Origin of the sequence: Rhizobium sp. SJZ105, assembly GCF_007828365.1 — a bacterium.
GTDB lineage: Bacteria > Pseudomonadota > Alphaproteobacteria > Rhizobiales > Rhizobiaceae > Agrobacterium > Agrobacterium tumefaciens.
Genome location: NZ_VIUP01000006.1, coordinates 115344 through 230686 on the forward strand (window position 1 = coordinate 115344; position 115343 = coordinate 230686).

Genomic DNA, 115343 nt, shown 5'->3' on the forward strand with positions numbered 1-115343 from the left:
TTGTCCTGGCCTGGCAATGTCGGCCCGTCCGGCGATTCCGTCCCACTGCGGCTTGCCGGTGCCCTGCATGCGCTTGTCATCGAGGACAAGATCGCTCCTCTTGTCGATATAGCACCCGAAGACGAGAATGCGCTCTGGCAGGCTTGCGCAAGTGCCTTGCGCTTCCATTCGGGCTTCATCCTCGAAAGACTGAAATCGCCGCCGCAGACCAACGAAGTCCGCCGTTCCGCTGTGCTGCTGCCGGGTTTTCTTTCCATTGCGGAGCTTTTCGGCAAGCCGCTGGTCCTTTCAGAGGTCGGCGCCAGCGCCGGTCTGAACCTGCAATTTGACCGCTACCAGTATCGTCTTGGCGATCTTGCCTGGGGCAGGCAATCCGAAGTGTCCATGTCGCCGGAATGGCGCGGAGACACCCCGCCCGACAAGCGGATAGAGGTCATCGAGCGCGCCGGCTGCGATCTTAACCCACTCGATCCGTCGTCTGCCGAGGACCGGTTGCGGCTGATGTCATATGTCTGGGCCGATCAGACCGACAGGCTGGAGCGCACGGCGGCCGCCCTGCGTATTGCGGTGGAGAACGGCTTGCAAGTTGAAAAGGCTGACGCAATTGACTGGCTGCAACGCCGCCTTGCCGCGCAACATTCGGGCGCTGCCCATGTGGTCTACCATTCTGTCGCCTGGCAATATCTGCCCGATGCGCTGAAAGAGGCCGGCGAAACGCTGATCGCCGAGGCTGGAAGCCGTGCCACCCCTGAGGCTCCGCTTGCCCGCCTGCAGATGGAGGCAGATACGACGCCGGGAAGCGCCGCAATCACCCTGCAAATCTGGCCGACCGGTAAGAAACAGGAAATCGGCCGCGCCGATTTCCATGGGCGATGGGTGGAATGGCAGGGGTGGAAAAGCTAGACCGCCACGTCCTGCGCCGCTTCCTGCAACAGGCCGCCGACATATTCGGCGAAGGAGCGCCAGCACTCGACCCGGAACGTATCGTCAGCCACGCGCAGCAGCACCACTTCCGCCTTGCCGAAAACCGTTCGCGAGCAGGCGCCGATCGGGAACTGTGCGATAGACAGATCCTGCGGGCAACCGGCGTTCAGAGCTGCCTCCGCGCCGGGGCCGGAAACGATGACAGCCGTGTTGCGGTGGGAAACGTCGGTCGCCGAAAACATGCCGGGAACGGTGGCGAGCGCCGCCATAAGGTCGCTTTCGCCCTGATCGATCACCAGCCATTCGTCCGGACCAAGCCAGAGAGCGGAGCGCAAACCCGATGTGACAGAGCTTTTCGGGCTGTTGGGCAATAACAGGCCGAGTGCATCCGAGAGGGCCGGCAGTGCGCTTTCCCTTGCGCGCAGCGACAGCCGCGACGCCGAGGCGGCGGGCTTCAGCGAGACGAAGGGCGAACCACCGTGGAAATCCTCGAGTACGGATTTGCGTTTTGCGTGAAGTGTGTCAGCCATTGAGACGGGCTCCTTCCTTGTCGAGGAAGACCATATCGGTCACTTCGACGGCAATTGTTTTATCGGCAAGCGGGATGTAGAGCGTTTCGCCCATGCGCGCCCTGCCATCCGCCACCAGCGCAAAGGCGATGGAGTGGCCGAGATTTTCCGACCAGTAGGCGGAAGTGACATGGCCGAGCATGGTCATGGGTTTCGGCTGGTTTGGATCAGCAACGATCTGGCCACCCTCTTCGGGAACAGTCAGCCGGTCCTTCGTCTTGAGGCCCACAAGCTGCTTTCGACCAGAGCGCATGAGATCCGGGCGTTTCAGACCGCGAATACCGACGAAATCCGTCTTCTTCTTGGAAACGGCCCAGGCAAGCCCGGCATCGTCAGGCGTCACGGTGCCGTCGGTATCCTGTCCGACGATGATGTAACCCTTTTCGGCGCGCAGGATGTGCATGGTCTCGGTGCCATAAAGGCATCCGCCCACCGCTTCGGCCCGTTCACGGATCGCGGTCCAGACGGCAGCGCCGTAATCGGCCGGAACGTTGATTTCGAAACCAAGCTCACCCGTGAATGATACACGGAAGAGACGCGTCGGCACGCCGCAGAAGGTGCCTTCCGCGACCGCCATATGCGGGAAGGCTTCGGGCGAAATATCGATACCCTCGACGAAAGGCGCGATCACCTCGCGCGCTTTCGGTCCCTGCACCGCAATCACCGCCCATTGTTCGGTCGCCGATGTCAGCCAGACATTCAGCTCGGGGAATTCGGTCTGGAGATAATCCTCCATGTGCTGGAGAACGCGCGGTGCGCCGCCCGTCGTCGTCGTCACGTGGAAACGGTCCTCGGAAAGACGACCGACAACACCGTCATCGTAAACGAAACCGTCCTCGCGCGTCATGATGCCATAGCGGCAACGGCCGGGTTTCAGTGTGTCCCAGGCATTTGTGTAGATGAGGTTCAGGAACTTAGCCGCATCGGGGCCGACCACCTCGATCTTGCCGAGCGTGGAGGCATCGAACACGCCGACGCTTGTCCGCACCGTCTTGCATTCGCGGTTGAGCGCCTCGTGCATATCCTCGCCGCCGCGCGGGAAGAACCATGCGCGCTTCCAGTTGCCGACATCCTCGAAAAGGGCGCCTGCCGCAGCCTCTTCGTCATGCATCGGCGTCTTGCGGGTCGGGTCGAACAGCGCACCGCGCGAATGGTTGATGAGCGTGCCGAAGGTGACCGGCGTATAGGGTTGGCGGAAAGTGGTGAGACCGACCTTCGGCAGATCCCGCCCAAGCGCTTCCGAGGCAATGGCAAGGCCATGCATGTTGGACATCTTGCCCTGATCGGACGCCATGCCATTGGTGGTGAAGCGCTTGATGTGCTCGACCGAATGCATGCCTTCACGCACGGCAAGGCGAATGTCCTTGGCGCAGACATCGTGCTGGAAATCGATGAAGGCCTTGACGCCGGTGCCTTCGCCTGCCCCTTCCGCAGCGCCGATCATGCCGCCGGTCCAGGCGCGCGCATTCTCGCCGGAGAATTCCGCTGCACCGCCACCTGCGGCAGCAGCCTCGGCGATCAATGCGGCGAGATCGTCCGTGCCGTTGCAGGCGCCGACTGACACACAATTCTGCACATGGATGTCAGGCAGGAACCGCTGGTTTGCCGCGTCAAACTTCAGCTTGCCGCGCGATTGCGAGAAGAGATGCACCGAAGGCGTCCAGCCCGCCGAAACGACGAGCGCGTCGATGGCAATCTTGCGCTTGTTAGAGCCGCCATTGCGGCCAACGCTCATGGAAGAAACGCGCAGCCGCCCTGACGTATCGTAAACACTGTGACCCGCCAGTACCTCGATGCCCAGCGCCCGCGCCTCGTCCAGCAGCCGCCGATCGGGGTTCTCGCGGCAATCCACGATAGCGGCGATCTTCACACCCGCTTTCTTGAGATCGAATGCCGTCTCATAGGCAGAATCATGGGCTGTGTAGACACCGACATTATTGCCGACGGTCACGCCGTAATGGTTGAGATAGATGCGCGCAGCAGAAGCCAGCATGATGCCGGGACGATCATTATTGGCAAAGACCATGTGCCGCTCGATCGCGCCTGCCGCCAGAACGACTTTCTTGGCGCGGACCTGCCACAGTCTTTCACGTGGCTGGTGTTTGGCCGGCGTGGCGAGGTGATCGGTCACACGCTCGGCCAGCGCCACGAAATTGTGGTTGTAATAACCGAACGCTGTCGTGCGGGTCAGAACACGCACATTGGGCAGCGATTTCAGTTCAGTGAAAACTTTTTGCGCCCAGTCATATCCGGACAGGCCGTCGATGACCGCACCGGTATCAAAACGCAGCGCGCCGCCAACTTCGGCATTCTCATCAACCAGAATGACGCTGGCGCCAGTTTTTGCAGCGGCGAGCGCCGCTGTCAGCCCGGCCACACCGCCACCGGCCACCAGCACGTCGCAATGGGCATAACGGCCGGAATAATGATCCGCATCCGGCTCGGTCGGCGCCTTGCCGAGACCGGCTGCGCGACGGATGATCGGTTCATAAATCTTGTGCCACGCGGCCTTCGGCCACATGAAGGTCTTATAGTAGAAACCAGCCGCAAACATCGGCGACAGGAAATCGTTGATCGCACTGATATCGAAGGACAGCGACGGAAAGCGGTTCTGCGAGGCGATGATGGCGCCGTCGAATACATCCTGCACCGTGGCGCGCACATTCGGCTGTTTGCGCAGGCTGTCACGCGATACGTCGATCAGCGCATTCGGCTCCTCCGGGCCGGCGGAAAGGAAACCACGCGGGCGGTGATATTTGAACGAACGGCCAATCAGATGCACGCCATTCGCCAGAAGTGCGGATGCAACGGTGTCGCCTTCCAGCGCCTGATAGATCTTGCCGTCGAAGGTGAAGCGTGCCGTTCTGGCAGGTGTCAGGCGACCGGCGCCCTTGATACGATAATCGCCGCTCATTGCGCAGCTCCCTTTTGGGCGGAAAGAACCGCGTCGGCATCCGGTTTCGGCTCGCCTGCCTTGTAGGTCATCAGGAATTTGTCGCTGACGGAATCGCGGGCGGCGTTGAAAAAGCGGCCGCAACCGTGAATGTGGCGCCAGCGCTCGAAAACGAGACCTTTGTCATTGTCGCGAATGAAGAAATATTCGGCAAAGGCCTCGTCCGAAATATCGGCAATGTTTTCCGGCCGGGCGATATGGGCTTCGCCCGCCCAGCGAAATTCGAGTTCGGAACGGTCTTCCCGGCAATAAGGGCAATGGATCAGAAGCATCGTGGCTCCACCTTCAAAGAGAACTTTCCGGAAGCATGCTTCCGGCGGGTTGGTCACACAGCCGCTTTCCCATCGCAACGAAGGGGGAAAGCCGCTTCAAGAGCTGCTCGAAATTATCGAATGGTTTCAGCGCCGAGGCCCGACCCATATTGATGATGGCAACCGCCATCATGTCGGTGTCGATCGCGAAGGGCTCGTCCTGCGCACCATTTTCCTTCTCGCCGACGAAATAGACCAGCTTGTCCGCGAGACTCGGCGCGCAGAGCAAAAGGCCTTTTTCCGCCACGAAAGGCCAGTCGCGTTCACCCTGCATTCTCTGGATTTTCTGGCTACGAAAATCCCCCATCTCGGGGATGAGATTGCCCGCCGGCACGACCGCCGCCGCAACACCCATGTTTGCCGAAAGCATAACCGCCGCCAGCATCAGTGCGCCACGGCGGCGGCAGCGGCCTCGTCGATGAGGCGTCCGGTGCGGAAACGATCGAGCGTCAGCCCCGCCGCCAGACGGTGCGGTTCGCCGCGCGCGATGAGATGCGCAAACAGATTGGCCGAGCCCGGTGTCGCCTTGAAACCACCCGTGCCCCAACCGCAATTGACAAAGAGATTTGGCACCGGCGTCACACTCTGAATGGCGGAGCGATCGGGTGTGTTGTCGGTAATGCCGCCCCATTGGCGCATCATCTTGACGCGGCGGAAAATCGGGAACAGCTCGCAGATGGCGTCAAGCGTATGCGTGATGATCTGCAGGCCGCCAGTCTGGGAGTAGGAATTATACTGGTCGGTGCCAGCACCGATGACCAGCTCGCCCTTGTCCGACTGGGAGATATAGGCATGCACCGTATTGGACATGACGACACAGGGGAAGATCGGCTTCAGCGGCTCTGATACCAGCGCCTGCAACGGGTTGGAATGCAGAGGCACACGCACATCCGCCATTTTCATCAGAACGGAGGAGTGACCGGCGGCGGAAACGCCGATTTTCTTTGCGCCAATGAAACCGCGATTGGTCTCGACGCCCGTGACCGCGCCATCAGGTCCGCGCCTGATGGCCGTGACTTCGCAATTCTGGATAATGTGCACGCCGCGATCGGAAGCCGCACGCGCATAGCCCCAGGCCACCGCATCGTGACGCGCCGTGCCGCCGCGCCGCTGGAGGGCAGCACCGTTGATCGGATAACGCGCATTGCCGGAAATCTCGAGTGGCGGGCAATAGGCCTTGGCCTGTTCCGGCGTCAGCCATTCATTGTCGATGCCATAGAGACGGTTGGCATTGATATGGCGCTTGAAGGACTGCTGGTCGTGAATGTTGTGCGACAGCATCATAACGCCGCGCGCCGAATACATGACGTTGTAATTGAGATCCTGGCTCAACCCTTCCCATAATTTCAGGGAATGCTCGTAGATATCCATGCTCTCTTCATAGAGATAATTGGAGCGGATGATGGTGGTGTTGCGGCCGGTATTGCCACCGCCTAGCCAGCCCTTTTCCAGCACCGCTATATTGGTAATGCCGTGTTCCTTGGCAAGATAATAGGCGGCCCCAAGACCGTGGCCGCCGCCACCGATGATGATGACGTCATATTCCTTGCGCGGCTCGGGCGACGCCCATTGCGCATCCCACCCCTTATGACCCCGCAACGCCTCGCGCGCCACGGCAAAAACGGAATATTTGCGCATTCGCAGTCTGCTCCTCAAGAACCGGCCAGAAGCCGAAAGCATAGCTCCGGCACATATTATACACATGGCAAATCGGCATCGGAGGCAATATCCATTTTGCGACGCCGCAATGCTTTTGTTTCGACATTGCAGGCAGAATGCCGGGGTAGCTGGATTTTGGCTGTTGAATATGCGGTACCGTATGGACTTGCTGCAAATGTTCTGATATTGCACGTCACCAATCGCTAGGCTCGACGGCCGAACGAACGATTTTATTTGCGTGCGAATGCCTTTATTCTCACAGCAAGACAACCAAACAAAAGGAACGGGTTTCACGTGCAGGTACTAGTCCGCGACAATAACGTTGATCAGGCGCTTCGCGCTCTCAAGAAAAAGATGCAGCGCGAAGGCATTTTCCGTGAAATGAAAATGCGCGATTATTACGAAAAGCCTTCCCAGAAGCGCGCCCGCGAAAAGGCTGAAGCTGTTCGTCGCGTTCGCAAGCTGGCACGCAAGCGCGCACAGCGCGAAGGTCTGGTTGCAGCTCCGCGCGCAGGCCGTTAATAGGCCGTCTTTTGGACGTTTTTGAATGCTTGTTGGGCGGGGGCGATCAATTCGCCGCCGCTCTTTGTGTTTGTGGCCGGAGAATTATCTTGAGACCGGCCTGCGAGGGAACCCCCACCGAATGACCGCTGTTGATGCCTGTGTTGTGAAAAACTCCGATGCCTCCACGCGCCGGGTGCTCCTGAAAAACAACAAGAGATTCCGTGTTTCCCTTGTCGTCTGTACCGTCCTTGCCGGTCTTTCCGGCTGCGCTACGTCCAACCAGACTGACGATGTCTTCAGGATCGACCGTGCCCAGGGCTCGCAGGAAAACATTGCCTCGCTCACCTCGGTCATCAACGCCAATCCGCAGGATCCGGAAGGCTATAACGTTCGTGGCTCCGCTTACGGCCGCGCCGGCGATTCGCGCCGCGCCATCGAGGATTTCAACAAGGCGCTGCAACTGAACCCGCGCTTTTATCAGGCCTATGCCAACCGCGCGCTCGTGTATCGCAATTCCGGCCAGCAGCAGCAGGCCTTGCAGGATTACAACGCCGCTTTGCAGATCAATGCGAGCTATGACGTAGCCCTGATCGGCCGTGGCAATCTTTACCGCCAGTCCGGCCGCGTCAACGAAGCTTTCAACGACTTCTCCCGCGCCATCGAACTCGAAACCACCGATGGCCGCGCGTGGCACAATCGTGGCCTGATCTACCAGCTGCGCAACCAGCATGCCCAAGCGATCGAGGACTTCTCCAAGGCCATCTCGCTGTCCTCAACCTCGCCGGAACCCTATAACGGCCGTGGCCTTTCCTATGTCGCGCTGAACGACGACGAAAACGCTTTCGCCGATTTCAACCACGCCATTTCGCTTGATGGCAACGTCGCAGAATCATGGGCCAACCAGGCACTGGTCTATGAGCGCCGCGGCGAGATGGCGAAAGCCGCAAAGTCCTATTCGCATGCGGCACGGCTTGATCCGAAATATAAGCCCGCGCTCGACGGCATTGCCCGCACGCGCGGTGCCGGCGCATCCTGATCAAAAACAGATATGAACAGAAAAGCCGGCGGTGCGACACCTGCCGGCTTTTTTTTGGGAAACGCTTAAAGCCTCAATGGCTGTCGCGGCGCGCCTCGGGCGTGGCATCCCCCGCCCACAACTCCGCCTGCACCGCATTTTGAAACTCCATGACCTCGCGCCGCATGGCGGCGTCCTCATAGCCGAGGCCCGTCAGATAGGCGGCCAGTTCACGGCACTCCCTGCGCCAGAAATCATTCGCCTCCACACCATGCAGCCGGTCGAGCATGGTTGCGCACCGTTTTACGTTGGCAATACGGTTCTTTGCCGGAAAGGCGATTACTTCCGAATTCGTCGTCACGCGGGCACCTTGCTCTTCGAGGAATCAATACCGACTTTTTAAAGGCTGGATGGTTAACGAAGTCTGCTACGCAGGAGAGAAGGCCGCTAACGCCTTGCAGGGACGGGTTCTGCAGCCTGTCAGACGAAAGAATCTGCGCTGCCGGAGGACACCGATTCGGGCAAATCGCCGATTACCAAGGAATTTACCAATCAAGATTACCGAAATTTCATGCCGTGGGAGATAGAAGAAGTATATGTGTGTTGAAACAACACCGGTCTCATCGTATATTCTTGCAAAGAAAAAAAATGCCGCAGCGCAGCCAAAAACGGAGAAATCGTTCTCGGGAGGAGAGCACCATGTATGCACCTCGTGTATTTTTCAGCATGATTGGTGCATTGCTTGCCTTTGCGGTCGCTACATATTTCATCCACGGGTCGTTCTATACGGCATTCATCCAGACCCTCATCTGCGCCGTCATTCTGCAAACCGGTTATTTTATTGCACTCCTGGTTCTGGTCGCCCGGGAGAAACGGCGGATGCGCGAAACCTTCGCGCTTGATCGCAGCGCCGAGATCATGACGCCGGACACGGTAAGCAGCGCCCCGCCACATGGCGCGAAACTGACCGATATGTGACCTCTCACGCACATTCTTTTATTGCGCCGCAAAAAAATCACTTGCATCCACACCCCTGACACTTTCTGCTGACCAAATCCTGACGGTTCGTCACAGCAGAAGGACAACACATGGTGAGCGGTTCACAGCCCATTTGCGTCATCATCGCTGCGAAAAATGCATCCGATACGATAGATATCGCCATCCGCTCCGCCCTTGTGGAGCCGGAGGTCGCCGAAGTCATGGTGATCGACGATGGCTCCACCGATACGACCAGCGATGTCGCACATGCGGCGGATGACGGTACCGGCCGTTTGCGGGTCGTGCGATTCGACGTCAATCGTGGCCCTTCGGCCGCCCGCAACCATGCGATCTCGATTTCATCCGCACCGCTCATCAGCATTCTCGACGCGGACGACTTTTTTTTCAAAGGCCGTTTTGCCGCCATGCTGGAAAATGACGACTGGGATCTGGTGGCCGACAATATCGCCTTCATCCAGCAATCGGTTCCGGGCGCGTCGTCCATGCAGCCGGCCCGCTTCGAACCACAGGCCCGGTTTCTGTCGCTGACGGAGTTCGTGGAAGGCAATATTTCCAGACCCGGCGTGGAACGCGGGGAAACCGGCTTTCTGAAACCGGTGATCCGCCGCGCCTTTCTGGACAAACATGCGTTGCGGTACGACGAGCGTCTGCGTCTCGGCGAAGACTACGAACTTTATACCCGCGCGCTTGCCGCCGGTGCCCGTTACAAGGTCATCCGTCATTGCGGTTATGGGGCGATTGTCCGCGGCAATTCGTTGAGCGGCCGTCACAGCACGGAAGATCTTCGCCGTCTATACGAAGCGGACAAGGATATTCTCACCAGCTGCAAGCTGTCGGCCAGCGAGACGGCGATCCTGCTCGAGCACGAAAAACACATCCGCGCGAAATTCGAGCTTCGCCATTTTCTCGATGCGAAAAAGCAGAAAGGGATGGGCGGCGCTTTGAGCCACGCTCTTGCGCGTCTGCCTGCCCTGCCGGCCATCACGCGCGGCATCTGGACCGACAAGACCGCCCGTTTTCGCAAACCGGCGCCGGTTCGGGATATTCGTTATCTGCTGGACGGCACGCCGGTTTCCTGAGGGAAAACCTCCAGCCGCGAGGATGATGGCAAGTTCGATATTCTCTCATTCTTCGTGCCGGACTAGATCCGGCATCCAGTCATGGCGCGTCTGCGCCATGAAGAGAGTCTTTTGCGATCAAGGACTTGAGCGCGCTGGACCCCGGACCCAGGCCGGGGTGACTGTGTCCGAAATTGCTGAGGCAACCCGCCTTCAGAGATAATCACGTTTGACCGTTTCCAGAACAGCGGAAAAACGCTCCTTGCGTTCCTCCAGCCTGCCATCCGGGCTGAGACGCGGTTCGGCACGGCTTGCCTGCCACAGCGCCAGCGTGGAAGGTGCTGCCAGCACCTGCTTGGCCAGTTTGCGCAGCGACAGGGATTGGCTTGCCTGCGGCCGCACCAGCACATCGCCCTCAAGCGCCGGACCGGATCCCGCCTCGGCAATGACGGGGGCTGGCGGCGGCGGGAAGCTCATACCCCAGAAACGCGACCCCTTTTTCGCCGCCTCGGCGCGGGTGGAGACTGGCACGTAACGCGGCTGATACTCCACACCGACCGTGCCTGCCCAATCGCTCCACTTGAAACTGTTGATCGAGGGAGATGTGCTCACCGCCACCCATGGCACGCGGAACGCATCGGCAAGAATGGCGCCATGCATGGATTCGGCCACGATAAATTCAGATTGGGCGATGGCGCGGATGACCGACATCGCCTCGCCGCGCGGATCGAGATAGGTCAGTCCCGCCGGTTCGCAAACCGTTTCCCACATGCCGAATTCCGCCGATTCCCAATGGGGAACGAAGGTTTTCTTGTAGAGTTTCGGCAGGCCTTTGAACTCTGGCATCTCGGTCACCATCACGGCGGGATCGACAATGCCCTTTTCGGGAGAAAGTCCCAATTTGGCTGCGGTTTTTTCGCCGCGCACGCAGCGAATGTCCCAAAATCCGGTGCTTGTATCCGGCACCGCGCCGTAGCCATAACCGCTGCCGATCACAAGCTTGCGCTGCTTTGCGGGCAACAATGTATCATTGAGAACCGTGCCGACACCGACGAGCATCACATCGTCATGCACGTCCCGCAGCCCGGGCAGCAGAAAGTCCCACAGCCACAGATTGAGATCGTCGCCAAAATTTCCGTGATGCGATTCCCAGTGGTAAGGTTTCATGAAGTCACTCCTGGGTGAAAAACATATAAATTCTTGCAGGCAAGAATTCGATCATCTTGTCCGCACTATTTTGCCTGCGCCGAGCTCAAAAGCCGCTCGCAGGAGTGCCGGATCGCGCATCGCCCACTTCAGCAGCAGTCCGAATTCGGGCACCTTGCGCCGTTTCAGATTGCCGGCCTGGCTCCAGAGCGCCTGTTTGCGCGCCGTATTTTTATAGGAAGCGATCGAGGCCACATCGTCCGGCCGCCGCGAAAATCGCCCCTCCAGCGTATCGAGCGCAACCCAGGTATTGAACTGCTGGCGCAGGAATTCCGGCGAGGTATTGTCGATGCTGTGGAAGATATTGACGCCCATTCCGCGCATGGCACCGGCATCGTCACACAGAAGCGTGCGCTTGGATGCGAGGATGGAATCGCAGAAAAACAGCACATCTTCCGCCGCAAGCCGGAGCGCCGGATCGAAGCGTATCTTTTCAAAAAGCGGGCGGCCGATCACCATGCAGGAGAGATGCAAGAAGCTCCAGTTGCGCAGCATCACGCTCGCCAGATCCGGCAGCTCGATCACCAGAGGCCGCTCGGAAAGCCTTGCGGCGCCCTCGTTCTTCTCCAGCTCGGAAATGGCGAAATGATAATAAAATTCGTCACTTGCCTGCATGGATGCCCAATAGCACTCACCGCCAAATGTCTTCAGCGCGAAGGCCGCATTCTGGAGATGATCGGGCGTCCAGATGTCGTCCGAGTCAAGAAATGCGACGTAATCGCTGCCAGCAGGAACGTGGTCGAGACCGGTATTGCGCGCACCACCCGGCCCGCCATTGGCCTGCTTAATGACGAGAATCCGCTCTTTCTGCGCTTGCGAAAGTTCTGCAAGCTCATTGTCTATCGGATATGGCGATTCGTCATCGACGATGACAAGATCGAAATCCTGGTAAGTCTGCGCAAAAACCGATGCGAGCGCACGTCCAAGAATTCCGTGCTGCTTTTGGTAATAGGGAATGACGACAGTAAATCTTGCCATTGTTTCGCCCCTTGCGTTGATCAAGAAGTGTCGGGCCCGATCCTAAAAGCGGCCCCGATGGTATCGGCAACTCCCCACCGGCGTTCCTCCCCGCCGGCCTCCAGAAACAGGATGCTTGTATGCCCCCAGCTCCAAATGTAAAGACCATCACCACGAATGTCGGCTGGAGCGTCTTGTCTAAGACAGGGACATTCGGGCTTAAATTTGTCACCGTTCCCATTCTTGCACGACTGCTGACACCGGAAGAATTTGGTGTGGTTGCAGTCGGCTTAACGGTTGTACAATTCCTGACCATGATTGCCGGAGCGGGGCTCACCTCGGCGCTGATCGTCGAGAAAGAAGAGGATATGGATACAATCCATACCGTTTTCTGGGCAAATCTGGCAATTTCCTGCACCATGGCCGCCGCGCTCTACATTTTCGCGGAGTTCTTCGGTGGGCTTCTGGGTGCGGTGGAAAGTGCCTATCTGCTGCGTATCATGGCCTTTCTCATTCCGTTGCAACTTGCGGGTGATGTCGCCTATTCACTGCTAGCCCGGCGCATGAACTTCAGTCAGGACGCGCTGTGGAGCATGGCGTCTGAAAGCATCGCGGCGGTTGTCGCCGTGGCTATGGCGCTTCTCGGCTTCGGCGTCTGGGCGCTCATCATCCAGCTTTTCGCCGCCGCACTCATCAGGCTTGTCGGGCTATATGCCGTTTCCCGCTATTGCCCGCGTTTCGTCATGAAACCGCACCGTCTGGTGCCGCTTCTCGGTTTCAGCTCCGGCCTGATGGGATCGGAAATCGCCAATTTCGTCACCTTCCAGTCGCCGATGGTGGTGATCGCCCGGCATCTCGGCCTTGCCGATGCGGGCGCCTATTCCGCCTCCAACCGTTTTGCCAGCATTCCCAATCAGGTCGTCCTGTCGGCCGTCATGGGCGTGCTGTTTCCCGCCTTCAGCCGTATGATGGACGATCCGCAGCGCCGGCGTGATGCCTTGATGTTCAGCACGCAGGTTCTGACCGTGCTGCTTGCGCCGATGATGTTCGGCCTCTGGGCGGTGGCCGAACCGGCCATGCTGGTAATTTTCGGGCAGAACTGGGCTTATGCTTGGCCGGTTCTCGGTCTCCTTGCCCTCTCGAAAGCCATTTTGACCCCATGCAGCACCTTTATCCCCTATCTCAAGGGTGCCGGCTATGGGCGTGTGCTGTTCTGGTCGGCCACGATCCGCGCCATCGTCACCACGGTTGCCGTCTGGGCTGCAGCCGTCTACGGCAGCCTGATCGACGCGATGATTTGGCTCTGCATCGTCAATGCGGTGACGCTGGTTGCCTACTCATGGGCCGTGTTCAAGGCAAGCGATACACCCTTTTTCAGCGGCCTCTATGTCAGCAGCAGACCGATGATTGCAGCGCTGGTCATGGCCGTTTCGGTGCGTTACCTGCTTCACGTCCTTGCCGAACGCATCCCCAACGCAACGCTTCAGGTCCTCGTTGGCGCCGCAGTCGGCGGTATCATCTATGCGGTGCTGATTTTGCTGACGGAACGCGCCCTGCTTGGAAAAATCCTCGGGATGGTCAAATCGCGGCGAATGCGTGAAAACGCAACCCAAGGTTAGCGGCTCGTCACTGAAAGCGCCTCATTTCGGCCGTTAACAGGTCTCACCCGTCACGGATATGTGTTCCGTGACGGCATGGCAAAACCATTTTTTTGCGATGCAATATCGCGTACGATGATAATAACGCTTCCTCTGGCGATTTTTAGCGACGACTTAAATCTAGGAAAAATTAAATATTTTCAGTTGCTTAATTTTTTTAAGTCGCACGGAATGCCGGAACGCCAGACAATCACCCGCAATATCTAAGCTTGTGTTTTTCCCGCGTCGCCACATTTTACCCTAAAGTCGAAACCAGACTTACGAGTGCGGGCTTAAGTTCGCTCTGGTTGCAACGCGGCGTGGGTGGACGCCGCCCAATAGGGGTGACTGATGTGACTGTCGATCAGAACCTATCCTCCCGTATCAATTTGATGCGTATATTGCTGATCTCTGGAATCGTGTTCGTCCATGTGCCGCACGATGCCGAAACCAGCCCTTTTCTTGGCCTTTACGGCTTCTTCGACTGGCTGCGTGTTTTTCTGGGCGACGCCCTGTTTCGCATCGGTGTGCCCTGTCTCAGCGCGATATCCGGCTATCTGCTGTTTCGTCGCGGCATGAGCGGGTTCGATTATCCGGCGACGATCCGTTCGAAGTCGAAAACGGTGCTGCTGCCCTTCCTGCTGTGGAATGGCGCGTTGTTTGCCGCAATTTTGCTTATCCAGCTGTTTGACGTTGGTGTGGGTTATTTCCCGGACCTCTGGAACGCCAGCCCGCGTGAAATCATCAGCCATGGAACGGCGCTCGAAGAACTGCCGGTAAACGTGCCGCTTTATTTCCTGCGCGACCTGTTCGTCTGCATCCTGCTGTCGCCGGTGCTTGCATTTCTCATGCGCCGCTTTGCGCTGCCAACGCTCGCTATCCTGCTCTTCATAACCGCCATGCCTGATCTGACGATCTTCATCGTCCAGAAGAAATCGATCCTGTTCAGCTTCTCACTGGGCATCGCACTTGCGCTGCACCGCGTCGATGTCAAGGCACTCGATCCCTACGCCTTCCCGATCATGGCGCTGACCTTTGTCGCTGCGGCCATGCTGGCAACAGGCCTTTATTTCACCGGCCCGGAGTTCACATTCTGGCTGAACATGTCTCGCAACTTGCTCGCTGTTTTCGGCGCGCTCGGTTTCTGGGCGTCGTCGGCGCTTTTGATCCGCAGCAGGCTCGGCAAGCGGCTTTCCGAAACCGGAAGCCTCAGCTTCTGGATATTCTGCGCTCACTATCCGTTGCTCGTCATCATGTGGATGGTCTGGAACAAGGGCGGACCCGATTTCTACCCCGCCTTCTATGTCATCGCCACACTGTCCGCCTTTGTCATTCTGGTGGTGAGCAATGCACAAACCCGCAAATACCTGCCGGCCGTCTATGCCGTGCTGACCGGAAGCCGGAACGGCAAACGCAAGACAACGTCCGAATTCGCTGCAAAACGGGCCTCCATGATCGGCCCGCCCACATCCGAAACACTTTATTCGCAACGACAGAGGTGAACCAATGACAACATTTGTCACCCGCGTTCAGACACGCATTCTTCTCGCCGCCGCCCTGCTGGCTACACCCTTCACGACACCGAGCCAGGCACAAGAAGGCAACGGCGCATCGTTCATCGAGAATTTCGATCAGATGGACCGGTCGTTCTGGTACGTCTCCGACGGCTGGAACAATGGTGCGCATCAGAACTGCACCTGGTCGAAGAAATTGGCCACGGTGGAAAACGGCCAGCTGACGCTTGGTTTTGAGGAAGCAAAGTCCGGCGACCGCAACTTCGCGTGCGGTGAAATCCAGACCAAGGGGCGTTATCGCTACGGCACCTATGAAGCACGGATGAAAGCCGCTACCGGCTCCGGGCTGAACTCCGCCTTCTTCACCTATATCGGCCCGACCGACAAAAAGCCCCATGATGAAATCGATTTCGAGGTTTTGGGCAAGAATACGGGCAAGGTACAGCTGAACCAGTATATTTCCGCCAAGGGCGGCAATGAGAAACTGGTGCCGGTAGAAGGCGGAGCAGATGCTGGCTTCAACGATTACGCCTTCGTGTGGGAGCCTCAGCGCCTGCGTTACTACGTCAACGGCAAGCTCGTTCACGAAGTCACGGATGAGACCAAGATTCCGCAGAACGCCCAGAAGATTTTCTTCAGCCTATGGGGAACCGACACGTTGAAGGACTGGATGGGTGCCTTTTCCTATTCCGGCGCAACACAGATGATTGTTGACCGCTTCGCCTTCACGGCCCTCGGCGACAAATGCCAGTTTCCCGAATCCATCGCCTGCGCCCTTAACTGATTGACTTTTTAAACCTGAGCCTCGGCGTCCTTGACGCATGAAACCAACCGGAACCCATGCATGATCCATGTTCTTTATCTCGCGCATGATCTGTCGGACCCCGCCATTCGCCGGCGGGTGTTGACCTTGCTTGCGGGCGGCGCGCGGGTCACGCTGGCGGGCTTCCGGCGCGGACAGAACCGGCTTGCAGAGATCGAGGGCGTGGTGCCGGTCATTCTCGGAGAAACCGCCGATGGGCAGTTTCTTCAGCGCATGGCAGCCGTCGCCAAGGCCAGCCTCTCGCTCGGCAAAACATTACGCGGCACCCCCACGCCCGACGTCATTCTTGCCAGAAACCTGGAAATGCTGGCTCTCGCAAAACGGGCCATGTCGCTTTACGACCGCCAGCCGGCACTGGTTTACGAATGTCTCGACATTCACCGCCTGCTTCTCAATGAGGGCAAGCCGGGGCAGCTTCTCAATGCGGCCCAGCGCTATTTCGCCCGGGATGCCAAGCTGCTGGTGACGAGTTCTCCGGCTTTCGTCGAGCATTATTTCAAACCCGTTTCCGGCCTGAACCTTCCCGTGCTGTTGCAGGAAAACAGGGTGCTGGCGCTTGATGCCGCTGTAGCAGCCAACCCACAACCGCGCCCACCTGCCCCCGGCGAGCCCTGGAAAATCGGCTGGTTCGGCGCGCTTCGCTGCCGCAAATCGCTCGAAATCCTCGCCGATTTTGCAAAGCGCATGGATGGCAAGGTCGAAATCGTCCTGCGCGGCCGGCCGGCCTATTCGGAATTTGCGGATTTCGATGGTTTCGTGGCTGCCGCGCCGCATGTCCATTTCCACGGGGCCTACAAAAACCCTGAAGATCTGGCCACCATCTATAATGAAGTGCAGTTCACCTGGGCGATCGACTTCTTCGAGGAAGGCCAGAATTCAAGCTGGCTGCTGCCCAATCGGCTCTATGAGGGATGCCTTTACGGCACCCTGCCGATTGCACTTGCAGGCACGGAAACGGCTCGTTTCATCGAAAAGCGCAATATCGGTTTTGTTCTGCAAAATGCCGGTGCAGATGATCTGGCCGCTCTTTTCAACACTATGACTCCACAAACGTATACGGACGCCTTCGACGCCCTCTCGGCACTCGACAAGAAACAATGGCTGACCGACCGCGACGATTGCCGTCAGCTGGTCCAGCAATTGTCCTCTCTTACAAAATCCGCTTCCGGCCATGCCCGTGAAGCTGCGTTTTCACCCGTGTAGTGCGTAGGGGGCAAATCATGGAAGGTCTTGGTCATTCCGGCATCAAAACTCTGATCGTCATTCCCTGCCTCAACGAGGCAAAGACGATCGAGGCGTTGCTGCGAAAATTCACCGGCGCGATGGATGGACGTATTTTCCGCATCGTTGTTGCCGATGGCGGCAGTACGGACGGCACGCGCGACATCGTTTCCGCCTTCGCCGTAACGAATGACCGCGTTACGCTCCTTCCCAATCCCAAGCGCATCCAGAGCGCCGGCATAAACCTGGCCGTATCCACTTTCGGCGAGGATTTCGACTACCTCATCCGCATCGACGCCCATGGCGATTATCCGGATGATTATTGCCAGCGGCTGATTGAGGACGCGGATCGCACCGGCGCGGATTCCGTCGTGGTCGCCATGGATACGGTCGGGCACGGCCTGTTCCAGAAGGCGACGGCGATTGCGCAAAATTCCAAACTCGGCAATGGCGGCTCCAAGCACCGCGAAGGCGCCAAGGGACACTGGATCGACCATGGCCACCACGCGCTGATGCGGATCGCCGCCTTCGACGCGGTCGGTGGTTACGATGAAAGCTTCAGCCACAACGAGGATGCCGAACTGGATTTCCGGCTGCGCAAATCCGGTTTCCGTATCTGGATGACCGACAAGACCCGCATGACCTATTATCCGCGCGCCAGCGTCATGCCGCTGTTCAGGCAATATCTCGCCTATGGCCGTGGCCGGGCAAAGAACCTGCTGAAACATCGCTCGATCCCGAAGATCCGCCAGATGATTCCGCTGGCTGTCCTGCCGGTCTTCGTGCTTGCCCTGCTGTCGCTTGTGCATTGGGCAGCACTTATTCCGCTCGGCCTCTGGATCGCCGCATGTGTGGGTTATGGCTTGTGGATGGCAATAGGTCAGAAAAACCCATACGGCCCGCTCGCCGCCTTTTCCGCAATGGTGATGCATCTGGCGTGGTCCACCGGCTTCTGGCTGGAACTCCTGAAATTCCGGGGAAAAAAGGCTGTCTCATGACCGACCTCATCGTCACCGAACCACACAATTCAAAGACCGTCGATATCGGCATCTGTACCTACAGACGTCCGGCGCTGGTCGCCACACTTCTGTCACTCTTCGAACTGGAAGTGCCCGAAGGCGTGACAGTTCGCCTGATCGTTGCCGACAATGATGAGGAACCGAGTGCCAAGGCAAGTGTGGATCGGCTGCGTGAAACTTCGCCTTTCGAGATCGCCTATGTCCATTGCCCGAAATCGAATATCTCGATTGCCCGCAACGCCTGCCTCTCTGAATGCCGGGCGGACTATCTGGCCTTTATCGACGATGATGAGACCGCCCCGCCGCACTGGCTTGCCGCACTTCTGGAGAAGGCAGGCGAAACCGGTGCGGATGTCGTTCTTGGCCCAGTGACGGCGGTTTACCGTGAAAATGCGCCGGGCTGGATGAAACGTGGCGATTTTCACTCGACCGTGCCAGTCTGGGTGAATGGCGAGATCATCACCGGCTACACCTGCAACACGCTTCTCAAGATGGAAGCCCCATCGGTGAAGGACCGGCGTTTTGCGCTGGCGCTCGGCCAGAGCGGCGGTGAGGACACGCATTTCTTCTCGCATCTCCATTCTTCGGGCGGTCGCATCGTCTTTGCGCAAAAGGCCGTGCTCTCCGAGCCGGTGCCGGAAAACCGCGCCCGTTTCATGTGGCTTGCCAAACGTCGCTTCCGCTCCGGCCAGACCCATGGCCGTGTGCTTGCCGAAAAGAAACCCGGCGCAAGACGCGTGATGCAGGTGCTGAAGGCAGGATCGAAAGTTCTCTATTGCGCCGTCTTTGCCGCGCTGAACGGTTTCAACGCCGTGCGCCGCAACCGCTATGCCCTGCGCGGCGCCTTGCATCTCGGCTCGGTAAGCGGCGCCTTCGGAGTGCGCGAAATCCGCCAATACGGCGCGGTGGAGGCAACCTGATGGAGAACCTTAACCCTCAGCCCGATATCAGCTTCGTCATTGCCGCCTATAATGCCGCAGAGACGATCGAAGCCGCCATTCAAAGTGCGCTTGACCAGCAGGGCGTGACGCTGGAGGTGATCGTCGTGGACGACCGCTCCGCCGACGAGACGATCTCGCTCGTCGAGGCCATTGCGGCCAACGATCCGCGTGTCCGGCTGCTTGCCCTTGAACAGAACCTCGGACCGGGAGGCGCGCGCAATGCCGGTATCGACGCAGCAACCGGACGCTTTATCGCCGTTCTCGATTCGGACGACGTCATCCGCCCTGACCGTTCCGCCTGCATGATGTGCCGGGCAGATGCGGCGAATGCGGTGATCGCTGTCGACAATCTCGACGTCGCCTATACGGACGGCAGGCCGATGGAAACGATGTTCGCAGACGAGTTTCTGGAGGAAAGACCCGTCCTTACCCTTGAGGACTTCATTTCCTCCAACATCCTTTTCCGCTCCACCTTCAACTTTGGCTACATGAAGCCGATGTTCCGGCGCGATTTCCTAAATAGTGAAGGATTGCGTTTTCGCGAGGACATCCGCATCGGCGAGGATTACATCCTGCTTGCCTCGGCGCTTGCCGCCGGCGGCCTTTGCGTCATCGAGCCGAAACCGGGCTACATCTATAATATTCGCGAGGGTTCGATCTCGCGCGTCCTTGAAATCCACCACGTCGAAGGAATTATGCGGGCGGACCAGGAGTTTCTGAGCCACTACGCGCTGTTGCCCGCCGCCATGGATGCGCAGCAGGCCAGAAGCCGTAGCCTGCAACTGGCCCGTAACTTCCTGACATTGGTGGAAGACATCAAGCGGCGCTCGATTATCGGCGCGCTGAAGACAACGATCAGAGATCCCGCCGTGCTGGGGCATTTGAGAATGCCCATTGCCGTGCGGCTGAAGAGGTTGCGGAACGCGATGTTTGCGCCCGCGGCAAATACTGGGGTGAAAAGGCAGATTTCGTAAAATTTGTGAACGGACAAATCTGTGCGCGAAAAATCTGCAAGCGGACTGGGGACAGATCAAACGTTGATGAAGGAGAACGCGATGGACCTGAACAAAACTGTCAGAAAAGCCGTCATTCCCGTAGCCGGCAACGGCACGCGGTTTTTGCCCGCCACCAAGGCGATGCCGAAGGAAATGCTCACGATCGTCGACCGGCCGGTCGTGCAATATGCCGTTGATGAGGCCATGCAGGCCGGCATCGAGCACATTATTTTCGTAACCAGCCGTAACAAGACCGCCATCGAAGACTATTTCGACAGCGCGCCCGAGCTTATCAACACGCTCACCCGCTCCGGCAAGACGGTGCAGGTGCTGCAGCTTGAAAAGATGCTGCCAGTCGCGGGCACAGTCAGCTACACCCGCCAGCAGGTGCCGCTCGGCCTCGGCCACGCGGTTTGGTGCGCGCGCGAACTGGTGGGCAAGGAGCCTTTTGCGCTGCTTTTGCCTGATATGGTTTCCTATGGCGCACGCGGCTGCATTGCCGGGTTGATGGAACTCTACGACGAAGTCGGCGGCAATATCCTCGGTGTTGAGGAATGCCTGCCGGAAGAAGTGTCATCCTACGGCGTCGTTGGTGTCGGCCAGAAGGTCAATCACGGCTTTGCGGTGACCGAAATGGTCGAGAAGCCGGAACCATCCAGGGCGCCTTCGAATTATTACCTGAACGGCCGTTATATTCTGCAGCCGGAAATCTTCGACATTCTCGCCAAACAGGAGCGTGGCGCGGGCAACGAAATCCAGTTGACTGACGGCATGAAGCGGCTCGCTGAAAAGCAGGCCTTCCATGCGCAGAAGTACAGCGGTCGCACATTCGACTGCGGCAGCAAGCAGGGCTTCATCGCCGCCAATGTCGCTTTCTCGCTGATGCGTGCCGACATGGAGGCGCAGGTTCTCGCTTCCGTCAAGGAACTCGTTGCAAACCATGAAAGCCGCGTTCAGGCGGCCTGACTTTAATCGTGCTGCCGGGGAGGCGGTCGGCACATCAATAACGGGGGGCGGGAAGCCGAGCGTTGCTCGGCTTCCCGCGTACCATTTTTAATTCACAAGGTAGGTCCATGCACCACAAGACCTTTAAATCCAGCATCGGTTTTCCGGATCCCGGCAAGGATGCCGACACATTTATTGACCTCGATCGCCTCTGGGCAGCCGTGGTGCGCCGCGCCAATGTCATTGCCGCCTCGGTCATCGCCGCTGTGGTTCTGGCCGGCCTTTATCTGGTGCTTGCAACCCCCGTTTACACCGCGATGACTCAGGTGCTTCTGGATGAAAGCCTTTCCCGTTACGCGGAAGAGGAATCGCCGGTACCTGCCGCCCAGATCGTCGACAACCGTATCGCCAGTGCCGTGGAAATTCTGAAATCCAAGGAAATGGCGCTGACCGTGGTCGACAAGGCCAAGCTCGACGAGAACGACACCATCGTCAATCCGTCGCTGTCGCCGGTCGATCTCGTGAAATCCTCCGTGCGCGGTATCGTCGATCTCATCCTGCCCGGAGATCCGCCGGCCTCCGAAGCGGCAATCCGCGCCGGACGCCGCGAAAAGGCAGCCGCCGTGCTGCAACAATCGCTGATCGTAGAGCGTGTCGGCCGCAGTTCGGTCATCGCCATTTCCACCCGTTCGACAGATCGGCAGCTTGCCGCGCTCATCGCCAAGACCTATGCGCAGGCCTATCTGACCGAACAGCTGAACGCCAATTTCGACGCCAGCGAGCGCGCTTCCGTGTGGCTTCAGGAGCGCATGAGCGACCTGAACCAGCGTGCGCAGGCCGCCCAGCTTGCCGTCGAAAAATTCAAGACGGACAATAATATCGTTTCTTCGCGTGGCGAGCTGATGTCGGAAGGCCAGTTGGCCGATCTCAACGGCCAGCTGATTGCCGCGCAGGCGGATGTCGCGACGGCTGCTGCACGTTATGGCCAATACAAATCCATCATCGACCGGGGACCGGATGCAGCCGTTGACAATGCAGTCGTTTCCGCACGGGATGCCGACAACTCGGTCATTCAGGACCTTCGCAAACGCTACATCACGATCTCTGACCGATTGCAGGGCGTCGTCCAGCAATTCGGCGCCGACCACCCTCAGGCGGTAGCGCTGGAGAGTGAGAAGAAAGAGATTGCAAGGCAGATCTTCCAGGAACTGCAGCAGGTTACGGGCAGCCTGAAGAACGAATACGACGTCTCCAACTCCCGTGTGCAATCGCTTCGCGACAATATCGACCGCGTGGCGGGCCGCAATTCGCAGGCCAATATCACCATGGTGCAATTGCGTGAGCTGGAGCAGCGGGCAACCGCTCTGCGCACACTCTACCAGTCCTACCTCGGCCGCTTCGAAGAAGCATCCCAGAAGCAGTCGCTGCCGATCGCCAAGGCCCGCATCATCTCCGAAGCGGGTCTGCCGACAGCTCCGTCCAGCCCGAAAAAGACCATGACCATGGCGCTTTCCGTCATTCTCGGCCTTATGCTGGGCGGCGGCATTGCAGCGCTTCTTGAGTTCCGGGATCGCTTTTTCCACACCGGCAACGATGTGCGCGACAATCTGCGCATGCGTTTTCTGGGCTACCTGCCCTTTATCGGGGAACGGGGTGCAGAAACCGCAAAGTCGGGTACCCCTGCCGCCACCCCCGGCAGCGAGAGCACGACCATCGACGAAAACGGTCAGGTCTCGTTCCAGAAAATGCTACGCCTTGCCGTCGACAGCCCGCGCTCAAGCTTTGCCGAGACGCTGCGCAACGTGAAGCTGACGGCTGATGTCGTTATCCAGGAACGCCAGTGCCGGGTAATCGGCGTCATCTCGTGCCTGCCGAACGAGGGTAAATCGGTCGTGGCGCTCAATCTCGCCGGTCTGATTGCCTCCACCGGCAAGCGCACGCTTGTAGTGGATGCCGACATCCGCAACCCCGGCCTCAGCCGCATGCTGACAACGCGGCAATCCGCCGGTCTGGTGGAGGTCGTGCTTGACGAGATACCGTGGACGCAGGCAGTGAAGGTCGATACCCGCACGAAAATGGGCATCCTGCCGGTTTCCACCAGCAACCAGTTTGCCCATTCAAGCGAGCTTCTTGCCTCCTCCGGCATGCGCAAATTCATCGAATCGGCGCGTGAGGCCTGCGACTACATCATTGTCGACCTTGCACCCGTCGTTCCCGTCATCGACGCAAAAGCCTTCGCACCGCAGGTCGATGGTTTCGTCTTCGTGACGGAATGGGGCAAGACGCCGATCCAGATGGTGCAGAACCTGATGGCCAACGAACCGCAGATTGCCAACAAGACGTTGGGTATCGTGCTCAACAAGACCGATATGACGGAATTGCAGCGTTATGCAGGCCCCGGTGGCTCTGAGCACTATCACGAGACATTCGCGGCCTATTACGGCGACGCCAAACCGCCGGTGAAGGAAAACGCCTGAATGGTGTAGCGGCCCGGTGCAAACCGGGCCGCTGTTTTTCGCAACTCAAATTTTGCCATCCAGCCTATGGCGTTGCCCGCAAAATTACGCATTGATGGCGACCAACCAATCGCCAGCAAGCAGGACCAGTTTCATGCCATCACCCATCGCCCTTGTTTCGCGGATGAATGCGCAAGCGGAGGCCATCTGGAAGCAAGCGCTTCGCGACGCCATGCCGGAAGAGGAAATCCTCTCCTTTTCCGAATTGAGCGGGGAGCAGAAACGCGCGGTGGACTTCGCCATCGTCGCCAATCCCGATCCAGCCGATATTGCAGCCTTGCCGGGTCTTTCGTGGATTCACAGCCTGTGGGCAGGTGTCGAACGGCTCGTTCTGGAACTGGGAGACAAGGCGCCGCCGATCGTCAGGCTGAAAGACCCGGAGCTTTCACGCGTGATGGCGGAAGCCGTGCTGGCATGGACCTATTACCTGCAACGCGACATGCCGGCCTATCGCGAAAACCAGCAAAAAGCCCTCTGGCAGGAACTCGATTATCGGCATCCGGGCGAGATGACCATCGGCCTCCTCGGCCTCGGCGCGCTCGGAACGGCTGCGGCGCAACGCCTGCTTCATGCAGGCTTCAACGTTTCCGGCTGGAGCCGCTCGGCCAAGGCAATCGAGGGAGTGGCAACGCTGACGGGCGATGACGGGCTGGAGGACTTGCTGGAAAAAAGCGACATTCTCGTCTGTCTGGTGCCGCTGACCGATGCGACGCGCGGCCTTCTGAATGCCGACCGTCTCGGCGCCATGAAAAAGGGAGCCGCACTCATCAATTTCGCCCGCGGAGCCGTCGTCGTCGCCGATGACCTGATCGCGGCGCTTGATTCCGGCCAGCTTTCGCATGCGGTTCTCGATGTCTTCGAACAGGAGCCGCTACCTCCCGCCTCCGCATTCTGGCAGCACCCGAAAGTGACCGTCCTGCCACATATTTCCGCGCCGACAAGCCGTGAAAGTTCAGCGAAAATAGTGGCAGGCAATGTCAAGACATGGCGTGAAACAGGTACGCTGCCGGAAACGGTCGATATGACGCGCGGTTATTGAGACACGATGGCGGGCGGTTTATTCGCCCGCTATCCTGTTTGCCGTATGGGCCAGTTCGACAGCTGAGACGATCTGCTGTTCGTCATAGGGCTTGGTCAAAAGCACTGCCGTTTCCGGCGCCCCGTTCGGCAGTTGGTTGTCTCCCGTGGCAAACACGATGGCTAGTCCCGGTTTCCGGCGCAATGCCTCAACCGCCAGCTCGCCGCCCTTCATGTCCGGCAGGCCTATGTCGGTAACGAGAACATCGATCTCTTCCGTCTCGATCGCCTTTAGCGCCTGCACAGCATTTCCGGCCTCGACGACGGCAAAGCCGTTATCGGCCAGCATCTCGGTCGAATTCATCCGGATCAACTCGTCATCCTCAACCAGAAGCACGCAAACCGATCTGGTCTCGTCTCCGACGACCTGCGCGGGTTCGGGGGTTTTGGAATGACGCGGTGATGATACCGGCCTCGTCTTGGCGAGAGAAACCTGCTTGCGATTGGCGATGACATGGCGGATGCGCCGCGCCAGCGCTTCGCGCGTGTAAGGCTTGGAGAGCAGTTCCACCCCGGAATCCAGCTTGCCGCCATGCACGATGGAGTTTTCCGTATAACCGGATGTGAAGAGAACGGCGAGATTAGGCAACCTTTCCTGCGCACGGCGCGCCATTTCCCGGCTTTTCAAAGGTCCCGGCATCACCACATCGGTGAAGATGACGTCAATCGGAATACCGCTCTCGACCACCGTCAAACCAGCCTGCGCATCGCGGGCAGTGAGCACGCGGTAACCGAGATCGCTCAGTGTCTCGACGACGGTGCTGCGCACCTCCTCGTCATCCTCCACCACAAGGATCGTTTCCGTGCCACCCTCGACGGGGCCGGTCGGTATCACCACTTCCCTGTCCTCGTCGGCGGCGGATCGCGGTAGATACATCTTCACCGTCGTGCCCTGCCCCACCTCGCTATAGATGTTGACATGGCCACTGGACTGTTTTGCAAAACCGTAAACCATCGAAAGGCCGAGACCGGTGCCCTTGCCTTCCGGTTTCGTCGAAAAGAACGGCTCGAACACCTTTTCCAGAATGTCCGGCGACATGCCCGATCCGGTATCGGTAACAGCCAGCATGACATATTGCCCCGGCGAAACTTCCGAATGCTTGCGCGCGTAATCGCGATCGAGAACCGCATTGCCGACCTCGATTGTCAGCTTGCCGTGCCCTTCCATGGCATCACGCGCATTGATCGCCAGATTAAGGAGAGCGTTTTCCACCTGGTTTGGGTCGGCATAGGTATTCCACAGGCCGCCGGAGGTGATGACCTCAACCTCGATCGCCTCACCAAGCGAACGGCGCAGGAGATCGTCCATGCCGGTAACGAACCGGGAGATGTTGATAACGCGCGGTTCCAGCGCCTGACGGCGGCCAAAGGCCAGAAGCTGGCTTGCAAGCTTGGCACCGCGATGAACGCCGGCCAGCGCATTTTCCAGCCGCCGTTCGGCACGCTCGTTGCCAATCACGTCCTTTGACAGCAATTGCAGATTGCCCGCGATTACCTGAAGAAGATTGTTGAAATCATGCGCGACGCCACCGGTCAACTGGCCGATGGATTCCATTTTCTGCGCCTGCTGCAACGCTCTTTCGGTCTGGCGGCGCTCGGCGATTTCCGTCTCGACCCGCGCTTCCAGCCCTTCATTCAATTGGCGAAGCTGCTCTTCCGCTCTTATGCGGTGGCGAATCTCGCGTTCCAGATTGCTGGCATGTTCTTTAAGCGTGTTCTCGGCCAGCCGCTGTTCGGTGATATCCGTGTGGACACCCACCCATTCCGCAATATCACCGGAATTGTCGAAAATCGGAACGCCACGGATCGCAAATGTGCGGTAGACGCCGTCATGGCGGCGAACGCGATGCTCCCAAATATAGGTCGCCCGCGCGGAAACGGCTTTTGTCCAGCTTTCCAGCGAATGGTCCCTGTCTTCGGGATGAACCGCTTCGACCCAGCCGAACCCCTGATACTCGTCGAAGCTCTGCCCGGTAAGTGCACCCCACGCAGGCTGCTCACCCAGCATCATGCCGTCGGCGGTATTGGTCCAAAGCACGCCGTGGACCGCATCAACAGCGGCGCGGAAACGGTTATTGCTAAGCACGATTTCGTGCTCGGAACGTTTCCGGTCCTCGATATCGATGATCAGCACATAAATGCCGTCAACCGAGCCATCGGCGATATAGCGGGGAACATAACGGATTTCGGCGGCTCGCTTGCTGCCATCCGGTCTGCTGATCACCGTATCCGAAACGATCTTTTCGCCGCCGAGCGCACGATCGAGATAGGCCCTGCGCGAACTGAAGAACGCGTCTCCAACAATTTCCGGAACGCTGCGGCCGATCACCTCCTCGGCGCTGCGGCCGAACCACTCCAGATAACCGTCATTGGCGAATTTATAGACATAGTCGCGATCGACATATCCCACCAGGATCGGCAGGGCATTGGTAAGCCGGCTCAGCTCCTTGCGGCTCTGCTCCAGCGCCTCCACGGCCTTCACCTTTTCGGTGTTTTCAAGCACCGTGCACAGGACGCCGTCCACCGCGCCGCCATCATTGTAGATCGGCGTATAGAACAGATCGAAGATCACCTCTTCCGGCTGACCGTGCCGCATCAGCGTCATCGGCTGGTCGCGATAAGCCATGACCTCGCCACGAAAGCCAGCCTCCAGAATGCGGCTGTTCCAGTCCCAGATCTCGGGCCAGATACCTGGCACCGTTCCGCCCAGCGCCCGCGGGTGATAATTGCCGGCAATTTCCGCATAGCCGTCATTGTAGATCATCACATGATCCGCACCCCACATCAGCACCTGCGGAATGGGAGAGTTGACGACGGAATTGGCCTTCTGCCTCAAATTCTGCGGCCAGTCGCTAATCGGACCGAGCGATGTCTTCGACCAGTCGAAGCCACGCACAAGCTCACCCGTTTCACCGCCGCCGATCGGCCATACCGGGGCAGCACGAAGATTGGTCATTCAATATCACCACAAAAAAGAGACGAAATTTTCCGTAGTACAGAACGGAATAAATGTCCAAGAAAACAGAAACTTCTGCTTGTTGTTCACGGCTTTTCAGAAGCGCGACCGGCAAGACTGGGGAATTCGCACGCCGCAAATTTCGCAGAAGCACCCCACAAGCGTGATGATTGATTGACGATTGCCATCCTCAATACGCCAAAAACTGCCGCAAACGGAACGGCAACAAAGTAATTATTAACGCTCAATGCGGGTGCTGGCGGTCGCGGTGCCGTCAGCGCCCGGGTCTTCGCACACCGCGACCAGAGGGAACAAAAATGAAAATACTTTTGGGTGCCACAATTCTTTCCGCCGGCTTCGCCCTTACAGGCGGTGCAGCCTTTGCTGCGGACTGTGGAAACGTCACGATCGCCAGCATGAACTGGCAATCCGCTGAAGTCGCCGCCAATCTCGACAAGATCATTCTGGAAAAGGGTTACGGTTGCAGCGCTGAAATCGTCACAGGCGACACCGTACCGACATTGACCTCCATGGCCGAAAAGGGCCAGCCTGATATCGCGCCGGAGGCCTGGGTCAGCCTGCAGCCGGAAATCGTCAAACAGGGACTTGAGGGCGGCAAGGTCGTGGCGGCCGCCAAGATCCTGTCGGACGGCGCTGTGCAGGGATGGTGGATCCCGAAATATGTCGCCGATGCAAACCCCGATCTCAAGACCATTCCTGATCTCTTCAAGCATCCCGAGCTCTTCCCCTCGCCTGAAGACAAGGCAAAGGGCGCCGTCTTCAACGGCCCGCAGGGCTGGGGCGGCACCGTCGTCACCGCCCAGCTTTTCAAGGCTTTTGGTGGTGAAAAGGCCGGCTTCACCCTGGTGGACACCGGTTCCGCCGCAGGTCTCGACGGCTCGGTCGCCAAGGCTTACGAAGCGAAACAGCCGTGGGTAGGCTATTACTGGGCTCCGACCTCGCTGCTCGGCAAATATGAGATGGTGAAGCTCGGCTTCGGCACGGAATATGACTCTGCCGAATGGAAGCGCTGCACCTCGGTTGCCGATTGCGCGGACCCGAAGCCCAATGCATGGCAGGTTGACGACGTGCAGACGCTGGTCAGCAAGACCTTTGCCGACCGCGCCGGCCCGGCCATGGACTATCTGAACAAACGCGCCTGGACCAACGACACCGTCAACAAGCTGATCGCCTGGATGACCGACAATCAGGCAACCGGCGAAGATGGCGCGAAACACTTCCTGAAGGAAAACGAGGCTCTGTGGACGGGCTGGGTTTCCCCCGACGTCGCGCAAAAGGTCAAGGCTGCCCTCTAAAAGGGTGGCACGACATATGTGGTCGACAGCTTGGCCCGCCAATGGCGGCGCCCGGCCGTTTTTAAGTTCCGGAGCGCGGCGGATATTGCCCGCCGGCCCCGGTTCGTCGTGGAGAACAGGATATGGATTGGCTTTTCAAATTTCCGACCATGAATGACGATGCCCTGCGTGCGCTGAAGAAAGTGATCGACGAGGGGTTTCGGGGTTTCACCAGAGCCTATGGCGGCACGATAGAGGGGCTGTTCACACCGCTCCAAAGCTTCCTCATCTGGGCGGAAAGGCTTTTGATCGGCACCCCCTGGCCGGTCGTTATTCTTATTGTCGGCGTACTCGCCTGGTTTGCCAGCCGCAGCGCCACCATTGTTGGACTATGTTGCGGTATTCTCTTTGCCATCGGCTGGTTCGGCATGTGGGAAGACACGATGAAGACGATCTCGATGATCTTCGTCTGCGCCGTGCTCTCGATCGTGATCGGTTTGCCGATTGGCATCGCCATGGCGCGGTCCAACCGCCTGCAGAGTATCGTGAACCCCGTTCTCGACGTCATGCAGACGATGCCGAGTTTCGTCTATCTCATTCCCGTCGTCATGCTGCTCGGCATCGGCCGTGTCCCGGGCGTCATCGCCGTGGTGATCTACGCCATTCCGCCGATGATCCGGCTTACCAATCTCGGCATCCGCATGGTTGACCGGGACGTGCTGGAAGCGGCAGACGCTTACGGTTCCTCGAAGCGCCAGAAGCTTTTCAAGGTGCAGCTGCCGCTTGCACTCCCCACCATCATGGCGGGCATCAACCAGACAATCATGATGGCGCTCGCCATGGTCGTCATCGCCTCCATGATAGGTGTTCAGGGCCTTGGCCAGCCAGTTCTGAAGGCCATCGCCAACCAGTATTTCACGCTCGGTGTGTTCAACGGCCTGGCAATCGTCGGCATCGCCATCATCTTCGACCGCATCAGCCAGGCCTACGGCCTTCGCCTGCAAAAACACCGGGAAGTGGCGCATGGCTAGTCAATCGATCGAAATCCGCAGCCTTTACAAGATTTTCGGCTCCAAGGCGGAGAACTACATCGACGCCGTGAAGGGCGGCATGTCCAAGGCGGAACTGAACGCCAAGCACGGCCATGTGCTCGGCCTCAGCGACATCAACATCACCATGCCGGGCGGGCAGATCACCGTGATCATGGGCCTTTCCGGCTCGGGAAAATCGACGCTGATCCGCCACGTCAACCGCCTGATCGACCCCACAGCGGGAGAAATCCTTTATGGCGGAACGGATGTCTGTCGCCTCAACGAAGCGGAACTTCTGGAATTCCGCCGCCACAAGACGGCGATGGTATTCCAGAAATTCGGCCTGCTGCCGCACCGCAACGTGCTGCAAAACGTCGTCTATGGCCTTGAGGTGCAGGGCGTCGACAAGGGCGAGCGGGAAGAAAAAGCCGACGTCTGGATCAAGCGGGTGGGGCTGGAAGGCTTTTCGAGCCATTATCCGAACCAGCTTTCAGGCGGCATGCAGCAGCGCGTGGGTCTCGCCCGCGCGCTGACCAACAACGCCGAAATCCTGCTGATGGACGAGGCCTATTCGGCACTTGATCCACTCATCCGCGTCGACATGCAGACAGTCCTGCTGGAATTGCAGAAAGAGCTGAAGAAGACCGTCGTCTTCATCACCCACGATCTGGATGAGGCCCTTCGGCTGGGAGACAAGATCGCCATTCTGCGCGACGGCGAGATCATCCAGCAGGGTACGGCCGCCGAAATTGTCATGAGTCCGGCAGACAGCTATATCGAAGCCTTCGTGGAAGAGGTCAATCGTGGCCGGGTCATTCGTCTCGGCGCCATCGTCCAGCCGGAGTTTACCGGCCAGTCGCGTCTTCAGCTCGATGCGGACATGACCGTCGAGGAAGGCTTGCGCGCGCTCGTCAGGGAGGATGTCGGCAGTGCCGTCATCATCGGCGAAAACGGCAAGTCACTCGGCTCCGTCACCACGGATGCCATCATGCGCTGCCTCGTCAGGACCACGCCAAGCGCGGAAAAAAAACTGGCCGAGGCCGGTTAGGCCAAGCCGTCGAGCCATTTGGTCATGCCCTTGGCGGCGGCCTTGCCAGTGGCAAAACAGGCGGTCAGCAGATAACCGCCGGTCGGCGCCTCCCAGTCCAGCATTTCCCCGGCAGCAAAAATGCCGGGGAGTTTTTTCAGCATGTAGTTCTCATCGATACCTTGCCAGTCAACGCCCCCAGCCGATGAAATCGCCTCGGCAATCGGTCTCGTCCGTGCAAGCGGTATCTCCGCATGTTTGATTCTTGCGGCGACCAGATCATCCGGCATCGCCGAGATATCGTGAAAGATTTCCCGCAGAAGTCCGACCTTGACGGCGGAGAGGCCCACGGCCTTCCGCAACCGGTTTGCAAAACTCTCCTTGCGGCCAAGCTTTGCCAGATCCCGGCCAAGGCGCTCCACGGTACGTCCCGGCGCCAGATCGACAGCGAGTGTCGCCTTTCCCGTGTGTTCCAGCTGGTCGCGAAGTGCGGCGGAATGGGCATAGATGACGCTGCCCTCAATGCCGTGCTGCGTCACCACGAACTCGCCCTGAAACGCCCCGGCCGGGGAAATGGTGGTGACGGATTTCAACGCCTCACCGGCAAAACGCTGCCGGAAGACATCGCTCCAATCGACATCAAAGCCACAATTGGCGGGGCGGAAAGGATTAAGCTCCACGCCTTCAGCCGCGAGTGCAGGCACCCATGCCGCATCCGAACCCAGACGCGGCCAGCTTGCGCCGCCGAGCGCCAGAAGAACGGCGTCGGCCTTCATGAAGACATCGCCCTCCGGTGTCGCGAAAACCAGCCCGTCTGCGGAAAAACCCATCCAGCGATGCCGCGTCTTGATGATCACGCCGTGCGCCTCCAGCCGGGCAAGCCATGCCCGCAACAGCGGCGAGGCCTTCATGGCGGTCGGAAACACCCGGCCCGACGTGCCGACGAAGGTCTCCTGCCCCAGACCTTGCGCCCAGTGACGCAGCGCGCCGGGCGTGAAATCATCGAGGGCGGCGCGCAGCTTTTGCTCCGCGTCGCCAAAACGGTGGAGGAAAATGTCGTAGTCTTCGGCATGGGTGATGTTGAGACCGGATTTTCCGGCCATCAGCAATTTGCGCGCGACGGTCGGCATGGCCTCGAACACCGTTACGGCATGGCCAGCCGCAGACAGCACTTCGGCCGCCATCAGGCCCGCTGGCCCGCCGCCGACAATCGCGACCTGCCTTGCCTTCTTCAAAACCCGCTCCATCGCATCTTCGCCATTGTGGCCTTATACCGATTTCCGCGCGCGAATATATGCGATATTGAAACGCGCATGTTCACGCTCGACCGACCCGTCACCTTTTCGCAGGATATCAAGAAAAGCCGCTTCATTGCCTTTGCAGCACCTGTCACTGGCGAGGAGGATGCGAAAAGCTTCCTTGCGGCGCATTCTGACTTCGACGCAAACCACAATTGCTGGGCATGGCGAACCGGCCAGACCTATCGTTTCAGTGACGACGGCGAGCCCTCCGGCACGGCGGGAAAGCCAATCCTTCAGGCTATCGACGGTCAGGCGCTGGACAATGTCGCGGTCCTCGTCATCCGCTGGTTCGGCGGCATTCTGCTCGGCAGCGGCGGCCTCATGCGCGCCTATGGCGGCACGGCGGCGGCCTGCCTTCGGCTTGGCGAGACGTCACCGGTCATCGCCTATGTCAGCGCGACCTTGAGCTGCCCCTTCTCCGATCTGGCCCTGGTAAAATCGCGCCTCGCCGCCACGCAAAACCTGCGAGTGGAAAAGGAGGACTTCACCGGCACCGGCGCGGATATGCAGCTTTCGGTTCCCGTAGAGGAAGCCGAGCGTCTGACACGGCTCATCAGCGATCTGACCAGTGGTCGCGTCAATCTTCATATTCCGGACTAATCATATTGCGGGGCAGGCATCTGGCCCCATTCCCGATTTGTGCTAAGGAAGCGCAATGTCACTTGTGCTGTCCAACCCCGTCTATAATCCGCCGCTCGAACCGTGGCTCACCATCGTGCACCGGGATGACGATCTACTGGTGCTGGACAAGCCGAGCGGACTTCTTTCGGTGCCGGGACGCGATCCCGCGCTCTCCGACAGTCTTTTGACGCGCGTGCAGAAACAGTTTCCAAAAGCACTGATGATCAACCGGCTGGACAAGGATACATCAGGCATCGTGTTGATGTCCCTGAACCGCAAGGCGCACGCGGCCGTCGCCGCCCAGTTCGAGAACCGCCAGACCCGCAAATCCTATGTCGCCGTCGTCTGGGGTGAAGTCGAGGGTGAAGAGGGCAAGGTGGACCTGCCACTCGCGATCGACCCCGAAAACAAGCCCCGCCACCGGGTGGACCACGACCATGGCAAGCCGGCGCAAAGCCTTTGGCGCGTGCTGGAAAGATTGCCGCTTCCCGCTACGAGGCTCGCACTTGCCCCTCTCACCGGCCGCACCCATCAATTGCGGGTGCATATGAAGGCTCTCGGCCACCCTATCCTTGGCGATGAATTTTATGCAGAAGGTGAAGCGCTCGCCGCCGCGCCGCGTCTTATGCTGCATGCCGAGGCGGTGGGCTTTCGTCACCCGGATGGCCGCGACGTCACCTATACCGTGCCCTGCCCCTTCTGAGGCCTGCGATGAAAGAACAAGACGAAAGCTTCGTGGTGGATTTTGTTGGCGGTGCGGTCGGTCACCGTTTCCGCTCCGGCGAGGGGCGCGGACAGGCTCTGCCGAAGGCCGCGGGCTTCACCAAAGGCCGCACGCCAAAAATCGTCGATGCCACGGCAGGGCTCGGGCGCGACGCCTTTCTGTTGGCGTCACTCGGAGCCGAAGTTACGCTGATAGAGCGTTCACCCGGTATGCACGCCCACCTTGCTGACGGCATTCGCCGCGCATTGGAGGCGGGTGGAGCCTATGCCGAGGCTGCCTCCCGCATGACGCTGCTGCAGGGCGATTCCCGGCTTCTGCTGAAAGAACTTTCACCGGAGGTGGTGATCGTCGATCCCATGCATCCGCCGCGCCACAACTCGGCGCTGGTGAAAAAGGAAATGCGGGTGCTGCGGGAACTGGTGGGATCCGATCCCGATCAGGTAGAGCTGATGGAGGCTGCGCTTGAACATGCGACAAAGCGGGTGGTTCTAAAATGGCCTCTGCGCGCCGAACCTATGCCCGGCATTCGCAAGCCTTCGCACCAGATAGTGGGAAAGAACACCCGATATGATGTCTTCATGATTTTCGGAAAATCTCTAGATCCGGAGGAATGATCAGCGGAAGTTCGGCTTGCGCTGAGCGTTCATCAAAAGCTCGTGCCGGGATGCGAATTCTCCGAACAGCCTTCTCAACCGTGTCTCCTCGGCCTTGTCCAGCCGGTAACGGCGGCAAAACTCCGCAACATTGAGAATTGGCTTGGCTCTGTTCCCGTCTATGTTCTTATTGTCGATGATCTGCATGGCGGCGCCCTCCGTGTAACCAGGGTGAAAACGTAGGCGCGGGTTTGCGGTTCCCTGTAAGTTTACATGGATGAAAAAAGAGGATGCCGCCCGTACACGGCCTCATCAAGTTTTCTTGAAACTATCGCAAGAAACGAATTCCTCCCCAAATGGTTCTCTGCCTGATGCAGACAAAGGAAGGGAGACCCATGTTCCGCAACAACCGATTTCTGAGTTCGACGATGCTATTCGCGCTGCTGGCCGTACCACTTGCCAGCGCCGCCCACGCACAGACCGCCCCGGCAGTCGAGACGAAACGGCCCAATGCGCCGGATCAGAAACCGGCTTTCGAGGGTCAGACCCGTGCGCCGCAAGCCGCCACTCAGCCGGATGTCGAAAAAACCGTCATTGCCGAGGACCTACCGCATATCTGGTCGATGGAATTCCTGCCCGATGGCCGCATGATCGTGGCGGCCAAGGAAGGCGCAATGCACATCGTCGCAGACGGCAAAGCTGGCCCAGCGATCGAAGGCGTGCCGGAGGTGGCGTCCGACGGACAGGGCGGTCTGCTCGACATCGCGCTGGCTCCCGATTTCGAAACCTCCCGTAAAATCTTCTTCTCTTTTTCCGAGCCCCGGGATGGCGGCAACGGCACCTCCGTCGCATCGGCCAAGTTGACCGAAGAGGGTGGAGCAGCAAAACTGGAAGATGTCTCGGTGATCTTCCGCCAGATGCCGACCTATGATGGCGATAAGCATTTCGGCTCCCGCCTCGTCTTCGGCCAGAACAACGAGCTCTACGTCACCGTCGGTGAACGTTCAGACGCAACGCCGCGTGTGCAGGCGCAGGACCTGTCGAGCGGGCTTGGCAAGGTCTTCCGCATTGATGCCGAAGGCAAGGCCTTCGAGGGCAACCCCTTCGCCGGCCAGCAGAACGCCCTCCCCGAGATATGGAGCTATGGCCACCGTAACCTCCAGTCGGCAGCACTGGATGGACAGGGCAGGCTCTGGACAGTGGAACATGGCCCGAAAGGCGGCGATGAGATGAACCTGCCGAAGGCGGGCCTCAATTATGGCTGGCCGGTCATCACCTACGGTGTCGAATATAGCGGTCGGTCCGTTGGCGAAGGTGCCACCGCCAAGGAAGGCATGGAACAGCCGGTTTATTATTGGGACCCCGTCATCGGCCCGTCCGGCATGGCCTTTTACGACGCCGACCAGATTTCCGAGTGGAAGGGAGCCTTCATCGTAGGCGGTCTGGTGAGCCAGGGCCTCGTCATCCTGCACATTGACGGAGACAAGGTTGCGACGGAAAGCCGATTGCCGCTGGAAGCGCGCATTCGTGATGTGAAAGTGGGTCCGGATGGCGCCGTCTATGCCGTGACCGAAGAGCGCGGCGGCGGCAACTCGCAAATTTTGCGGATCGCCAAGGCCGGCTGAGAAAGTCATGACCGGAACAGCAGGCCGCCGGAACGAAGGCGGCCTGTTTCTCGTTTCCTGCAACCTTAAACCTGCCGGAAAAAACGATGCCACAACCGCCCACCCGCCTTCTTGCCAAAATCGGACTTGCCTATGTCAACGATCAGGAGCCGGGCATAGCCCGAGAAAGGCGCGGGCGCGGTTTTTGTTACCGGTTGCCGGGCGGCGAACTTCTGTCCGATAACGTGGAGTTGAAGCGCATCAAATCGCTCGGTGTCCCGCCTGCCTACAAAGATGTCTGGATATGCATCGACCCATCCGGGCATTTGCAGGCAACGGGCTTTGATGCGCGCGGGCGAAAGCAATATCGTTACCATCCCGACTGGCACGCATTGCGCGGTGAGACGAAGTTCTTTCAGCTGAAAAGCTTCGGCAAGGCGCTGCCTGCCATCCGGCGACGCGCCATGGCTGACATTGCAAAACAGGATCACGGTCAGGACATGACACTGGCGGCCCTGACGCTGCTTCTCGATGCCGCCTATCTACGCGTCGGCAACCGTTCTTATCTCGAAACCAACGGTACCTATGGCGCAACCACATTGCTCAAGCGCCACGTGTCCTTCGGCGAGACAATCGAACTGCGCTTTGCAGCCAAGGGCGGGCAGAAGGTGAAGCGGCAATTGCGCCACCCGCGCCTTCAAAAAATCCTCGAGGAAATCGCCGATCTGCCCGGCAAGGAGCTGTTTGTCTGGCAGGACAGTGAAAACCGGGTTCACTCCGTCGATTCAAGCGATCTCAACGCCTATCTTTCCCGCGTCGGCGGACAAGGCATTTCCGCCAAGACTTTCCGTACCTGGGGCGGAACGCTTGCGGCCTTCTGTCATGCGATGGAACATGTGGCTGCGGGTGAAAAACCCAGCATCAAGGGTATGTGTCAGGCAGCGGCGACGGAACTGTCCAACACACCCGCCATTTGCCGCAAGAGCTACGTACATCCCGCCGTTCTCGATATAGCAACGGAGGAGAAGGCGCAGAAGAAGCTTGGCCGTATTCTGAAGGTTGGCGCAAAGCCGGTCTCGGGCCTCAGGGCCGATGAAAGACGTCTGCTTGCCTTCCTGCCGTGATAATCAGCGGCCAGTCGCCCATTCGCCCAATTCCCGCTCGGCCCTTTCGAGCGCGCTGTAATTCAACAGCTTGCGCAGGAAAGCGACGGTGACGGCGCGGGTTCGAAGATTATAACGGCCTTCCGCCTCGTCATCACCGGCCGCCTGATGGACGTTCAGCTTTTCGTAGAGGCTTTGAAGCCGGTTCTGCACGCTGCGCAACGAAAGGTTACGGCGGCGAGCAATCGCCTTGTCCGTCAGGCCCAGCGCAACATCAACAAGGATTTCATATTCGGAATCGGTGAAGCCATGCGCCTTGCCAAGGCTTTTTTCCTGTAGGCCGCGCACTTCCCGATCGATCACGCATTGCGCCTCGATGAAGATGCTGCGCAACGCCAGCCTCAACCGGTCGTCAGATGCTGATTTCAGCACGTAGCCATAGGCAGCACCTTCGGGCACGATGCGGGAAACGCCGCGCACATAGGCCTCGTCGGAATAGTTGGACCAGAACAGGATGCGGGTGTCCGGCCGCTCCTTCCAGATGGTGCGCGCCGCCTCTATGCCGTTGCGCTCGTTCATCTGCAAATCCATGACGATATGGGCGGCGCGGTTTTCCCGCGCCAGCTTTTCGCCGGTTCTGCCGTTTGCCGCCTCCAGCACCTTGTCACATTCCGGCAGGGCGGCTCTCACCGCCTCGTTCAGATAGGCGCGGTGTAGCGCATCGTCCTCAACGATCAGCACATCCATGTCATATTTCCTCCCGCCGGTCGAAAGCGCCTTCCGGCAACGTCACGGTAATGCGGGTTCCAGCGTCTTTGCCATTGCCACCAATATCGAATCTGGCTGAAATCAGCCGTGCCCGCGTTTTCATGTTGCCGATGCCTAGTCCACCAGAGACAGCCCCCTCGCCACGGCCGCTACCGTCATCGCTCACGGTCACCCGCAACCCGCCATCCGTTAACGACAGTGTCACCGCAATCGTTTCCGGCTGCGCGTGACGGATGGCGTTGTTGACCGCCTCCTGCACGATGCGGAACAGCGAAATGGCAACGGTCTTATCGAGTGTCTCAACAAGCCCGTCCGTCTCGTCCGTAACCGACCAGTCGATAGAAGAGCCGCTGTCGCGCACGGAGCGATCCACATAGGTCTCGATGGCCTGCACGACGCCGAACAATTGCAGGATGGAGGGTTTCGCCTCCTCAATGATCTCGCGCAGATCCTGCATGCAGTGCTGCAGGCTGCGCACCACCGGTTCCAGCATCTCGCCCGACACGTCCGGTGCGTGGCTCATCCGCTCGATGCGCCGTGCAAGCCGCGTCAGGTCCGCCAGCGTCTGGTCGTGCAAATCCATGCCGATCCGCTGTCGCTCGGCCTCCAGCGCTTCGGTCAATTGCAGGGCACCCAGCCGCAACCCCTCCTCGCGGGCATTGGCGCGCGCCTCCTCGATCGCAGACCGTTTGGCCTGTTCGGCGGCGCGGATGGCGTAAAAATAGGGCGCCAGCAAATCCGCAACCGCGCGGGCATTGGCGACATCCTCCATCGTATAGGCATCCGACTGGTGCGAGGAGCAACTGAGCGCGCCGATAATGTCGCCATGCACCTTCATCGGCACGTGCAGGCGGCTATGCAGATCAAGCTCGATGATCGGGCTGGAAAATGCGCCTTCGAAATGGAAGCGCGGATCGACGCAGGCATCGCCGCTCAAAAGATATTCCACCTCGCCCGAGAGCACGGAACGGATGGGACTGCCGGACAGAAGGGCGGGCGGCTGGCGGCTCCAGGCGCTTGCCAGACCGCTTTCATAGGCGATGTGAAATTTGTCATCCAGCTGCTTGATGCAGACATCCATGTGGACGTGAGGAATGATATGGGTGATTTCGGTGGCGACCGCCTGAATGATGGCGTTGAATTCGAGCTGCCCGGCGAGCAGCCGCGAAATGCCCATGTAGTGATGGAAAAGAGCGCTTTTCGGCGTATCCAGCATGTGCGGACACCCTCCCAAGCGCCTGCCTTGTCAACTTGTGGCGGCGCGACCTGCCCCGTATCGGCTATTCTGCGCCCGGCGGTGGCGTTTCGTCCTGCGGGTTCCCGCATCGTTTCTGCGGAAACCCGCAGGAAGATTGCCGTTATCCGCCTGTACAAGCCAAACCTTCTTGGTCATTCTCGCTTTTACTGGGGAAAGGAGCTCCAGTGCAAAGGAATTCCGCCTGCCGCCTAGGAGATTTGCGGGAAAGCGGGTTCCGAGCTCAAAAAGGGCAAGCCACCAGGGAGGAAAATCAATGGCTTTCAGAAAGATGCTTCTGGCATCGGCCGCTGTCGCATGCGCAGCTTTGCCGATCACCGCTCACGCCGATACCTCGGCTAAAAAAATCGCGCTTTCGAACAATTACGCGGGCAATTCCTGGCGTCAGGCAATGCTGACGAGCTGGGACAAAATCACCAAGCAGGCAGTTGCAGACAAGCAGGTCGCTGCCGCTGACGCCTTCACGACAGCCGAAAATCAGGCGACCGAACAGGCGGCGCAGATCCAGAACCTCATTCTTCAGGGTTACGACGCCATCGTCATCAACGCCGCCTCGCCCACCGCTCTTAACGGTGCTGTCAAGGAAGCCTGTGACGCCGGCATTACCGTCGTCTCGTTCGATGGCATCGTCACCGAGCCTTGCGCCTGGCGTATCGCCGTGGATTTCAAGGCGATGGGCGCAAGCCAGATCGACTATCTCGCCAAGGCGATGCCGAAGGGTGGCAACCTGCTCGAAATCCGCGGCCTCGCGGGCGTTTCGGTGGACGATGAAATCCATGCCGGCATCGTCGACGCCGTCGCCAAGAACCCGCAGTTCAAGATTGTCGGTTCGGTCAATGGCGACTGGGCGCAGGACGTCGCACAGCGCGCTGTCGCCGGCATTCTGCCGAGCCTTCCCGAAGTTGCGGCAGTCGTGACGCAGGGCGGTGACGGTTACGGTGCAGCACAGGCTTTTGCCGCCGCCAAGCGCCCGACACCCACCATCGTCATGGGCAACCGCGAAGACGAGTTGCAATGGTGGAAGCAGCAGAAGGATGCCAGCGGCTACGAGACCATGTCGGTCTCCATCGCCCCCGGCGTTTCCACGCTCGCTTTCTGGGTGGCGCAGCAAATCCTCGACGGCAAGGATGTCAAAAAGGATTTGACCGTACCTTTCCTGCGCATCGATCAGGGCAATCTTGAGGAAAACCTCAAGAACACCCAGAAGGGCGGCGTCGCGAATGTGGAATATTCACAGGAAGACGCCCAGAAGGCCATCGCCTCCGCCAAATAGGCCGGATGATTTCCGGACACAAGCGATTGCGGCGCTCCCTGAACGGGCGCCGCAACTGCCACCTATATTATCCAAGTTTCAGATCACTGGCGTGAATGCTCATGAATGACATCATCGAGGCGGAAGAAGTCGTTGCCGCGCGCGGCGTGAAGGTCGTGTTCGGCGCGGTAAGGGCGCTTGATGGGGCCGATCTCGTCATCCGTTCGGGCGAATGCCTGGGGCTCGTCGGCCATAACGGTGCGGGAAAATCCACCATCGTCAACGTCATCAATGGCGGGCTGACGCCGCATGAGGGGTCCATTTCCTATCGCGGCGAACAAGGCCGTCAAGGCATCGCGGCAGCACGCGCCAGCGGCGTTCGCTGCGTGTTTCAGGAATTGTCGCTCTGCCCGAACCTGACGATCAGCGAAAACGTCCGCATCATGCATGCCGCGATGAACGGGCGGAACTGGCGCGGACGTGCCCTCACCATGATCCGGCATACGCTGGACGAGATTTTTCCCGGCCACGGTATCGATTGCGAGTTGACGATCGCGGAACTCTCCATCGCCGAGCGGCAGATGGTAGAAATCGCCATCAATTTCTGTCGAACCCCGGATGCGCCGAGACTGGTGATCCTCGATGAACCGACTTCCTCGCTCGATGCCGGTCTTGCGGAACAATTGATGGATTATGTTCGCAGTTTCGTGCGCACCGGCGGCTCCGTGCTGCTGATCTCGCATATTCTCGGCGAGATTCTGTCGACGGCAACCCGCATCGTGGTGATGAAGGACGGCCAAGTGGTCGCTGATCGGGCAGCGGGCGAGTTCACGACGCGCACGCTGGTGGAAGCCATGGGCAGCGTCGTCAAGGAACAGGACAGGCAAAAGGGCGAAAACCGCAAGGCGGGAGAGAAGGTGCTTTCGATGCCGGCGCGCCGGGGCGAAGGCCTCGCCTTCGAGGCTTTCCGCGGTGAAATCATCGGCCTTGCCGGTCTCGGCGGCCACGGCCAGACCGAAGCGCTACTCGATCTCTACCTTGCCCGCAACAGCAGCTGGCTGCCCGCGCGCAAGACCGACATCGCCTTCGTGGCGGGTGATCGCAGTCTGAACGGCACCTTCCCGCTGTGGAGCATCCTCAAAAACCTTTCCATCGCCTCGCTGCGGGATATTTCATCCGCCGGCATGGTGGACAGGGGCAAGGAAACCGAGCTTGGCGCGCAGTGGAAAAAGCGCATCGAAATCCGCACGCCCGACATGGGCAACAAAATCCTTTCGCTCTCCGGCGGCAACCAGCAGAAGGTGCTTTTCGCCCGCGCGCTCGCCACCACGGCCAGCACCGTGCTGATGGACGACCCGATGCGTGGCGTCGATATCGGCACCAAACAGGAGGTCTACGATATCTTGAGAACCGAAGCCTCCCACGGCCGCACCTTCATCTGGTACTCCACCGAGATGGATGAAATCCGCCTTTGCGACCGGGTCTATGTTTTCCGCGACGGCGCCATTCAGGCGGAACTGGTGGGAGAGGACATCACCGAACAGAATGTGCTGGCCGCTTCCTTTTCCGGAGAGGACCACGCATGAAACTCTCCGCCAGTGCCCTTCGTCTCATCATTCCCGCCGCCTCGCTCGCCTTCCTGCTCGCCGCCGTCTTTTACATGCAGCCGCGCGCCATGAGCTATAACGGACTCAACTTGCTGTTCAATCTGGCGGTGCCGATTGCACTTGCCACCATTGCGCAGATGCTGATCATGTCCGTCAACGATCTCGATCTGTCGATGGGTACCTTCGTCAGTTTCTGCGCCTGCGTCACCGCCACCTTCCTGCAAACGACGCCACTGCTCGGTATCGCGATCTTCGCCGGTGCGATTGCGGTTTATGCGATGCTGGGCGCCATCATCCACATCCGCGCCCTGCCCTCAATCGTCGTCACGCTTGGCATGAGCTTTGTCTGGGGCGGCCTTGCCGTCCTCATCCTCCCCTCACCCGGCGGCCAGGCGCCAGCCTTCATCCGGGCGCTGATGACGGCAAAACCGCCGCTCGTGCCAATTGCCATCGTTGCCAGCATCGTGATTGCGGTCGTTGCCCACTACATCGTCATGCGCTCCTCCTTCGGCGTGCTGATGCGCGGCGTCGGCGGTAACTTCCGCTCCGTCGAGCGCTCCGGCTGGTCGGTCATCGGCATACGTGCTGCCACCTTCGCGCTGGCCGGTTTCTTCGCGGTGTTGTCGGGCATAGCGCTCGTCGGGCTGACGACATCGGCAGATGCCAATATCGCGCTTCGCTACACGCTGTTGTCGATTGCCGGCGTTATTCTGGGCGGCGGCGAATTCGTCGGCGGTCGGGTCTCGCCCATCGGTGCTGTCATCGGCGCGCTGACGCTCACCCTCGCCGGCTCGTTCCTGTCCTTCATGCGCATTTCGCCGGACTGGCAGATCGGCGCGCAAGGGGCGATCCTCATCATCGTGCTGGCGCTCCGTATCCTGCTCAACCGTCTCGAAAAGCGGGAGAAAAACCAATGAACGGGCTTTCGTCTCTCTCGAAAAAACCATGGATATGGTCGTTCGCCGCAACGGCTGCGGTCTGGATCGTTACCGTCATGTTCACCGGCGGCGCCAGCTCCTTCGGCCTGTCGCACGCAGCGCTGACCTTCGCAGCCTTTTCCGTGATCGTCGGCATCGGCCAGATGTTCGTCATCACGCTCGGGCCTGGTAATATCGACCTCTGCGTTCCCGCCACGATGACGCTATCAGGCACACTGGCGCTCAAATTCATGGATGTGTCCGATGGTCTCATCCTGCCGGGATTGCTGATCGCCATCCTGATCGGCATCGCCATCGGCATCGGCAACTATACGTTGATCAAGCTTCTGCGCATCCCACCGATCATCGCGACGCTTTCGATGAGCTTCATCGTGCAGTCCATCGCCATCTGGTCCAACCGCGGCCTGCGGATCAAGCCGCCGGAAACACTGGCCACCTTTGCCACGTCGAGCTCTCTCGGCATTCCGAATGTTGCCCTCGTCGCCCTTGTCCTCTCGGTCATCGCCTGGCTGCTGCTCGACCGCACCTTTTACGGACGCTGGATTTCCGCCATCGGCCAGAGCACTTTCGCCGCCCGCATGACCGGCATTCCAGTGGATGGAGCACGCTTCGTCACCTATGTGCTCTGCGCGGTACTGGCGGCGATCGCGGGTTATCTGCTCGCCAGCTTCTCCGGCGGCGCAGCACTCAACATGGGATCGGAATATCTGCTGATGTCCATCGCGGTGGTGGTGATCGGCGGCACGGCGGTTGCGGGCGGCGATTCCAACGTACCCGGTATCTGGGGCGCTTCGCTGTTCATGTTCCTGGTGGTCTCGATGCTGAACACCTATGGTTTCGGCGCGGGCATCCGCCTCATCCTCACCGGCCTCATCATCATTTCCGTGATTCTTCTGGCAAGCGGCCCCAAGGCCACACGCTGAACCCCGAACGAAAAGCCCTCAAGCGGACCACGCTCATGACCACAGACAATGCCTCCCCTTACGAAATTCACGATGAACGCTTCCGCCTTCTGATTGTCGGCAATGCGGAACTGGAAGAGCTTTATTCCGGCTGCCGCTGGGCGGAAGGCCCGGTGTGGTTTTCCGATTTGAACTGCCTGCTGTTCAGCGACATTCCCAATGAGCGCATGCTGCGCTGGGTGCCGGATGGCGGGATTTCGGTATTCCGCCAACCCTCCAACTTCACCAATGGCAATACGCGCGACCGGCAGGGACGGCTGGTTTCCTGCGAACATGGCGGCCGTCGCGTCACCCGCACCGAAGTCGACGGCTCGATCACCGTTCTTGCCGACAGCTACGGCGGCAAGCGGCTGAACTCACCTAATGACGTGGTGGTGAAATCCGATGGCAGCGTCTGGTTCACCGACCCCACTTACGGCATTCTTTCCGATTATGAGGGCTACAAGGCGGAACCCGAACAGAAGACGCGCAATGTTTACCGGCTCGATCCCGCAACCGGTGAAATCAAGATCGCCATCGATGACTTCGTGCAGCCAAACGGTCTGGCTTTCTCGCCTGATGAAACCAAGCTCTATGTCGCAGACAGTTCCTACAGCCATGATGTATCCCGCCCACGCCATATCCGCGTTTTCGATGTCGTGGACGGCGTGAAGCTCACAAACGGCCGGGAATTCTGCAATCTCGACAATGGCTTGCCTGATGGATTCCGTCTGGATACAGCGGGCAATCTCTGGACCAGTGCCGGCGATGGCGTGCACTGCTTTTCGCCTGACGGTACGCTGCTTGGCAAGATCAAGGTGCCGCAGACGGTCGCAAACCTCACCTTCGGCGGCCCGAAGAAAAACCGCCTGTTCATCACCGCAACGAAATCGCTCTATTCAGTCTACGTCGCCGCAACCGGCGCGCAGACGCCCTGATACGCTGGAAAAACCGGAGGGCATGTAGCAGACGGGAACTGGCAAGACGGCTTCGCTGCGCTATAAAAGCGGGATGAACGATGATTCCAGCCCCTTCCTGACCGACGACATGGCACTGGATGGCGAAACGCAGGCCATCGAACCCACCAGCCGCATGCTGTCATGGGCGCGCAATTCCGCTCTCTACCGGCTGGAACAGCGGATGATGACGGAAAAGCAGCTGCGCGATGCGATCACCCGCAAGGCGCGGGAAAAATTCGAGGATATCAGCCCCGCTCAGATAAAGGCGCTTGGCGAATTCGCCGTGACCTTCGCCTATGGCATCAAGGCGCTCGACGATACGGCTTATGCAGAAATTGCCGTGCGAAGTGGCCAGCGCAGCGGCAAGTCGAAGCGCGGGCTTGCGCAAAAACTTCAGATCAAGGGCATTGATCGGGAAACGGCCGCAGTCGCGCTGCAGGAAACCAACGATCTGGTGGCGGCCGTCATCTTTGCGCGCAAGCGCGCCTTCGGCCCCTTTCGCCGTGTCGAGCTTGATGAAAAACGCAAGTCGAAGGAATTTTCCGCATTCGCCCGCAACGGCTTCGGCTTCGAAATCGGCGCGAAGGTGATGGCGATGACGGTGGAAGAGGCAGAAGAGATCGTTTCGGAAGCACCGCTTTAAGGGTTATTGCGGCATCGGATGCGTTTTCAGATAGGCGATCAGATCGGCAATATCCGTTTCGCTCCACAGCCCGAAAAAGCGCATCGAGGTTCCAGGGATCGCCTTTTTTGGGCTCGAGATAAAACTTTGCAGCTCCTCCTCCGTCCACACCCGACCCGCGGCACCGGCATCCTTCAGCGCCTGCGAATAATGGCCGTAACCAGCTACGGAGGCTATCGGCCTGCCCACCACGCCCATCAGATGCGGTCCCATGCGGGTGCGCGGCGCATCGATGCTGTGGCAGGTGGAACAGCGGCTGAAAACTTTTTCCCCGTGCACCGCATCGCCTTCGGCCAATGCCGGCGCAGCAATACAGAGGAAAAAAGCCATTGAAGCCGGAAGCGTTCTGAATGCCGAGATCATCATGCCCCGCATAATACAACGCCCTCTCCGTCTGACAACGAAGAGGGCGTTTTTTTGACATGCGACAGAATGCCCGGCGTTATAAGCCGGGCAGTACGTCGATGATCAGTTCATCGCCGTGAGCGTCACAGACGTACCGGTTGCGGCGAGGTTGAGGCCGACCTGGCCCGTTACGCTGACCGTCTGAAGCTGGATGGAGCCCGAGGTGCCGCCGACGAGGATGTTGGTGCCAACGCCGAGACCAACGGTCACTTCAGCCGTGGCGCCCTGATAAAGGCCGCCGAGCGAACCACGGTGGTAACCCGCTGTCGGGGCGAAAACGGCCCAGACCAGACGGCCCTGCGTGGTGAAGCCAAGGTCAACGCCCATCTTGCGGATGGCGCCGGTGTAATGATCGGTGCGACGCGCGCCCATGGTGGACTGGAAGGTGCAATCCAGTTCCTTGGCCGAGCCGATTACGTAACCGACGCCACCGCCGATATCGCAGGTGAGGTAACCGATCTTGACGCCATTGCGTTCGTCCTGCTCCTGCGGAGCCGGCTCATATCTTGCAAGGTCGGCAGCGAGTGCGGACACGGTTCCACCGAGACCCATCGTCAATGCGGCAAAAGTTACGGCAACAGCCTTTTTCATCTGATTTTCTCCTGTTTTATTCCTACCCGCAGCAGCCCTTATTGCCCTCTCCGGATATTGAATTCCGCACTGTTAACGTTTGTTCCCCGAAATCGATCCAAAACAACTGAATTGGGTGCAAGGAAAGCAAAACGGTTAACAATGTCTACTGGCGGTAGGATGCCATTAAGACATTGTTAGGGCGGGAAACGCCTGTCGAATTCCTGTTAAACGCGAGTACTTCAGGGCGTTGTTTTGCTGCAACGATGTCAAAGCGGCAGAGCGACGGGAAAGCCGGTGGCGGCATGGGTCATGACATCCATGCGAACGCCATAGATGCGCTGCAACGTCTCCGGCGTCATGATCTCCTGCGGCGTTCCCCGTGCGATAAGCTGGCCGGAATGAAGCGCAACGATCTCATCGCAGAAGCGTGCTGCCATGTTGACGTCATGCAGCACCACGATGACGCCAAGACCCTTTTCGCGCGACAGTCTCTGAACCAGCGAAAGCACTTCGATCTGGTGCGCCATGTCGAGTGCGGAGATAGGCTCGTCTAGAAGCAGGCTTTCGGCGTTCTGGGCCACCAGCATGGCAAGCCACACGCGCTGGCGCTCGCCGCCGGAAAGCGTATCCACCAGCCGGTCGCGGAAAGCGACGGTATCGGTAAGCTCGATCGCCTCTTCCACCTTCTCCTGATCCGCCTTGCTAAATTGCCCGAGCGCCCCGTGCCAGGGATAACGGCCGAGCGCCACCAGCTCCTTGGCCAGCATGCCGGAAGCAGCCGGCGTATATTGCGGCAGATAGGCGAGCTTTCGCGCAAATTCGCGATTGCCCCAGGCGCCGAGTGATTTTCCCTCGAACGAGACCTTGCCCGCCGTCGGTTCCTGAATACGTGCGAGAATCTTGAGCAGCGTCGATTTTCCCGAACCGTTATGACCGATCAGACCGATGGTCTTGCCAGTCGCAAAACTTACCGTCAGCGGGTGCAGCAATGTCCTGCCCGGCACTTCCATCATGACGCCATCAAGAGAAAAAAGCGGGATATCGTCGTAATCGACGGCAAGTGCTGCCTCACCCATGGTTCTCATCTCCGTAAATGTTCAAATAAATCATTGGCGCCTGCCTGAAAGCCAGATCAGATAGGGCGCGCCGGCCAGAGCCGCAAAAAGCCCGAGCGGCAGTTCATAGGGAAAGGTCACCGTTCGCGCCCCGAGATCGGAAAGCGCCATCAGCACCGCGCCGAACAGGAAAGAAGCTAACAGATGATCGCGCGGCGTGGTGAAGCCGGCGCGAAGCGCAATATGCGGCGCCATCAGCCCGACGAAGCTCAAGGGACCGACGAGCAGCGAGGCGGCCCCCGTGGCGATGCCGGCCACCGCGATGACGGCGATACGCGCCAGGCCGAGCGGCAGCCCGAGCGAGAGCGGCACATCCCGGCCAAGCGGCAGGATCGTCAACCAGCGCGTCACCGACAGGGCAGCCGCCAGAAGCACGATGGAAAGAATGGCGAGAAAGATTGCCGAAGCCGGTGTCGCGGTCGAACCAGAGCCGCTGAGCCAGGCGAGAATCTGCCATGCCCGCTGGTCACCAATCGCAAGCAGCGCCGAAAGCACCGCCGAGCAGAGCGAACTAATAGCAATGCCGGCGAGCAGGATTTTTTCTGGCGCCAGATGCCGGCGCACGGAAAAGAACAGGACGAGGATCATGACGCCCGCCGAGCCGATGCCGGCGCCGCAAAACAGCTCGAACAGACCGGCCGCCGGAAAAATCGTGATGGCGGCGGCAAAACCGAGGCCTGCGCCGCCGCTGACGCCGATGACCTCCGGGCTTGCCATCGGATTGCCGGTGAGCCGCTGCAAAAGAGCACCCGCCATGGCGAGAAGACCGCCAGCGGCGATGGCCGCCATCAGCCGGGGCCAGCGGAAGGGCAGAAGGCTTTGCAGGTCACCCGCCCCCAGCATCGTCCAGCCCTGAGGCCCCCTGCCGATGGCGAGTGCTGCAAAGATCAGCGCGGCCATGACGATGAGCATCGGCAGCAGGGCCGTAAACCCGCGTCTTGTCGCGAGATCGACGCCTTCGCCGCGATGCACGTCGGTCGGCCGGATTTTCGGCAGCAGCCAGAGAAGCAGCGGGCCGCCGATCAGGGCCGTCACCGCGCCGGTCGGGAAAACTTCCGCCGTCTTGTTTGCCAGAAGTTGCACGATACCGTCGCAGAACCAGAGCAGCAGGCCGCCCAGAAGCGGGGAAACGAAGAGCACCGAAGAGGAGCGCCGCACGCCAAGCGCCCGGGTGAGCGCAGGGGCGGCAAGGCCGATGAAGCTGACGAGGCCAACCGCCGAAGCGACGAAGGCGGCCAGCATGACGGCGACGGCGGCGACGGCGAGCCTGATCGAAAACAGCGATACGCCGAGCGATCGCGCGCCGGAATCACCGAGACCGAGAACCGTCAGCGGCCTAACCAGCAGGCCCGTCAGGACAAGCCCCACGAGAAGCTGAAAGGTGAGAGACAGGGCGTTCGACCAATCCTGCTGGCTGAGCGAGCCGCCATTCCAGACCACGAGCGACATCAGATATTCGCCCTGCGCGAGCGTCAGCGCCGCGGAAACGGATGCGGCGGTGATGCCGACCAGGAGCCCTGCCACCACCATGGTTACCGGTTCGAAGGAGCGTCGCCAGCCAAGCAGGAAGACAATACCGGCGGCAGCGGCAGCGCCGGCAAGCGCCACCAGTGCGCGGTTGCCATCCAGCACCGAGGGAAAGAACAGCGTGGCGATGACGATGGCCAGTTGCGCGCCAGCCGAGATGCCGAGCGTCGAGGGATCAGCGATCGGGTTGCGCAGCAATTGCTGAAAAAGCGCGCCCGAGAGACCCAGCATCGCGCCCGCCAGAATGGCGACCGCCACACGCGGCATCAGGCTGAAAGCGAGGATGACCTGATCCATCGACATAGCGGCGGCATCAAAAGGCAGGCCGGGCCACGCACCGAAAGGCAGCCGCAGCAACCCGGCATGCAGGGAAAGACCGCAGGCCAGAATGAACAAAAGCCCGAAGAAAAGCGGGAGAGGCCGCGCCGTCACAAGGCTTCTCCCCGTGCCAAGAGCGCTTCGGTCAGAAGCCTCGCGAAACGCATGCCGGCGGTGATGCCGCCATAGGGGCCGACATTGGCAAGCGTCACCACCCGATTTTCCCGAACGGCAGGCAGCGCGCGCCAGATGGCGCTGTTGCGCAGAGTTTCCCGCGCCTCCACCGGAATATCGGAGACGATGACGATGCGCGCATCGGATGAGGCGGCGAGGTTTTCAAGCGGCACCGGGGCCGCGAAGGTGAATTGCGACCGATCCACCCAGGCATTGGTCAGCCCCAGACGGCCAAGAACATCCCCGAACATGCTATCCGCACCAAAGGCACGAAAATGCCGGGCGTCGCCTATGTTGATGACATAGGTCGGCCGTGCGGAAAACCCGGCAAGACGGGCCCGCATGGCGTGCAGTGCCGCTTCCGTTTCACCCAGAACCTTGCGCGCCTCTTCGGCCCGCCCGAGCTTTTCACCAAGCGCGGTGACCGCCGCCAGCGCCTTTTCGAAAGGCGGCTCACCCTTCACGTAAAAGGGCAGTGAAAAGACGGGGGCGATCGCTTCCAGCCTGCCGGTATAACGTGTGTAGAAAGGCGAAATCAGAATGAGCTCCGACCGGGTGAGCTGCAGAAGCTCGAAATTCGGAGCGCCGCGCAGGCCGAGATCGGCGACGGTTTCAGGGATATCAGGCTCGACCGCGCCGGACCGGAACTGGATGAGTTCGGTCGCCGCCACCGGCATGACGCCGAGCGCCACAGATGTTTCCAGCATGGCCCAGTCGATGGCGGCGATGCGCGGCGTCACTGCTGCCCGCGCCTTGCCCGCAAGAGCCGAGGCGGCGAGCAGGCTTAAAAATTCCCGCCGCCCCCAGAGGGGGGAAATCCATCGATCCTTACGCGTCATGCCCCTGCTGCTTCACTTTAATATGGCGTTACCAACGGTAGGTCAGCTTGCCCATAACGGTTCTGCCGTCACCGTAATAGCATCCGAAAGTGGAGCAACTAGAAATATATTCTTTATCAGTCAAGTTTTGCACCAGAAGCGAGGCGCGGTAGCCGTTCTTCTCGTAATGCACGCCGAGATCGAGCAGGGCGAGGCCCTTCATTTCGAAGGCATTGGCCGCATCGCCATAACGTTTTCCGACATAACGGACACCGCCGCCGATGCCGAAACCTTCAAGCGCCGTATCTTCCGGGAAGGTGTAGTCGAGCCAGAGGCTGGCGGCGTGCCGGGGCGTACTATCCAGCTCCTTGCCGTTGTTCACACGGCCGGAGACCTCGCTGTCCATGTAGGTATAGGCCGCCCGCAGGTCGAGCCCGTCTGCAAGGCTTGCGACGCCTTCCAGTTCGAGGCCTCTCACCTGCGCCTCGTCCATCTGCTGCGTCACCCCGCCCACCGTCGTCGTGACGTTCTTCTGTTTCAGATCGTAGATCGCCGCGGAAAAGAAACCGTCAAAGCCCTCGGGCTGATATTTGATGCCCGCTTCCCATTGTTCGCCCGTGGTCGGTTTCGGCGCATCACCGACAGCCGGCTGCGGCACGGGCTCGAAGGAGGTCGCGTAGCTGACATACGGCGCGATGCCGCCATCGAAGAGATAGCTGACCCCGACACGGCCCGTCAGCTTATGGTCGTCCTTGTCGAGAGTGCGGTAGGTCGTTCCGTTGAACGTCGTGCCGCCGGTGCTTGCCCAATCCTGCCGCAGACCGGCGGTGACCCGCCAGTTCTCAAAGGCCATCTCGTCCTGCGCATAAAGACCGATCTGGGAAATATCCGTCTTCACATCGGCATAAAGCGTGCGCGAGGTGAGACTAATTGGCCCGCCATAAACAGGATTGACGGGATTGAGCGGCGTTGCGGCCCAGAATTCGGTTTTGACGTTATTGTCGAAATAGCGGTAATCCAGCCCGACAAGCAGGGTGTGGTCGACTGGTCCCGTGGAGAACTCCGCCTGCAGGCTGTTGTCGATGTTGAAGGTGTTCAGCAATTCATCCTGGAACGTCGCATTGCGGCGGATGAGATTGCCGATCATGCCGCCGCTGGTCGAAGACATGCCGAGCGCGCGGTAGGACCAGTCGAAATTGGAATAACGCGCATTCTGCCGGAAGGTGAAGGTCTCGTCGAAACGGTGCTCGAACTCATAGCCGATATTAGTGAACTTGCGGCTTGAGGTATCGAAAGAGGGATCGCCGACATAAAAGCTGCGGTCCAGCATATTGCCTGGTCTCAGATAGGTCAGCGCCGGCGGCAGGCCAGACGGCGAACTCGGATTGTCGTGCTGATAGGAGGCGAGAACCGTCAGTTTCGTATCCTCGTCGGGCTGCCATGTCAGCGCCGGGGCGATGAAATAACGATCGTTCTGCAGATTGTCCGTCTGAAGATGGGCGTTGCGGGCAAGGCCGGTCAGGCGATAGGCAAAACTGTCGCTATCCGCGACCGGCCCACCAATATCGAACATCGATTGGTAATAATCGAAGCTGCCGATCTGCGCTCCGACTTCGCCGAAACGCTCGAAAGTCGGCCGCTTGCTGATGAGATTGATGAGGCCACCGGGATTACCCTGACCGTAAAGCACCGAGGCCGGCCCGCGAATGACTTCCACCCGCTCCAGACCGTAGACCTCATAAGACGGCGCACCGGCCGTGCGCATCAGCCGCAGACTGTTGAGGAACTGCAGCTGGTTACCCTGAAAGCCGCGAATGCGCGGCGCATCGAAACGTGGATCCGCCCCAAACGGCTGCGCGACGACGCCAGGCACATAATTCAGCACCTCGCTGAGATTACGGACATTCTGCGCATCCATTTGATCCCTGGTGATGACGGAAACCGATTGCGGCGTCTCGATCAGGGATCGCCCCGTCTTGGTGGCGCTGGCGCTGGTTTTTGCCACATAGCCCTTCACCGGCGCCTTGGAGTCCTGATTTTTCGCGCCGTCCACGGTGATGGTCTGCAGCACCGTCGTTCCGGCTTCCTGCGCAAGGGCAACGCCGGAGGTCACGAACGCCACATAGGCGATGGCAGCGCAACCGCCCGCCAGAATGGAAATGTGTTTAGATTTTCCCTGCACGCCAAGACCCTTCATCAACCGCGCCGCCATGAGACGGTTATTTTTCTGGAGAATTTAAGTCATCTTATTACGCAAGGAGCGGATTGTGATCCAATAAGTGAAACTGGATTTTTTCAGAACTACTGATTATGAAAATTCTTACGGATAATAGCTTGGAATTATTCAAATCCGTCAGGAAAGGCAGTGATGATGGGCAGGAAACCGGCAAACCGGGCGGACGCGTTCGAGCTGCGGCACCTGCGCTATTTCACCACGCTGGTGGATGAGCGCAATTTCGAGCGCGCCGCCGCCCGCCTCGGCATTGCCCAGCCGGGTTTGAGCCAGCAGATCATGGCGCTCGAGCAGATCGTCGGCATGCCGTTGCTTGACCGGACACGGCGATCGGTGAAGCTCACCACGCCTGGCCAGCTTCTTTATGAGGATGCCCGCAAAATTCTCGCCAATGCCGAGGCGACACTTGCGGCGCTTAAACGCGTCGATCGCGGCGAGACGGGCCGCATCTCCATCGGTTATGTCGCTTCGGCCGCCTATTCCGGCCTGATGATCCAGTCCATCGCCAGTTTCCGCGCCTCTCATCCCGATGTGGAACTGCAACTGATCGAGATGGAGATGCGGCTGCAACTCGCCAAGATCGCCGACGGAAATCTGGATTTTGCCTTCATCCGCCCGCCTGCGCCCGTTCCGGAAGGTGTCACAACCCATGTGGTTCTGCGCGAACCGCTGGTGGCCGCACTTCCTGAAAACCATCCCCTGGCCTTTGCGCTGCAGGTCGACCTCAAGAACCTTGCCGACGAGACCTTCATCACACCGCGGCAGCCGCCGGATGTCGGCTTTCATTACAATACGATAGAAGCCTGCAACGAGGCCGGGTTCCAGCCAACGATAAGCCCGGAAGGCCGGGATTACACCACCATTACCAGCATGGTGGCGATCGGCCTCGGTGGGGCGCTGGTGCCGCGCTCGCTCGATTGTCTGCGGTTGCCCGGCGTGCGCTACGTGCCGCTTGCAGCAAGCGCCACGACTTCCGACCTCGCCATCGCCCACCGGAAAACGGAAGCCTCTCCCGCCGTCAGGGCCTTCATTCTCCATACCCGCAATTGACGCGACCGCACCCGCCCATGCGCTGAATATCCACGACCCGGCTGCCGATCCCGTGGACGAAAAACCCGTCATCGTCCGTTTCCGCGGCATCGGTGGCAACAGGCCAAGCGACGCAACCACATGAGATTACGGAAAGAATGGCGCTCTTTTCGGCAAACCGGAAGCAAGGCCTAAATCCCGTCCGGATATTTTCTGTTCCCGCTTTTCCCCGCAGCCGCGGCGCACCGTATAATCGCGGCAGATTTCGATTTACGGGAGACAGCAATGGCTGAGACTTACGAACACCACGCCGCAGGCCTCGAATCCCCGGCATCCCATGCTTTCGAGGTTGTTCCTGATGATACGAACCCGCTTCCTTCCCCCACGCGCGCCATCTATGTGGGCAATGGTGGTCATCTCTGCCTGACCCTGCTTTCCGGCGCGACGGTGACCTTCCAGAACCTGCCCGCAGGCAGCCTGCTGCCGGTCAGGGCCACCCGCATATTTGCAACCCGCACCACCGCCACAGGCATTCTGGGGCTCAATTGAGCGCTCCATCGCCGGCTGATCTCCTCGATCTGAAACGCAGCCCTCGCCAGAAGCCCACCAAGGAGTGTGACACTTTCATGACAAGCTTTCAGGTTGATGTCAGCAAAATGAAGCATCCGCCATTGATCGGCCCATGCGGCAGCTTGGACAGCGGCGTTCCCGCCCCTTTTTCGTTGCCGCCGGCCTATCGGAAATCTGGTGGATCTGGCAGTGGCTCTTTTTACCGCGAAAGCGACGGGAACAATAACGTATCGTCCGGAGATCGGCAGCGTGCCGCTCAGCCTGCTGACGGCGGCCTATCTGCTGTTTTTCACGAACCGGACATTCTGGTCGAAGGTTCACACCTATCTTTCCGCCTATCCGGTTGCCATCGTCGCGCTTTATGTCGCCATAGCGGCGCTTTTCGGTGCGCTCATCACCATTTTTTCCGCCAAATATCTCATCAAGCCGTTTCTTATCTTGCTGATATTCGCGGCCGCGGCGGCTTCATGGTTCATGGACCGCTACGGCATCATCATCGACAGCGACATGATCCGCAACGCCGTGGAGACCACGCGCGCGGAAGCGGGCAATCTGATGACACCTGGCCTTTTCTGGCATCTGACGATCTATGGGTTGGTGCCGTCGCTCGTCATCGCCGCCGTCCGGGTTCGGCATCGGCCGATCATCGACAAGTTGCTGTGGAACACCGTCAGCATCCTGATCTGCCTCACCGTTGCCGGCATCATCAGCTTTGCGAATTCCAAAACATTCACCACCGCCGTGCGCCAGCACAAGGATATCGTCAAAAGCGTCAATCCCTTGTCGCCGATCATATCCACCATTCACTATCTGACGCAGGCGGAAAAGGAAGCTGACATACAGGTGAGCCCGATCGGCAAGGATGCGAAAATCCTGCCGGCGCTGGGTGGCATCCACAAGCCACGCATCACCGTCATCGTGGCTGGTGAGACCGCGCGCGCTGCGAACTTTTCCCTGAACGGCTATGGGCGCGACACCAACCCGGAACTGGCAAAGCGCGACGTGATCTATTTCCCTAATACAACCAGCTGCGGCACTGCGACGGCGATTTCCATTCCCTGCATGTTCTCGAAATTCCCGCGTTCTGAGTATAGCCACAACAAGGCGCTCGCCAACGAGAACGTCATGGATGTTCTTGTCCATGCCGGTGTCGGTGCAACCTGGCTGGACAACAACACCGGCAGCAAGAACGTGGCCGACCGCATTCCCTTTTTCGACCTGCCTTCCACCAACGACACCCGCTTCTGCACTGGCGGAGAATGCCGCGACGATATCTTCTTCGACAAGCTCGACGCATGGCTCGATAACGTCAAGAAGGACAGTGTCATCGTGTTGCACCAGATGGGCAGCCATGGGCCGACCTACTATCTGCGTTACACAGACGAATTCCGGAAGTTCACCCCGGACTGTCGAACCGCTGAGCTTGGCAATTGCACGGACGCGCAAATCGTGAATTCCTATGACAACACGCTTCTCTACACCGATCATTTCCTGTCGACCGTGATCGACAAGCTGAAGGCACGCTCCAACACGCTGGCGACGGGGATGATCTACGCCTCGGACCATGGTGAATCGCTTGGCGAAAACGGCGTCTATCTGCACGGCGCACCCTATCTGCTGGCACCCGACCAGCAGACCCATGTGCCGTTTCTCGTCTGGTTCGATGATGATTTCGCCAAATCAATGGGGCTGGATCGCGCATGCCTTGCAAAAGGCGCAGCAAAGGGCGGGCGCTCGCACGACAATTATTTCCACAGTATCCTTGGAATGATGAACGTCTCCACCTCCGTCTACGATTCCGCGCAGGACGTGTTCGGCGGCTGCACCCAGCGCCAGAATAGCTGAACATACAGTGCTTGACGCTTATCCCGTGAAAGCGATACGCAAGACGACGCGATAAAGGAGCTGTCTTGCGGGTTCTGCTTGTTGAAGACGATCATGTGCTGGGAGAGGCGCTGCGAGACCATGTCGCCGCGGCAGGCCACGCCGTCGACTGGTTTAAGTTGCTCGACGACGCCACGGCGGCGACGCTGACCATGGCCTACGGGCTCATCCTGCTCGACATGCGGCTGCCGGATGGCGATGGCATCACCCTTTTGCAATCACTGCGCAACCGCGATGACTCGACGCCGGTGATCATTCTGACGGCGCACGACCAGGTGTCCGACCGGATTGCCGGACTGAATGCCGGTGCGGACGACTATCTGGTCAAGCCCTTCGATCTCAACGAGCTTTCGGCACGCATGCTGGCGGTCTCGCGGCGTTACGAGGGGCGCTCCGCCCCCGTCATTCGCCTGCCCGGCATCGAAATCAACCAGGTGGCGCGCAATATCGTCGTTGACGGAACAGCGCAAACGCTCAGCGCCAGAGAATGGGCCGTGCTGGAAAAGCTGGTCGAGCATCCCGGTGCGGTCGTCTCTAAATCTCAACTGCACGACACGCTCTATGAATTCGGCGCGGAAATAGAAAGCAATACGGTCGAGGTTTATATCAGCCGGCTGCGCAAGAAGATCGGCCATGACCGCGTCGAGACCGTGCGCGGCGTCGGCTACACCATCAGGTAGACAGAAATGGCCAGACCAACCAGCATGACCCGCAAGCTCGTCACGGCGCTGACGAGCGTTGTCGCCATATCCTGGTTTATCGCCTGCGGGTTAGGCGTCATGGTGATGCAGGACGAGTTCGCTGAAATTTTCGACGCTGGCGTTGAGGAAACAGCCGAAAGACTGCTGCCACTGCTGGTGGACGATCTCAGGGAAAACAACACGGGCCCCGCCTCGCAAAAACTCAACCAGTCTGCACATGCGGCGGAATATCTGACCTATCAGGTTCGCGACCGGGAAGGACAGGTCGTCCTTCATTCACATGACAGTTCGACCGAACCTTTCGAGGTCTCTCTCGACCCCGGTTTTTCTGAAACGGCGACCCAGCGCATCTACACGGTGGCGACACCGGACGGGAATTACTTCCTTCAGGTCGCAGATGCCTTCGCCAACCGGCGTGAGGCAATCGAGGAAGCCGGCACTGCAATTTTGCTGCCCGTTCTCATTCTTATCCCCGCCAGCATCTTTGCCGTTATCTTCGTGGTGCGCAAAACCCTGCAACCGATACAGACCTTGCGCGACGAGATCGGGAAAAAAGACGGCGGCAATCTCGCGCCACTGGAAACCCTGCCGTTTCCGGCTGAACTTCACCCGATTGCCCGCTCGGTTAATCTGCTGCTGAGGCGGCTGCGATCGACAATCGAAGCGGAAAGGGAGTTCACCGCCAACAGCGCCCATGAATTGCGCACGCCGATTGCCGGCGCGCTGGCGCAGGCGCAGCGGCTGCACGCCGATATTCCGCCTGAACTTGCACCGCGCGTGGAAAATATCGAGAAAGCCCTGATGCATCTCGGCCATCTCGCCGAAAAACTGCTGCAGATGTCGCGCGCGGAAGCAAGGATCGGGGTAACAGACACGGCGACCGACCTCATCCCCATTCTCGAGCTCATCATCGACGATATGAGCAGAACGGCGATCGGCACGTCCCGCATCCGCTTCACGAATCGCTGCGAAGGCGGCCTGAACTGCAAGCTGGGCACGGATGCCTTCGGCATCATCATCCGCAACCTACTCGAAAACGCCCTGATCCACAGTCCGGCGGAAAGCCCGGTGCACATACTGGCCGAAGAGGACGGTACGATCCTTATCGTCAATTCCGGCGCGGCGATCGACAAGGCGCTTCTTCCCAAACTGACGACGCGCTTTGTCCGAGGCCCGTCCAAGGCTGATGGCACCGGGCTTGGCCTCGCTATCGTCAGAAGCCTGATGGAACAGATTGGCGGCGAACTCGTGCTATCCTCCCCCGCACCCGGCAGACAGGACGGTTTTGAGGCCCGCATCGTGCTTCCGGTCGAAGACGCCGGAATGCGCTGAAAACAAAAAGCCCCGCCAGGGGGCGGGGCTTTCGCTGGTATTATTGTGGCCGCTCAATCCTCGTGAATATGGCTATGGTCGCGCGTATCGCGCATCTTCACATAAACCACCAGCGACAGCGCAATCATGATCGTAACGTACCAGAAGAACCAGTTTTCGTGGCCGATCTGCTTGAACTTCAAGGCTACGAATTCTGCCGTTCCACCGAAAATCGTGTTCGCCAGCGCGTAGGGCAGAGCCACACCAAGCGCCCGGATGTGGGCGGGGAACATTTCCGCCTTCACCACCGCATTGATGGAAGTGTAGCCGGTGACGATCAACAGGCCGACCAGAACGAGAGCGAAAGCCATGATCGGGTCGGTTGTCGTCGCCAGCGTCGTGAAGATGAGATAGGTGAACAGCGTTCCAAGAATGCCGAAGCCGACCATCAGCGGCTTGCGACCCACCTTGTCCGACAGCGCACCGGCAATCGGCTGGCACAGCATGAAGACAAAGAGGGCTGCCGTGGTGATTTCGGTCGCGCTTTCCTTGCTGAAGCCGGAGGTATTGACGAGGAATTTCTGCAGATAGGTCGTGTAGGCGTAAAAGGCGAGCGTGCCGCCTGATGTCAGCGCCATGACCATCATCGCTTCCCGCGGATAATGCTTGAACAGCGCCCATCCGCTCGATTTCGGCTTGTCCGCGTTGCCCGCCTTGGCATTTTCAAAGGACTGCGTCTCGGCAAGGCCGCGACGGATGTAAAACACCGCAATTGCAAGAACGCCACCGATGAAGAAGGGAATGCGCCAGCCCCAGGCGCCGAGCTGCTCGGGTGTCAGAACCCGCTGCAGAACCAGCAACACCGCCAGCGCCAGAAGCTGGCCGGAAATCAGCGTCACGTACTGGAAACTGGAGAAAAAGCCGCGACGGTTCTTGCCGGCCATTTCGCTGAGATAGGTCGCGCTGGCGCCATATTCACCGCCGACGCTGATGCCCTGCAGCAGGCGGGCAAACACCAGAATGGCAGGCGCTGCAATGCCGATCGTCTCGTGGCCGGGTGTAATTGCGATCAACAGCGAGCCGAGGCACATCAAGGTAACGGACAAGGTCAGGCCGGCCTTGCGGCCCTTGCGGTCGGCATAGGTTCCCATGAACCACGCACCGATGGGCCGCATCAGAAATCCGACGGCAAAAACGGCGGCCGCGCTCAGCAATTCGGCTGTCTGGTTTCCGGAAGGGAAAAACACCGGCGCGAAATAAAGGGTGAAGGCCGAATAAACGTACCAGTCGTACCATTCGACGAGGTTGCCCGCCGATCCGCCGATAATGGATTTCAAACGGGTTTTCTGATCCGGTGCCGTAGCGGGACCATTTGCCATAATATTCACGGTAAACTCCAATTCATCTCGCCTGGAGGTGGAAGGGCGAACGGAAGGTGTGATAATTTGTCGCTCTCGGAGGGGGTATATACCCGCCATATTGCAATGCGCAAGTTTACGCCGCATCGCAGCATGGCAATGGCAGCGTCTACTCGCCATCTTCCGCGCCGGACCATTCTAATACGCCTTGTCACCCGGCCGTGCTCAAACTAAAAAATATCAATGATTTACGATACATCGGACATCCATATCGAAAAGCTTCTCATCCCCGCCGCGCGCGCGGGTGAAGCGCTGGCACGACTGGATGAGAGGATAAGCCGGTCGCCGATGAAACACGGCTTCATCGAAAGGCAGGACTTTACCGACGCGATTTCCTCCATGTGGGTTGATGGCGAACTTGTCCATATGGAAGATCTGGTCCTGCATGACGCCCATATGGATGTGCGGGCGCCAACCCATGAAATGACGGCGGCGCACCGGATCGTCCGCTCAAGGCGGCTGATTTTTTCAAACGCGCCAGGCTGGGCCTTCACTGCACCAGGCCTTTCCCGTCTGCGCGGAAGAATGGGAATTGCCGCCGACGCGACGGCATTTGCCCCGGAAACGGTGGATCATTCCGGCAACGAAGAGGCTGATGCAGAAGGCGAGACACCGCTGGACGGGGCCTTTTCCGAGCTGGACGCACTTCTGGCGCGAAGCGCCGCGACTTTGGACGCGATCACCGCCGGCACCACCCTTGCGCCGGTGACACATCGGGAAGAGGCCCATCCGATGATCAACGATCCCGACTGGGACGAGGAGGAAAGGCTGAAGGAATGGCGGCAGGTCCTTGGCCAGACGGAGGAGTTGCCCCCGATCCTGCGCACCGCAATCCTGCTGGATGCCTGGAATATGATCGAGGTTCTGCAACGCAGCCCCTGGCTCGGCAGGCTCATGGCCGCCGCTTTTCTGCGCGACGGGGCTGTCTCTCCCGACCACCTGCCGGCGCTCAGCGCTGGTCTTCGTGCCGTCCCGCGCGAGCGCCGGCACGCCAGAAACCAGACGCAACGCCTAGTCGCCCTTCTCGACAGCTTTTACGAGGCGGCGCTGGCCAGCATGAAGGAACATGACAGGCTGACCCACGCCAGAGAACGCATGATGCGCAAGCTGGCCGGCCGACGCTCGTCTTCGCGTCTTCCAGAGCTGGTGGAGCTTGTCGTCTCCCGGCCGGTGGTTTCGGCGGCCATGATCGTCAGGGAACTCGGCACCACGCCGCAGGGCGCGATAGGGCTCGCCAATCAACTGGAGTTGAGGGAGGTTACGGGCCGCGGCCGCTTCCGTGCCTGGGGCATGCTGTAGCACAAGCCGCTAGTCTTCATCCGCCTAAACCCCGGAAAAATAGTATTTTTCTCAACCCCTTGTTCCTGCGATGAATCCCGCAGGAATCCTGCGATCACGAATCTTAACAAAATTTAACTATTGCGTAGGTGGATGAAGCGGCTATGTTCTCGCTGCGTTGCAACACGATTTTTCTCCGGTAACGCGGTCGCATTCGGCTCCGGCAACCTTTCTTTGCCATCCGCATTAAAGTGTCCACCATGAGGGAGATGCAAAAAATGACAATTTCAGTCTCACAACTCGATTCCGATCAGGAAACAGATGCTCCTTTCGCCCGAAAAGTCCTGATGGCGCGCAATCTCGCCGGATATACGGTCGATCAGCTTGCCATCACCTGCGGCCTGACAGCCAATGAAATCCGCGCCTTGGAAGACGGCTCAGACAGCGATCCTCTGCGCATCAGGCGCGTTGCCGCCGCCCTGCATATTCCAGTCGAAACCGTTATCTGATCGTTCACAACGATCCGAACCAAATCTCAGCGCCGCCGGGGACGATGTTCACGCAACATCCGGGCGGCGCGCGTAGCGGTTTGAACGCTACAAGTCTCTCCGGAACATTTTCCGCTCCGCTCTCTTAACATTTCCGTTATCCGGCACCACATGATGTCCGCACGGGACATGTTCGCCATGTGGCCCGCCTGCGCGAGAGCACCAATAATTTCCGGAATCCTGCCATGACACTCAGCCTTAACACCGAAGAACGGGTTTCTTCAGCATTGGATGAATTGTGGCCAACGGAGAAAACGGAAATTCTCGACTGGCTCGTCACCGGCACAAAGGACGAGCGCTTTATCGATGAGATATTCTTCGAGCTGTGTAGCAGGTTGCGCGAAAGTGGAATTTCCATAGCGCGGGGCGCACTTGCCTTCCGCATTCGTCACCCGCAATGGCTTGGCGCGCGCATCCTGTGGAAGGCCGGCATATCGTCGGCCGAGATCACCACCTATGGCTATGGGGCGGAGAGCTCGCCCGAATATCTGAACAGCCCCATCAACGACATCCATCAGGGCGCAACCGAAATCCGCCACCGGCTGACCGGCGACGAAATCGAGCCATCCGCTTATCCGATCTATGAGGAATTGCGCGCCGACGGGCTGACGGATTATTTCGCCTGGCCGATCGAACATACGTTCGGCAAGCGCCATGTCGCCACTTTTTCCAGCGATCGGCCCGGTGGCTTTTTGGAAGCGGAAGTCCTTGCGTTGAAAAACCTGCTACCGGCGCTCGCACTGGTCAGCGAAATTCGCCTGAAAAACCGCATGACGCGCACCCTGCTGGAGACCTATGTCGGGCCGCATGCGGGCGAAAAAATCCTCAATGGCGCAACGACGCGCGGCAGCGGCATAACGGTCGGCGCGGCGATCCTGATCTGCGACCTGCGCAACTTCACCCATATTTCCGACCTCTGGCCGCGCGATGATGTGATCGAATTGCTGAACGGTTATTTCGACGCGATGTGCGATCCGATCGAGGAATTCGGTGGTGAAATCCTGAAATTCATGGGCGATGGGCTGCTGGCGATTTTCCCGCTCAGCGATCCACAGGCTTGTGAAAACCTGCTGAAAGCCATTGCCAGCGCACAGAAAAGTCTCGTTGCCCTCAACGACATCAATTGCCAGAAAGGCCATGACCCTCTGGGTTACGGCATCGGCGTCCATGTTGGCGATGTCATGTATGGCAATATCGGCTCGAAAACCCGCCTCGATTTTACCGTCATCGGTCCGGCCGTGAACATCGCATCACGGCTTGAAACCCTGACCAAGGAAACCGGCCGCAACGTCCTGTTTTCCGAAGAATTTGTCCGTATGGCCGGACACGAGGACAAGCTGGACAATCTCGGCCCATGGCTTCTGCGCGGCCTTGAAACCCCGGTCGAGGTTTATGCGCTTCCCCAACAGGAGGTCCTCGCACCCTCTGTCGACTGACTGCCGGTCAGGACTTTATTCCCGTTTCAACGCTTTCTCAACGCAGCGCTCACCCGTGCTGCGCAACCTCCCGAAGAGATGATTTCCGCTGCCCTGCCCGTCGTCAAAACGCTTGACACGCCTCCGATGTCGATCTAGCAAAATAGAACATATATTCCATATCGAAACATTGTTTGCGTTCATATTCTGTCTTTCCGGGAGTGGAAGACGGGTGTGAGGAACCGGAGGAAAGATGGTTACGAAATTGGCACTGCTCGGCGCTGGACGGATCGGCAAGGTCCACGCCAAGGCGATCACCACCGACAGCCGTGCGAAGCTGGTGGCCGTTGTGGACGCCGTTGCCGGTGCTGCGGAAGCAATCGCCCGCGAAGCGCAGTGCAAGGTCAGCACAATCGACGAGGTTCTGGCTGACAAGACGATCGACGCCGTCATCATCTGCACGCCGACCAACACCCATGCCGATCTGATTGAGCGTTTCGCCCGTGCCGGCAAGGCCATCTTCTGCGAAAAACCCGTCGATCTGGATGTGGCCCGTGCGGAAGCCTGCGCCAAGGTGGTTGAGGAAACCGGTGCAAAGGTGATGCTCGGTTTCAACCGGCGTTTCGATCCGCATTTTCAGGCCGTGCACAAGGCAATCGAGGATGGCCGCATCGGCAAGGTCGAAATGGTGACCATCACCAGCCGCGATCCCGGCCCGCCGCCAGCCGAATACATCAAGGTTTCCGGCGGCATTTTCCGTGACATGACTATTCATGATTTCGACATGGCGCGGTTCCTGCTCGGCGAGGAAGTGGAAAGCGTATTCGCCACCGGTTCCGTTCTCGTCAATCCGGAGATCGGTGCACTCGGCGATTTCGATAGCGCCAGCATCATTCTGACGACGAAAAGCGGCAGGCAAGCCAGCATTTCGAATTCGCGACGCGCGACCTATGGGTATGACCAGCGTATCGAAGTGCATGGTTCGCTCGGTTCGGCTGCGGCCGAGAACCAGCGGCCGGTCTCCATCGAGATCGCCAATGCTGAGGGCTACACCCGCCCGCCGCTGCATGATTTCTTCATGACGCGTTATACGGCGGCCTACGCGGCGGAAATTACCGCTTTCATCGATTGCATCGAAAACAATGTAGCTCCGTCACCCTCCATCAAGGATGGGCTGATCGCATTGAAACTGGCCGACGCTGCGCTGAAATCCGTCACCTCGAAGGCGGCCGTGACGATCGGCTGATCGACGCGGAAATCACTCCGTAACCGACATCCTGTCCGCGGTGCGTTAACGCATGGCGGACAGGAAAACAGCTATTCGCAAAGCTTTCGCCAGCATCGGCGCCACCCGTGAACTTGACCGGGCAGAGGCAGTCTTCGGACTTGCATGGCAGCTATTCGGAAAATAAGGTTGTCTGACAAGATACGGCCAGACCATATGGCTGCTATTCACCTTATTCACGCCGAATCCTCTTTTTGCCGGCAACAGCCGGACAGTGGTTTATTTATGCCATCACCCAAGACCGGTTATCTTTATGCGCTCATAGCATTCACGATCTTTGCAGCGCAGGATGGCATATCCAAACATCTTGGCAGTTCTTATCCGCCCGTCTTCGTCGCCATGCTTCGATACTGGGCCTTCGCCGTCTTCGTTTTGTTGATGGCTGCAAGGTCCTCTGGCGGCATTCGGGGCGCTGTCATGGCAAACCGTCCGTGGCTGCAGATCAGCCGCGGCGTCCTTCTTGCCGTGCAGATTGTTTTTTCCATTTTCTCCTTCGCCGTTGTCGGGCTGGCGCACAGCCACTCCATCCTCGCTTCGGCGCCGCTGATCGTCGCCGCACTGTCCGTGCCGTTGCTTGGCGAACATGTGGGCTGGCGGCGCTGGTGCGCCATTTTTGTCGGCTTCGTCGGCGTTCTCGTCATTCTGAAACCTGATGGCGAAGGGTTCGACAACCGCCTGCTGATCACTTTCATCGCCGCCTTCATGCTTGCGCTCTACAGCGTCCTGACCCGCCTTGGCAGCAAGAGCGATTCAGCGATGACGAGCTTCTTTTATACCGGCGTGGCCGGTGCGGCAGCACTGACGCTGGTGGGTCCGTTTTATTGGGTTAGCCTTGCACCCCAGGATTGGGGCTGGATGCTGGCGCTGTGCATTACCGGCATGAGCGGCCATTATTGCCTGATCAAGGCATTCGAGCTGGCGGATGCGGCCTCGGTGCAGCCGTTTTCCTATTACCAGCTCGTGCTCGTCTCCATCATCGGCGTCACCATCTATGGCGAGGTCGTGACATCCAACATGGTTCTGGGTGCTGCAATCGTGATCGCCGCCGGTCTCTTCACCATCTGGCGGGAACATGCCGTTGCCCGCAGGGAACGCAGGCGGGCTGGCTGACGTCATTCCGGTTGAACGTCCTCTCAGGCGAGAGCCGCCTCGCAGCGCAACAGCATTCCAAACAGGTCGCGCGGCTCATCCGGATCGGCCAGCAGATCCAGCTCCGTGTAAAGCCCGGTGGCGGCCAGTTTCGAGCGCACATAACGCAGCGCCGAAAAATCCTCGGTCGCGAAACCGACGCTGTCGAACAGCGTGATCTGCCTGTCGTTTACCCGCCCGTGCTTTTCACCCGATATGACCTGCCATAGTTCTGTGACAGGGTAGTCCGCTGGCAATTGCTGGATTTCACCTTCGATGCGCGTCTGCGGTGGGTATTCGACAAAAATGTCCGACCGCAGCAGAATGTCCCGGTGCAGTTCCGTCTTGCCGGGACAATCGCCGCCGACGGCATTGATGTGAATGCCGGGGCCAACCATGTTGTCGGTCAGGATTGTCGCATATTGCTTGTCAGCCGTGACGGTGGTGATGATATCTGCACCTTCCACTGCGCCCTGCGCACTATCGCAAATTTCGATGGTAAAGCCCTGCCCGACAAGATTGCGGGCGCATTTTTCGCTGGCGGTCCGGTCGATATCGAAAAGCCGCACCGTGTCGATGCCAAGAATAGCCTTGAAGGCCCGCGCCTGGAACTCGCTCTGCGCGCCATTACCGATGATGGCCATCGAGCGGGCATTTTTGCGGGCTAGGTGTTTTGCAGCGACAGCCGAAGTAGCAGCGGTGCGCAGCGCCGTCAGAATGGTCATTTCGGTCAGGAGCAGTGGATAGCCGTTGCCGACATCGGAAAGCACCCCAAAAGCAGTCACCGTCTGGCGGCCCTCCTTCATGTTTTTCGGATGGCCGTTCACATATTTGAAGCCATACAGCGTTCCATCACTGGTTGGCATCAGCTCGATGACGCCCTCTTGGGAATGCGATGCGATGCGCGGCGTCTTGTCGAAACTTTCCCAGCGGCGGAAATCCTCTTCCACGACGTCGGCAAGTTCGCGCAGAAACGTATCGATCCCCACGCGCAGCACGAGTTTCATCATATGATCGACGCTGACGAAAGGTACGATATTAAGGTTCGGTATAATCGTCATTGCATCATCCCCCTTAGCCGGCCCGCGTCGGGCGGTCCATAACCCGCTTGCCCATCAGGCTGGCAGCCAGGTCGACCATCAGCGTCGCCGTCCTGCCGCGCTCATCGAGAAACGGGTTAAGCTCCACGAGATCGAGACTGCACACAAGCCCGCTATCATGCAGCATCTCCATCACCAGATGCGCCTCACGGAACGTCGCCCCACCCGGAACCGTGGTGCCGACCGCAGGCGCGATCGACGGTTCGAGGAAATCGACATCGAGACTGACATGCAACAGGCCGTTTGCCGCCTGCACCCGCGCAAGGAACGCGCGCAGCAGAACCGCGACACCATGCTCGTCTATCGAGCGCATGTCGTGAACGGTGATGCCGCTGTCTTCCAGTGCGGCTCTCTCGGCTGGATCGACGCTGCGGATGCCGATCATGCCGATATTTTCCTCAGGAACTGCATGGGAGAGCGGCGGAAAGTAACCCGAAAATCCGTCGCGACCACTGAAATAGGCGACCGGCGTGCCATGCAGGTTACCGCTGCGCGTCGTTTCAAGCGTGTGGTAATCAGTATGGGCATCGAGCCAGAGCACGAAAAACGGCCGGCCACTCTCCGCCACCCGCCGCGCCATGCCGGCGACGGTTCCCGCGGAAATTGCGTGGTCGCCGCCAAGAAAGATCGGCACGGCGGCAGCACTTTCTCGATAGGCGGCCTCCGTCAGCGCCTCGGTCCAGGCCACCGTCTCAGCGAGATGATGCACCGCCGGATTGGGGTGGCTAAACTCCCTCAGCGGCGCCGGCGTCACATTGCCGGTATCCACCACCCGATGGCCCAGATCTTCGAGCGCCCGCGTGAGACCGGCGATGCGATACGCACTCGGCCCCATCTCACACCCCAATTGCCCGGCTCCGATTTGCAACGGCGCACCGATCAGCCTGATATCCATTTGAGCCCTCGCTTTCATCAACCGATAACCTCACTAAACCACACAGACATGGCGGAATGAACATCAAATATTGGCAATATTATCGAAATAGGCTATCGATTTGGTCAAATCTATTTATCAGAATGGCTACCAATGGATGATCTCGACGAACGGCTCGTGACCCTTTTGAGGCATAACGGCAGACGCAGCATTTCCGATCTGGCGATCGAGACGGAAACCTCGCGCGCAACGGTACGCTCACGCATCGAAAAAATGGAAAATGACGGCACTATCATCGGTTACACCGTCATCCTGCGTGCCGATGCGGTGGAGGCGGCGATCCGCGGCATCATGATGATCGAGATTGAAGGCCATGTGACGGACCGCGTCATCCGCACGCTCGGCGGTTTCCCGGAAATATCCGAAATTCACAGCACGAACGGTCGCTGGGACCTGATCGTAGAACTTAACGCCGCCACTCTCAGCGATTTCGACGCGGTGCTCCGCCGTATCCGCCTTGTCCCTGGCATTACCGGCAGCGAGACCAGCCTTCTGCTCTCCACCCCACGCTCCACCCGTGCGCGGCTCTGACGCAGGAGACAGACGCAAAAGAGCGACGAAAACGCATTTTTCGATTTTTTCGACTTGCGCCTCGCAAGAAATCATCTATATGACGACCCACCAAAGCGAACGCGGTAACCCGCTTCGGGCTTTTGGGGAATAGTTCAATGGTAGAACGACGGACTCTGACTCCGTTAATCTTGGTTCGAGTCCAGGTTCCCCAGCCAAATTTCTCCAAACAAAATCAAACTGTTTCGAGCACTTGAGCTGCATCACCGCGCTCTGCCTATATCTGCCAACGTTGTACGCGCGGCTCGATCCGAATCAGACATTTCCGTATCCAGCTGGCCTAGCCTCGATACACCACCGCCCCCCCAGTCATCCCCGCCCCTGCCGCCGTCAATAACAGCGTTTCACCCTCCGTGATGGGCCGCTCAGCATTGGAAACGGAAAGCGAAAGCGGAATAGTGGCGGCAGAAGAGTTGCCGAAGGTTTCGACTGTACGTACCGTCTTTTGCCGGTCGATGCCGATATTGCCGCAGACGGCATCGAACATGCGGGCATTGGCCTGATGCGGCACGAACCGCTGGATATCGGTGGCCGTCATTTCTGCGCGTTGCAGAGCGCGCTGTGAGGTCTGCGTCATTGTTGCGACGGCACGGGAAAAGACTTCGCGGCCGTCCCGCATCGTCATCAGGGTATCTTCAGCCTCTGTATCATTGGAAAAAGGCTGGCTGCTGCCGCCCGCCGCGATCTGGATCAGGTCGTAACCGCTCCCATCCGAAACGAGATCGGCAGACAAAAGGCCGCGCTGCGCATCCCGGCAGGGGACAAGCACGACGGCGCCGGCAGCATCGGCGAACAGAACTGCAGTTGCCCTTTCCGCCGGATTGATACGACGGCTCAAGATATTGGCGGCAACAACCAGCACCGCGCGGCCGTGGGTGCGGACAAAACCATCCGCAAGAGTGAGCGCATAAAGAAAACCGGAACAGGCCCCGGCAAGATCGATCGCCCCGGATTGTGTGAGGCCCAACCGGTGCGCAAGCAGCGGGGCCGAAGGCGGCAAAAGATGGTCTGGCGTGGACGTCGCAAGCAATGTCAGTGCGATATCCTCGGCGCCAATTCTCGCGTTTTCCAGTGCCATGCGGCCGGCTTTTTCGGCAAGGCCGCTCAGCGTCTCGCCCTCTTGCGCCCAATAACGTGTGCGGATCCCCGTCCGACGCTCTATCCAGCCAGCCTCCAGCCCAAGACGCGTCTCAATCTCGGCGTTGCGGACACATCGCGCTGGCACGGCATGCCCGAAGCCAGCCATGCGGGAAGAACGGGTCTGCATTGTCAGGCCTTTCGGAGACGGTTTTTGATCGCGGCCGCGCCGGGTTCTCCCGGAGCGGCTTCAGTCACGATCGAGGCCACTTCGTCCATGGCGTCAAAGGCGCGGGTGAGGTCTTGCGCCGTCGAACAATAGGGCGGCATCAGATAGAGCACATTGCCGAGCGGGCGGATGATGAGCCCGCGCTCGCGGAACAATTGCCGCATGCGTGGCCCCGCCTCCGCGAGATAACCGCCAGAGGGCACGACGAGGTCAAGCGCTGCGATGGTTCCAATCTGGCGCATGTTCGTGAAGCGCCTGTCATCCGCAAATCGCCCGAGATTGTCGCGCAGCACTTCTTGCAGTTGACCGATGCGCTGTACCACTGGCTCATCGCGCCAAACCTGCAGATTGGCGACAGCGGCAGCGCAGGCAATCGGATTGGCGGTGTAGGAACTCGAATGGAAAAAGGTCTTGCGGCGATCGGTCGAGAAGTGCGCGTCGAAGATTTCGCCACTGCACAAGGTCGCTGCCAACGGCAGGGAGCCACCGGTCAGCCCCTTGGAGGTGCACAGAATATCCGGTGAAACTCCCGCCTGCTCGCAGGCGAACATGGTTCCTGTCCGGCCCCAGCCCGTCATCACCTCGTCGGCGATGACAAGGCAACCGTAGCGTTCGGCAATTTGTTTCAGTCCGGCGAGAACTTCCGCGCGGTAAATCTTCATGCCACCGGCACCGAGAATAAGCGGCTCGATCAGCAAGGCGGCGACTCGGCCCGAACGACAAAAGCTTTCGAACATGTCGAGCGTCTCCTGCTCACAATCCGCTTCCGGAAAAGCAAGCCGGTCGACGCCGAATAGCAGTGGTTCATACGCAGCATTGAACACGCCGCGTTCGCCCGTCGACATGGCGCCGATCGTATCACCGTGGTAGCCGTGCTCCATGACCACGATGCGATCTCGCTTTTCACCGCAATTGTGAAAATAACCGAGCGCCATTTTCAGCGCCACTTCCACCGAGGTCGAACCGCTATCGGAATAAAACACATGTTCCAAGCCGGCAGGCGCGAGTTCGATCAGCCCTTTGGCCAGCGTTTCGGCCGGCTCGTGCGAAAACTCGGCGAAAATGATCTGGTCGAAGGTCTCGGTCGCTGCGCGGATGGCGGACATGATTGCCGGGTGCCGGTGGCCGTGAGTGATGACCCACCAGGATGAAATTGCATCGAACAACCGCTGGCCATCTTCATCTACCAAATAGGCGCCCTCCGCCGAGACGATGCGTTTCATCGGCGGTTCCAGCCCGTGCTGGGTAAAAGGATGCCAGACGCGGGAACGACTCATGCCGGCACCTCCAGGAAATCAGCGAGATCGAATTGTTGAGCGAATACATGGTGCAGCGTCTCGGCAGTCATCTCCGGTATGCGAGGCAAGCGGCCAAGCGAGCGAACTCGGCCGATATCGGCGATAATGCGCTGATTTTCCCGGTTCTCATCACCGATGAAGACCACGCCGTGCACCGGAATGGCTCTCAGCCGCAGCGCCTCGAGCGACAGCAGCGTGTGGTTGATGGTGCCGAGTGAGGTTCTGGCGCACAGGATCAGCGGAATTCGCCAGCGGGCGAAAATATCGACAAACAGCAATGTGTCGGTCAGCGGCACCAGCAGACCGCCCGCCCCTTCGATCACCAGCGGCCCATCCGTTTCCGGCGGCAGCAAAAGCTCGGGCTCGATCGTGACATTGTCGAAGCGGGCCGAAAGATGCGGTGAGGCCGGCATTTTCAGGCGATAGGCCTCCGGCAGGATGCGCGCGCGCGGCACGCCACCCATCCGCTCCACCACCTCGCTGTCGGTCTCTTCCTCGAGCCCGGATTGCACCGGCTTCCAGTAATGGGCTTGCAATGCGTGAGTAAGCGCCGCAGAAAAAACCGTCTTACCGATACCCGTATCGGTGCCCGAGACGATGAAACGGAGGCTCATCGTTCCTCCTCCATGGCGAAGGCGAGCAGCCCGACCATATCGGCGATCTGGCTTTCCTCGACATTGAGCGTAATGGATATGCGCAGGCGTGCCGTGCCTTCCGGCACCGTTGGCGGGCGGATAGCGCGCACGTCGAAGCCGCCGTCTCGCATACGCGTGGCGATCTTCAGTGCACGCGCATTGTCACCAATCATCACCGGCAATATCTGCGAGCCGCCGGGCGTCACGCCCAGCCCGGATCGTAATTGTTCGCTGGCCAAATTTATCAGTTCTTCCAGACGGATGCGCCGCCAGGGCTCGTCGGCGACGATCCGCAAGGCCTCCCGCACAGCCGCCGCCATCAGCGGTGACGGCGCGGTCGAATAGATGAAACCGCGGGCGCGGTTGGTGAGGTAATCGGCAAGAACCGCAGGCAGACTGATAAGCGCGCCGGAAAGACCAAGCGCCTTGCCGCAGGTGTGCAGCGCCACGACATTACCGCGACCTTCCAGTTCAGCGGCCAGGCCGCGCCCGCCCGGCCCGAACACGCCGGTGGCATGCGCCTCATCGACGACGAGAAAGCCGCCATGTCGCCCGGCGAGGTCGGCAAGGGCCGCAACCGGCGCCCGGTCACCATCCATGGAATAGAGGCTCTCCACCGCGATCCACGGGCGACCTTTGCCGCCCGCCTGCCGCCATCGGTTTATTTCCCGTTCGAATGCCTCAACCTGATTATGCGGCACAGCGACCGCCTTCGCCTTGCCGGCGGCAATGCCGTCATGCACGCTGGCATGGATCAGCGCATCGTAGAGAACGAGGTCGTCCCGCAGCGGCAGTGCGGAAAAAAGTGCGACATTGGCGGCAAATCCGCTACCGAAATAGATCGCCCTCTCAGCGCCGAAAAATACCGCCGCCTCCGTTTCAAGCGCCTCATGTTCGGGATGGTTGCCGCGAAGCAGCCGCGAACCACCGGCACCCACAGGCACGCCGCTCTCGATTGCGTCAGTGATCGCCGCCTTCAGCCGGGGTGCATCGGCAAGCCCGAGATAGTCGTTGGAGGTGAAGTCGATACCCTGCCGGGGCGCTAGCGCCCGCAGGCGCGACTTGCGGTGCAGACCGGCAAGCTTCAGCTCATAGGCGGAGAGCGCCGACGAATTCACCGGGTCTCTCCCGCTTCCGCCGTTTGCAACGCCATCGGCTTCAGGCCCAGCCGCCGGAACAGCGCCGTATCGTGATCTTCCCCCGGATTATCCGCCGTCAGCAGCGTCTCGCCGACGAAGATGGAATTCGCCCCGGCCAGAAAACAGAGCGCCTGCGTCTCATCACTCATTTCGGTACGTCCGGCGGAAAGCCTCACATGCGAACGGGGCATGAGGATGCGCGCAAGCGCAATGGTGCGTACGAAGTCGATCGGATCAACCGGAGCGGCCTTGGCAAGCTTCGAGCCGGGGATCGGGATCAGCATGTTGATCGGCACGCTTTCCGGCGGAACCGGCAGATTAGCAAGGGTTACCAGCATGGAAATACGGTCCTCGACCGTTTCTCCCATGCCGAGAATGCCGCCGGCGCAGACCTTCATGCCGGCATCACGAACATTGGCGAGCGTTTCCAGCCGATCCTCGAAGGTGCGGGTTGTGATGATCTCCGAATAGAACCGCTCCGACGTATCGACATTGTGATTGTAGTAATCTAGCCCGGCGTGAGCGAGACGTTCGGATTGTTCCGGCGTCAGCATGCCGAGCGTCATGCAGGTTTCCATGCCGAGCGCCTTGACGCCTTCGACCATGGCCACCACCGCCTCCATGTCGCGCTCCTTAGGGTTGCGCCACGCCGCCCCCATGCAATAGCGCGTCGCCCCGCCCTCTTTCGCCTTGCGCGCCTCTGCCAGTACTCGCTCCACCTCCATGAGTTTGGAAGCCTTCAGACCTGTTGGATTGCGGGCGGACTGGCTGCAATAACCACAATCCTCCGGGCAGCCGCCGGTCTTGATCGATAAAAGCCGGCTCATCTGGATGGCGTTGGCATCGAAATGGCGACGATGCACCTGCTGTGCCCGGAACAGGAGGTCATTAAATGGTAAATTATAGATAATTTTTGCTTCTTCGAGTGAAGGATCCGCTTTGATTGAGGGAATCCGCGCCTGATTTTGTTCAATTTCCGTGATAATCTGATTCATCCGGCGATCTTCCCTTCAAATAAATAGATAGAACTTATTTTTATCTATTTTTTTATCGGGCCCTTTTGCAAGGACTTTTTTCGAGAAAAACGTCAGGCACCGGAGATCGAAGAAATATGCGGGGTAAGACTGCGGCGTTTGGCTGCGGGGATTTAGCGAATGGGAAAACGCCTTGAGGAAAAGACCCATGGCGCAAAAACCCCGCAATTGCTAAGAGTGAGGCATGATCACACTTCGTCCCGCCAACGCTCGCGACACGGCCCGCATCCTTGAAATATGGCGTAAGGCCGTAGACGCTACCCATGATTTTCTTCACAGAGCGGATCGCGCCGCAATCGAGGAAGAAGTGACGGCTTTTCTTCCCGAGGCCGCTTTGACGCTCGCCGTCGATGCGTCGGATAAGCCTCTCGGGTTCATGTTTCTGCATGAAGGGCACATGGAAGCGCTTTTCATCGATCCGGATTATCACGGCAGAGGCATCGGCAAGGCGCTCGTGCAGGCAGCACTTGCCACACACCCCGCGCTGACCACCGATGTCAACGAACAGAATACGCAGGCCATGGGCTTTTATCGCCGGCTCGGTTTCAAGCCGACGGGACGCTCCGACCTCGACGGGCAGGGACGTCCCTATCCGCTCGTCCATCTTGGGTTTGGCGCAACCGAACAATAAGCCGGGGGGACATGGCTCATCTGGGGGGAGCAAGCCACGAACACCATCATCCGTTTCGCAACCGAGGATTTTCAGCCCGAGCACCGCTTCGACCAATGGCGCGAAGTGCGCGGCAAAAGCCTGTTTGGCGTAACCATCGAGCTTGCGCCGGATCGCCGCCAGGCCTTCAGCGGGTCGTTTCAGGCGCGCTCTGTTGCAGGCGCCGTCGTAAGCGAAATGCGCGCTTCCTCTTACCGGGTCAACCGCACGGAAGCCGATATTGCCCGCATTGCCGGCGACAGCCTCTGCATTGGCTTGCAGGTGAAGGGTTCGGGGTTGCTGCATGCCGGCCGAGACAGGATCCATGCCGTCAGCGGTGGTGATTTCACCATCAACTATTCGGACTTGCCCTATGACGCGATACCGGGCGGTGAGGCGGATTTTCACTACAAGATGCTCAAGATCCCTGTCGACGACGAAGTCATGCTTGGCCGACCGGCCGATGACCTGTTCGCCACGCGTTACGCCGACAAGACCGCCTTCTCCCGGCCGTTCCGGGCGCTCTTCAACGCGCTGAACGCCGAACGCGGCAGGCTCATCGATCCCGTGCGCGATGTGACGCATATCGCTCGATTAGCCATGACGGCGCGTGGACGGCTTTCGCCTGCAATGCCGGAAGTGCGCGCCGCACTCCGCACCGGGCTTTGTTATGCGGCCCAGGACATCATGATGCGCAAAAAGTCCTGGCAGAACCTCACGCCTGCCGCAGTGGCAAAGGAACTGGGCATTTCACTTCGGCAACTGCACGTCGTTTTCGAAGGCGCGGAGCTGTCTTTTTCCCGCACGCTCGCCTCCATGCGGATCGAGGAAGCGCGACGCCTGCTGCTGGAATCTCCCGCCTTGCCAATCACGCAGGTCGCGTATGGCAGCGGCTTCGACAGTCTTCCAACCTTTTACCGGGTGTTCAGCAGCACCTATGGCATGACGCCCGGCGAAGCCCGCGCCACGGGCATGCCGACGGCCTAAAAGTGTCACCTCTGCGCGCAATGAGAAGACGCCTCATCCCGACCCCTGTAAGGCCGATGGATCATCCAATCCTCATTACACTCCGCAAGGAGGGTGGTGCCGGCAATTCGAGGAGCGCTGCCCATGACCAATTTTTTCGATTTCGCGATCTCCGGGTTGCCGGACGCCTCCGCCGTTGGCCGCAGGCTACCACCCAGCGAAATCGACCGGTTGCTTCAAACGGGTGCTTTCGCGGCAGCACTACGGCTGCTGGCGGGAAGTTTCATCACCCTCTACGAAGGTTCGCCCGACATGAACACGCTTTTCGCCACGCGCCAGAGCCGGCTTCTTTGCCACGCGCTGTTGGCGCTCTATTTTCAAAAGCGCAAGACCGGAACGGACGAACCCGCCCTGACGCGGGAAGATTTCGGCCAACTCGCGCTCCAACACGGCCTTGCCAGCCATGATGTCGCCTATGCCTTCTTCAAAGAGGCGCTGAAACGCGGCCTGACAAGACCGGCGCACCAAGCCGGCGAAAAGCCGGCCGATGGCGTGGTGCCTTCACCGTCCACGCTGGCGATGCTTGCCCAATGGTACGACGTGCATTTTCAGGCGCTGGACCTCATCGATGAGGGGTTCAGAGCCTCTCGGTTCATCGAGCGGTCCGAAACCATGCTCGCACACATCCATCCGCGCGTGGCGCAGGCGCTGCTGTCCAATCCGGAAGTGCGCTGCCCGGGCCCGCTTTCCATCATCTTCAACTGGTTCGACGCGGGCGGGCTGCTGATGGACCGCCTGATCGCCGGGATCGACTGGGAAAAGCCGACAGAACAGGGCAGACACCTGACGGATGTGAAAACAGCATCGGAACTGGCGGCATCGCTCTCCCTTTCCCGAATCCATGTCAGGCGCAAGCTTGGCGCGGCCGAACTGATCGGCGGCATCGGCTGGAGCGGACTGAAGGGGCGTTCCGCTCTCTGGATCTCCCAGGGCTTTTACGAGGAATATGCCCGCATGCAGGCACGTAAACTCCTCATTCTCGACGATGCTTTTATGGAGACAGTGTAAGGTTTAAGAACCGGCAGACGTGCTATTTATTGATGGTTATGAGCGATATCCATTGACAAACTTCAGGACTGCGGCTCTTCTACAGAGCATGCGTGGGATGTTGCGAACATCGAAATTGACGGCACTGCTGTTTCGACTGGTGATGATATTGTCACTGGCGGGATACAGCGTTTCCACCGTCAATGCCGCAATGCATGGTCCCGATACCGCGGAAATGCAGACCACCCAATCCGCCATGATGATGGATCACGGCGCGATGATGGACCATGGCGGTTCGGCCATGATGTCCAGCGACCACCATAATATGGATACGGCAGACCACGACAGCGGCGTCAAAAAGCCCGTGAAGCAGGAATGCTGCAACGATTTCTGTCTCGGCATGGCGGTACTGATTGCGCATGACGCCCTTGGCGGACCAGTCGTCAATTCCATCCGTTACTTTCTTGACGACAGCAAGACCGTGGGCCAGATCCCGCTGCTTCACCGTCCACCGAATATCTGAACAGGCAAAGCCCGCCTCTCGGGCAATGATCGTGCGTGAACGGCTTTAGCGCCGTCGCGCCGTTGCATCTCCTGTTCGGAAATTACCATGAACCCTATCTACATCGTGGTTGCAGCGCCCCTTTTGCTGGGCGGCTGCACAGCCACATCCTCGATGAACGAGGCCGCCTCGTATGAAGACGCGACAAACCCGTCGCTCGGCGTCACCCCTCTGCGTTATAAGACACCGGTCACAGGTTACTCGCACCGTGCTCCGGTGGACCCGAAGCCCTGGCGAAACCAGAACGATGCGCAGGCTCCGAAAGGAGACGCATCATGACGCTACGCGTGATCAAACTCACGGCCGTCCTTTCCGTCCCGCTCGTTCTTGGCGGCTGCGTCACGGCCACCGACTACACCTCGAAGAACGCAGGCTTCACCACCGTTTCGGCCAGGGCGACCGAGGCGACAGGAAAGCAGACTGTCTGGATACAGAACCGGGCCGAGGCGCAGGCAACCGCAACCCGCGTCAAATCGCTGATGTCAGCGAAAACAATCGATGTCGAGACGGCGGTTCAGGTCGCGCTCCTCAACAACAAGGGCCTTCAGGCGGCCTATGCCGATCTGGGTGAATCGGCAGCAACCGCCTGGCAATCGACCATGCTGGTCAATCCGAGGGTCGGCATCGGACTGACGGGGATCGGCACTCCGGGGCTCCGGGCCTACAAGGCGATAGAGGGTGTGATCGTCACCAATATTCTGGCACTGGCCACGCTCAAACAGAATGTCGAGATTGCCGATACCGGCTTCCGCAAGGCGCAGCTCACAGCCGCGCTGAAGACGTTGCAATTGGCGGCAGATACCCGCCGCGCCTGGATCACGGCGGTTGCTGCCTGGGAAAATGTCGGCCAGCTGGCGCAGGCCCAGACAGCCGCGGATGCCGCCTCGGAACTTGCGAGGAAGCTTGGCGAAGCAGGCTCGCTGAACAAGGAAGGCCAGGCTCGCGAGCAGGTCTTCTATGCCGAACTGACCGGCCAGATCGCCAAGGCGCGGCTTGAAGCCCGGCTTGCGAAGGAGGAACTGACAAGGCTGATGGGCCTGTGGGGCGCGGACATAGACTACTCCATCCCCAACCGCCTGCCCCAGCTTCCAAAGGATCTGGCCAAACGTGAGATGATCGAGGCCGAGGCGCTGCAACGCCGGGTGGATTTGCAGATGGCGAAGCTCGATCTGGAATCGACCGCCCGGTCGTTCAAACTCACAGAAGCTACCCGATACGTTACCGATCTAGAACTTCGTTCCGGCTTCGAGACCGAACGCGAACTTGAAGACGGCGAAAAACACAAACAGACGACCGGCAATGCCGAGCTGGAATTCGTCATTCCGATCTTCGATTCCGGTCGGGCAAGAATGCGGGAATCCGAACTCGCCTATATGCGCGCAGCAAACCTGCTGGCCGAAAAAGCGGTCAATATCCGCTCCGAAGCCCGCTCCGCCTATCAGGCCTATCGCTCGAACTACGACATCGCCCGGCACTATCGCAACAGCGTGGTGCCGCTGCGGACCAAGATCGAGGAGGAGTCGCTGCTGACCTATAACGGCATGCTCACCAACACCTTCGAACTGCTCGCCGACAGCCGCGAAAAGGTCAATTCGAACCTGCTCGCCATCAATGCCAAACGTGACTTCTGGCTCGCGGAAGCCGGCCTAGCGCCCGCCATCTACGGCGGTGGTGCGGGTACGGCAGGCGCGGAGACCGAAGTTGCCGCCACTGGTGGCGGCAGCGGTGGCGGACACTGAGAAAGGAAACGACGATGTTCAATAGAAGAAACTTTCTGGGCGTCGGCGCCGCTATGGTCTCCACCGCGGCCTGGGCAAAGACATCGAATAGCAGCCTGCCGGAAGCGGCCGTGATGGAAACGGCAGCAACGCAAGCCCCCGTTAAGCCCACTACCGGTCCCGATTACAATCCGGTCGTTACCCTCAACGGCTGGACCCTGCCCTTCCGGATGAACAATGGCGTCAAGGAATTCCACCTTGTCGCCGAGCCAGTGGAACGCGAGATGGCGGAGGGCATGACCGCCCGCCTCTGGGGCTATAACGGCCAATCACCCGGCCCGACCATCGAGGCCGTAGAAGGCGACCGGGTGCGGATTTTCGTGACCAACAAGCTGCCGGAACATACAACGGTCCACTGGCACGGCATGATCCTGCCATCAGGCATGGACGGTGTCGGCGGCCTGTCGCAACCGCATATCCCCGTTGGCAAGACCTTCGTCTACGAGTTCGATCTCGTGAAGTCCGGCACCTTCATGTACCACCCGCATTCAGACGAGATGGTGCAGATGGCGATGGGCATGATGGGCTTTTTCGTGGTCCATCCAAAGGACCCGACCTTCATGCCTGTTGATCGCGACTTCGTGTTCCTGATCAACGCCTTCGACATCAATCCCGGCTCCTACGTTCCGAAAATCATGACCATGACGGACTTCAATCTGTGGTCATGGAACAGCCGGGTATTTCCGGGCATCGATCCGCTGGTGGTCTCCAAGGACGACCGGGTGCGTGTCAGGGTCGGCAACCTGACCATGACCAACCACCCGATCCACATGCACGGTTATGATTTCGAGGTGACGTGCACGGATGGCGGCTGGGTGCGGCCCGAGGCCCGGTGGCCGGAGGTCAGCATCGACATCCCCGTCGGCGCCATGCGGGCCTATGAATTCGACGCCAAATATGTCGGCGACTGGGCGATCCATTGCCACAAGTCGCACCACACGATGAATGCGATGGGACACGATGTCCCGACCTTCATCGGCGTCGACAAGAAGACCGTCACCGAAAAGATCCGAAAGGTGCGGCCGGAATACATGCCGATGGGTACAGCCGGCATGGCCGATATGGGCGCGATGGAGATGGAAATCCCTGAGAACACCGTTCCCATGATGACCGGCTGGGGTCCGCACGGCCCCATCGAAATGGGCGGCATGTTCTCCGTGGTGAAGGTCCGCGAAGGCATCTCCGCGGGCGATTACTCAGATCCCGGCTGGTACCAAAACCCGCCCGGTACCCAGGCCTGGGAATGGACCGGCGACGTGCCGGATACCGAAAAGACCAATGATCCGAAAACACAGATCACGCCGAAACCGATGAAACACGGCTGATCGTGCAGACCATATCCCCACCAGAACCAAGGAAAAATTCGATGATCAGACTGAAACTTGCACTGCTTCTCACCGCTCTTGCCACACCCGCCTTCGCATCGGGCACCCACGGCGGCGGCCATGAAGCGATGGCGATCGGCGAACCCGGCGACAAATCCAAGGTAACCCAGACCATACAGGTCACCATGAAGGAAACGCCTGATGGCAAGATGCTGTTCACGCCCGCCAAGTTCGAATTCAAGAAGGGCAAGACCGTTCGCTTTGCCGTGAAGAATGTCGGCGAGCTGGACCATGAATTCATTCTCGACGAACAGAGCGCAAATCTGAAGCACAAGGCCGCCATGGCAAAGGCCCCGGAGATGGAACACGACAATCCGAACGCAATCAGCCTTGCGCCGGGCGAAAGCGGCGAAATCATCTGGAAATTCACCAATGACGGCATGTTCGAATTCGCCTGCCTGAAGCCCGGACATTACGAGGCCGGCATGCGCGGCGATCTCAAAGTTTCGGCCAAGTAACCAATCGAAAAAAGGAATCTGACCATGAAGACGATCGTTAAAATTACCCTTGCAGCCGCTTTGTTGCTTACAGCCCCCTTTGGCGCATTCGCACAGGAATTCACCAAGGGTACGGTGAAGAAGGTCGACGCTACCGCCAAGAAAGTCACTATCATTCATGAGGAACTGAAGAACCTCGACATGCCCGCCATGACGATGGTGTTCCGCGTCAAGGACGATGCCCTGCTCGCCAAGCTCAAGGAAGGCGCGAACATCGAGTTCATCGCCGAACGTGCGGATGGCAAGCTGGTCGTCGCCCAGGTGAAATAAGGCAGTCACCGTCTGCACATGCCCGTACTAAGACCACAGGCACGGGCATGTGCGATTTGAGCAGGCGGCGGACGAACCCCGAACACAAATTTATTGCTCGGGGCATGACCTTTGTTCGGCGCTATGCCGTATTCCCACGAATTAGCGCAGAAACGCAGTGTCGATTGTGTCCGCATGCTTCGTGAACAGCCGATGCAGTGAGAGGAACACGGCGAGCATCAGTGGCCATGCAATCAGGACATCGGAGAGAAAATGTGCGCCCATAGCTGCCCTGTTTAGGGAGCAAAGCACGATGAACGGCATCAAGATCGCAGTGGCGCTCAGGCGGAATTTTTCCGGCAGGAAGATGATGAACGCCAGCAGGGCGATTGCGGACGCGCTTTCGCCGGATGGAAAGGAGCAGTTGCGCGAACAGCTGCCATCGAGGGAAAGAACGGGCGTAAAAAACAAATCCGCCCCGAATTCACTGATATGCCGCGGTCTGGCACGTCCGAACAGGTTTTTCAGCACATGCACGGTCGCGCCCGGCCCAAGCGCATAAAAGGTGAGAACAAGTAGCAGTTTGTGAGGGCGGATGGCACGCCGCACGCCGGAGACAAATGGCGTGGCAAGGAGCAGGCAGACAAGCGTGGACAATAAAATGGCGGGAAGTGCGCGGTTCAGATCGCGGACGGAAATCAGGAATTGATCCTCGCCAAGACGAAAACCATCTGTCCAGAACCAGCGACTGGCGTCAAGATCGATATCCGGCCTGACAGTGAAGAAGACCATCATTGCAAGCGTGGTCGAAAGCGCGAGCAGAGATGGGCTGCCGGAAACCCATGCGAAAGTCTGGCGCGCCGTGGGGATGACGGCAAAGCGGAACTTCGGTTTTTCGGGCCGGCCTGGCCATTTCTGTTCGGTCTTATGGGAGAGATACTGGTGCATGGCCAGCTTTCTTCCGTAGAAATGTCAAGGTTCTGCGGAGGAAGTCCCAAGACTGAGAGGAAAAGCGTGCCTGCCGCATCTATCTCGTGAGACGGCTCTTGCCCGGCGCTTTGCGTCGGCTTAGCGTCCCGGCAATAAAGCGGTAATATCAGTAAGTTCGTAAGGTCAGCATGGACAAAGGGCTCATTCTCATCGTCGAAGACGACCCCGACATCATGCAGATTCTGGACGCCTATCTCATTCGTGACGGATATAGAACCGTTAGAGCCGGGGATGGCGAGACGGCCATGACGCATTTCTCCATGCTGCGGCCGGATCTCATTCTTCTCGACATCGGGCTACCGAAGCTCGATGGCATCGATGTGCTGACACGCATCCGGCGGGAGCGTGATACGCCGATCATCATGGTCACCGCCCTTGCCGAAGATATGGACAAGCTGACCGGTCTGCGCCTGGGTGCCGACGACTACATCGTCAAACCTTTCAACCCGCAGGAAATGGTCGCCCGGGTAAATGCCGTTCTAAAACGCTCGCGTCAGCCAACTGGCGGAGGGATCCTGCGTTTCGGCGCCATCGAAATAGATACCGAAGCTTACATCGCGGCTGTTTGCAGCGATGCGGGACGAACCGTTCTGCCGTTGACGCTCAGCGAATTCAGAATTCTTGCCCATATGACGCGTCGCCCCACCTATGCCTTTCAGCGGGCCGATCTTCTGGATGCCTGCCTGCCGGAAAGCGATGCGCTGGCACGCACGGTCGATACGCACATCGCCAATCTGCGTAAAAAACTGACGGATCACGGTGCTGGCGGTTATCTGGTGTCGGTGCGCAGCATCGGCTACCGACTTGCCAGGGAGCAGACATCATGAGGTTCCGGCGGCTCCGCCTGCGCACGATGACGGCGATCACAATCACCACAATGCTCATCTTTGCGGTTGCGTTGGTCTATTTCGGCGTTTCCTGGTATTCGGACACCATTGAGGAGCGCATCCTTGCCCAACTATCGCCTGATGCCGCCAAGGCTTTCTCGGATATTGACCGGGGCGTGATGCCGGATCAGAGCCAGCTTCAGGCCCTTATCGAGGTTTTACCGGGCCTGGAGGACCAGGCAGATAGCGAACTTCTCAAATCGGTGTTCCTCTTTGGATTGCTCGGTGTCTTCCTGTGCAGCTTGCTTGGTTATTTCATCTCCCGGCGCATTGCAGCACCTCTCGGCGAACTTGCCGACGCGGCGCGGCGCATGGCGACCGGCGACTTCAGCGGAGGCGCAAAGATCAAGGCGAGCCGCATCGCCGAAGTCGGATTTCTGGTCGACAGTTTCGAGACTTTGACGCAGGAGCTTCAGATGATGGAGCGCCGGTTGAAGTTCAACACCATGGCGGTAGCCCACGAGCTGCGCACCCCGCTGACCATCCTGCAAGGCCGTTTACACGGCATTGCCGATGACGTCTTTCCGCTCGACAAGCAGGCCATTCGCCACCTCATCGGCCATGTGGAAGGACTTGCGCGTCTCGTCGATGACCTGCGGACGCTCTCGCTGGCAGAAACCAACAGTCTCGTTACGGAGATGCGGCCACTCGATCTCGCTACCGAATGCGCGGCCGTGGCGGAGGCGGCACGGCCTCTTCTCGAAGAGGCAGGAATTCGTCTCGATATGTCGCTGCAGACGGCTCCCATTAGCGGCGACCCTCAACGCCTTCAACAGCTGCTGCTCATCCTGATGGATAATGTACGCCGCTATGCGGCGAGCGGGAAGAGCCTCTTCTGCTCGACCGGAGTCCGGGAAGGACGTCCCTTCATAACAATCGAAGACAAGGGGCCGGGTTTCCCCCCCGGCATCGAGGCACACGGCATCGAACTCTTCTGGCGCACAGAGCCGTCGCGTGCACGTAAGACCGGTGGCACCGGCCTCGGCCTGTCGATTGCTCGAGCGATCGCAAGGGCGCATGACAGCGATTTGCAGATAGATCCGCGACAAGACGGCGGAACCGTCGTCACGGTTCTCTTCAAGGCAGCCACCTGAAAAATCCCGGCGAGTTGATGCTCTACCGCGCGCGCTGACGGTGTGCTTCGTTGGGGCTTATTCCACGGTTTCGCCGCGCCAGGACTGCTGTCGGGAATAAGGTGATCGCAAATTTTCCTTACGCCGAATTATTTTCTATAAAATAGATAGAAAAAGAACGACCTGTCTTTCTTGAGGCGCTCCTCATGCCTAGTTTAGCTGTCATCATTGGTCGCCATCAGGGAGGACCGATGTTGAGCGAAATCCCGTATCGATCCAGCAAACTGCACCGCTGCAATTGATACTGGCGCATTATCGGCCCGGTTGAATTGGAGGAAAAGGTGACACGATACGTTATCATTGGCGCAGGCGCGGTTGGCGCGAGCCTTGCCGCACAGTTCGAGCTTTCCGGCATCAAATATGCTCTGGTCGGACGCGGCGCACAAATTGCCTCCATCATTGAACAGGGGCTGAGCTACCAACGCCCCTCAGGCACGCAGCAAATAAGGCTGAACGCCTTCGACGTATCCGCTCCGCCGGACCTGGCGCCCGACGATATCCTGCTGCTGACCGTCAAAACGCAGGATGCGGCAGCCACTCTGGCAGACTGGTCATGGCGACAGGTATCCGGCGTGGAAGGTCTAACAGCCACGCAGTTGCCGGTGGTTACCTTTCAGAACGGTCTGGCGACGGAAGCGCTGGCGCTCAGGACCTTCGCCAATGTCTACGGTGCCAGTATTCTGACCCCTGCCCGGTTTACAAAAACCGGCGCGGTTGCGGCGGCCGGCAATCCGCAGGTCGGCGTGGTCACGATCGGGCGCTTCCCGGCCGGTTCCGACGAAACGGCGAAGGAGATTGCCGCAGACCTCACACGCGCCAATTATCTTGCGGAAACCAGCAGCGATATCCGCCGCTGGAAATCGGCAAAACTGCTTCATAACGTCCGCAACGCGCTGGATTTGTTCGACGGAAAAGACGATCTGCGAGCATCGATCGCCGAAGCGCTGGTCAATGAAGCCCGCCAGACGCTTGAGGTAGCAGGCTACAATCTCGCCTCTCCCTCTGAACGGGCTGTCGATATTTCAGGCTGGAGCATCGCTCAAAACAGCGGCATTCAGCCAGGCCAGCAATCGACCTGGCAGAGCTTTGCCCGGGGCGCTTCCAGCGAGGTCGATTTTCTCAACGGTGAGATTGTGCTGCTCGGCCGTCTCCATAACGTGGCGACACCGTATAACGAGGCTATCCAGTCTCTTGGCGGCAGGCTGGCGCATCAGGGCGGCTTCTCGAAGGCGGCGCCGCTTGACGCGATCCTTTCTTTTGTCGGGCAGCTCCACGAGCGCGACAAAACCGGTCTCGCCGCCGCGCAATGATGCGTGCGACCCGTTCTTCCCATGAAACCACCAAGCTGAAGCGATAAAATGAGAGAAGCCATTCCAGACCAGATTCTCACCGCCGCCGGAGCGCTGTTTTATACCGAAGGTATCCGGGCGGTCGGTATCGACCGCATCATCGAAGAAGCGAAGGTCGCAAAAGCTACTCTCTATCGGCATTTTCCGTCCAAGGATCATCTTGTCGCGGCCTATCTTCAGGATCGCCACGATCGTGTCATTCGCTCGCTGAAGGATGTTCTGACGGCGACGATTGATCCAAGGGACCAGCTGCAGGTGATTTTCGAGCGGCTTTACGAGAAGGCCGACAGCCCTGAATTCAGGGGCTGTGCCTTTGCACTCGCGGTTGCCGAACACGGCGATTCCGAACGGGTCGTCACCGTGGCTCGAACCCACAAAAGAATGGTGCGGGATATTTTCGAGACCGTCATGTCGAAAGCGGGGGTGCGACTGGATCAGGCCGCCTCCCACCTTTCGCTTCTTTACGAAGGCGCACTTGCCACCGTCGCGGTCGGGCGCGATCCGCATGCCGTACTCATCGCCCGGGACTGTGCGCTCTCGGTGTTCGATCTCGCCACCGGCAAGATATCCTCAGGAGACAAGATATGACCAAGACCATCGACTATTTCTTCGGCATCGGCTCCCCCTGGGCCTTTCTCGGCCTGGATCCTTTCGCCGCGCTCGCTAACGAGCACAACGCCACGATACGGCCCTATGTCATCCCGCTGATCGAGGATAATGGCGCCATCTACTCACGCAACCGTCCGGAAGCGCGCCGCGCCTATTGGACGAAGGATTTGAAGCGATGGGCGGCGTTGCGCGGCAAGTCCCTTAACTTCGACAATCGCGCCGCCCTTTCCGATCCCACGCCGGCCGGCTTCATGGTCATTGCCGCGATCGATGCGGGCGAGGACTGGTTGAGGCTGACCAAGGCGCTTCAGGAAGCTTTCTGGGAAGGCGGCGAAGATATCGGCAATGCCGAAGTTCGCCGCGCAATCGCTGACAAGGCCGGTTTCGACGGTGCGGCGCTGGACGAACGCGGCGGAAGCGATGCCGTGGAAGCCATCCGGAAAGCCAATTATGAGGCCGCAAAGGCAGCCGGTGTGTTCGGGCTTCCGACATTCCGCTACGAGGACGAACTGTATTGGGGACAGGACAGCTTGCCCTTCCTCGAACGTCATTTCAAGGGCGAAAAACTGGCCGCCTGATCCCCGCCGAAAACCGGGTGACTGTCACGCCGTGGCCGCAACCCGGCCATGGCTCTCTCCAGACCATTCCCGTGGAGTTTCTCATGTCTCTTTTCCCGCCCTCCTCGCGCGGAGTATCGCGATGAGCGCACTGCCTCCCGCTCTCTCGGACTCTTTGCGCAACCGTTTCGGCGAGCGTTTTTCCACCGCGCAGGCATTGCGGGAACAACACGGCCGTGGCGAATCCCACCACACGCCGGCGATCCCGGATGCCGTCGTTTTCGCCGAGAGCACGGATGATGTGGCGGAAGCCGTGCGGCTTTGCGCCGCTGAAGGTGTTCCCGTCATCGCCTTCGGCACCGGCACTTCGCTCGAAGGCCATCTGACGGCAGTGCGTGGCGGTGTCTCCGTCGATCTGTCGCGCATGTCGAAAATCGTCCGCATCAGCGCCGAGGATCTCGATTGCACGGTGGAGGCCGGCGTCACGCGCGAGCAACTGAACACACATCTGCGCGACATGGGCCTGTTCTTTCCGATCGATCCTGGCGCCAATGCGTCCATCGGCGGCATGGCGGCAACCCGCGCTTCCGGCACAAACGCCGTGCGTTACGGCACAATGCGAGAAAACGTGCTGTCGCTGACAGTCGTCTTGCCGAACGGCCAGGTCATCCGCACCGGCGGGCGGGCGCGTAAATCATCAGCAGGTTATGACCTAACGCGGCTGTTCGTCGGCTCCGAGGGGACGCTCGGCATCATCACGGAAGTGACATTGCGACTCTACGGAATTCCCGAAACCATCTCGGCTGCACTTTGCTCCTTCGAAAGCGTCGAACAGGCAGTTGCGGCAGCCATTACGGTCGTGCAGCTCGGCATTCCAGTTGCGAGAATGGAATTAATGGACCGTGGCCTGATCGAGGCCGTCAACGCCTATTCCAGTCTTTCCCTCAAGGTCGAGGACACGCTCGCCTTCGAGTTCCACGGCTCGCCTGCTGGCGTGAAGGAACAGGTCGAGATGGTCGCTGCCATAGTGGAAGACAATGGCGGCAGGGATTTCGAATGGGCGAATGCGCCGGAGGACCGCAACCGCCTGTGGAAGGCGCGCCACAACGCGTTTTACGCCGTGGTCTCGCAGCGCCCGAACGCCAAGGGCTGGTCTTCCGATGTCTGCGTGCCGGTATCCGAGTTGAGCGGCTGCATCGTCAGGACCCGGGAATTGCTACGCGACTGCAGCGTGCCCGCCGCCATTCTCGGCCATGTCGGCGATGGCAACTATCATGTGGTCTTCGCCGTAGACCCTGCAAATCAAGCCGAACTCGACGAGGTGGCGGCAATCAACAAAAAGATGGTGCAGCACGCCATCTCGGTTGGCGGCACTTCCACCGGCGAGCATGGGGTTGGCACCGGCAAGATCGCTTATCTGCGGCAGGAACACGGCGACGCGGTGGACCTCATGGCGATCATCAAAAACGCCATAGATCCGGCCGGCATCATGAATCCGGGCAAGATCCTGCCGAGCCAAGACTTGCCCAGCCGCCGAGAAACGCTTTGACCGTGCGGGATTTCGCAGATGGATAATTACAAGACCCACAGCTCCCACTGGGGCGCCTTTTCCGGCAGCTACCGGAATGGCAAGCTCGATATCCGTCCACATCCGGACGATCCACACCCCTCGCCCTTGCTCGCCAATCTGCCGGCAATCGCCGATAGCGCCGCGCGCATCCGGCGTCCGGCGGTCAGGCGCGGCTGGCTGGAGGGGAAACCGGGCAACGCGCAGATACGCGGGGCGGACGACTATGTGGAGGTCGATTGGCCGCAGGCGGCGGACCTCGTCGCGAAGGAGCTTCAAAGGGTTTACGGCGATTACGGCCCACAGGCCGTGTTCGGCGGCTCCTACGGTTGGTCGAGCGCCGGGCGTTTCCATCACGCGCAAAGCCAGGTCCACCGTTTTCTGAACACGCTTGGCGGATATGTGCGCTCCGTCAACACCTACAGTTCCGGCGCGGCGATGGTCATCATTCCGCATGTGCTCGGACCCTACGATCATTTCGACCGCAAGAGCGTTACCTGGGATGCAATCGAGCGCAGCAGCGAATTGATCGTCGCCTTCGGCGGCATGGCGATCAAGAATACGGACGTGCATGGCGGCGGCAACAGCGTGCATATCGTGCCACAGAAGCTGAATGGCGCACGTGCACGCGGCGCGCGATTCGTGCTGATCAGCCCGCTAAAAGACGATTTTCCGAAAGACCTCAATGCGGAGTGGCTGCCGGTCATACCCGGTACCGATGTCGCGCTGATGCTCGGACTTGCGCATGTTCTCGTCACCGAGGGCCTGCACGATCGTGCGTTTCTTGACCGCTATGCCGTCGGCTATCAGCGTTTCGAAGACTACCTGCTCGGCCGGACCGATGGTGTGGCGAAAAGCCCCGAATGGGCTTCCGGGCTCTGCGGCATCGGCACGGAAACTATTAGGGAACTCGCCCGCACCATGGCGCGCGCGAGAACATTGATCACTGTCAGCCATTCGCTTCAGCGCGCCGATTATGGTGAGCAACCCGTCTGGCTGGGGATCGTTCTTGCCGCCATGCTCGGTCAGATTGGCCTCGACGGCGGCGGATATTCCTATTCCCTCGGCGCTTTGGGCAATGTCGGCAAGAACCTGCTGGCCGTTCCCCTGCCGACACTTAGCCAGTTCAAAAACCCGGTCGCGGATTTCATTCCGGTCGCGCGCATCGCCGACATGCTGCTCAATCCGGGTGGGGAATTTCACTATAACGGCCAGAGGATGCACTATCCCGATATCCGCTTGGTTTACTGGGCGGGTGGTAACCCTTTCCACCACCATCAGGATATCAACCGGCTACGGGCAGCGTTCAGACGGCCCGAGACCATCATCGTGCATGAAACCGCATGGACATCATCTGCGCGGCATGCCGATGTCGTGCTGCCGGCGACGACAACTCTGGAGCGCGACGACATTGGCGCCGCCGACCGCGATCCTCTGATGATCGCGATGAAAAAGCTGATCGAACCGGTTGGTGAGGCGCGCGACGACTATGAAATCTTCTCCGAGATCGCGCGCCGGCTCGGCAAATTCGAAACCTTCACCGAAGGTCGCAGCAGCCGGGAATGGCTTGCCTTCCTCTATGAAACAACGCGTGGGGCGCTTGCCGCCGGTGGGTACGAGGCTCCCGATTTCGAAACGTTCTGGGAACGTGGAGAGATAGGTCTGCCGCTCAAGCCGGATGACGGAGGGCCTGCGCGTGCCTTCCGTGATGATCCCATAGCCTTCCCTCTGAAGACACCATCCGGTAAAATCGAAATCTTCTCCGAGACGATCGAGGGTTTCGGCTATGACGATTGCGGCGGCCATCCGCAATGGTATCCCGGCAGGACGAAACCGGAAGACGAAGCGCTCTATCCGCTGCATCTGGTGTGCAATCAGCCGCATCAGCGTCTGCACAGCCAGCTCGACTATGGCGCTTTCAGCCGCTCCACCAAGATTAAGGGCCGGGAACCCGTGCGCATCAACCCCGAAGATGCAGCCCACCGGGGCATTGCCGATGGCGATATCATCAGGCTGTTCAACAGTCGTGGCAGCTGCCTCGCCGCAGCCGTCCTGAGCACGGATGTGCGCAACGGCGTGATGCAGCTGGCAACGGGTGCGTGGTTCGAACCGCATGACCGGCATGCAGAGCAAGCGACGTGCATTCACGGCAATCCGAACATCCTGACGCGCGACATCGGCACCTCGAAACTGGCGCAGGGATCGACCGGTCAGATTACCAGAGTGGAGGTGGAACGTTTTGCCGGTGAGGCGCCTCCGGTGCGGATTTTCGAAAAGATGGCATTTGCAAAATAAGTGGGGGACGGGTGTTCCGGCACTGCCTGAAAAATCGCACCGCCAACGTATTTCGGGCGTCGGAAAAGCTGATCCTACCACCTTCGGAAACCGCGGCAAAATAATCCATTAATTCGATAGAAAAAGAACAACTGGTCTTTCTCCTTCTGGCCACCCTGCTACGTTAGACATCAAGAACCGAATTTCGAAACAAGGGACCGCGTCATGACCGCACGATGTATCAGCAAGCACGGCCTGCGATCGAACGAGCCGTCAATGGCTGAAAGTAACGGCTAAGCCGTAACATCGGTCGGACCCTCCAAGAGGTAAAGCAGGCACATTTTTCCCGATTTCAGGACATTGAAACCACCGGCAACGCTGTCGTGTGAAGCCTTTCGTGTGGCCGCAAAAGACCGGCGCAGAGCGGCGATAGTTCCTGAAATCACAAAGACAAGAAACAACGCGACCAATCAGGATTTCTTAATGACGATACGTTCTTCGCTTTTTTCCTTCTCCCGTCGGGGTCTGCTGACCACCACTCTCGCAGGGGCAATCGCGCTTCTGACGACGATGGGGCCTGCTCCGGTTGAGGCAGCCGATACCCCACGCAATGGCGGCGACATTACCTTCCTCATCGATTCTCTCGGCGACACCTGGATCCCGAACAACAGCGCCATTTCCAGCTTTCAGGGCCATATCTGGGGCCATGTCGCCGACAAGCTGCTTTATGTCGATGCCGACGGTAAGGTCAGCCCCTGGCTTGCCGAGCGCTGGGAGCAGAACGACAATGCCACCGAATTCACGCTTCACCTCAAAAACGGCGTGACCTTCTCCGATGGCACACCGCTGGATGCAGCGGCGGTCGTCGCCAATCTCGACATCTGGTATGCCGGACGCAAGAGCGAAGGCATCAACCCGATCGGTCTTTTCCCCAAGACCTACGACCATGCTGAAGCGGTGGACGCATCCACGGTGAAGGTCTTCTTCAAGAAGCCGACGCTCGGCTTTATTCCGACGCTCGGTTACCACGGCTCGATCCTGATCTCGCCGAAGACCATCGCCCAGCCCGCCACCCAGCAGGCCGATCTCAGCAAGACTTCCGGCAGCGGCCCCTATGTGGTCGAATCCTGGAAGGAGGGAGATTACGTCAAGCTGGTCAAGCGCAAGGATTACAATTGGGGTCCTGCCGCCGTTGGCCACACCGGCCCGGCCTTCCTCGATTCCATCACCTATAAGCTGGTGTCGGAACCGTCGTTGCGTGTCGCCTCGGTCCAGTCCGGCCAGGCCGATGTCGCCTATAATGCTTCGCCGCAGGAGCTGAAGTCACTGCACGAAGAGGGCTTTACCGTCGCAACGCCGCGTTATCTCGGCTTCGTCAACGGCTGGGCGGTCAACACCAAGCTTCCGCCCTATGATGATGTCAAGGTTCGCCAGGCGCTGCAGGCCGGCGTGAACCGTCAGGAAATCATCGACACCGTCTATACGCCAGACTGGAAGCTCGCCACGTCCTTCATCCAAAGCAACGTGCCGGGCGCGACCGACCACAGCGCACTTCTCGCTTACGATCCCGCCAAGGCCGAAAAGCTGCTCGACGAGGCGGGCTGGGTCAAGGGTGCCGATGGTATCAGGACCAAAGACGGCAAACCGCTGTCGCTGACGATCCACTCCAATCCCTATCTCGCGACATCCAAGTCGGTCGATGAACTCATCGCCCAGCAACTCGGCAAGCTCGGCTGGAAAGTCGCTATCCGCGCTTACGACGTCGTGACCTTTGGTGAAAAGGTCAAATTCGGCGGTGCGGCCATCCCGACCTATGAGGTGACGCGCAGCTTCATCGATGCAGGCACCGTCGCCAGCATTCTCACCAACGCCAACAATGGCGAGAACTGGTTCGCCCTTGACGACCGTGACGCGACGCTCAACGGATTGCGCGACAAGATCGCCGGCGCCGGCTCTGTCGACGAGCGCAGCCCGCTTCTCGATGAGCTGCAGAAATATGTCCTTGAGCAGGGCTATTTCATTCCGCGAACGCAGATCGTGCAGCGGATCTACGTGCAGTCCCCGAAGCTGAAGGGCGAAGTGTATAACGGCGTGGCTTATGCCAGCTACTACACCGCCTCCATCAGCGACTGACGCGCACAACAAGGCAACGTTGAAGGAGGTCACCGGCATGAGCAATGCCTACCTAACCTACGCCGCAAAGCGGCTTGGCCAGGCGGTCGTCGTCATACTGCTGGCCTATGTCTTCACCTTCGTGGTCGTCAGTATCCTGCCTGGCGACCCGATCACCAGCGTGCTCAGGAACCCGCAAAACGGGTTTACCGAGCAGGAGATCGCGGAAATCATCGCCGCGCAGGGCCTCGACAGACCGGTTCTCGTGCAGCTGTGGTCGTCCCTGTCGGGGTTTCTGACTGGTGATCTGGGCATGTCGATGCGCTCCAACCGGCCGGTGGCGACCCTCATCGCTGAAGTGCTGCCATCGACACTGATCCTTGCATCCACGGGACTTGCCGTCGCCTTGATTCTGGCAATGGCCGTTGCTTACGGAACCCAGGTGGTACCAAAGCGCTACGGCCAGGGATTGCTAAGAGCTTTCCCATCGCTGTTTCTCTCGACACCGAATTTTGTGATTGGTCTGATACTGATCCATCTCTTCGGCTTTCAGCTGCGCCTCTTCCGCGTTATCGAACCAGATAGCTTCTGGGCAACGGTGTTTGCCGCAATCACAATCGGAATTCCTTTCTCTGCGCAAATCGCCGAGGTGCTTATAGCGAACCTCGACAGGGAGGCAGAACAGGAATACGCGGCCGTCGCCCGCAGCCGCGGCATCGGACAGGCGCGGCTGTTTGCACAGCATCTGCTCAAGCCTGCCTCGTTGCCCGTCGTCACCGTGATCGCCATCACCGTCGGTGAACTGCTTGGCAATTCACTCATCACCGAGTCTGTCTTTGGGCGAACCGGTCTCGGCAGCCTGGTGCAGCGCTCCGTGAGCACGCAGGACCTGCCCGTCCTGCAAGCGATCGTTTCGCTGGGAGCCGTGGTGTTCGTGCTCGTCAACCTGATTGCCGATCTTCTTTATCCCCTGCTCGATCCACGCGTGCAAATTCTCGGCGCGCGAAAGCCTCGCTTGGCCATTACAGAGGATTCCTCCACCACCACCAAGGCGGTGACACCATGACTTTCGCCTCGAACGCTTCCCTGCCGGGTGCGACCCCTGCAAACAGGCTGACAGGCCTGCGGATACCGCTGACCGTCGCCTTGTCCTTCGCCATTATCGCGCTCGTCGTCGCCTGGTCACTGGCGCCCGGCCTGTTTACCAGTCACAGCCCGGTCGTCGGGGTGCCGACGAACAAATTGCTCGGCCCAAGTCTTGCGCATTGGTTCGGCACCGACCACCTCGGCCGCGATGTCTATGCACGCGTCGTTTATGGCACGTCCTCTTCCGTCTCCAGCGCACTCGTCGCGGTCGTGATCGGCGTCTTCGCTGGCGGTCTCATCGGGCTTCTTGCGGGCTTTCTCGGCGGCTGGGTCGATATCACACTTGCCCGGCTGGTCGATGTGCTCTTGGCAATTCCAAAGTTTCTGCTGGCGGTGATCGTGGTCACCGCCATCGGTTTCGAGACCATCAATGCCGCCATCGCCACCGGCGTCTCCGCCGTGGCGGTCTTTGCCCGCGTCACGCGTGCGGAGGTCATCAAGACCAGACAGGCGACATTCGTGGAGGCTTCGTACCTGCTCGGCGGCTCGCGCTGGTTCATCCTTCTGCGCCACGTTCTGCCTAACGCGTCACGCTCGGTGCTGCCGCTTGCCGTGTTGCAGTTCGGCGAGTCGATCCTCGTGATCGCAAGCCTTGCCTTTCTCGGATACGGCGACCCGCCGCCCGCCTCCGACTGGGGCCTGCTGATCTCGATCGGCAAGGATTACCTCAAATGGCCGTGGCTCGTATACGCCCCCGCCTTCGTCACAATCGCGACCGTCCTCTCTGTAAACAGGATCAGCCGATGGCTACGCAAGACAGACTGACCACCACTATCGCCCGCCCCGTTACCTTTGCGGCCAGACCGCAGCCGCAGCAGGCTCCTGTCCCGCTTCTCCGGGTCAACGATCTTTCGGTCGCCTATGGAGGCCAGGAGGTCGTCAGCAATGTCGGTTTCGAACTCGGCCGTGGCAAGAGCCTTGCCCTTATTGGCGAGTCCGGCTCCGGCAAATCGACAATCGCCCGTGCGGTCCTGCGGCTTTTGCCAAGCGGGGGACATGCCACCGGCCACGTCACCTTTGGTGATCAGGAGATATTGGGACTGCCAGAGCGCAACTTCCGACCGCTGCGGGGACGCGCCATCGGCTTTGTCCCGCAGGATCCAGGCAATTCGCTCAATCCGGTGCGGACAATCGGCGCGCAGGCCATGGAGGCGGCCGCACTTCTCGACGAGCCTGACAAGGCGATCCGCAAGGCCCTCATTCTCGAGACCTTCGCGCAGGTGGGATTGGACAACCCGGGTGTTGTCTACGAGTCCTACCCGCACCAATTATCCGGCGGCATGTTGCAGCGGGTGCTCATAGGCCTTGCGGTTCTGCCGCGCCCGTCACTTCTGGTCGCAGACGAGCCAACGTCTGCGCTCGATGTGACGATCCAGAAGCGGATCCTCGATCTGCTCTCGCGGTTGCAGCACGAGCTGGATATCAGCCTGCTCCTCATCACACACGATCTGGCGATCGCCGCCGAACGGGCGGATTCGCTGGTAGTCCTGAAGGGTGGCAAGGTTCAGGAAGCCGGAAGCACCGCATCGGTGTTTTCCGCACCGGCCTCTGCCTATGCAAGGAAGCTGCATGCGGACGTGCCGGCACTCAATCCGGATCGCTACGCCCGGCTGCGCGATCCGGGTTTCCGTCTGCTGAAGGCAGAGTCCACCACGACGCCAAAGATCGCGGTCAATGCCGTCACCAAGAATTTCAGGGTCGGCGACAGGGTGCTGACGGCGGTCAACAACGTCTCCTTCAACGTGCCTGCAGGTACCACCCATGCGCTGGTTGGTGAGTCCGGCTCTGGCAAGACGACAACCATTCGGCTGCTGCTTGGCCTCGAGGAACCCGACACCGGCACAATATCGGTAGCCGGCGAAGAATTGACCGGCCGCTCCCGCACGTCGCTGCGTGCAACCTGGCGCCATCTTCAGTTCGTCTACCAGAACCCGTTTACCTCGCTTGATCCCACCTGGAGTGTCGAACAGCTGGTGCGCGAGCCGCTTGATCGTTTCAAGATCGGAACCCGTGCGGAACGGCTCGAAACTGTTCGTGAGGCTTTGGCCAATGTGGGCTTGAGCGAACACCTTCTCAACCGCAAGCCGACGGCCCTTTCGGGTGGCCAGCGCCAGCGCGTTGCCATTGCAAGGGCGCTGGTTCTCCGACCGGATGTGATCGTGCTCGACGAGCCGACCTCCGCACTTGATGTCAGCGTCCAGGCAGACATCGTCGATGTGCTGCTCTCGCTGCAGGCGAAGCTCGGCCTGACCTATGTTTTCGTGTCGCATGATCTGGCACTGGTACGCCAGCTCGCCCACACCGTTTCGGTGATGCAGCGCGGGCGTATCGTCGAACATGGAACGGTCGTCGATATCTTCGACAATCCGCAGCACCCCTATACCGCGTCGCTGCTGGAATCGATCCCATCCGGTGCCGCAACCATCGCCCGTGCGCCACAGCCGCTGCCCCGGCGGGTTCACGATAAGGAAAAGATCGCATGACCATCGCTGCACCCATCGATACTGCGTCCACGTCCTTCCGCCCCAAACAGCGGCTCGGCTTCAATACCCGTGTATCCTTCAGCGACGATGCCGGGCCGGCGCAGGGGCTGCGTGAGGGTATCGAACTGTTCAAGGTTGCCGAACAACTGGGCTACCAGTCCGGCTGGGCCTATCAGCGGCATTTCGACCACTATCTGTCCTCGCCACTTCCGTTCTTCGCCGCTGCCGGCCAGCATACCCGGCATATTACGCTCGGTTCTGCGGTCATCCCCATGCGCTATCAGGATCCGATCCTGCTTGCCGAGGCGGCCGGCACGACCGATCTTTTGATTGATGGGCGACTGGAACTTGCCATTTCGACCGGCGCAAACGCCGCCTTTGACGCGGTATTCGGCACGGTCGACACCGATGCCCGCACAGAGGCCAGGCGTCGTCAGGCCCGCTTCCTCTCGGCAATCGCTGGCGATGTCCTGCACCGTGTCGAAGGCGGCCAATCCAACCCGGAGGGCACGGCACTGCGTGTCACGCCGCATAGCCCGACACTGCGTTCGCGCATCCGGCAGGGTGCAGCAAGCATTGCTTCGGCTGTGCAGGCGGCGGAACTCGGCATCGGCCTTATCTCGGGAACCGTCCAGCACGATCAGGCAGAAGGCGAGAGATTCGGGGAATATCAGGCCCGAATCATCGAGGCCTTCCGTTCCACATGGCGAAAGACATGGACAACGGAACCGCCGTCGGTCGCCGTCGCCGCCTCCATCCTGGTTGGCACCACAGCCGAGCTTCGCGAAAAATACGCCGCCTATGATCTGGAGCGGCGTACCAAGGGTATTGCCGCGTCTCGCCCCAAAGGCGCTCTCGAACAGGCAGCCCAGCCAGCGGGGTTTCAAATTTCGCCCGTTTTCCAAGGCACGCCCGATCAGGTGCTGGAATCGGTATTCAACGATCCGGGCCTTGCAGCAGCCGATGAGGTCGTGCTGTTTTTGCCGCCTGCCTTCGGTCTCGCCGAAAACATACAACTGCTGACCGATCTGGCGGACACGGTGGCTCCGAGCCTGGGCTGGGCGCCCACCTTGTAACCGTTAGGGCACCGAGCGATTGCCACTTCGTGGCAGCGACTTGAAGACGGAAACGCGGCGGCGGTTGCTGGTCCTATATCGAAGGCCGTCGCAGGGAATATTTTCTACATATTCGATAGAAAGAGAAAGACCTGTCTTCCTCGCTCAGGCGCCGCGCCCTAACATGCTTGCATTGAACCTGAAGGAGCGCCCATGTCCGCGGAATTTATCAGCGTAAGCTTTCCCAATGCATCGAACGATCTAAACCCCGTTCCAGACGCACCTGTGGATCCTGTTTTTCTGGAGCGCTATGCCCGCGCCCTTGATGATTACGGTTTCAACTATACGCTGATCCCTTACTCCTCATCGTCTTTCGATCCTTTCACGCTGGGCGCCACGGTGCTCGCGCACACGAAAAACATCAAGATCATCGTCGCCCTGCGGCCGAACACGGTTTATCCCACAGTTGCCGCCAAGTCGCTCGCGACGCTCGATCAGTTGAGCGGCGGGCGTGTCGTGGTGCACTTCATTGCCGGCGGCAGCGATGAAGAACAGGCGCGTGAAGGCGACTTCCTCAACAAGGAAGAACGCTATGAGCGCCAGGAGGAATATATCCGCATCCTGCGCCTGGCCTGGACCTCGAAAGAGCCCTTCGACTTCGACGGAAAATATTACCAGTTCAAGCAATTCCGCAGCGCGGTGCGGCCCACAAACGGGCTTATTCCGATTTCGCTCGGTGGCTCCTCGGACGCCGCCTATCGCATCGGTGGTTCGCTCTGCGATATCTTCGGCCTGTGGGGAGAGCCGCTTGCCGAAACCAAGCAGCAGATCGAGCGGGTCTATGCGGAAGCCGCAAAGGCGGGCCGCACGGATCGCCCCCGGATCTGGGTCACATTCCGGCCGATCGTCGCCGAGACGGACGAGCTTGCCTGGGAAAAGGCTCACAGAACTCTGGATCGGTTGAACGAGAACCGCCAGAAAGGCGTAACACGCGCACCGCTCAACGCGCCGCGCCCGGCCAATGTCGGTTCGCAACGGCTTCTGGAAATCGCCGCACGCGGCGATGTGCATGATCGCGCCCTCTGGTATCCGACGGTCACCGCCACCAATGCCAGCGGCGCCACCACTGCGCTGGTCGGTTCGCCACGCACCATTGCGGATTCCATCCTCGACTACATCGATCTTGGCGCTGACCTGATCTCGATCCGCGGCTACGACAATTACAACGACGCGGTGGATTATGGCCGCTACATCCTGCCGCTTGTCCGCGAAGGCATTCGCGAACGGGAAGATGCGAAGAAAAAGACCGCTGCATAATGCCGCGATCCAGCCCGGTCGCCTGACCGGGCATTTTTTTGAAGTGCAGACGGAGCCAATCGCCCCTGATGGGGAAATGGTATTCCCCACAGCCAGAGAGCCTCGACCACGCATGTCTCATGACTCAACTGTCCTAGACGCAACCGCTCGCATCCTTGAACAGGCCGCACCGGATGCGGACCAGACTGGCCAGTTTCCCTGGACGGGTATCCGTGCCGTTCACGAAAGCGGCCTCCTCGAAAGCACGGTTGCGACACGTTATGGCGGCCAGGGAGCGACGCTTGCCGATACCGCCCACATTCTGGCGGCACTTGGCCGGGGCGATCCTTCCGTGGCGCTGATCAGCGCCATGACGATCTTTACCCATCTCGCCCAGGCCGCGAAAAACCACTGGCCCGAAGATCTCTACCGGCGGCTTCTGACGGACGCCAAACAACGGCCGTTGCTGCTCAATGCCGCGCGTGTCGAGCCGGAGCTGGGGTCGCCGGCGCGCGGTGGCCTGCCCGCGACGCTCGCCCGCCGGACAAACAATGGCTGGTCTATCACGGGCCGAAAACGCTTCGTGACGGGCGCATATGGTCTCACGCATTTCCTTGTCTGGGCGCATACTGACGAAACGCCGGCGCGGGTGGGAACATTCGTGGTGCCGAACGGGTTGCCGGGCATCAAGGTCATCGAGAACTGGCAGAGCCTCGGCATGCGCGCTACGGGATCGCACGATGTCGAATATGCCAATGTCGAAATCCCGGCGGAAAACGTCATCGACCTCGTCGATCCATCGGTCGCCCAGCAGGACAACCGGGCGCATGCGGCACTCACGCTGGCTTTGACAGCGCTTTACCTCGGCGTAGCAGAAGCCGCTCAGGCCAAGTTCATCCGCTTCGCGCATGAGCGTGTGCCGGCCAATCTCGGCCATCCCATCGCCCGCACGGAACGTTTCATAACGCTTTCAGGCGAAATCGATCTTCTGGTCTCCGGCGCCCGCCAGATCATTTTCGGCACGCTCGAAAACAACAATGGCGATGCGGAAGGATTCATCAGGGCAAGGCTGCTTGCCGGCCGGCAGCTGCGTGATGCCGTCGAGATCGCAGTGCGCGGCATCGGCAATCCAGGTCTTGGTAGCGAACTGGGCCTCGAACGACATTTCCGCGACATCCAGACGGTGCTCGTCCATGCGCCGCAGGAGGATACGTCGATTGCGATTTTGGGCCGCTCCGCCTTTGGCCGCTGGAGCCGCGAGGAGACTGCGGCCGCCCAACCTTCGGCAGGACTGCAAATCCTGAAATCCGCCTGACTATCGTCCCAGCGCCCGGGCACCACTAACCGTGGGCAAGCTTTCGCGCCGGGCCGAAAACCACAAAGCTCAGAGCGGCGAGCAACCAGACACTGATGCCAGCATAAAGCATGACCAGACCGAAACCGTCCGCGAGTGCCTGATGGACGAGTGCATCCGAAACACGCTCCACCGACGATCCCGCGGTTCCCGCCGCGATCTTCTCCGCGAGCGAACGCAGGGCGGGCAAATCCGCGCCGGACGGCAGGTTGGCCCTAAGCGACGACCAGACGCCCTCAACCAGAATGAAGCCCATGATCGGGATGTTGATGGCAAGCGAGATCATTCGCGCGCTCATGTCGATGCCGGAGGCCATGCCGGAACGGGCAGCGGGAACGGCACCGGTTGTCGTATTGGTGACCGGCGTGTTGGTGAGGCCAAGCCCGACACCGGACAGGATGCAGCCGGGCAGCATGGTGAGCCAGCTCGCATCTGCGACACTGCTGCCAAGTTTCATCAGCATGAAACCGAGACCGATGGTGAACAGCCCGGCCGGGACGACAAGACGGGGTTGATAACGCAGCGACAGACGCTCGGCCAACGGCGGTACGACCAGCGCTGGCAGCGTATAGGCAAGCAGACCGAGACCGGCGGTGACGCTGTCATAACCAAGGCCCGCCTGAAACCAGATCGGCAGATAGATCATGAACGGCCAGAAGCTGATGTTCATCGCCGCCGAGCCGATAATCGCGCCGGAAAATGGCCGGATGCGGAATACGGAGAAATCAAACATCGGCCTTGGCGTGAGCTTTTCGACGATCACGAAGGCGATGAAACTCGCGACTGATAGACCAAGGATCAGAAGTGCCTTTGAACTGGCAAAGCCGAGTTCCGGTCCCTGGGTGATGAAAAACGCAAGGCAGAACACGGCAACCGAGAGTGTGGCGATACCGGCAAGATCAAGACGGGTCGCATCCGGATCACGCGATTCTTCGACACCGCTTGCTGCAAGGAACAGTGTCACAATGCCGAGGGCCACGTGAACGAGGAATACCCACTCCCAGCTCCACAGCGCAACGATGGCTCCGCCGATGATCGGCCCGAAACCCAGCCCGACGCCGGAGACAATACCCCACCAGCCGAAAGCCATTCCACGCTCGCGGGCCGTGCGGAACTGATGTGACAGAATGGCGATCTGGCATACCAGCATCGCTCCACCGCTTAGTCCCTGAAGGAAGCGTGCGCCGATCAGCACCGCCACGCTTTCAGTCATGCCGCAGGCGAGGGAGGAAATGGCGAAAGCGACGATGGTCGCGATGAAGACGCGTTTGCGACCGAAGCGGTCGGCCAACGCGCCGGTTGCCATCAGCACCATCGTCACGCCGATCGTATAGGCGTTCATGATCCACTGCAGCTGCCGGAAATCCGCGTGCAGCACCTGCTCGAGCGTCGGCAGGATCGCCGGCACGCTGGAGATTTCCAGCCCGAACATCAGAGCGGAGAGACAGACGGCAGCGAGCGCAATGGTACTTCTACTCCGGGTTGGGGCGGTAACGGCAAGGGTCATTCTTCAGCCTTTCGTGGTTCGGACTGAAGCATCAGAAGACATGCACGCTTCGATCCGTGTTTTGCAGAGTCCAAGGCAAATTAGTGAAAGCTTGACCATAACTGAATTGGATGCTTGGATATTTCAGAGACAACAAATTTGGATGATTAAAGTGACCACTCTGGATGTGGATGCCGTTCAGGCTTTCGTCACCATCGCCGATCTGCAGAGCTTCACCCGCGCTGCCGAAACGCTCGGAACCACGCAGGGTGCCATCAGCGTCAAGCTCAAGCGACTGGAAGACCGGCTCGGCCAGCGGCTTCTTGAGCGGACGCCGCGTTCGGTGCGGCTTTCCGCGCAAGGCGCCGTGTTTCTAACACCAGCCCGCGAATTCCTTGCCGCGCACGATCGCGCCATGGCAGGGCTTTTTTCCACGCGCCGACGCTTTGGCCTTGGCATCGCCGCCCATGTTGCCGGGCCGGAAGTGCCAACGCTGCTGGCGCGGCTCAACGCGCACGATCCGGGACTGACGATAGAAGTGCGGATGGACAATTCCCGCACGTTGCTGGATGCCTTCGACCGCGGCGAGATCGATGCTGCAATCATCCGGCGCGAGGATGACAGGCGTGATGGCGAAGTGCTCGGGCCAGAGCATTTCGGCTGGTTCGCAGCCCCGCAATTCGAGCATCGTCAGGGCGAGCCGCTGCGACTGGCAGCGCTTTCGCCCGCCTGCGGTGTACGTGACATCGCCGCTCGTGCTCTTGATTCCGCCGCCATCGCGTGGACGGAAGTCTTTCTTGGCGGCACCTCATCGATGGTGACCGCGGCCGTTTCGGCAGGTCTCGCCATTTCGGCATTCTCCTGCCGCCTGGCGCCACCCGGTACAATCGAGGTCAGCCAGCGTTTCAGCCTCCCGCCGCTGCCTTCCACCGAGATCGTGATGTTCTCGACCCTTACCGACAGCAGATCCCGTGAGGCGCTGCGCACACTGGCCGCCGCTTTCCGGGAGCATCGGCCGTGACTGTGAGCGACACCCAGTGGGTGCACAGGTCCTTGACTGGTCGCGCGCCCAGGTCGCACTGATGCGCCCAAGCCGGAGTACACGGGCGCTGGAAGCCATCATCCGCGATCTCATCGAGACCCGCGACGGCGCGACATATTTCGCCGAGCGCGTATGGGGCATTTCCCTCCGCTACGAGCTAGGCGGCAACGATCCGCTGGTGGGCTGAAGCGTTCCGGACTTCGCACTGGCGGACGGGAGGAGCACCGGCGAACTTCTGAGAGAGGGCAAAGGTCTGCTTTTGAATTTTAGCGTGGACGCATCGCTTGAAGCGCTGGCAGGCCGCTGGAACGGCCGGATTTCCTATGTCGCCGGCAATGCCATCGATCAATTGGGCTTGAGCACAGTCCTGGTGCGCCCCGATGGTATCGTCGCCTGGGCCACGGAGTCTGCTCCGGACAAGGAGAAATTCGCAAGGGCAGCAGCCCGTTGGTTCGGAGAGATTTAACGGGTATGTGAGGTGGCCGATCCGGTTGCCACGCCATTTCTTCGGCAGATATGCCAGCCCCCGGCAATCTAGAGATTGTTTCATTGCCTTCCTGCGTCAGCCGTACCGATGTATCGTTCCTTCCTATCAATGCAATGGAGTCATCATGTCCCTTCCCCAGAAAATCGGCTTTATCGGAACCGGCGCTATCACCGATGCGATGGTGCGGGGGCTCCTCAGCACGCCTGCCGCCGTGCCGCATATCATGGTGTCCCAACGCAGCGCGGATATCTCGGCCAGGCTTGCCGCCGATTTCCCGCAGGTGATCGTCTCCAGCGACAATCAGGCGATTGTCGACGGCTGCGATACCGTCGTTCTGGCCATCCGCCCGCAGATCGCCGAGGACGTCATCCGGCCGCTGCGGTTTCGCGAGGGGCAGAAAGTCATAAGCGTCGTTGCCGCAACCGGTCGACATGCACTGCTTGACTGGATCGGCGCGGATGTGCGCCTGACCCAGGCGATCCCGCTGCCTTTTGTCGCCCGCCGCAAAGGCGTCACGGCCGTTTACCCCTCCGATGCGGATACCGCCGCGATCTTCAACGTGCTCGGAAATGCGGTGGAATGTGAAACAAAGGCGGAATACGACCTTCTCGCCGCCGCAAGCGCCCTGATGGCAACCTATTTCGGCATTCTGCAACAGACGACGGAGTGGTTGGCGGAAAACGGCCTGCCGGAAGAAAAGGGCCGCGCCTATCTTGCACCCCTCTTCGCCGGCCTCTCCGAAGTGGCGCTGCTTGCCGGCAAGGACACGGACTTTACCGATCTCAGCCGCGAATTCGCCACCAAGGGTGGCCTGAACGAGCAGGTTCTTCAGGACTTTGACGGCAATGGCGGTTCGAGCGCATTGAAGCGGGCATTGAGCCGCGTGCTGGAACGGATTACGCAGTAGACAGTGCGCGCCGACAATCGATCCGAACTGAAAGAACGATGCAATGACCTTTACTATCCATATGATCGATGTATTCGGCTCCGGCCCGCTTTCTGGCAATCCGCTGGCGGTCGTCACGGGTGCAGACACCTTGACCACGGATGACATGCAGCGATTGACGCGGTGGTTCAATCTGTCCGAAACCACGTTTCTGCTGCCGCCCACCCACCCCCAGGCTGATTACCGTGTCCGGATATTCTCACTGGACCGGGAGATGCCTTTTGCCGGACACCCTACGCTCGGCACTTGCCATGCCTGGCTTTCCGAAAACGGCCTGCCCAAAAGCGAAACGGACATCATTCAGGAATGCGGTGCCGGTCTGGTGACGATCCGGCACGCGCATGGTCGACTTTCCTTTGCCGCTCCGCCCCTTATCCGTTCAGGCGCGCCGACACCCGCAGAGCTGGAAGAGGCCCGGCAGCTGCTGGGAATAGAGACACGCGACATCGTTGATGCCGCATGGATCGACAATGGCCCCGGCTGGTTGGGGATCAGGCTGGCATCGGCTGAGAAGGTGCTTGCCCTTGAGCCGGTCCGCAGCTGGCCCGGCCGCATTGACATTGGCGTCGTTGGTCCGCACGCAAATGGCGGCGAAGCCGCCTTCGAGGTTCGCGCCTTCTTCAGCGATCATCTGGGCGCCATCGCCGAGGATCCGGTCACCGGAAGCCTCAACGCCTCGCTGGCGCAATGGCTGTTTGCGACAGGCGTGGTCGCGGAAGACTATGTCGCCGCCCAGGGCACATGTCTTGGCCGTCAAGGCCGCATTTACCTGACCCGCGATGATACCGGCCAGATATGGGTCGGCGGCGAGACACGCACGCAAGTCGAAGGCCGGCTGCACGGCCTTTGAAAAGACAGATAATGACGAGGTGACTTGATGAATAGCAGTGTTTACCGCCCGATTTCGCAACGCGTATTGGCGGATGATTGGGGACGGCTGACCAAATATGAGTATGAACTTCAGCTAAGGGACGGAAGCTGGCAACGGCAGACCCGGGAGGCTTATGATCGCGGCAACGGAGCGACATGCCTGTTGTACAACCCCGCAAACGACCTTGTTTTGCTCACCCGCCAGTTCCGTTTGCCGGTTCTCTTGAACGGCGGCCTCGAGTCGCTGATCGAGACACCGGCGGGGCTGCTGGAAGGCGCTGAACCGGCTGCGCGCATGCGTGCGGAACTGATGGAGGAGACCGGTTATGAGGTTTCCGAACTCACCCATCTGTTCGATATCTATATGAGCCCCGGATCGGTCACCGAATACCTCGCCTTTTTCTACGGCGAATATGCCGAGAACCATAAAGTGGGCACAGGCGGCGGCTCCGCGGACGAGGGAGAAGACATAGACGTGCTGGAAATCGCTCTGCCAGACGCTATGCAGATGATCAGCCGCGGCGATATTCGCGACGCCAAGACCATCATTCTGCTGCAGCACCTCACCATCCGGCTTTTGCAGGAAAAGCACGGAACACGCTGATCTCGACCGCAATATCTACCAATGCGGAAGCGATGCTGATTACGGCCAGACTACAGGATCAACAGGACGAATTTGCCTGACGTAGACTGGCCGAAACCCATCACTTGCGTTGGGCAACAAAGATCAAAGACTTACGATTTGGGCTTCACCTGCCATCCTCAAAACGGAATGCGGGAAAGCCCTTGATGTCGGACGGAATGACCCAAACGCCACCGGAAAGAGGTACCTCGCTCAGCCTGTCTTGCGTCATGTTATGGCGGTGCGATGTCACGAAAAGCGAGCCGAAATCCGGCCCGCCAAAGCAAGGCATCGTTGGATGCGGAACAGGCATCCTTACCGTCCCGATCTGTTGACTGCCGTCTTCCGAGAAAATGTTCAAAACGCCGGCAGAGACACCCGCGCTCCAATATCGGTCGCTTATGTCAAGACATCCACCATCGGGCCTTCCGGTCTCTTCCTGCATTTGTGCGACGAGCACACCTTCATCAAATACACCGTTGGTTTTGTCGAAATTCCGCCTGCGTATCCATTTCTGCACGGAATCGCTTTGCCACATGACGGAACCGTCCTGCGAAAAAGCGAGGCCGTTGGGACATGTAAGTCCGGTCTGGATACGTTCGGCCCCGTTATTCGTAATACGCCAGAGCTCTCCATGGGGCTGCATCTGCGAGAGCGGGACATTGTGCATGGTACCAACCCAGAAAGCTCCATCCGGACCGACACGTCCGTCATTCAGCCGGCAGGCGATGCCTTCAGGTGCGGGAATGGAATGAAGTGTGCGCCGCGCGCCGCTTTCCGGATTGAGGATGAGTATATCCATCCCGCAAGCGGCAATCAGATCACCGCTCTGACAGAGCCCAAGACTGGAGACGGTTTCCGGGAACGTCCATTCACGATACTGGACGCCGCCCAGCCCAGCTGAACGTAGCTTCTTGCCAAGAATGTCGCACCAGAACAGGACCTGACGTCTTTCGTCCCACACCGGGCTTTCCGCAAGAATGCTGATTTGGTCGCACAGGAGTCCTGCCTGATCGATCGCAGGCGCGTTGTCGAAATTTGCTGTTGTCATTTTCTGTCTGAACCGTTGAATTGCGCAGCGTGGCGTTATTCGAAATATTCCTGATGTGCTTCGAAGATCTGCGACAGAATGCCGAGGACGCGGCGGAGATGCTGGCGCATATAATCCACCGCGCTCTCCTCCTCACGCGCCTTTATTGCATTGTAGACGGCCTCATGCTCCGTCAGCAGTCTGGCCATGTGTGCTTCGTCGGTAATCGCCAGCGCTCGCAGGCGGTCTAGCCCAGCCTTTTCCCGGATCAACAGGGTCTCCAGCCTTTCGAGGCCGGTTGCGGCGGCAAGGGCGCTGTGGAACTGGTCGTCATGGATACGGAAGGCCTTTTTGTCGCCAAGCTCCATCGCCACACGCTGGCCTTCCAGCGCATGCAGGATTTCCTGGTCCGCTTCGGCCGGGATGCCGGTCTGGCAGAGCCTGCGGGCAGCGGCAACCTCCAGCGCCTCACGAATGAACTGCGCGCTGCGGATATTTTTGTCCGACAGTCTGGAGACATAGGTCCCGCGGCTCGGCAGGGTGACGATCAAACCGTCATCTCGCAGCCGGCTCAACGCCTCGCGCACCGGGGTGCGGCTGGAGTTGAAGGACTGGCCAATCTCGTTTTCCGACACGGCCTGGCCCGGAAACAGCTCCCGCGAAAGGATGGCAGATTTCAGCGCCGAATAGATCTGGTCCACAACCGGTCGGTTGAAATCCAGTCGTTCCATCATCGGCACCGTGCCGCCTGTCATCGGGATCTTTGGCATACGCTCTCCAAATGTCTTTCTCTGTAACCGGTATACCGGAACACTGGTGTGTTGACAACCGGCATACCGGTATGCAATTGAATGGCCATGGGAAGGAGGCTCCCGAATGCAAAATATCAAGACCTGCGTCATCGTTGGTGCCGGAATGGTAGCGAAGACGCATGTGCTTGCCTGTGCGGCAAGCCCTGAAAAAATCCGCCTGAAAGCGATTGTCGACGGTGGCTCCGGCCGCGCGAAAGCGCTGGCTGCCGAAGCGGCAAAACACACTGGTCACCACGTTGCCGTATACGCGTCAATCGAGGAAGCCGCGCGTGACGGCGATGTCGATTTCGCCATCATCGCAACGCCGCCCAATGCCCGCGCCGATATCGTCGGTCCGCTTGCAAAAGCCGGCAAACACATTCTTCTCGAAAAGCCTGTCGCCCGCAACACGCGGGAAGCGGCCGATCTGGTAGCGCTCTGCCGCGATGCGGGTGTAACGCTCGGTATCATTTTCCAGCACCGCATGCGCGCCGCATCGCAAAAGGCACGCGAACTGGTCGCATCCGGCACGCTCGGCGAACTAGGCCTTTGCGAGATTTCGGTGCCGTGGTGGCGTACCCAGGCCTATTATGATGAGCCGGGACGCGGCACGCTTGCGCGTGACGGCGGCGGCGTTCTGATATCGCAGGCAATCCACACGATCGATCTGGCCCTGAGCCTTGCAGGCCCTGTTGCCCGCGTGCAGGCCATGGCGGCAACGACGCGTTTTCACAAGATGGAAACCGAGGATTACGTATCGGCCGGCCTTCGTTTCAAAAACGGCGCCGTCGGCTCGCTCGTCGCGAGCACCGCAAGCTTTCCCGGTGCGCCTGAATCCATTCTTCTCCATTTCGACAAGGCAAGCCTGCGGCTCGCATCCGGCCTGCTGCATGTCGACTGGCGCGACGGCCGCCAGGAAACCTTCGGTGGTGCCGCTTCCGGCACCGGCGGCGGCGCCGATCCCATGGCTTTCACGCATGAATGGCACCAGGGCGTTTTCGACGATTTCGTCGACGCCATTTCTTCAGGGCGTCCGCCGGTCGTCACCGGTGAAGCAGCTCTTTTGTCTCACAGACTGATCGACGCGATCATCAACTCAGCCGAAACCGGCAAGGAAGTGGAACTGCAGGATGAGTAAACCAATCAAGTTCGTGGCTCTCGGCATAGAGCACAGGCACATTTTCGGCATGGCGCAGAACATGCTGGATGCCGGTGCGCAATTCGCGGGCTGGTGGACGCAAGGCGAGCCGGACGTGGTCGAAGGTTTCGTAAAGCGCTTCCCGGACGTGCCGCGTGCTGCCTCCAAGGAGGATTTGCTGGCTGACCAAACCATCGATCTCGTCATCATTGCCGACATTCCGTCCAAGCGTGCCGATCTTGCCATCGCTGCCATGGAAGCGGGCAAGGACGTCATGTCCGACAAGCCGGGCTGCACCACGTTCGACCAGCTTGAGCGCCTGCGCCAGACCGTTGCCAAGACCAAAAGAATCTGGACCGTCGATTTTTCCGAGCGCTTCGAAGTCCCGAGCGTCACGAAAGCCGCCGAGCTGGTTGCACAGGGTGCCATCGGCCGCGTCATCCAGACGGTTGGCCTTGGTCCGCACCGCCTGAACCGACAAATTCGCCCGACATGGTTCTTCGAACGCGAGGCCTATGGCGGCATTCTCACCGATATTGCCAGCCACCAGATCGACCAGTTCATGTTCTTTACCGGCTCCACCGAGGTTGAGATCGTATCTGCCACCGTTGCCAATTACGCCAATCCGGGCGATCCGGGCCTGCAGGATTTCGGCGAAGTCGTGCTGCGCGGCGACAAGGGCCATGGGTATATCCGCGTCGACTGGTACACACCCGATGCACTGCCGACATGGGGTGATGGCCGCCTGACGATCCTCGGTACCGAAGGTTACATCGAACTGCGCAAATACGTTGATGTCGGCAACACCGAGGGCACAGACCGTCTGATCCTCGTCAATGGCGACCGTTGCGAATATATCGACGCATCCGGTGCCGGCCTGCCCTACTTCGCCCGTGTATGCGACGATATCCGCAACCGCACGGAAACTGCCATGACGCAGGAACACGTCTTCAAGGTTTGTGACCTCTCGCTTCAGGCGCAGGCCAAGGCTGAAGGAACCGCAGCATGATCGGCGTCGCCATTATCGGCGCCGGTATCGGCGCACAGCATCTCACCGGTTATCTGGCGCTGCCGGAACGTTTCACCGTCAAGGCGATCTGCGATCTTGATGTGGAGCGGGCACGGGCGGTGGCTGGCGAAAATTCTTCCATCCGCATCACGGCGGATCTCGAAGAAGTCCTCGCCGATGAAAGCATTTCGCTCATAGACGTCTGCCTGCCGCCGCATCTGCATTTCCCCGTAATGCTGAAGGCCCACGCGGCCGGCAAGGACGTGGTCTGCGAAAAGCCGCTGGTGCGTTCGCTGGAGGAAGCAAATGCGCTGATGGACTCTGTCAAGAAGACCGGACGGCGCGTCTTTCCGGTTTTCCAGTATCGTTTTGGTCCCGCCCTACGGCAGCTGCGCGCCCTCATCGACGCCGGACTTGCTGGCAAAGCCTATGTGGCAAGCTCGGAAGTTCACTGGAACCGTGGCGCGAGCTACTACGACATTCCCTGGCGCGGCACCTGGAAGGGTGAATGTGGCGGCGCGATCCTCGGTCACGCCATCCATGCCCACGACCTTCTGTGCCATGTCCTCGGTCCGGTCGATGAAGTCTTCGCCATGGCCGACACCCGGGTGAACAGGATCGAGACGGAAGACTGCGCCGCCATCAGCTTCCGCATGAAGAGCGGCGCGCTCGCCACCAGCTCGGTCACGCTTGGTGCAGCCGACGACACGTCCCGTCTGCGGTTCTGCTTCGAAGGCTTCACGGCCGAAAGCGGAACGCTGCCCTATCGTCCGGCGGAAGATAAATGGCACTTTACGGCGCGGGCGCCGACCACGCAGGACCAGATCGACGCCGTTCTCGCAACGGTTAAAGATGGCGAAAACGGCTTTACCGGTTTTGTCGAGGCGATTGCAAATGCGATGGAGGGTCGCGCGGGCAAGGAAGTGACGATTACGGACGGCTTGCAGTCCATCGAACTCGTAACCGCAATCTACACATCGGTACAGGAAGGCACGGCCGTTCGCCTGCCGCTGACCGCTGACAATGAGCGGCTCAAGGGTTGGGCTCCGCGCGCGTCCGCCACGGCATAATCATCTAAAGGGAGGAAACCAGATGAGCAGAAAATACAGCCTGGCGTTTGCCTTGGCCCTCGGGACGGCATTTTTTGCCGGTGCCGCTGAGGCACAGGAAGTTCGCTTCACCTGCGCCTATGACGGCAACGGCTGCGAAGTCCTGAAGGACATCCTGTCGCGTTACGAAAAACAGCATCCTGACGTCAAGATCGTTACGGATATCGTGCCCTACAAGGCGCTTCTCGAAGGCCTGCCGGTGCAGCTCGCCGGCGGCAGCGGCCCGGATTTCGCAACCGTCACCGATCTTGGCGGCCTCAATCGCTATTATCTCGACCTGACGCCCTACGTGGATGCGAAGTACTGGCAGGACAATTTCGGCGATGTGCTGAAATGGTATCGTAGCGGCCCCGACGACAAGGGCATCTATGGTATGCAGACGCAGCTTACCATTACCGGCGCCTTCATCAACCGCACCTTGTTCGATCAGGCGAAAGTCGCCGTTCCCGGCAAGGATGCGACTTTTGACGACTGGGCGAAGGCCGCAAATGAAGTGGCCAAGGCCACCGGCTCGCCATACCCCATGGCGATCGACCGCTCCGGTCACCGTATCGCAGGTCCGGCTATTTCCTACGGTGCGAAACTTTTCGACGCCGACGGCAAGCCGATCCTGGTCGACGAGGGCTTCACCACTTTCGTGAAGAAATTCGTCGAGTGGAACAAGGACGGCACCATGGCGCGTGACGTCTGGGCCGGTCAGGGTGGCAATACCTACCGCGACGCGGCGCAGGAATTCATCAACGGTCAGCTCGTCTATTATTATTCCGGCAGCTGGCAGACAGCGCGCTTCGACAGTCAGGTCGGCGATGCTTTCGACTGGGAAGTCGTGTCGCAGCCATGCGGACCGGCCGCATGCACCGGCATGCCGGGCGGAACGGGTATCGTGGGCTTCAAACAGACCAAGAACCCCAAGATCGTCGCGGATATTCTGAACTTCCTTGCGCAGGACGAAAATTACCTCGATTTCACCGTCCGTACCCGCAACGTCCCGGCTCACAAGGCCGTCGGCGCAAAGCCTATCGACTACACCGGCGCAACCCCGGCGACCCAGAAGGCCATGAACGCGTGGCTGGATCAGGTCCCCGGTATCAGCCCCGTCGCCTACGCCTATCAGGGCTACAAGAACAACCGCGCGATGTTCAACATTTCCGTCCAGCGCGTCACGCAGGCGATTGTTGGCGAAAGCTCGGTTGACGACGCCATGACACGTGCGAAGGCCGATCTTGAGGAAGCGTTGAAACAGGCGAAGTGATCCATCGCCTTCCGGCGCGGCCTTGCCGCGCCGCGCCGGATCGAAGGAGGACCATCAATGTACAGACTTCTTGCGCCCGTCATGGGCATCATAGAGCTGCCTTTCGCCCTCTTGCAGAAAATGCTCGGGCATCGGCGCATCGCATGGGTGTTTCTGACACCCAATCTCCTGTTGTTTGCGGTCTTCGCGTTTTTGCCGATCGTTCTCAACATGGCTTATTCAGTGACCGGCAGCGAGCATATCCTGCTGTCGGAACGCCCCTCCGTGGGCGGCGAAAACTTCTCGGTCCTTCTCTCGTGCCAGAACTATTTCGATCCCAATTCCTGTCAGCGCGATCTTTTCTGGCGCTCCGTCTGGAACACGCTTTTCTTCGTCGTGCTGCAGGTCGGGTTCATGGTGGGCTTCTCGCTGATTACGGCGGTCGTGCTCAACCGTGACATCAGGGCACGCGGTTTCTTCCGCGCCGTCTTCTTCTTTCCCGTGCTGCTTTCACCGGTGGTCGTGGCGCTGATATGGAAGTGGATATTGCAGCGTTTCGGCGTCCTGAACGCTGCGCTCGATTCCCTCGGCATCGGTTCGGTGGACTGGCTGCTGGAGGCCAACCTTGCCTTTGGATGGTCGGTATTCCTGTCCGTCTGGGCGCATATGGGCTTTTACACGCTCATCCTGCTTGCCGGCCTTCAAGCCATTCCGCGTGACGTCTATGAGGCGGCACAGCTGGACAAGGCAAGCCCGTGGCGGATTTTCCGCCGGATCACAATGCCGCTTCTCGCCCCGACCATGCTGGTGGTTCTCGTATTGTCCCTCATCAAGGGCGTACAGACCTTCGATGAAGTCTTCGCATTTACCGGCGGTGGGCCGGGTTCGGCGACGACCTTCATCATTCAATTCATCTATCAGACTGGTTTTGCCGGAACACCCCGCAACTTCGGACTGGCCGCGGCGGCTTCGCTGCTGCTTGCTGTGGTTCTCGTGGTGCTGACTGCCCTGCAATTCCGGGCCAACAGGAGCAAAGTCGATGGCTAGGATTGGCGCATTTCTAACCCGCACACGCGGCAGAAACGGCAAATTGCACTGGACCGACTGGCTGTCCTACGCCTATCTCGGCGTTGCCGTTCTGATGATGTTCGGACCCGTTCTCTGGCTCGTTCTCTCCTCCTTCAAGACGGAAGCCGACCTCCAGCGTTTTCCGCCGCGCCTGCTTCCCTATGCGCAGGAAACCGTGGTCGTTGACGGTCAGGCCGCACCTTTGCCGGCCTTTGTCGACAAGGAAGGCCGCAAGCTCGGCATGATCAGGCGCGTCGGGCTCGTCGCCCAGGTGGTGGATCCGGCAAAGCCCGGCGAAGTCATGAAGATGCCGTTCAACGAGCTGCGCCCGGCCGAGAAGGTTGCACTGGCGACGGAGAACTACACCGAGCTTTTCCAGCGCTTCAACTTTCCGCTTTATTTCTGGAACTCGACCTTCATCACCGTGACGTCGACCGTCATCATGCTGATCGTGAACTCCATGGCGGCCTTTGCACTGTCGAAATACAGCTTCAAGGGCAGAGGCGTGGTTCTGGCACTCGTCGTCGGAACGTTGATGATCCCGCAGACCGTCGTGCTCGTTCCGCTTTTTCTCATCACCAGCCAGCTCGGCATGATCAACAGCCTGTGGGGTGTGATCATTCCAGGAGCGGCCACACCGACAGGGGTATTTTTGCTGCGCCAATACATGCTGACCATCCCGGATGAAATCCTAGATGCGGCACGCATGGACAAGGCCAGCGAATGGAAAATCTACTGGCGCATCATCCTGCCGCTGTCTGCACCGGCGCTCGCGGTGCTGGCCATCCTCGCCATCATGTGGCGTTGGAACGACTTCCTGTGGCCGCTTATCGTGCTGACGCGTAACGACAATTTCACCCTGCAACTGGCGCTCAACTCCTTCCAGGGCGAAATGACGACAGAGTGGAGCAATCTGCTGGCCATGACGGTGCTGACATTGGCGCCAATCGCGCTGGTCTTCATGTTCCTGCAAAAATATATCGCCACCGGCATCGCATCGACCGGCGGAAAATGATCCTCAAGGGAGGGAATGACACAATGGCAAGTATAGAGCTTCGTCAGGTCAAAAAAACATATGGCGCCCTCGACGTCATCAAGGGTATCGATCTCGATATCAAGCACGGCGAGTTCTGTGTTTTCGTCGGCCCGTCCGGTTGCGGAAAGTCGACGCTGCTGCGCATGATCTCCGGTCTTGAAGAGCTGAGCGGCGGCGATATCGTCATCGGCGGCGATGTGGTGAACGCGGTTCCGGCTGCCGATCGCGGGCTTGCCATGGTGTTCCAGTCCTATGCGCTCTACCCGCATATGACGGTTCGGGAAAACCTGTCCTTCGGCCTGGAAAATATCGGCACGCCGAAAAAAGACATCGTCGAGAAGGTCTCACAGGTGTCCAAGATGCTGCAGATCGACCAGCTGCTTGAGCGGCGGCCGAAGGACCTGTCGGGCGGCCAGCGACAGCGCGTCGCGATCGGTCGCGCTGTCGTGCGCGAACCGCGGGTTTTCCTGTTTGACGAGCCGCTGTCGAACCTCGATGCGGAACTGCGCGTGGATATGCGCGGCGAGATTTCCAGCCTGCATCGGCGTCTTGGCAATACCATGATCTATGTGACCCACGATCAGGTGGAGGCCATGACGATGGCCGACAAGATTGCCGTGCTGCGCGCCGGAAAGCTCGAGCAGTTCGGCGTTCCCCTCGATCTTTATAATCGCCCCGCAAACCTTTTCGTAGCAGGCTTCATCGGTTCGCCGAAGATGAACTTCTTCGCCGGCGAAGTAGTAGCAGAAGGTCAGCCGTCCCTTAAAATCGCGACCGGCGAATTGATCCCGTTGCCGCAGAGCGGCTTTTCCTACGCATCCGGCCAGAAGGTCACGCTCGGCATTCGCCCCAACCATGTGCAGCCCACACCGGACGGTGCGGTGACCATGTCCGTGCGAACGGCAGAGCAGCTCGGCGGGGAATCCTATCTCTATGGCAACCTCGGTGACGGCAGCCACGTCACCCTGCATCTTGAGGGGCAGACATCGACATCGGCTGGCGAAGTCATCCGCATGTCGGCGCCCCTCCAACATATCCACCTCTTCGATACGAAAAGCGGGCTGACGCTGAAGCAGGACTAAGCCTCCGTCGCCACGCCCCGTAAAGCAGGACCTTTGACATGACCGACAAAAAACTCCGTTCCTCCCGCTGGTTCGCGCCTGACGATCTGCGCAGTTTCGGCCACCGCTCACGCATGATGCAGCTTGGCTATTCGGAGGAGGATTTTGCCGGCAAGCCCGTCATCGGCATTCTCAACACCTGGTCGGAGCTGAATACCTGTCACTCGCATTTTCCCGAACGTGTGAAGGATGTGAAGCGCGGCGTTCTACAGGCAGGTGGCTTCCCGGTCGAGATGCCCTCGCTTTCGGTCGATGAGAGTTTCACCAAGCCGACCTCCATGCTCTATCGCAACATGCTCGCCATGGAGACGGAGGAAATGATCCGTTCGCATCCGCTGGATGGCGTGGTGCTGATGGGTGGTTGCGACAAGACCACCCCCGGCCTCGTCATGGGAGCGATCTCGGCCGGCGTGCCGATGATCTATCTTCCGGCCGGGCCGATGCTGCGCGGCAACTATGCCGGCAAGGTGCTGGGCTCCGGCTCCGATGCCTGGAAATACTGGGACGAGCGCCGGGCCGGTAACGTGACCGATGAAGAATGGCGCGGCGTGCAGGGCGGCATTGCCCGCTCCGCCGGCGTCTGCATGACCATGGGTACGGCATCGACCATGACGGCAATCACCGATGCGCTCGGTCTCACTTTGCCCGGCGCTTCCTCCATCCCGGCGGTGGACGCCGAACACCAGCGCATGTCGGCAGGCTGTGGCCGTCGCATTGTGGAAATGGTGGCCGAGGAGCTGACCCCGGATCGTATTCTTACTGCGGCCGCGTTTCGGAATGCGGCCATCGTTGCCATGGCGACCGGTTGTTCCACCAATGCCGTCGTGCATCTGATTGCCATGGCGCGCCGCGCCGGTGTACCGATGACGCTGGACGAGCTGGACGAACTCGGCCGCGTGACGCCGCTTATCGCCAATGTCCGCCCCTCCGGCAAAGATTACCTGATGGAGGATTTTTATTATGCGGGCGGTCTGCGAGCCCTGATGAAGCAGATCGAAAGCCGTCTGGACTGTTCCGTGCTCACCGTTACCGGCCGCAGCATGGGCGAAAACCTCGAAGGCGCGCGGGTCTATAATGACGACGTCATCCGCTCGCTGGATAACCCTGTTTACGCTGAAGGATCGCTTGCCGTTCTACGCGGCAATCTCTGCCCGGATGGTGCTGTG

At 59.5% G+C, this 115343-nt stretch carries 106 protein-coding genes, 1 tRNA gene and 1 pseudogene (2 of these 108 cut by a window edge); 77 read left to right on the forward strand and 31 right to left on the reverse strand.

The annotated features are described in order from the left end of the window. Window positions 1-903, forward strand: partial view of a DUF2332 domain-containing protein gene (locus FB593_RS18605; RefSeq protein ID WP_111802032.1) — the 3' portion only. Its footprint begins 138 nt before the window's first position; the window shows 903 of its 1041 coding nt (coding positions 139-1041); its start codon lies beyond the left edge, outside the window; the stop codon is at window positions 901-903. On the opposite strand, the gene FB593_RS18610 is transcribed toward FB593_RS18605, so the two are convergent. From FB593_RS18610 to FB593_RS18630, 5 genes are read right to left on the reverse strand one after another with little or no spacing between them, the layout of a single operon-like run. Further along, window positions 900-1454, reverse strand: a complete 555-nt coding sequence (locus FB593_RS18610; protein WP_065658718.1) for a sarcosine oxidase subunit gamma — start codon at window positions 1452-1454, stop codon at window positions 900-902. The genes FB593_RS18605 and FB593_RS18610 overlap by 4 nt on opposite strands. Further along, on the reverse strand, window positions 1447-4407 hold the full coding sequence (locus tag FB593_RS18615) for a sarcosine oxidase subunit alpha (protein WP_013762066.1): 2961 nt from the start codon (window positions 4405-4407) through the stop codon (window positions 1447-1449). The genes FB593_RS18610 and FB593_RS18615 overlap by 8 nt, the downstream gene beginning before the upstream one ends. Next, window positions 4404-4718, reverse strand: a complete 315-nt coding sequence (locus FB593_RS18620; RefSeq protein WP_004431787.1) for a sarcosine oxidase subunit delta — start codon at window positions 4716-4718, stop codon at window positions 4404-4406. Before FB593_RS18620 ends, FB593_RS18615 begins: the two co-directional genes overlap by 4 nt. A gap of 13 nt (window positions 4719-4731) precedes the next feature. After that, the gene (locus FB593_RS18625; protein WP_004431784.1) at window positions 4732-5142 is read right to left on the reverse strand and encodes a hypothetical protein; all 411 of its coding nucleotides are present in this window, start codon (window positions 5140-5142) and stop codon (window positions 4732-4734) included. Further along, window positions 5142-6395: a sarcosine oxidase subunit beta family protein gene (locus FB593_RS18630; RefSeq protein ID WP_004431781.1), complete on the reverse strand. Its 1254-nt coding sequence runs from the start codon at window positions 6393-6395 to the stop codon at window positions 5142-5144. Before FB593_RS18630 ends, FB593_RS18625 begins: the two co-directional genes overlap by 1 nt. A 315-nt stretch (window positions 6396-6710) precedes the next feature. On the opposite strand from FB593_RS18630, the gene rpsU reads away from it, so the two are divergent. Beyond that, window positions 6711-6938, forward strand: coding sequence for a 30S ribosomal protein S21 (rpsU, locus tag FB593_RS18640; protein WP_003498359.1), 228 nt, complete (start codon window positions 6711-6713; stop codon window positions 6936-6938). Window positions 6939-7059: 121 nt separating this feature from the next. Next, on the forward strand, window positions 7060-7956 hold the full coding sequence (locus tag FB593_RS18645) for a tetratricopeptide repeat protein (protein WP_004431770.1): 897 nt from the start codon (window positions 7060-7062) through the stop codon (window positions 7954-7956). Between the two features lie 73 nt (window positions 7957-8029). Here the strand turns inward: FB593_RS18645 and FB593_RS18650 are convergent, their stop codons facing one another. Beyond that, window positions 8030-8296, reverse strand: coding sequence for a DUF6074 family protein (locus FB593_RS18650; RefSeq protein WP_004431768.1), 267 nt, complete (start codon window positions 8294-8296; stop codon window positions 8030-8032). 338 nt (window positions 8297-8634) lie between these two features. On the opposite strand from FB593_RS18650, the gene FB593_RS18655 reads away from it, so the two are divergent. Next, on the forward strand, window positions 8635-8913 hold the full coding sequence (locus tag FB593_RS18655; RefSeq protein WP_019566541.1) for an exopolysaccharide production repressor protein: 279 nt from the start codon (window positions 8635-8637) through the stop codon (window positions 8911-8913). A gap of 110 nt (window positions 8914-9023) precedes the next feature. Next, the gene (locus tag FB593_RS18660) at window positions 9024-10013 is read left to right on the forward strand and encodes a glycosyltransferase family 2 protein (RefSeq protein WP_065663237.1); all 990 of its coding nucleotides are present in this window, start codon (window positions 9024-9026) and stop codon (window positions 10011-10013) included. Between the two features lie 192 nt (window positions 10014-10205). Here FB593_RS18660 and FB593_RS18665 read toward each other — a convergent pair whose 3' ends face one another. After that, complete coding sequence (locus FB593_RS18665; RefSeq protein WP_111802033.1) at window positions 10206-11159, reverse strand: polysaccharide pyruvyl transferase family protein; 954 nt, start codon at window positions 11157-11159, stop codon at window positions 10206-10208. Between the two features lie 51 nt (window positions 11160-11210). Next, complete coding sequence (locus FB593_RS18670; protein ID WP_004431756.1) at window positions 11211-12176, reverse strand: glycosyltransferase family 2 protein; 966 nt, start codon at window positions 12174-12176, stop codon at window positions 11211-11213. A gap of 119 nt (window positions 12177-12295) precedes the next feature. On the opposite strand from FB593_RS18670, the gene FB593_RS18675 reads away from it, so the two are divergent. From FB593_RS18675 to FB593_RS18720, 10 genes are all read left to right on the forward strand, one after another. Next, window positions 12296-13774 (forward strand): lipopolysaccharide biosynthesis protein, encoded by a 1479-nt coding sequence (locus FB593_RS18675; protein ID WP_111802034.1) that lies wholly within the window; start codon window positions 12296-12298, stop codon window positions 13772-13774. 371 nt (window positions 13775-14145) lie between these two features. Beyond that, a complete protein-coding gene (locus tag FB593_RS18680; RefSeq protein ID WP_004431750.1) occupies window positions 14146-15294 on the forward strand; it encodes an acyltransferase family protein in 1149 nt (382 codons plus the stop codon). Window positions 15295-15298: 4 nt separating this feature from the next. Beyond that, entirely contained in the window at window positions 15299-16090 is a 792-nt protein-coding gene (locus FB593_RS18685; protein ID WP_004431747.1) for a glycoside hydrolase family 16 protein, read from the forward strand. A 60-nt stretch (window positions 16091-16150) separates the two neighbouring features. Continuing rightward, entirely contained in the window at window positions 16151-17332 is a 1182-nt protein-coding gene (locus tag FB593_RS18690) for a glycosyl transferase family 1 (protein WP_111802035.1), read from the forward strand. A gap of 17 nt (window positions 17333-17349) precedes the next feature. Next, window positions 17350-18348 (forward strand): glycosyltransferase family 2 protein, encoded by a 999-nt coding sequence (locus FB593_RS18695; RefSeq protein WP_111802036.1) that lies wholly within the window; start codon window positions 17350-17352, stop codon window positions 18346-18348. Continuing rightward, window positions 18345-19289: a glycosyltransferase family 2 protein gene (locus FB593_RS18700; protein WP_076844566.1), complete on the forward strand. Its 945-nt coding sequence runs from the start codon at window positions 18345-18347 to the stop codon at window positions 19287-19289. The genes FB593_RS18695 and FB593_RS18700 overlap by 4 nt, the downstream gene beginning before the upstream one ends. Then, window positions 19289-20284 (forward strand): glycosyltransferase family 2 protein, encoded by a 996-nt coding sequence (locus FB593_RS18705; RefSeq protein WP_145166836.1) that lies wholly within the window; start codon window positions 19289-19291, stop codon window positions 20282-20284. The genes FB593_RS18700 and FB593_RS18705 overlap by 1 nt, the downstream gene beginning before the upstream one ends. Window positions 20285-20365: 81 nt before the next feature. Further along, complete coding sequence (locus FB593_RS18710) at window positions 20366-21271, forward strand: UTP--glucose-1-phosphate uridylyltransferase (RefSeq protein WP_004431732.1); 906 nt, start codon at window positions 20366-20368, stop codon at window positions 21269-21271. Between the two features lie 107 nt (window positions 21272-21378). Then, entirely contained in the window at window positions 21379-23727 is a 2349-nt protein-coding gene (locus tag FB593_RS18715; protein ID WP_004431729.1) for a polysaccharide biosynthesis tyrosine autokinase, read from the forward strand. Window positions 23728-23860: 133 nt separating this feature from the next. Next, entirely contained in the window at window positions 23861-24805 is a 945-nt protein-coding gene (locus tag FB593_RS18720) for a 2-hydroxyacid dehydrogenase (RefSeq protein ID WP_111802074.1), read from the forward strand. Between the two features lie 18 nt (window positions 24806-24823). Here the strand turns inward: FB593_RS18720 and FB593_RS18725 are convergent, their stop codons facing one another. Further along, a complete protein-coding gene (locus tag FB593_RS18725) occupies window positions 24824-27799 on the reverse strand; it encodes a PAS domain-containing protein (protein WP_111802038.1) in 2976 nt (991 codons plus the stop codon). Between the two features lie 317 nt (window positions 27800-28116). Here FB593_RS18725 and FB593_RS18730 point away from each other — a divergent pair, with 317 nt between their 5' ends. The 3 genes from FB593_RS18730 to FB593_RS18740 all read left to right on the forward strand — a co-directional run bounded on the left by FB593_RS18730 (window position 28117) and on the right by FB593_RS18740 (window position 31173). Then, the gene (locus FB593_RS18730; protein WP_004431723.1) at window positions 28117-29115 is read left to right on the forward strand and encodes an ABC transporter substrate-binding protein; all 999 of its coding nucleotides are present in this window, start codon (window positions 28117-28119) and stop codon (window positions 29113-29115) included. A gap of 122 nt (window positions 29116-29237) precedes the next feature. Then, window positions 29238-30125, forward strand: a complete 888-nt coding sequence (locus FB593_RS18735; protein ID WP_004431720.1) for an ABC transporter permease — start codon at window positions 29238-29240, stop codon at window positions 30123-30125. Beyond that, on the forward strand, window positions 30118-31173 hold the full coding sequence (locus FB593_RS18740) for a quaternary amine ABC transporter ATP-binding protein (protein ID WP_025595241.1): 1056 nt from the start codon (window positions 30118-30120) through the stop codon (window positions 31171-31173). Before FB593_RS18735 ends, FB593_RS18740 begins: the two co-directional genes overlap by 8 nt. Here FB593_RS18740 and FB593_RS18745 read toward each other — a convergent pair. Beyond that, window positions 31170-32399, reverse strand: coding sequence for a TIGR03862 family flavoprotein (locus tag FB593_RS18745; RefSeq protein ID WP_111802039.1), 1230 nt, complete (start codon window positions 32397-32399; stop codon window positions 31170-31172). The genes FB593_RS18740 and FB593_RS18745 overlap by 4 nt on opposite strands. Window positions 32400-32465: 66 nt before the next feature. Between FB593_RS18745 and FB593_RS18750 the strand changes: the two genes are divergently transcribed. The 3 genes from FB593_RS18750 to FB593_RS18760 are packed head-to-tail and all read left to right on the forward strand — an operon-like array spanning window position 32466 to window position 34412. Then, complete coding sequence (locus tag FB593_RS18750; protein ID WP_019566553.1) at window positions 32466-33053, forward strand: IMPACT family protein; 588 nt, start codon at window positions 32466-32468, stop codon at window positions 33051-33053. 55 nt (window positions 33054-33108) lie between these two features. Continuing rightward, window positions 33109-33777 carry a pseudouridine synthase gene (locus FB593_RS18755; RefSeq protein ID WP_111802040.1) on the forward strand — a complete coding sequence of 223 codons (669 nt, stop codon included), beginning with the start codon at window positions 33109-33111 and terminating at the stop codon, window positions 33775-33777. Between the two features lie 8 nt (window positions 33778-33785). After that, window positions 33786-34412 carry a class I SAM-dependent methyltransferase gene (locus tag FB593_RS18760; RefSeq protein WP_111802041.1) on the forward strand — a complete coding sequence of 209 codons (627 nt, stop codon included), beginning with the start codon at window positions 33786-33788 and terminating at the stop codon, window positions 34410-34412. Here the strand turns inward: FB593_RS18760 and FB593_RS18765 are convergent, their stop codons facing one another. Further along, window positions 34413-34598 carry a hypothetical protein gene (locus FB593_RS18765; RefSeq protein ID WP_004431706.1) on the reverse strand — a complete coding sequence of 62 codons (186 nt, stop codon included), beginning with the start codon at window positions 34596-34598 and terminating at the stop codon, window positions 34413-34415. It lies immediately after the preceding gene. Window positions 34599-34786: 188 nt separating this feature from the next. Between FB593_RS18765 and FB593_RS18770 the strand changes: the two genes are divergently transcribed. Both FB593_RS18770 and FB593_RS18775 read left to right on the forward strand, forming a co-directional pair. Beyond that, complete coding sequence (locus FB593_RS18770; protein ID WP_111802042.1) at window positions 34787-36016, forward strand: PQQ-dependent sugar dehydrogenase; 1230 nt, start codon at window positions 34787-34789, stop codon at window positions 36014-36016. 86 nt (window positions 36017-36102) lie between these two features. Next, entirely contained in the window at window positions 36103-37119 is a 1017-nt protein-coding gene (locus tag FB593_RS18775; RefSeq protein ID WP_060641902.1) for a DNA topoisomerase IB, read from the forward strand. A 3-nt stretch (window positions 37120-37122) separates the two neighbouring features. On the opposite strand, the gene FB593_RS18780 is transcribed toward FB593_RS18775, so the two are convergent. Then, window positions 37123-37845 carry a response regulator transcription factor gene (locus FB593_RS18780; RefSeq protein WP_004431697.1) on the reverse strand — a complete coding sequence of 241 codons (723 nt, stop codon included), beginning with the start codon at window positions 37843-37845 and terminating at the stop codon, window positions 37123-37125. A 1-nt stretch (window position 37846) separates the two neighbouring features. Beyond that, entirely contained in the window at window positions 37847-39082 is a 1236-nt protein-coding gene (locus FB593_RS18785; RefSeq protein WP_080849858.1) for a sensor histidine kinase, read from the reverse strand. Window positions 39083-39377: 295 nt separating this feature from the next. Between FB593_RS18785 and FB593_RS18795 the strand changes: the two genes are divergently transcribed. The 6 genes from FB593_RS18795 (at window position 39378) to recX (ending at window position 45461) form a co-directional block, all read left to right on the forward strand. After that, entirely contained in the window at window positions 39378-40394 is a 1017-nt protein-coding gene (locus tag FB593_RS18795) for an ABC transporter substrate-binding protein (RefSeq protein ID WP_004431691.1), read from the forward strand. A gap of 101 nt (window positions 40395-40495) precedes the next feature. After that, a complete protein-coding gene (locus FB593_RS18800) occupies window positions 40496-41959 on the forward strand; it encodes an ATP-binding cassette domain-containing protein (RefSeq protein ID WP_111802076.1) in 1464 nt (487 codons plus the stop codon). After that, a complete protein-coding gene (locus FB593_RS18805) occupies window positions 41956-42897 on the forward strand; it encodes an ABC transporter permease (RefSeq protein WP_004431684.1) in 942 nt (313 codons plus the stop codon). The genes FB593_RS18800 and FB593_RS18805 overlap by 4 nt, the downstream gene beginning before the upstream one ends. After that, the gene (locus FB593_RS18810) at window positions 42894-43841 is read left to right on the forward strand and encodes an ABC transporter permease (protein ID WP_004431681.1); all 948 of its coding nucleotides are present in this window, start codon (window positions 42894-42896) and stop codon (window positions 43839-43841) included. The genes FB593_RS18805 and FB593_RS18810 overlap by 4 nt, the downstream gene beginning before the upstream one ends. A gap of 35 nt (window positions 43842-43876) precedes the next feature. Continuing rightward, a complete protein-coding gene (locus tag FB593_RS18815; protein ID WP_111802043.1) occupies window positions 43877-44797 on the forward strand; it encodes an SMP-30/gluconolactonase/LRE family protein in 921 nt (306 codons plus the stop codon). A 73-nt stretch (window positions 44798-44870) separates the two neighbouring features. Next, window positions 44871-45461, forward strand: a complete 591-nt coding sequence (recX, locus tag FB593_RS18820) for a recombination regulator RecX (RefSeq protein ID WP_013762039.1) — start codon at window positions 44871-44873, stop codon at window positions 45459-45461. Between the two features lie 3 nt (window positions 45462-45464). Here the strand turns inward: recX and FB593_RS18825 are convergent, their stop codons facing one another. From FB593_RS18825 to FB593_RS18850, 6 genes are all read right to left on the reverse strand, one after another. Then, window positions 45465-45875, reverse strand: coding sequence for a c-type cytochrome (locus tag FB593_RS18825; protein ID WP_004431671.1), 411 nt, complete (start codon window positions 45873-45875; stop codon window positions 45465-45467). Between the two features lie 93 nt (window positions 45876-45968). Next, window positions 45969-46496 carry a DUF992 domain-containing protein gene (locus FB593_RS18830; RefSeq protein ID WP_004431668.1) on the reverse strand — a complete coding sequence of 176 codons (528 nt, stop codon included), beginning with the start codon at window positions 46494-46496 and terminating at the stop codon, window positions 45969-45971. A 248-nt stretch (window positions 46497-46744) separates the two neighbouring features. Beyond that, window positions 46745-47554, reverse strand: coding sequence for an ATP-binding cassette domain-containing protein (locus FB593_RS18835; protein WP_145166837.1), 810 nt, complete (start codon window positions 47552-47554; stop codon window positions 46745-46747). Between the two features lie 30 nt (window positions 47555-47584). Next, window positions 47585-49552: a Fe(3+)-hydroxamate ABC transporter permease FhuB gene (gene fhuB / locus FB593_RS18840; protein WP_013762035.1), complete on the reverse strand. Its 1968-nt coding sequence runs from the start codon at window positions 49550-49552 to the stop codon at window positions 47585-47587. Continuing rightward, a complete protein-coding gene (locus tag FB593_RS18845) occupies window positions 49549-50451 on the reverse strand; it encodes an iron-siderophore ABC transporter substrate-binding protein (RefSeq protein ID WP_019566562.1) in 903 nt (300 codons plus the stop codon). Before FB593_RS18845 ends, fhuB begins: the two co-directional genes overlap by 4 nt. 28 nt (window positions 50452-50479) lie before the next feature. Continuing rightward, the gene (locus FB593_RS18850; RefSeq protein ID WP_162633767.1) at window positions 50480-52642 is read right to left on the reverse strand and encodes a TonB-dependent siderophore receptor; all 2163 of its coding nucleotides are present in this window, start codon (window positions 52640-52642) and stop codon (window positions 50480-50482) included. Window positions 52643-52798: 156 nt separating this feature from the next. Here FB593_RS18850 and FB593_RS18855 point away from each other — a divergent pair, with 156 nt between their 5' ends. The 5 genes from FB593_RS18855 to FB593_RS18875 all read left to right on the forward strand — a co-directional run bounded on the left by FB593_RS18855 (window position 52799) and on the right by FB593_RS18875 (window position 58179). Beyond that, window positions 52799-53713 (forward strand): LysR family transcriptional regulator, encoded by a 915-nt coding sequence (locus FB593_RS18855; protein ID WP_186447941.1) that lies wholly within the window; start codon window positions 52799-52801, stop codon window positions 53711-53713. Between the two features lie 264 nt (window positions 53714-53977). Beyond that, window positions 53978-54241: a spike base protein, RCAP_Rcc01079 family gene (locus FB593_RS18860; protein ID WP_003508451.1), complete on the forward strand. Its 264-nt coding sequence runs from the start codon at window positions 53978-53980 to the stop codon at window positions 54239-54241. 198 nt (window positions 54242-54439) lie between these two features. After that, entirely contained in the window at window positions 54440-56107 is a 1668-nt protein-coding gene (locus tag FB593_RS18865) for a phosphoethanolamine transferase (protein WP_111788772.1), read from the forward strand. Window positions 56108-56172: 65 nt separating this feature from the next. Further along, complete coding sequence (locus FB593_RS18870; RefSeq protein ID WP_004431644.1) at window positions 56173-56826, forward strand: response regulator transcription factor; 654 nt, start codon at window positions 56173-56175, stop codon at window positions 56824-56826. Between the two features lie 6 nt (window positions 56827-56832). Further along, window positions 56833-58179, forward strand: coding sequence for a sensor histidine kinase (locus FB593_RS18875; protein WP_035199893.1), 1347 nt, complete (start codon window positions 56833-56835; stop codon window positions 58177-58179). A gap of 53 nt (window positions 58180-58232) precedes the next feature. On the opposite strand, the gene FB593_RS18880 is transcribed toward FB593_RS18875, so the two are convergent. Further along, a complete protein-coding gene (locus FB593_RS18880; RefSeq protein WP_004431639.1) occupies window positions 58233-59537 on the reverse strand; it encodes an MFS transporter in 1305 nt (434 codons plus the stop codon). A 222-nt stretch (window positions 59538-59759) separates the two neighbouring features. On the opposite strand from FB593_RS18880, the gene FB593_RS18885 reads away from it, so the two are divergent. The 5 genes from FB593_RS18885 to FB593_RS18910 all read left to right on the forward strand — a co-directional run bounded on the left by FB593_RS18885 (window position 59760) and on the right by FB593_RS18910 (window position 65212). Next, on the forward strand, window positions 59760-60875 hold the full coding sequence (locus tag FB593_RS18885) for an RHE_PE00001 family protein (RefSeq protein WP_035199890.1): 1116 nt from the start codon (window positions 59760-59762) through the stop codon (window positions 60873-60875). Window positions 60876-61132: 257 nt separating this feature from the next. Beyond that, window positions 61133-61363: a helix-turn-helix domain-containing protein gene (locus FB593_RS18890; RefSeq protein WP_004431634.1), complete on the forward strand. Its 231-nt coding sequence runs from the start codon at window positions 61133-61135 to the stop codon at window positions 61361-61363. 224 nt (window positions 61364-61587) lie between these two features. After that, window positions 61588-62838: an adenylate/guanylate cyclase domain-containing protein gene (locus tag FB593_RS18895; protein WP_035199889.1), complete on the forward strand. Its 1251-nt coding sequence runs from the start codon at window positions 61588-61590 to the stop codon at window positions 62836-62838. Window positions 62839-63070: 232 nt separating this feature from the next. After that, window positions 63071-64063 carry an inositol 2-dehydrogenase gene (iolG, locus tag FB593_RS18905; RefSeq protein ID WP_004431628.1) on the forward strand — a complete coding sequence of 331 codons (993 nt, stop codon included), beginning with the start codon at window positions 63071-63073 and terminating at the stop codon, window positions 64061-64063. A 264-nt stretch (window positions 64064-64327) separates the two neighbouring features. Further along, window positions 64328-65212, forward strand: coding sequence for a DMT family transporter (locus FB593_RS18910; protein ID WP_035199888.1), 885 nt, complete (start codon window positions 64328-64330; stop codon window positions 65210-65212). Between the two features lie 23 nt (window positions 65213-65235). On the opposite strand, the gene FB593_RS18915 is transcribed toward FB593_RS18910, so the two are convergent. Together FB593_RS18915 and rocF are read right to left on the reverse strand one after the other, a co-directional pair. Continuing rightward, window positions 65236-66291 carry an ornithine cyclodeaminase gene (locus FB593_RS18915; RefSeq protein ID WP_035199886.1) on the reverse strand — a complete coding sequence of 352 codons (1056 nt, stop codon included), beginning with the start codon at window positions 66289-66291 and terminating at the stop codon, window positions 65236-65238. A 13-nt stretch (window positions 66292-66304) separates the two neighbouring features. Continuing rightward, on the reverse strand, window positions 66305-67225 hold the full coding sequence (gene rocF / locus FB593_RS18920; RefSeq protein WP_025595246.1) for an arginase: 921 nt from the start codon (window positions 67223-67225) through the stop codon (window positions 66305-66307). Window positions 67226-67357: 132 nt separating this feature from the next. Here rocF and FB593_RS18925 point away from each other — a divergent pair, with 132 nt between their 5' ends. Both FB593_RS18925 and FB593_RS18930 read left to right on the forward strand, forming a co-directional pair. Then, on the forward strand, window positions 67358-67795 hold the full coding sequence (locus tag FB593_RS18925; protein ID WP_004431612.1) for an Lrp/AsnC family transcriptional regulator: 438 nt from the start codon (window positions 67358-67360) through the stop codon (window positions 67793-67795). A 123-nt stretch (window positions 67796-67918) separates the two neighbouring features. Continuing rightward, window positions 67919-67992 (forward strand) — tRNA-Gln (locus tag FB593_RS18930). Window positions 67993-68114: 122 nt separating this feature from the next. Here FB593_RS18930 and FB593_RS18935 read toward each other — a convergent pair. Genes FB593_RS18935 through bioB form a run of 5 tightly spaced genes read right to left on the reverse strand, consistent with a single transcriptional unit; the run spans window position 68115 to window position 73207 of the window. Next, window positions 68115-69101 (reverse strand): beta-ketoacyl-ACP synthase III, encoded by a 987-nt coding sequence (locus FB593_RS18935; protein ID WP_026330989.1) that lies wholly within the window; start codon window positions 69099-69101, stop codon window positions 68115-68117. 2 nt (window positions 69102-69103) lie between these two features. After that, a complete protein-coding gene (locus FB593_RS18940) occupies window positions 69104-70417 on the reverse strand; it encodes an adenosylmethionine--8-amino-7-oxononanoate transaminase (protein ID WP_111802046.1) in 1314 nt (437 codons plus the stop codon). Then, the gene (gene bioD / locus FB593_RS18945) at window positions 70414-71052 is read right to left on the reverse strand and encodes a dethiobiotin synthase (protein ID WP_111802047.1); all 639 of its coding nucleotides are present in this window, start codon (window positions 71050-71052) and stop codon (window positions 70414-70416) included. Before bioD ends, FB593_RS18940 begins: the two co-directional genes overlap by 4 nt. Continuing rightward, the gene (locus FB593_RS18950; protein ID WP_035199877.1) at window positions 71049-72191 is read right to left on the reverse strand and encodes an 8-amino-7-oxononanoate synthase; all 1143 of its coding nucleotides are present in this window, start codon (window positions 72189-72191) and stop codon (window positions 71049-71051) included. The genes bioD and FB593_RS18950 overlap by 4 nt, the downstream gene beginning before the upstream one ends. Beyond that, window positions 72188-73207 carry a biotin synthase BioB gene (gene bioB / locus FB593_RS18955; RefSeq protein ID WP_111802048.1) on the reverse strand — a complete coding sequence of 340 codons (1020 nt, stop codon included), beginning with the start codon at window positions 73205-73207 and terminating at the stop codon, window positions 72188-72190. Before bioB ends, FB593_RS18950 begins: the two co-directional genes overlap by 4 nt. A gap of 223 nt (window positions 73208-73430) precedes the next feature. Between bioB and FB593_RS18960 the strand changes: the two genes are divergently transcribed. The 9 genes from FB593_RS18960 (at window position 73431) to FB593_RS19000 (ending at window position 80400) form a co-directional block, all read left to right on the forward strand. Continuing rightward, on the forward strand, window positions 73431-73877 hold the full coding sequence (locus FB593_RS18960; RefSeq protein ID WP_025595248.1) for an acetyltransferase: 447 nt from the start codon (window positions 73431-73433) through the stop codon (window positions 73875-73877). 105 nt (window positions 73878-73982) lie between these two features. Continuing rightward, entirely contained in the window at window positions 73983-74882 is a 900-nt protein-coding gene (locus tag FB593_RS18965) for a helix-turn-helix transcriptional regulator (protein ID WP_145166838.1), read from the forward strand. Window positions 74883-75005: 123 nt separating this feature from the next. Then, window positions 75006-75929: a hypothetical protein gene (locus tag FB593_RS18970; protein WP_111802050.1), complete on the forward strand. Its 924-nt coding sequence runs from the start codon at window positions 75006-75008 to the stop codon at window positions 75927-75929. Between the two features lie 88 nt (window positions 75930-76017). Further along, a complete protein-coding gene (locus FB593_RS18975; RefSeq protein ID WP_111802051.1) occupies window positions 76018-76431 on the forward strand; it encodes a hypothetical protein in 414 nt (137 codons plus the stop codon). A gap of 87 nt (window positions 76432-76518) precedes the next feature. Further along, window positions 76519-76749, forward strand: a complete 231-nt coding sequence (locus FB593_RS18980) for a hypothetical protein (protein ID WP_019566580.1) — start codon at window positions 76519-76521, stop codon at window positions 76747-76749. After that, a complete protein-coding gene (locus FB593_RS18985) occupies window positions 76746-78209 on the forward strand; it encodes a TolC family protein (RefSeq protein ID WP_112154374.1) in 1464 nt (487 codons plus the stop codon). Before FB593_RS18980 ends, FB593_RS18985 begins: the two co-directional genes overlap by 4 nt. A gap of 14 nt (window positions 78210-78223) precedes the next feature. Continuing rightward, entirely contained in the window at window positions 78224-79573 is a 1350-nt protein-coding gene (locus tag FB593_RS18990) for a multicopper oxidase family protein (protein WP_004431584.1), read from the forward strand. 41 nt (window positions 79574-79614) lie between these two features. Next, the gene (locus tag FB593_RS18995) at window positions 79615-80091 is read left to right on the forward strand and encodes a plastocyanin/azurin family copper-binding protein (protein ID WP_065658749.1); all 477 of its coding nucleotides are present in this window, start codon (window positions 79615-79617) and stop codon (window positions 80089-80091) included. 24 nt (window positions 80092-80115) lie between these two features. Beyond that, window positions 80116-80400 (forward strand): copper-binding protein, encoded by a 285-nt coding sequence (locus FB593_RS19000; RefSeq protein WP_004431579.1) that lies wholly within the window; start codon window positions 80116-80118, stop codon window positions 80398-80400. A gap of 141 nt (window positions 80401-80541) precedes the next feature. Here FB593_RS19000 and FB593_RS19005 read toward each other — a convergent pair whose 3' ends face one another. After that, a complete protein-coding gene (locus FB593_RS19005; RefSeq protein ID WP_004431576.1) occupies window positions 80542-81327 on the reverse strand; it encodes a phosphatase PAP2 family protein in 786 nt (261 codons plus the stop codon). Between the two features lie 170 nt (window positions 81328-81497). On the opposite strand from FB593_RS19005, the gene FB593_RS19010 reads away from it, so the two are divergent. The 14 genes from FB593_RS19010 to FB593_RS19075 all read left to right on the forward strand — a co-directional run bounded on the left by FB593_RS19010 (window position 81498) and on the right by FB593_RS19075 (window position 99152). Then, a complete protein-coding gene (locus FB593_RS19010; RefSeq protein WP_004431575.1) occupies window positions 81498-82196 on the forward strand; it encodes a response regulator in 699 nt (232 codons plus the stop codon). Then, window positions 82193-83350, forward strand: a complete 1158-nt coding sequence (locus FB593_RS19015; RefSeq protein ID WP_111804749.1) for an ATP-binding protein — start codon at window positions 82193-82195, stop codon at window positions 83348-83350. Before FB593_RS19010 ends, FB593_RS19015 begins: the two co-directional genes overlap by 4 nt. Window positions 83351-83670: 320 nt before the next feature. Further along, complete coding sequence (locus tag FB593_RS19020) at window positions 83671-84699, forward strand: ketopantoate reductase family protein (protein WP_145166839.1); 1029 nt, start codon at window positions 83671-83673, stop codon at window positions 84697-84699. 48 nt (window positions 84700-84747) lie between these two features. Beyond that, complete coding sequence (locus FB593_RS19025) at window positions 84748-85326, forward strand: TetR/AcrR family transcriptional regulator (RefSeq protein WP_004431568.1); 579 nt, start codon at window positions 84748-84750, stop codon at window positions 85324-85326. After that, entirely contained in the window at window positions 85323-85925 is a 603-nt protein-coding gene (locus FB593_RS19030; RefSeq protein WP_145166840.1) for a 2-hydroxychromene-2-carboxylate isomerase, read from the forward strand. The genes FB593_RS19025 and FB593_RS19030 overlap by 4 nt, the downstream gene beginning before the upstream one ends. Window positions 85926-86046: 121 nt before the next feature. Then, window positions 86047-87453, forward strand: coding sequence for an FAD-binding oxidoreductase (locus tag FB593_RS19035; protein ID WP_019566586.1), 1407 nt, complete (start codon window positions 86047-86049; stop codon window positions 87451-87453). 18 nt (window positions 87454-87471) lie between these two features. Further along, the gene (locus tag FB593_RS19040; protein WP_035199861.1) at window positions 87472-89766 is read left to right on the forward strand and encodes a molybdopterin guanine dinucleotide-containing S/N-oxide reductase; all 2295 of its coding nucleotides are present in this window, start codon (window positions 87472-87474) and stop codon (window positions 89764-89766) included. A 462-nt stretch (window positions 89767-90228) separates the two neighbouring features. After that, window positions 90229-91878, forward strand: coding sequence for an ABC transporter substrate-binding protein (locus FB593_RS19045; protein ID WP_003518073.1), 1650 nt, complete (start codon window positions 90229-90231; stop codon window positions 91876-91878). A gap of 37 nt (window positions 91879-91915) precedes the next feature. Further along, window positions 91916-92923, forward strand: coding sequence for an ABC transporter permease (locus tag FB593_RS19050; RefSeq protein ID WP_003518071.1), 1008 nt, complete (start codon window positions 91916-91918; stop codon window positions 92921-92923). Continuing rightward, on the forward strand, window positions 92920-93768 hold the full coding sequence (locus tag FB593_RS19055) for an ABC transporter permease (protein ID WP_013762004.1): 849 nt from the start codon (window positions 92920-92922) through the stop codon (window positions 93766-93768). Before FB593_RS19050 ends, FB593_RS19055 begins: the two co-directional genes overlap by 4 nt. After that, a complete protein-coding gene (locus FB593_RS19060; protein WP_111802055.1) occupies window positions 93747-95486 on the forward strand; it encodes a dipeptide ABC transporter ATP-binding protein in 1740 nt (579 codons plus the stop codon). Before FB593_RS19055 ends, FB593_RS19060 begins: the two co-directional genes overlap by 22 nt. Continuing rightward, a complete protein-coding gene (locus tag FB593_RS19065) occupies window positions 95483-96562 on the forward strand; it encodes an LLM class flavin-dependent oxidoreductase (protein WP_145166841.1) in 1080 nt (359 codons plus the stop codon). The genes FB593_RS19060 and FB593_RS19065 overlap by 4 nt, the downstream gene beginning before the upstream one ends. Before the next feature lie 192 nt (window positions 96563-96754). Then, complete coding sequence (locus tag FB593_RS19070; RefSeq protein WP_003518064.1) at window positions 96755-97858, forward strand: LLM class flavin-dependent oxidoreductase; 1104 nt, start codon at window positions 96755-96757, stop codon at window positions 97856-97858. A 112-nt stretch (window positions 97859-97970) separates the two neighbouring features. After that, entirely contained in the window at window positions 97971-99152 is a 1182-nt protein-coding gene (locus tag FB593_RS19075; protein WP_145166842.1) for an acyl-CoA dehydrogenase family protein, read from the forward strand. 25 nt (window positions 99153-99177) lie between these two features. On the opposite strand, the gene FB593_RS19080 is transcribed toward FB593_RS19075, so the two are convergent. Continuing rightward, complete coding sequence (locus FB593_RS19080; protein WP_145166843.1) at window positions 99178-100698, reverse strand: MFS transporter; 1521 nt, start codon at window positions 100696-100698, stop codon at window positions 99178-99180. Window positions 100699-100840: 142 nt separating this feature from the next. On the opposite strand from FB593_RS19080, the gene FB593_RS19085 reads away from it, so the two are divergent. The 5 genes and pseudogenes from FB593_RS19085 to FB593_RS19105 all read left to right on the forward strand — a co-directional run bounded on the left by FB593_RS19085 (window position 100841) and on the right by FB593_RS19105 (window position 104626). Next, window positions 100841-101698, forward strand: coding sequence for a LysR family transcriptional regulator (locus FB593_RS19085; RefSeq protein WP_003518061.1), 858 nt, complete (start codon window positions 100841-100843; stop codon window positions 101696-101698). Between the two features lies 1 nt (window position 101699). Beyond that, a pseudogene (locus tag FB593_RS19090) lies at window positions 101700-102185 on the forward strand (FAD-dependent oxidoreductase); the annotation flags it as partial. A gap of 145 nt (window positions 102186-102330) precedes the next feature. Then, entirely contained in the window at window positions 102331-103113 is a 783-nt protein-coding gene (locus FB593_RS19095; RefSeq protein WP_060642179.1) for a pyrroline-5-carboxylate reductase, read from the forward strand. A gap of 43 nt (window positions 103114-103156) precedes the next feature. Further along, on the forward strand, window positions 103157-104002 hold the full coding sequence (locus FB593_RS19100; RefSeq protein WP_145166844.1) for a PhzF family phenazine biosynthesis protein: 846 nt from the start codon (window positions 103157-103159) through the stop codon (window positions 104000-104002). Window positions 104003-104029: 27 nt separating this feature from the next. Next, the gene (locus tag FB593_RS19105) at window positions 104030-104626 is read left to right on the forward strand and encodes an NUDIX domain-containing protein (RefSeq protein ID WP_113291037.1); all 597 of its coding nucleotides are present in this window, start codon (window positions 104030-104032) and stop codon (window positions 104624-104626) included. Window positions 104627-104771: 145 nt separating this feature from the next. Here FB593_RS19105 and FB593_RS19110 read toward each other — a convergent pair whose 3' ends face one another. After that, entirely contained in the window at window positions 104772-105695 is a 924-nt protein-coding gene (locus tag FB593_RS19110) for an SMP-30/gluconolactonase/LRE family protein (RefSeq protein ID WP_186447942.1), read from the reverse strand. 35 nt (window positions 105696-105730) lie between these two features. Further along, the gene (locus FB593_RS19115) at window positions 105731-106444 is read right to left on the reverse strand and encodes a GntR family transcriptional regulator (protein ID WP_013761994.1); all 714 of its coding nucleotides are present in this window, start codon (window positions 106442-106444) and stop codon (window positions 105731-105733) included. 106 nt (window positions 106445-106550) lie between these two features. On the opposite strand from FB593_RS19115, the gene FB593_RS19120 reads away from it, so the two are divergent. The 8 genes in view from FB593_RS19120 to araD are tightly spaced (at most 57 nt apart) and all read left to right on the forward strand, a layout consistent with a single transcriptional unit that may run on beyond the window. Further along, window positions 106551-107603 (forward strand): Gfo/Idh/MocA family protein, encoded by a 1053-nt coding sequence (locus tag FB593_RS19120; RefSeq protein ID WP_013761993.1) that lies wholly within the window; start codon window positions 106551-106553, stop codon window positions 107601-107603. Continuing rightward, on the forward strand, window positions 107596-108612 hold the full coding sequence (locus FB593_RS19125) for a Gfo/Idh/MocA family protein (RefSeq protein WP_019566602.1): 1017 nt from the start codon (window positions 107596-107598) through the stop codon (window positions 108610-108612). Before FB593_RS19120 ends, FB593_RS19125 begins: the two co-directional genes overlap by 8 nt. Further along, complete coding sequence (locus FB593_RS19130) at window positions 108609-109682, forward strand: Gfo/Idh/MocA family protein (protein WP_145166845.1); 1074 nt, start codon at window positions 108609-108611, stop codon at window positions 109680-109682. The genes FB593_RS19125 and FB593_RS19130 overlap by 4 nt, the downstream gene beginning before the upstream one ends. Before the next feature lie 22 nt (window positions 109683-109704). Continuing rightward, complete coding sequence (locus FB593_RS19135) at window positions 109705-110973, forward strand: ABC transporter substrate-binding protein (protein ID WP_003518050.1); 1269 nt, start codon at window positions 109705-109707, stop codon at window positions 110971-110973. Between the two features lie 57 nt (window positions 110974-111030). After that, on the forward strand, window positions 111031-111999 hold the full coding sequence (locus FB593_RS19140) for a carbohydrate ABC transporter permease (protein ID WP_003518048.1): 969 nt from the start codon (window positions 111031-111033) through the stop codon (window positions 111997-111999). Beyond that, window positions 111992-113035 (forward strand): carbohydrate ABC transporter permease, encoded by a 1044-nt coding sequence (locus FB593_RS19145; protein ID WP_145166846.1) that lies wholly within the window; start codon window positions 111992-111994, stop codon window positions 113033-113035. Before FB593_RS19140 ends, FB593_RS19145 begins: the two co-directional genes overlap by 8 nt. 23 nt (window positions 113036-113058) lie before the next feature. Next, entirely contained in the window at window positions 113059-114138 is a 1080-nt protein-coding gene (locus tag FB593_RS19150) for an ABC transporter ATP-binding protein (protein ID WP_035199838.1), read from the forward strand. Window positions 114139-114176: 38 nt separating this feature from the next. Beyond that, window positions 114177-115343, forward strand: the 5' portion of a protein-coding gene (gene araD, locus FB593_RS19155) for an L-arabinonate dehydratase (protein ID WP_019566605.1). 558 nt of this gene lie beyond the right edge of the window; the window shows 1167 of its 1725 coding nt (coding positions 1-1167); the start codon lies at window positions 114177-114179; the stop codon falls past the right edge of the window.

Coding starts and splice junctions, on each gene's coding strand:
- FB593_RS18700 (WP_076844566.1), top strand. CDS start 18,345: ATGACCGACCTCATCGTCACCGAACCACACAATTCAAAGACCGTCGAT.
- FB593_RS18740 (WP_025595241.1), top strand. CDS start 30,118: ATGGCTAGTCAATCGATCGAAATCCGCAGCCTTTACAAGATTTTCGGC.
- FB593_RS18890 (WP_004431634.1), top strand. CDS start 61,133: ATGACAATTTCAGTCTCACAACTCGATTCCGATCAGGAAACAGATGCT.
- FB593_RS18810 (WP_004431681.1), top strand. CDS start 42,894: ATGAACGGGCTTTCGTCTCTCTCGAAAAAACCATGGATATGGTCGTTC.
- FB593_RS19010 (WP_004431575.1), top strand. CDS start 81,498: ATGGACAAAGGGCTCATTCTCATCGTCGAAGACGACCCCGACATCATG.
- FB593_RS18670 (WP_004431756.1), bottom strand. CDS start 12,176: ATGGCAAGATTTACTGTCGTCATTCCCTATTACCAAAAGCAGCACGGA.
- FB593_RS18995 (WP_065658749.1), top strand. CDS start 79,615: ATGATCAGACTGAAACTTGCACTGCTTCTCACCGCTCTTGCCACACCC.
- FB593_RS19040 (WP_035199861.1), top strand. CDS start 87,472: ATGGATAATTACAAGACCCACAGCTCCCACTGGGGCGCCTTTTCCGGC.
- FB593_RS19035 (WP_019566586.1), top strand. CDS start 86,047: ATGAGCGCACTGCCTCCCGCTCTCTCGGACTCTTTGCGCAACCGTTTC.
- FB593_RS18845 (WP_019566562.1), bottom strand. CDS start 50,451: ATGACGCGTAAGGATCGATGGATTTCCCCCCTCTGGGGGCGGCGGGAA.
- FB593_RS19110 (WP_186447942.1), bottom strand. CDS start 105,695: ATGACAACAGCAAATTTCGACAACGCGCCTGCGATCGATCAGGCAGGA.
- FB593_RS18630 (WP_004431781.1), bottom strand. CDS start 6,395: ATGCGCAAATATTCCGTTTTTGCCGTGGCGCGCGAGGCGTTGCGGGGT.
- FB593_RS18655 (WP_019566541.1), top strand. CDS start 8,635: ATGTATGCACCTCGTGTATTTTTCAGCATGATTGGTGCATTGCTTGCC.
- FB593_RS18940 (WP_111802046.1), bottom strand. CDS start 70,417: ATGAGTCGTTCCCGCGTCTGGCATCCTTTTACCCAGCACGGGCTGGAA.
- FB593_RS19150 (WP_035199838.1), top strand. CDS start 113,059: ATGGCAAGTATAGAGCTTCGTCAGGTCAAAAAAACATATGGCGCCCTC.
- FB593_RS18685 (WP_004431747.1), top strand. CDS start 15,299: ATGACAACATTTGTCACCCGCGTTCAGACACGCATTCTTCTCGCCGCC.
- FB593_RS19145 (WP_145166846.1), top strand. CDS start 111,992: ATGGCTAGGATTGGCGCATTTCTAACCCGCACACGCGGCAGAAACGGC.
- FB593_RS18910 (WP_035199888.1), top strand. CDS start 64,328: ATGCCATCACCCAAGACCGGTTATCTTTATGCGCTCATAGCATTCACG.
- FB593_RS19135 (WP_003518050.1), top strand. CDS start 109,705: ATGAGCAGAAAATACAGCCTGGCGTTTGCCTTGGCCCTCGGGACGGCA.
- FB593_RS18695 (WP_111802036.1), top strand. CDS start 17,350: ATGGAAGGTCTTGGTCATTCCGGCATCAAAACTCTGATCGTCATTCCC.
- FB593_RS18775 (WP_060641902.1), top strand. CDS start 36,103: ATGCCACAACCGCCCACCCGCCTTCTTGCCAAAATCGGACTTGCCTAT.
- FB593_RS19095 (WP_060642179.1), top strand. CDS start 102,331: ATGTCCCTTCCCCAGAAAATCGGCTTTATCGGAACCGGCGCTATCACC.
- FB593_RS18715 (WP_004431729.1), top strand. CDS start 21,379: ATGCACCACAAGACCTTTAAATCCAGCATCGGTTTTCCGGATCCCGGC.
- FB593_RS18975 (WP_111802051.1), top strand. CDS start 76,018: ATGCGTGGGATGTTGCGAACATCGAAATTGACGGCACTGCTGTTTCGA.
- FB593_RS19130 (WP_145166845.1), top strand. CDS start 108,609: ATGATCGGCGTCGCCATTATCGGCGCCGGTATCGGCGCACAGCATCTC.
- FB593_RS18690 (WP_111802035.1), top strand. CDS start 16,151: ATGATCCATGTTCTTTATCTCGCGCATGATCTGTCGGACCCCGCCATT.
- FB593_RS18765 (WP_004431706.1), bottom strand. CDS start 34,598: ATGCAGATCATCGACAATAAGAACATAGACGGGAACAGAGCCAAGCCA.
- FB593_RS18875 (WP_035199893.1), top strand. CDS start 56,833: ATGGCCAGACCAACCAGCATGACCCGCAAGCTCGTCACGGCGCTGACG.
- FB593_RS19025 (WP_004431568.1), top strand. CDS start 84,748: ATGAGAGAAGCCATTCCAGACCAGATTCTCACCGCCGCCGGAGCGCTG.
- FB593_RS18835 (WP_145166837.1), bottom strand. CDS start 47,554: ATGGGTGAGGCAGCACTTGCCGTCGATTACGACGATATCCCGCTTTTT.
- FB593_RS18750 (WP_019566553.1), top strand. CDS start 32,466: ATGTTCACGCTCGACCGACCCGTCACCTTTTCGCAGGATATCAAGAAA.
- FB593_RS18625 (WP_004431784.1), bottom strand. CDS start 5,142: ATGCTGGCGGCGGTTATGCTTTCGGCAAACATGGGTGTTGCGGCGGCG.
- FB593_RS19070 (WP_003518064.1), top strand. CDS start 96,755: ATGTCCGCGGAATTTATCAGCGTAAGCTTTCCCAATGCATCGAACGAT.
- bioB (WP_111802048.1), bottom strand. CDS start 73,207: ATGAATCAGATTATCACGGAAATTGAACAAAATCAGGCGCGGATTCCC.
- FB593_RS19060 (WP_111802055.1), top strand. CDS start 93,747: ATGGCTACGCAAGACAGACTGACCACCACTATCGCCCGCCCCGTTACC.
- FB593_RS18675 (WP_111802034.1), top strand. CDS start 12,296: ATGCCCCCAGCTCCAAATGTAAAGACCATCACCACGAATGTCGGCTGG.
- FB593_RS19100 (WP_145166844.1), top strand. CDS start 103,157: ATGACCTTTACTATCCATATGATCGATGTATTCGGCTCCGGCCCGCTT.
- FB593_RS19050 (WP_003518071.1), top strand. CDS start 91,916: ATGAGCAATGCCTACCTAACCTACGCCGCAAAGCGGCTTGGCCAGGCG.
- FB593_RS19055 (WP_013762004.1), top strand. CDS start 92,920: ATGACTTTCGCCTCGAACGCTTCCCTGCCGGGTGCGACCCCTGCAAAC.
- FB593_RS18780 (WP_004431697.1), bottom strand. CDS start 37,845: ATGGATGTGCTGATCGTTGAGGACGATGCGCTACACCGCGCCTATCTG.
- FB593_RS18795 (WP_004431691.1), top strand. CDS start 39,378: ATGGCTTTCAGAAAGATGCTTCTGGCATCGGCCGCTGTCGCATGCGCA.
- FB593_RS18785 (WP_080849858.1), bottom strand. CDS start 39,082: ATGCTGGATACGCCGAAAAGCGCTCTTTTCCATCACTACATGGGCATT.
- FB593_RS19115 (WP_013761994.1), bottom strand. CDS start 106,444: ATGCCAAAGATCCCGATGACAGGCGGCACGGTGCCGATGATGGAACGA.
- FB593_RS18805 (WP_004431684.1), top strand. CDS start 41,956: ATGAAACTCTCCGCCAGTGCCCTTCGTCTCATCATTCCCGCCGCCTCG.
- FB593_RS19125 (WP_019566602.1), top strand. CDS start 107,596: ATGAGTAAACCAATCAAGTTCGTGGCTCTCGGCATAGAGCACAGGCAC.
- FB593_RS18970 (WP_111802050.1), top strand. CDS start 75,006: ATGACCAATTTTTTCGATTTCGCGATCTCCGGGTTGCCGGACGCCTCC.
- FB593_RS18800 (WP_111802076.1), top strand. CDS start 40,496: ATGAATGACATCATCGAGGCGGAAGAAGTCGTTGCCGCGCGCGGCGTG.
- FB593_RS18735 (WP_004431720.1), top strand. CDS start 29,238: ATGGATTGGCTTTTCAAATTTCCGACCATGAATGACGATGCCCTGCGT.
- FB593_RS18980 (WP_019566580.1), top strand. CDS start 76,519: ATGAACCCTATCTACATCGTGGTTGCAGCGCCCCTTTTGCTGGGCGGC.
- FB593_RS18825 (WP_004431671.1), bottom strand. CDS start 45,875: ATGCGGGGCATGATGATCTCGGCATTCAGAACGCTTCCGGCTTCAATG.
- FB593_RS18665 (WP_111802033.1), bottom strand. CDS start 11,159: ATGAAACCTTACCACTGGGAATCGCATCACGGAAATTTTGGCGACGAT.
- FB593_RS18620 (WP_004431787.1), bottom strand. CDS start 4,718: ATGCTTCTGATCCATTGCCCTTATTGCCGGGAAGACCGTTCCGAACTC.
- FB593_RS18880 (WP_004431639.1), bottom strand. CDS start 59,537: ATGGCAAATGGTCCCGCTACGGCACCGGATCAGAAAACCCGTTTGAAA.
- FB593_RS18895 (WP_035199889.1), top strand. CDS start 61,588: ATGACACTCAGCCTTAACACCGAAGAACGGGTTTCTTCAGCATTGGAT.
- FB593_RS18850 (WP_162633767.1), bottom strand. CDS start 52,642: ATGGCGGCGCGGTTGATGAAGGGTCTTGGCGTGCAGGGAAAATCTAAA.
- FB593_RS19080 (WP_145166843.1), bottom strand. CDS start 100,698: ATGACCCTTGCCGTTACCGCCCCAACCCGGAGTAGAAGTACCATTGCG.
- FB593_RS18935 (WP_026330989.1), bottom strand. CDS start 69,101: ATGCAGACCCGTTCTTCCCGCATGGCTGGCTTCGGGCATGCCGTGCCA.
- FB593_RS19105 (WP_113291037.1), top strand. CDS start 104,030: ATGAATAGCAGTGTTTACCGCCCGATTTCGCAACGCGTATTGGCGGAT.
- iolG (WP_004431628.1), top strand. CDS start 63,071: ATGGTTACGAAATTGGCACTGCTCGGCGCTGGACGGATCGGCAAGGTC.
- FB593_RS18725 (WP_111802038.1), bottom strand. CDS start 27,799: ATGACCAATCTTCGTGCTGCCCCGGTATGGCCGATCGGCGGCGGTGAA.
- FB593_RS18610 (WP_065658718.1), bottom strand. CDS start 1,454: ATGGCTGACACACTTCACGCAAAACGCAAATCCGTACTCGAGGATTTC.
- FB593_RS19045 (WP_003518073.1), top strand. CDS start 90,229: ATGACGATACGTTCTTCGCTTTTTTCCTTCTCCCGTCGGGGTCTGCTG.
- FB593_RS18960 (WP_025595248.1), top strand. CDS start 73,431: ATGATCACACTTCGTCCCGCCAACGCTCGCGACACGGCCCGCATCCTT.
- FB593_RS18705 (WP_145166836.1), top strand. CDS start 19,289: ATGGAGAACCTTAACCCTCAGCCCGATATCAGCTTCGTCATTGCCGCC.
- FB593_RS19015 (WP_111804749.1), top strand. CDS start 82,193: ATGAGGTTCCGGCGGCTCCGCCTGCGCACGATGACGGCGATCACAATC.
- FB593_RS18985 (WP_112154374.1), top strand. CDS start 76,746: ATGACGCTACGCGTGATCAAACTCACGGCCGTCCTTTCCGTCCCGCTC.
- recX (WP_013762039.1), top strand. CDS start 44,871: ATGAACGATGATTCCAGCCCCTTCCTGACCGACGACATGGCACTGGAT.
- FB593_RS19140 (WP_003518048.1), top strand. CDS start 111,031: ATGTACAGACTTCTTGCGCCCGTCATGGGCATCATAGAGCTGCCTTTC.
- FB593_RS19000 (WP_004431579.1), top strand. CDS start 80,116: ATGAAGACGATCGTTAAAATTACCCTTGCAGCCGCTTTGTTGCTTACA.
- FB593_RS18755 (WP_111802040.1), top strand. CDS start 33,109: ATGTCACTTGTGCTGTCCAACCCCGTCTATAATCCGCCGCTCGAACCG.
- FB593_RS18855 (WP_186447941.1), top strand. CDS start 52,799: ATGATGGGCAGGAAACCGGCAAACCGGGCGGACGCGTTCGAGCTGCGG.
- FB593_RS19120 (WP_013761993.1), top strand. CDS start 106,551: ATGCAAAATATCAAGACCTGCGTCATCGTTGGTGCCGGAATGGTAGCG.
- FB593_RS18710 (WP_004431732.1), top strand. CDS start 20,366: ATGGACCTGAACAAAACTGTCAGAAAAGCCGTCATTCCCGTAGCCGGC.
- FB593_RS18615 (WP_013762066.1), bottom strand. CDS start 4,407: ATGAGCGGCGATTATCGTATCAAGGGCGCCGGTCGCCTGACACCTGCC.
- FB593_RS18925 (WP_004431612.1), top strand. CDS start 67,358: ATGGATGATCTCGACGAACGGCTCGTGACCCTTTTGAGGCATAACGGC.
- FB593_RS18830 (WP_004431668.1), bottom strand. CDS start 46,496: ATGAAAAAGGCTGTTGCCGTAACTTTTGCCGCATTGACGATGGGTCTC.
- FB593_RS19005 (WP_004431576.1), bottom strand. CDS start 81,327: ATGCACCAGTATCTCTCCCATAAGACCGAACAGAAATGGCCAGGCCGG.
- FB593_RS18660 (WP_065663237.1), top strand. CDS start 9,024: ATGGTGAGCGGTTCACAGCCCATTTGCGTCATCATCGCTGCGAAAAAT.
- FB593_RS18730 (WP_004431723.1), top strand. CDS start 28,117: ATGAAAATACTTTTGGGTGCCACAATTCTTTCCGCCGGCTTCGCCCTT.
- FB593_RS18745 (WP_111802039.1), bottom strand. CDS start 32,399: ATGGAGCGGGTTTTGAAGAAGGCAAGGCAGGTCGCGATTGTCGGCGGC.
- FB593_RS18720 (WP_111802074.1), top strand. CDS start 23,861: ATGCCATCACCCATCGCCCTTGTTTCGCGGATGAATGCGCAAGCGGAG.
- FB593_RS19085 (WP_003518061.1), top strand. CDS start 100,841: ATGATTAAAGTGACCACTCTGGATGTGGATGCCGTTCAGGCTTTCGTC.
- FB593_RS19030 (WP_145166840.1), top strand. CDS start 85,323: ATGACCAAGACCATCGACTATTTCTTCGGCATCGGCTCCCCCTGGGCC.
- FB593_RS18860 (WP_003508451.1), top strand. CDS start 53,978: ATGGCTGAGACTTACGAACACCACGCCGCAGGCCTCGAATCCCCGGCA.
- FB593_RS19065 (WP_145166841.1), top strand. CDS start 95,483: ATGACCATCGCTGCACCCATCGATACTGCGTCCACGTCCTTCCGCCCC.
- FB593_RS18770 (WP_111802042.1), top strand. CDS start 34,787: ATGTTCCGCAACAACCGATTTCTGAGTTCGACGATGCTATTCGCGCTG.
- rocF (WP_025595246.1), bottom strand. CDS start 67,225: ATGGATATCAGGCTGATCGGTGCGCCGTTGCAAATCGGAGCCGGGCAA.
- FB593_RS19075 (WP_145166842.1), top strand. CDS start 97,971: ATGTCTCATGACTCAACTGTCCTAGACGCAACCGCTCGCATCCTTGAA.
- FB593_RS18990 (WP_004431584.1), top strand. CDS start 78,224: ATGTTCAATAGAAGAAACTTTCTGGGCGTCGGCGCCGCTATGGTCTCC.
- bioD (WP_111802047.1), bottom strand. CDS start 71,052: ATGAGCCTCCGTTTCATCGTCTCGGGCACCGATACGGGTATCGGTAAG.
- FB593_RS18760 (WP_111802041.1), top strand. CDS start 33,786: ATGAAAGAACAAGACGAAAGCTTCGTGGTGGATTTTGTTGGCGGTGCG.
- FB593_RS18915 (WP_035199886.1), bottom strand. CDS start 66,291: ATGACGATTATACCGAACCTTAATATCGTACCTTTCGTCAGCGTCGAT.
- FB593_RS18885 (WP_035199890.1), top strand. CDS start 59,760: ATGATTTACGATACATCGGACATCCATATCGAAAAGCTTCTCATCCCC.
- FB593_RS18815 (WP_111802043.1), top strand. CDS start 43,877: ATGACCACAGACAATGCCTCCCCTTACGAAATTCACGATGAACGCTTC.
- FB593_RS18645 (WP_004431770.1), top strand. CDS start 7,060: ATGACCGCTGTTGATGCCTGTGTTGTGAAAAACTCCGATGCCTCCACG.